Source organism: Streptomyces sp. NPDC003247 (assembly GCF_042888135.1).
Taxonomy (GTDB): Bacteria; Actinomycetota; Actinomycetes; order Streptomycetales; family Streptomycetaceae; genus Streptomyces.
The window spans coordinates 346,030-458,799 of record NZ_JBIAPF010000005.1 but is presented as its reverse complement, the minus strand read 5'-3'; the positions used below and the strand labels follow the sequence as shown (position 1 = coordinate 458,799).

Sequence of the window (112,770 nt, the reverse complement as noted above, 5' to 3'; positions counted from 1 at the left end):
GCCCCGCCCGCCCGCCGCGCCCGGGCCCCCCCGGGGGGGGGGGCCCCCCGGGCGCCCCCCCCCCCCGGGGGGCCCCCCCCCGCCACAGTCATGAACCGAACCCTCCGAGCACCGCACGTCCAGGTCACAGGTGCCTCGGTGCGAGGAGCCGAATCGCTCCTCGCACCGGGACATGGGGCCGTCACCGGGCTTGGGTTCCCTGACTGAAGCGGTCCCAGGCGGTGTCGGTCGTGTGCCGGCCGTCCACCATGAGTTCCTTCTTCGGAATGCGCTGCGTCGGGGTCCGCGGGAACGGCTCGGCGCGGTGCTCGACGTAACGGGGCACCTTCTGGCGCGTCAGTCGCTCCGCGCAGAACGCGACGAGGTCGGCGGGGTCGAACTCCGCACCGGGGACCAGTTCGACATACGCCTTGATCTCCTCGCCCATGACCTGGTCCTCGACGGGGACCACGGCGGCGTCCAGCACGGCGGGGTGTCTGCGGAGGACCCCCTCGACCTCGGCCGGAGCGATGTTGATGCCGCTGCGGCGGATGAGTTCCTTGCGGCGCCCCTCGAAATAGAAGACCCCTCGGGCGTCGCGGCGCATGAGGTCACCCGTCCGGAGCCAGCCGTCGTGGAGGACCTCGGCCGTCGCCTCCGGATTGCCGAGGTAGCCCTCGAACACGATCTCTCCGGACAGTTCCAGCTCACCCGTCCCCGGGCCCACGACCACCTGACCCTCCAGGTCGACGAGCCGCGCCAGCACGTCGGGGAGCGGTATGCCCAGCGCCCCGGTACCGACGAACTCCGCGGCGACGTGCGCGGGCATGCTGATGGCGGGGCCGGACTCGGAGGAGCCGTAGGTCTCGCTCCACGGAAAGCCGAAGCGGCGCTCCAGCTCGGCGTGGCGGTCACGCGGGATGGCGAGCGCCGTGGCGTGCCGGATCCTGTGGTCGCGGTCGGCCGGGCCTTCGGGCCGCCCGAGCAGCAGGTTCGGCACGGAGCCGATGGTCAGGATCTCTGTGGCGCCGGACGCGCGGGCGACGTCCCAGAAGCGGGAGGCGCTGAACTTCCGCATCAGGACGAGGGAGTCGCCGGAGCACATGGCCGCGAACAAGTACGTCAGCGGATCTCCGTAGTGGAGCTGGAGCGGCATCAGCATGCGCATCGGTTCCGCGGCGGCTCTGCGGCGCCGCAGGTGCACGTCCATGTAGCGGAGTGTCTCGACGTGGCGGCCGCCCAGGGCCTTGGGCAGGCCCGTGGTCCCCGAGGTGTAGCCGATGTCGACCATGTCGTCGAGGGAAGCCTCGACGTCGGCCAGGCGCAGCGGTGCGACCCCGGTGAGCAGGTGGTCGAAGCCGGACGGCTCCGGGTCCCGGGCCTTGATAACGGTCCGCAGCGATGCGACGGCACCGATCAGTCCGCGCATGACAGCGTCGGAGCTGTCCTCGGTGACAGCCAGCACACAACCGGCATCCTCGACGGCGTACCGGGCGTCGTGGGGTCCGATCTCGGGCGAGACGGATACGACGACACCGCGGTTGGCCAGCACGGCAAGGAAGGCGATGACGTACTCGGCTCGGTTGCCCAGCGCGATCGCGACTCGGTCGCCCGGCCTGAGCAGCGTCGACAGATGGCCCGCCAGACGCTCGGCGTGCTCACGGAGCTGGTTGGCGGTGAAGGCGGCCCCGTCGTCGAACAGCAGCACCTGCTGCTCGCCGAACCGGTCGATACCACGGCTCAGGATCTGCAACAGCGGCTTCCGCGGGCAGCCCTCCCAGGTCCCGGGCAAGTCCTCGGGCCAGGTGACGGGCGCCGCATCGGCAGTGGCCTCGTCGTTCCGCAGCCGCGCGACGGGGCCGACGGGGTCGGTGGCGGACATGGTGTACCTCCAGAACACGGTGAGGGTGCGCTGCAGAGTACATGACTTATTGCTTGCGTTACATAACGCAAGCAACACATACTCGATGCGTCGCAACTCACCCAGGAGATCGCATGTCTGATGAACTGATCTGGAAGAGCGCCGCCGAACTGGGCGAGCTCTACCGGAGTCGCGAGGTGTCGCCCGTCGAGGTGGTAGAGGCCGTCATCGACCGGATGGAGCACGTCCAGCCGGTCCTGAACATCATGGTCACCAAGACGGCCGAACAGGCGCGCGTCGACGCCAAGGCGGCGGAGCGGCGGTTCGCCTCCGGCGACGACCTGCCCCTGCTCTACGGCATACCGGTGACGGTCAAGGACCTGGCCGAGACCGCCGGCGTGCGCACCACGTACGGATGCACGGCGTTCGCCGAGTACGTCCCCGACTTCGACAACATCGGCTGGGCGCGGCTCAAGGCCCACGGCGCGATCCTCCTGGGGAAGACCACCACGCCGGAGTTCGGCCTCCTGGGCGTGGCGCAGAGCAAGCTGACCGGTGCGACCAGCACCCCGTGGCGCCCCGGCTACGACGCGGGCGGCTCCTCGGCGGGCGCCGCTGCCGCGGTGGTCGCGGGCGTCGGGCCGATCGCATGGGGCTCCGACGGCGGCGGTTCGATCCGGGTGCCGTCCTCGCTCTGCGGCGCGGTGGGCATCAAGCCGTCCATCGGACGGGTCCCGTACATCGACTGCGACGACGGCGACTCCACGGACGGGCCGATCGCCCGCACCGTCCTCGACGCGGCCATCGCCCTGGAGGCGACCAACGGGCACGACCCGCGCGACCGCTTCTCCGTGCAGAAGGACACGCGCAACTACATCGAGGCGGCCAGGGCGGCCGGCGACCTCAGCGGGGTCCGCGTCGCCGCCTGCTATCACCTGGGGCAGAACATTCTGGACCCCGACGTGCGCCGCCTGTTCGGCGCCGCACTGGACGACATGCGCGCGGCGGGCGCCGTGGTCGAGGAGGTGGAGATAGACCTCCCCGACACCGAGGAGTACTTCGCCCACATCAACGGCCACTCCTACCAGCAGTACGCCGAGGAGCTGGAGGGCAAGGGCGTGGAGCTGTGGCCCGTCGTCAAGCAACTCGCGCGTCGTGCAACCGAGGTGACGGCCCGTCAGGTGAATGACGCCAACCACGCGGGCAAGACCACGATCTACAACGCCTTCCGAGCGGCGATGGCCGGCGCGGACGTCATGGTGACGCCGACCACGGCGGTGCCGGCCTTTCCACACAGCAGCACACACGGTCCGTCGGCGGTCGTCGACGGCCACCACGTCGAGGCCCTCGGTCACCTCTGCCACATGACGACGGAGCCGCCGAGCCATGCCGGGCTGCCGGCGATCAGCGTTCCGGGCGGATTCACCCCGGCGGGCCTGCCGATCGGGCTGCAGTTCATCGGCCCCTTGTGGGGGGATGCCGATCTCATCTCAGTGGCCGCCCGCTACGAGCGGGCGACGGACTGGCACAAGCGCCACCCCGTGCTCTAGATCGCGCCATCTCCGGCCGGACGGTCCGGGGACCGGCACGTCGGCGGGCTGGACCGGCGGCACTGGTTCGGCCCGCCCGCCTTAACCGGATTGAAACACGTCGTGACCATTGCCGTCGTATTGGGCTTGTTATATCTTCCGCGTTACACGTACGAGACGTGGGTCACATCAGCCGGTGCAGCGCACGTCGTGCACGAAGGAGATGGCATGAAGCGGGTCCGCCCATCGCGGTGGCTGACAATGGTCGCCACCGCACTCGCCGGCACAATGCTGGTCTCATGCAGTGGTAACGGCGGCAAGGATGCGCAGGTCGACGCCACGAAGCTGGTCTCGAAGCTGCCGGCGGGCAAAGGCTCCGTCAACACCGTCAAGTGGAACGTCAACGGCGAGCCCGACACGCTGGATCCCCGCAACGCCGTGAACTACGGCAACGGGCAGATCGTGCGCAACATGTGCGAGGGCCTGCTCAAGACGGACGAGAAGTTCAACGTGACAGACAACCTCGCCTCTTCGTACAAGCAGGTGTCCCCGACAGAGCTGAAGCTCACCATCCGGGACGGAGTGAAGTTCTGGGACGGCAAGGCGCTCACCGCTGAAGACGTCGCGTACAGCCTGAAGCGTTCGGCGGCCGAGGACTCCGTGGTCAGCTTCGGGTTCATTTTCGTCAAGGCCATCAAGGTCACCGGCTCCATGGAGGTCACCGTGACCTTCTCCCGGCCCGACGCCAACTTCGTGAGCAGCCTGTCGTCGCTGGCCGGGGTCGTCATCGAGAAGGACTGGGCCGAGAAGGCCGGCGACAAGGTCGGGACACCCACCGGCGGCCTCATGTGTACGGGGCCCTACAAGTTCGGTTCCTGGCGCTCCGGGAGCGGCATCACCATCGAGCGTAACGACGCGTACTGGAACACCGCCCTGAAGCCGCAGGTGAAGCGGGTCGACTTCTCGTTCATCTCCGATGACACCGCCCTGGCGCAGGCGCTCAACGCCGGCGAGATGGACGGCTCCTACGAACTGCCGCCTTCGACGATCGCCAAGCTCAGCAAGTCGACGTCCGGTCGGGTGGTGTTCGGTCCCTCGACACAGAGCACGGCCCTCTCCGTCGCCAACCCGGGCACGCAGCTGGCGGACGCGAACCTCCGTGAGGCACTGCAGCTGGCCATCGACCGCGAGGCCCTCGCCAAGGTCGTCTTCAGCGGCGCCGCGACCCCGAACTACACCGAACTCACCCCGGCCACCTGGCCCAATGCCGAGAAAAAACTTTACCAGCCCGCCTATGACAAGTGGACCAAGGCGCGGTCGTACGACCCGGAAGCGGCCAAGAAGCTGGTGAAGAAGTCGGACTACGACGGAAGCACCCTGGTTCTGGCGATCATGGCAGGTGACCAGACCGCCTCGCGCGTGGCCCAGTTGGTGCAGCAGGAAGCCAAGGCCATCGGGGTCACGATAAAGATCCAGTCCATGCAGGCGCTCGTCTACGACCAGGCAAGCTACGACGCCAGCAAGCGCAAGGGCATCGACCTCATGTACAGCTCCAACTTCAACTCCCGCCAGGAGCCCCTGGAACCGCTGGGCTTCGACCTGCTGCCGGACCAGGCCTACAACTACACCCACTACGACAACCCGAAGGTGACCGAGCTCCTCAACGACGCCCGGTCCTCGTTCGACCCGAAGGAGCAGGCGGAGATGATCCTCAAGGCGCAGGCGATCTACGAGACCGAGAACGCCACCATCAGCCTCGTGTCGAACAACACCGCCACCTTCCTCAACAACCGCCTGACCGGAGCGATCACTTCCTTCGCCTACTGGTCGATGCCGCAGATGGGCTACCTTGGTGCTGCGAAGTAATCTGCCGCGACGGATCGCCGCAACGGTCTCCGGTGCCGTTGCCACCGTCCTCGTCGCATCGTTCGTGATCTTCGCCGGCCTGACCACCGCACCGGGAGACCCGGTCGCGCAGATCCTGGGCGCCAAGGCCACCGACCAGGCACGCGCGAACATGCGTGCGAAGCTCGGTCTGGACGACCCGCTGCTGGAGCGCTACTGGCACTGGCTGACCGGAGCGCTCCGGGGCGACCTGGGCACCTCGCTCACCACCCGCCAGGACGTCTCCAGCCTCATCGAACCCCGGCTGCTGACGACGTTCCTCCTGGTCGTCCTGGCATCCGTACTCATCGTCACCATCGGTATCTCGCTCGGCGTCCTCGGCGGCGTGAGCGAGCGCGGCCGCGGTGTCGTCGCGACGCTGGTGGGCCTGGGGATCGCGGTGCCGGGCTTCGTCGCCGCGAACGTCCTCGTCGGCATCTTTGCGGTGAAGCTGGGATGGTTCCCCACCTTCGGCAGCGGAGACGGGCTGGGCGACAGCATCTGGCACCTGACCCTGCCCTCGATCGCCCTCTCCATCGGCTACGGCGCCTACGTCACCCAGCTCACGTCGGCGGCCGTCGCGGAGGAGGCCGAGAAGGAGTACGTCACCACGGCCCACGGGCGCGGTGTCCCGTCCCGGGTGATCCTGCGCCACCACACCCTGCGCAATGCCGCCCTGCCCGTCCTGACCGCGTCGGGGCTCTCCGTCGCCGGGCTCGTCGCGGGAACGGTCGTCGTGGAGCAGATCTTCGCCGTGGACGGCATCGGCGCTCTGCTGATCCGGAGCATCACCAGCAAGGACTACCCCGTCGTCACCGCCGTGAGCATGATCATCGTGGTCGCGTTCGTCGTCGCGACGACGGTGATCGACCTGGTCCAGGTAGCCCTGGACCCGCGTGAGAGGGCAAAGGCCGCATGACGATGACCTGGGAGGAGACGGTCCAGGCCTCGCGCCGCAAACTCGGCTCGCTCGGTCAGCCGGCACTGGTGGCGTCAGCCGTCCTGGCCGGACTGATCGCGGTGCTCGCCGTGATCGGCCCGTGGATCGCGCCGCACGACGCGGACGCGACCGACGTCCTGTCGGCGAGCCAGGGACCGAGCGGCGCGCACTGGTTCGGCACGGACTCGCTCGGGCGGGACATTCTGTCGCGTGCGCTGACCGGCGCCCGGCTGAGCCTGACGGCTCCCGCTCTGATCGTGGTGATCAGCTCGGTGCTCGGCACCGGGCTGGCGATCTTCAGCGCGTGGCACGGCGGCTGGGTCGACCGGATGGTGAACCGCTGCCTCAATGTCATGTTCTCGGTGCCGGGCATCCTGGTGGCCGTCCTGGCCTCGGCCGTGTTCGGCGCCGGGTTCTGGGCGCCCGTCATCGCTCTGGGTATCGTGTACATGCCGTACATGGCCCGGGTCGTGCGCAGTGTCGCCATCCGCGAGCGCCAGCGTGCCTACGTCGAGAGCCTCCAGCTGGCCGGAATGTCGTCCTGGCGGATCTGCGTCCGCCATCTGGCGCCGAACGTCCTGCCGATCGTGGTCGCCCAGGCCACCTACGGCCTGGGAGCCGCTCTGGCGGACTTCGCGGCCGTGTCGTTCCTCGGCCTGGGCATCCAGCCGCCGGCCTCGGAATGGGGTGTCATGGTCTCCGACGGCAGGTCGGAACTCCTCAACGGGGAGTTCCAGCAGACCTTCGTGGCCGGCACGTTCATCGTCGTGACGGTGATCGTCTTCAACGTGCTGGGCGCCCAGCTTTCCACCCGATCCGGAGGGCGTCGATGAGCCCGCACTCGTTGCTCACTGTCGAAGACCTGGACATCACGGTGAAACACCGCGGCTCCAAGCGCCCGCTGGTACGCGATGTAAATCTCTCGGTGGGCGCCGCGGAGTCGGTGGGCCTGGTCGGGGAATCCGGCTCGGGCAAGTCGCTGACGATCAAGGCGGCCATGCGTCTGCTGCCCCGCAACGCCTCGGCCGGCGGATCGATATCGTTCGACGGCCACGACGTGAACGGGCTGGGACGACGGGACCTGGCCCGGTACCGGTCCCGCGACGTCGCGCTCATCCACCAGGACCCTCGCGCGCACATCAACCCCAGTCGCACGATCGCCCAGTTCATCACCGAGGGAGTGGTGCACACGGGCCTGATGAGCGAGGAGACCGCCCTGGAACAAGCCTGCGCCCTGATGCGCGACGTCGGGATCGCCGACGCGGAGAAGCGGCTGAAGCAGTACCCGCACCAGCTCTCCGGCGGTCTGCTCCAGCGCATCATGATCGTGGCCACGATGCTGCCGTCACCACGCCTGATCTTCGCCGACGAGCCGACCACGGCGCTGGACGTCACCGTCCAGTCCGACGTGATGGCGATCCTCATGGAACAGATCCGGGATCACCACATGGCGATGCTGTTCGTGACGCACGACCTGGACCTGGCCGCGGCGGTCACGGACCGGCTCGCCGTGATGTACGCCGGAACCGTCGTGGAGACGGGCGACTCCGAGGACATCTGCTCGCGCCCGCTGCACCCCTACACCGCCGCGCTGCTCAGGTCCCGGCCCTCGACCACCGAAGTCCGGCGGCTGACCGCCATTCCGGGACGGCCGCTCGCGGCCTACGAGGTCACCAACGGCTGCTCCTTCGCGTCCCGATGTCCGTTCGCGAAGGACCAGTGCCGCAACGAAGTACCGCAGCGCCGGCTGATGGAAGGCAGGACCGTCACATGTCACCGAGCCGAGGAGATCACGGGGCCGCTGCGGGAGCAGGTGTCGTGACCGTCGCCGCCCAGCGGAAGCCGGCTCTCGAAGTCACGGGGCTCTGCAAGACGTTCCACAGCCGCACCGACGGCGAGCGCGCGGCGCTGATCGACGTGTCCTTCTCCATCGAACCGGGCTCGTGCCTCGCGGTGGTGGGGGAATCCGGCTCCGGGAAGACCACGGCGGCCCGCATCGTCGCCGGCCTCGAGACAGCCACCGCCGGCGAGATCCGGCTCCCGGACCAGGCCAAGGCCAAGACCCGACGCGGCGTCCAGATGGTGTTCCAGGACCCCTACGGCTCGCTCGACCCGCGCCAGGCGATCGGCTCCGGGCTGCACGAGCTGCTCCGCATCCACGGTCTGCGCAGCAGGTCCGAGCGCCGGGATCGTGTCACCGAGCTGCTGGAGTCGGTGGGCCTCGACGAACGCCACGCCGCTCAGTACCCGGACTCGCTCTCCGGCGGACAACGCCAGCGTGTCGCCATCGCTCGCGCGCTGGCACTCGATCCGGCCCTGCTGATTCTCGACGAGGCCGTGTCGGCACTCGACGTGAGCGTCCAGGCGCAGGTCCTCAACCTGCTCGCCGACATCCGCGAGACCTCCGACATCAGTTACATGTTCGTGTCGCACGACCTCGGTGTGGTCCGGCAAGTGAGCGAGACCTGCGTCGTCCTCGAACACGGACGCGTCGTCGAGACGGGCCGCACCGCGGACGTCCTGGACGCACCGAAGCAGCCCTACACCCAGGCGCTCGTCGACGCGGTCCCACGCCCCGGCTGGCGCCCGAAGCGCAGAACGGCCTGACCCCGCCGCGCCGCCGGACTGCCGGGCATCCGAGACCGGCTGTCCGGCGCCGGGCGTTCACCACGCGCAGATAATATTCGTTCTGTTACATAACTATGGAGATATCTCCGTGAGTACTTTCCTCCCTGTTGAACTCACCCCCCTGCACAAGTCGTTGCGCGGCAAGTCGATGCCCGAAGCGCTCGACACGGCCGCTGCCACCTGGCCCGACGAGCTGGCGTTCCACGAGATCGAGGGTCTGCAGAGGTCCCTCAGCTGGGCCGAGTTCCGGTCGGCCGTGACGGGCCTGCGCTCAGGTCTGGAGGCTGCGGGGGTGTCACCGGGCGACAAGGTGGGCGTCCTGATCACCAATCGCATCGAGTTCCCTGTCACCTGGTTCGCCGTGGTGGAAGCCGGGGCCGCGATCGTGCCGCTCAATCCGAAGTACACCAGCAAGGAGATCGACTTCGTCCTGGGCGACGCGGGTGCAACCTGGCTGGTCGGCGAGGGCACGCTGGTCGAGGCCCACGTGGTGGACGGCAGGGTCGGACCGGTCGACCTGAGCAGGGTCGTCCTCGTAGACGCCGAGAACCCGGCCGCCCTGAGCTACACGGACCTCCTGGCCAGTGCGGCCACGGACCGGCGGACGGACATCGACCCGCTGGAGGTCACCAACATCCAGTTCACCTCGGGCACCACGGGACTCCCGAAGGGGTGCCTGCTCACCCACGAGTACTGGATGGAACTGGGCATCTTCGGATCCCTGCTGGACATCTCGTCGCGCCGGCTCCTCGCGGACCACCCCTTCTACTACATGCAGAACCAGGCATATCTGATGCTCGCCATCTTCAAGGGCGGGACGCTGTACATCACGCCCGGCCTGAGTCGCCGCAAGTTCATGAGCTGGCTCCACGACTTCCAGATCGACTTCGCCTGGATCGACGAGGACATGCTGGAGTTCCCCGAGGATCCCCGGGACGGCAAGCTGGCCATGAAGCGCGCACCGGTCGCGGGCATGCCGGGCTGGGCCTACGAACCGCTGCTCCAGCGCTTCGGCATTCGCGGCCGGGAGTGCTACGCCAGCACCGAACTCGGCAACGGGACCGCCGTCCCCTACGACCGCGATGACCTGGCCGGGAACGGAAGCATGGGATTCTGCTTCCCCAACCGCGAGTCGAAGGTGGTGGACGAGAACTTCGACGAGGTTCCGGCCGGCACCGCGGGCGAACTGTGCATGCGCGGGCCCGGCATCATGCTGGGCTACCACAACCGGCCCGAGGCCAACGCCGAGCTGTTCCTGGAAGGCGGCTGGTTCCGCACCGGGGACATCGTGGTCAAGGAAGCCGACGGCCAGCACTTCTACAAGGGCCGGGTCCGGGACATGATCCGCCGCAGCGGCGAGAACATCTCCGCGGCCGAGGTGGAAGCCCAGATCGCGACGCTCGACGGGGTCTGGGAAGTCGCCGCCGTTCCGGTCCCCGACCCCGCCCGCGACGAAGAAGTCAAGATCATCGTAGTGCGGGAGCCCGGCTCCCGCCTCTCCGCGGAGGACATCGTCACATGGGCCCGTCAGGGCCTCGCATCGTTCAAGGTGCCCCGCTACGTGGAGTTCCGCGACGAACTCCCGTACACCCCGAGCGGCAAGATCCACAAAGCCGCGCTGAAGGAGGAGCCCGAGCCGCTGCACGGCGGCGTCGTCGACACCAAGGGCCTGACAGGGTGAGATCGGCGGGTGCACGACGCACGCGGACTCGTTGCACCCGCCCCTCGAACGGCTCATCAGGCACGACCCCACCCGATGGACGGCGACGCCACTGGGCCACCCCTCTATACTGACTTCGGCTTGTCAGGGTGAGGCTGGATCGTCGAGGGTCAGGCCGGTTCCGGCTATGAAGCCGTCGAGGGTGTCTGGCCGGTACTGAAGGCGCTTGAGTCGGTTGCGGACGAGGGCTTCAAGTCGGTCCAGGGCGACGACGGCGAGGTTGGCCAGGCTGCGTTTGACGTGCGCCCACACCCACTCCACGGGGTTGAGGTCGGGCGAGTAGGCGGGCAGCAGGAACACCGTCAGCCATGCACGCTCGGCAATCAGCTCCCGCATGGCGTGGGAGATGTGGGTGTTCAGCCGGTCCCACACCAGCACGACCGGCGCCTTGACGAGCTGGTGGACGCCGTCGACCAGCGCGATGAAGTCACGCTCGCCCATACTGCGGCGCCCGCCCCTGCCCGCTGGGTGAGTGCGCAGGCGGTGGCACAGCCGGGTGCGGAAGCCGGGCCGCATGGCGATCAGCCCGGCCACGGACAGCCGTCCCGAGCGTCGCCCGCTGACGGTCACGACCGGGGTCTGTCCACGCCGGCCCCAGGTACGTCCCCTGGGCGGTCTGCGGGTGAAGCCGGCTTCGTCCTCGAAGCAGATGTAGCCTCCGCAGGCCGCCCGGGCTCTTTTACCTCCGCCCAGGTCGCCTCCTTCCACGCCTGGACGGCCCTCTCGTCGCGTTCGGCCACCCGCCGCGCGGGAACCTGCGGGCTGAAGCCGAGCCGGTGCATCAGCCGCGTGGCACCCGAGACGCTGTAGGAGAGGTGGAACTTCCTGCCGATCAGCGTGGCCACCCTCGCCGCCGTCCACACCTGGTCCTCCACCCATCCGTGCGCAGCCGGCCCCTGCTCCAGATACCCGGCGAGCTTTTCCAGACAGCGCGGGGACAGACGGCACCGCGATCCGCTCGGGCCACGGGAGGCCAGAGCCTGCACGCCGCCGTCCCGCCACAGCTGGTGCCACTGGTAGGCCGACTTCAGGCTCACCCGCAGGCGCCGTGCCACCTCCGGCGGCTTGATCTTCTGCTCGAACAGCTCGGCCGCCTGCATCCGCACCGATTCCCGGCGCCGACGTCCCACAGCAGTCAGCCCGCCCCCATCCGCATATCTCACACACCACGGGATACAGGCACCGCTCCAGGCCCTTCAGGGACTTCGCGAAGATTCACCCTGACGAGCCGAAGTCAGTAATATGTGCACCGTTGTATAACGGTTCTCAAGGGGAGGTGCGGTGCCGATCTTCGTCGATCACGAAGAGCGTCGTGAACAGATCATCACGGCAGCGACGCGGGTATTGAGTGAGCTGGGATTCGCAAAGTTCACGCTGCGTGCGGTGGGAACACGCCTGGGTGGCTCCGTCACCTTGGTCACGCACTACTTCCCGAGCCGTGACGCTCTGCTCGACGCGATGCTGGAGCGAACGCTGTCGGAGGCTCGCAGCAAGCAGGACGAACTCATGGCGATCTCCGACCCTCATGAGAGGCTGCGCGCCACGATCGAGTATTTCCTGCCTCTCGATGAGGAGACGATGACCATCGAGCGCGCGCGGGTGGCGCTCGCGAGTCATCGTGAGGTCGAGCCCTCGGTCGCGGACCACATGGAGCAGATCGACCCCGGGATGAGGGCACTGGTCCGGGTCGCTCTCGCGGAGTTCATCCCCAGTGACGAACTCGAAGAGACCGTCGACCTGATCCGCTTGTGGACCGCGGGTGTGGTACTCACGGCCATCGAGCACCCGGACGCCTGGACCCGGGATCGGCAGCTGGCTGCCATGGAGCGGTTCATGAAGCTGATGAACCTGCCGAGCCTGGCAACCTGAGGCCGTGGGCGGCACCGAACGAGGACTGCGGCCAGGGCGGAGCGACTCGGCTGTTCAGCTGCCCTGTCCCAGTCGTCCGCCGCGGACGGAGATGCGTAGCAGCGACGGCCGGTCACGGTCCGAGTGGAGGGTCTGCCGTACCGGGGCGGTGGCTCCAGGGCTCCAGAGGTCATCGTCCGTTCCCGGGTGGACGGCGCAGAGCGGGAAGCAGGAGGTGCTGACCGCGAGCCGTAGCGAGTGGCCGGCCCGCAGGAGGTAGGCCGTGTCGCCCATGTCGACCACAGCCCGGACCTGGCAGGACCGGGTGTGCGCGACCTCGGCGCCCTCGACGATCAGGCGGGTCCGGCCTGAGGGGTACACGTCGAGAAGGCGCGCGATCACGTGCGTGGTGCCGGTCGTCGCCTCGACCTGGAGTTCCGCCTGGATGTGCCCGACGGTCTCGACGGACGCCTCCTGCGTCTCCGATGTGAACGTGGCGACATCCGCACGGTCGGGCAAGACGGTCTCGTCGGGCAGGTCGGCGCACTGCCCCCATGCGGAGGTGATGAGCCAGGGAACCGGGTCCGTCGGATCGTGGGTCCACGACACCGAGGCGGATCCGAAGGTGGCCCCCTGTGCCAGTGTCCCTCCGTGGCACGAGCCGGTCGCCTGATCGAGCCGGCCCAGCCGGAGCAGGACCTCCGCCGTGTCGCCGGGCGCCCAGCGGCCGGCCACCCGCCAACCGGAGTTGGCCACCTCGTAGCGCACACGAGGAGCGCGCCAGACCCCGCCCCGATCAATGGTCGAATCGGCGCGCGGGTCGGCCTGCGCCGGCCTGCCGGCCTGCGACCAGACGGCACCCGTGGACTCCCTGAGGGTGAATCCCATGCCGATCGACTCCGATCTCCGCTACCCAGAGCGCGTTGGCGTGGGCGGGAGGACCGGCGGATCCGTCTGCGGTGGACGGCCGGCAGGTCCCTCATTTGACGAAAGAACCGTCATATAACAGACGTTGCACGATCTTGGCCCACACATGAAGCGCCGTCAAGACGGGAGCGGCGAGTCCACCAGTCCCGCGCCGAAGGGATGCGGAAGATCACGCCCCAGGCTTTCGCGCGCCCGGAAACGATCTCGGGTGCACGAGCTCCCCCGTATCGCGCACCCGCCCTTCGCTCCCCCTTGACGTAACCGATCCCAGGGCGTTTGTATAGCGAACGCTTCATAAAAGCCTGGAGGGGAGTACTCGTGTCCGATGATCTGATCTGGCTCAGCGCCCATGAGCTCGGTCGTCAGTACCGCAGCAAGGAGCTGTCTCCCGTCGAGGTGGTCGAAGCCGCGCTGGAACGCACGGAGCAGGTGGACGACCGCTTGAACGCCATGGTCACCGTCACCGCCGGCGAGGCTCACAAGCAAGCCCGGGAGGCGGAACAGCGCTTCGCCGCCGGTGACGACCTTCCCCCGCTGTACGGCGTTCCGATCACGGTGAAGGACCTCACCGACACAGCTGGTGTGCGCACCACCTACGGCTGCGTCGCCTACGCCGAGCACGTGCCCGACGAGGACGCCATCACCTGGTCCCGGCTGAAGGAGGCCGGGGTGATCCTGCTGGGCAAGACCACCACCCCGGAATTCGGCCTTCTGGGCGTCACCGAGAGCAAGCTGACCGGAACCACGGGCACCCCCTGGGATCCCTCTCGCGCGGCCGGCGGCTCCAGTGGCGGTGCCGCCGCATCCACCGTCGCAGGAATCGCCCCGATCGCCTGGGGCTCCGACGGCGGAGGCTCGATCCGAGTCCCCGCGTCCCTGTGCGGGGCGGTCGGCATCAAGCCCTCGACCGGCCGCATACCTCTGCGGGACAACATCGAGCCGGACAGCACGGAGGGCCCGCTGGCCCGCCGTGTCGTGGATGCCGCCCTCCTCCTCGACGTCACCGTGGGACCCCATCCGCTCGACCGCTTCTCCCTCCCGGCCACCGGCGAACACTACGCAGAGGCGGCCCTGGCCGAGGGGGACCTCAGCGGTCTCCGCATCGCGGCCGACCAGGGGCGCCAGCACGGACCGGTGGACAAAGAGACGCAGCGCGTGTTCACCGCCGCCCTGGAGCAGCTGAGGGCCGCCGGGGCCGTCGTGGAAGAGCTCCAGGTCGACCTCCCGGACCCGCTGGAGTTCTTCGTCGCCTACTGGGGCCCCGAGTACATCAACTACGTCGGTGAGATGCTTGAGAACGGCCTCGATGTGTGGCCGCTGATGGCCGAGGTCGCCGAGCGGGCGGCGGCTCTGTCCCCCGCTGAGGTCGGCCGAGCGGCACGGGACACGAAGACCGAGATCTACCTGGCCTACGCCCAGGTGTTCAGCCGCTTCGACCTGCTGGTCACCCCCACCACCCCGTTCCCTGCCTTTCCCCATGCGGGGGACACCGGCGGCCCCGCCACGGTCAACGGGGAGCCGCTCGAACTGCCCGGGGGTCATCTGCACCGGCTGACCGAGAGCCCCAGCCACGCGGGCCTGCCGGCCATCTCTGTGCCCTGCGGCTTCACGCCTGCGGGCCTGCCCGTCGGCCTCCAGTTCATCGGACCCCGGCACGCGGACGCGGCCGTCGTCTCCGCCGCCGCCCGCTACGAGAGGTCCACCGACTGGTGGACCAGGCACCCTTCCCTCTGACCCTACTGGTGGCCAGAGGCCGTCGGCCCCTCACCGGGTCCGGCGGCCTTCCCCCCGCACCCCTCCGCCGCACCGGGTTGGCCACTTACTTCCGCCGGGCGCCGTAAAGGACGAGAACATGACGGACACCGTTCGCTCCGACCTCTCTACACAAGATGGCTCACACGCCACCGAGGCCGCGGTGCCGGCCACGATCACGAGTCCCTTCGCGCACTCCGCTGTCAGCTCTCCGACCCCGGCTGGTGGCCAAGGCGGCCCCCGCGACGTCCGGCGCCCGGACGATCTGTCCCGCATCCCGTACTGGAACGCCGCCGAGCTGTCCCTCGCCATCCGCCGCCGCGTCGTGTCCTGCGAGGAGGTGATGCGGGCCCATCTGGACCACATCGCCGCCGTCAATCCCAAGGTCAACGCCATCGTCGCGCTGCGCCCCCGCTCCGAACTCCTCGCCGAGGCACGGGAGAAGGACCGCCTGCTGTCGCTGGGCGTCCACCTGGGCTGGATGCACGGCTTCCCGCACGCGGTCAAGGACCTCGCCGACGTCGCGGGCCTGCCCACCACTCACGGCCTCCTCCCCCTCGACCGTGCCCCACGGCCCGACACCGACTCCCTCTTCGTCGCGCGTCTGCGGGCCGCGGGCGCCATCTTCATAGGCAAGACCAACACCCCGGAACTCGGCCTGGGCTCCCACACCTACAACAACGTCCACGGAGCCACCGGCAACGCCTACGACCCCACCAGGACCGCCGGCGGCAGCAGCGGTGGCGCCGCCGTCGCGGTCGCCCTGCGCATGGTGCCCGTAGCCGACGGCAGCGACTTCATGGGGTCACTGCGCAACCCGCCCGGCTGGAACAACGTCTTCGGCCTGCGCCCCTCGTACGGACGCGTCCCCTCGTCCGGCGGCGACGTGTTCCTCGCCCAAGGCGGAGTCAACGGTCCCATAGCCCGTACCGCCCTCGACCTCGCCCTGCTGCTGCGCACCATGTCCGGATACGACAGTCAGGCGCCCTTGTCCCTCACCGAGGACCCCGCGCGGCTGACCGACCTGACCGCCAGCCAGCACGGCAAGCGGGTCGCCTGGCTCGGAGACCTGGGCGGCTACCTCCCCATGGAGAAGGCCGTCATGGACATCACCGGTGACGCCCTCGAACACTTCATCCACCTCGGCATGCGCGTCACACTGGTCGAGGGGCTGCCCGCCGCGGGCACGTTCCGCGGCAACGAGGACCTGTGGCCGACCTGGCTGACCTACCGCCACCTGCAGGCAGGAATGGGTGTCAAGTCCGTCATCGAGGCCGGCTTGGGCGATCTATTGAAGCCCGAGGCTCTCTACGAGTACGAGGGTCTCGCCACCGGCACCGACGGCAACGGCCCGATCAGCGGCATCGACGTCGGCACGAACTCGTTGAAGCGCAGCGATCTGTACAGAGCCTTCCACGCCCTGTTCGAGGAGTACGACTACGTCGTCCTCCCCACGGCACAGGTCATGCCGTTCGAGGTAGGCCTCGACTGGCCCAAAAGCATCAACGGTGTACGGATGTCCTCTTACCACCGCTGGATGGAAGTCTCCACGACCGCCACCCTGCTCGGCGCACCGACCCTGGCCATACCTGCCGGGTTCGATGACGCGGGCCTGCCCATCGGACTCCAGGTCATCGCCCGCAATCACGACGACTTCTCCCTCATGTGCCTCGCCCGCGCGTGGGAACAGCAGACCGACTTCGTCGGTGGGATGCTGCCTGGGCTGCTCACGGCTTGACCCCAGGCCACCGGACGCTGGGTCCGGACGGGTCGCGATTGGCGCCGCCTGCTTCGTGGATCGGATACGCGCCAAGACGTGCCGCGAGGCAGTCACAACGGTGAGCGGTCTCCGTCTGCCCGGCGGCCAATTGACCGCGATGTACGGCTGAGCGTTCGTGGACGTATGAGCGAGCCGGCGGAGGGCTCCCCGGATTCCGGTCAGCCAACACCCGCGACGCGCGCTGCTTGTCGCTGGTGCATCAGCAGGGTGACGAACTCGTCCAGAGTGGCGAGTTGCCGTTGCGGGGTCCACATCTCCGGGTGCTCCACAGCCGACAGGGCCATCCCCGACACCCAGGACCGGGCGAGATCGATGGACGCGTCCAGCCGCTCGGCAGGAACGAATCCCCCCAGCCCGTGCCTGAGCACCGAGCGCATCGCAGGCTCCAGCTCGTCGCTCCGGGCCCGGAGGAGCGGCTCTGCGTGCCGGTACGCCACCAGGGCGACGCGGGCTTTCTCAAGCGCGAGGCTCTCCTCCGTCAGCGGAAGGAACCACCTGAGCGAGGCCCTGAGCCTTTCGAGGGGGTCCTCGATGGAGGCCAGCTCCAGCAGGAAGGCGTCGGCGTTGGACAGTGTGTAGTCCAAGATGGCCTGAAGCAGAGCCTCGCGGTCGGCGAAGTAGTGAGTGATGAGGGTGATCGACCCGCCCATACGCTTGGCGATCTTCCGCAGCGTCAGCTCCGGGAGGCCCCCCTCACTGAGGGCGGCCACGGAAGCCATGACGATCTCGTGCACCCGCTGCTCGGTATCGACCTGTCGTGGCACGCGGCACCTTCGGTGAGTTTTCGCCAACGTTGTACAACACACACTACACATTGCGCGCATCGACCACAGGCCTGTCTGCCGGAACTGGCCGACCGGGGGCGTCAGGGGATGCCCCGGGAATCAACGGTCGCGCCAGCGGCGCTGGACCAGGCACATCCGGTCGACAGGAAGCGGGCACTCGTCTCCAGGAGGAACGGACTCACGACAGGGCAGGCAGACGCTTCTCCACCTGGAGGCTGGAGGCACCACCGGCGTCAGCGTGGCCGCGGCCGGGCAGCTCATCACGGTCTTCGCCCTCGCCTACGCGCTCGCCAGTCCCGTCGCAGCGTCGCTGTTCGGAGCGGTCGAACGGCGTCGGCTGATGATGCGGGCGATGCTCGTCTTCGCCCTGGGCAACGTCGTCGTCGCGGTTTCCGACAGCTACCCGGTGCTCATGGCCGGCCGTCTCATCGCGGCGCTCGCCGCCGCCGCCTTCACACCCACCGCTCTCATGGTGGCCGGAATGACCGCCCCGGCGGAGAGCCGTGGACGCGTGAAGGCACCCGGTGCCCTGCTGGTGCAGGGCGCGGATGAGGACTTCTGGTACGCCGCTCAGCCCGAAGCCGCCGACGGCGAGTGACGCGCCGTCGGGTATGTCGGCGACGGCCTCGGCGGCGCTGCCGCGGACCTTGTTCACGTGCGGATTTCCTTTCAGGTTGCGGTGCCGGGCAGGGCCGTCGACCAGCCGTCGTCGACGACGAGATCGGCGCCGGTGATGTACGACGCCTCGTCCGAGGCGAGGAAAACGGCGGCGTCGACCACGTCGTCGGGTGTGCCGGTGCGGCCGAGGGGGATGTGGCGGGCGATCTCGCGCACAGAGTGGTCCTCCGCGAGGAGGTTGGCGCGGGAGCCTTCCGTTTCGATCACGCCAGGGCTGATGCAGTTGGCGCGGACGCGGTGCGGCGCGCCCTCGGCGGCCAGTTGCCTGGTCAGCGCGATGACGCCGCCTTTCGAGGCCGAATGCGCCGTGCGCCGGTCGGCGAGCGAACCGGTCAGCCCGGCGGCGGAGCCGACGGTGACGACGCAGCCGCGGCTAGGAGAGTGGGTCAGTAACAGGCAACTGGTTGGGAGGCCGTGAGCGGTGAGATCAGTCGCGGGCGTCCGGTTGGCGCCTGTGAGGCCGGGATGAGGTTCTGCCCGTCAGGTGGGCGGCCTGGTAGGGCCGTGACGGGGCCGGGGACCGACTGATCAGCCGACCACGGTGGCGAGTCCGGCGGTTCCGGCGTGTCGGAAGATCTTGCGGAGGTTGTGGTAGGCGGCCAGCAGGCGCCACTCGCCGCGGGCGCCGTCTTCGCCGCGTAGGAGGAGCCGGCGGCCGCTCTGGCAGGTCATGATCTGGCCGAAGACGGGTTCGACGATGGCCCTGCGGCGACTGTAGGCGGCCTGCCGGGCTTGGTCCGCAGCTTGCGGGCCATCCGCTCCTTCAGGGGCCGTCGGTGCCGAACATCTGGTCCTCGGCTTCGTCGGTGGCCTGCGCGCCGGCCAGCAGCGCCTGGGCCTTCGCCTCCAGGGCTGCTGTCTCGGCCTCGATCCGCTCCTCCTTGTCGACCAGGCGGCCGTAGCTCATCGCCTTGTGCTTGGAGGCGTTGGCCTGAAGTCTCGTGCCGTCCAGGGCAACGCGGCCCATCTTGACCATGCCGAGCTTGGTCGCGAGGCGCAGCGACTGGGTGAACAGCTCGGCGAGCGCGTCCAGGTGGCGGCGGCGGAACCGTGAGATCGAGCGGAAGTCCGGGGCTTGGTCGGCGGCCAGGAACCGGAACGCGACGTCGTCGGTGCACTTGCGCTCGATCGCCCGCGAGGAGCGGACGCCGGTGGTGTAGCCGTAGATCAGCAGCCGCAGCATCAGCCGGGGATCGTAGGGCGGGTAGCCGCGCTTGTCGGTGTAGTCCGCCAGCACCGGCGAGAGGTCGAGCACCTCGTCGGCCAGGTCGGCGACGAACCGGGCGAGGCGACCCTCGGGCAGCCAGTCGTCCAGCGACGGAGGCAGCAACAGGACCTGGTGCGGGTCGAACGCCCGGAACGTCTTGTCCACCGCCGCCGGACGCCCTCCAGACCGCTTCTTCTCGACCGGCTCGACCTCGAACAGTCCATCCCCACCACGCATATCGTGATCATTTCGCATGAAAGATCGCGAAGCGCTGGCGGGTCGCCGCCGGGCCCTCGTGTGTGGCAGTGGTCAGCCTTGCTGGCGGAAGTCCAGCATGTAGAAGACCTTGTCGTAGCGGTGTTCGCCGACGGCGACGAAGTCGGGCAGACGGCCGTATTCGGCGAAGCCCAGCGACCGGTAGAGGTGCAGGGCATTGGTGTTGTCGCCACGGGCGTCCAGGGTGAGGACCTCGATACCCGCCTCCTGGGCGTCAGCGATCAAGGCAGCGGTCAGCGCCCGACCGACACCACGACCATGGGCAGCAGCATCTACCGCGATCTTCTCCAGATCGGCGTGTGGCCGATGGGTCGGTCGGGCGTAGCGGAGCCAGTACCCCAACCCGACAAGCCGACGGTCGAGGTAAGCGGCACGCAGGGCCGCATCCCCGGCCTGCACCGCAGAGACGACGTAGCCGAGAAGTTCCGCCACCTCATCCCGCGAGGGTGGTTCGACCCAGCCCAGCGCGGCACCTCCACTGACCAGGTCCGCCAGGATCCGGTGGGCCGACTCCGCGAACCGGACCTCCAGTTCCGGATCGGAAGTCAGCTCCATGGCGTCAAGGATGGCGGACACATTGGTCACACCGCTGGTCATGGCCGGATTCATGACCGGCAGCCTAGGCCAGCCCCAAGGCCCAGCCGAGGCCCCCCGGCCCAGCCACTGCCGGCCCACGTGCGCGGTGGCCGTGCCGTCCTTACGGTCCCCGGAATCGTCGATCACGATGACCCCGCCGTCATGCGGAGCCGTCGCCGACCCCTCACGCAGCAGCTCAAGACGCCGCTCGTTGACCTGCTCGGCCTCCCAGGGCGATTCGGACAGGAAGAACTGCAGCCGCTGCACCCCCGGCATCCCCGCACCTGCCACCGGCTCCGCCCCTGCCAGGCAGGTGATCGTCTTGTTCCGCTCCCGCGGCGCCAGCAGCCCGGTCAGATACTCGCGAAAGCCCCGCCGCTGGGCGAGGCTGAAGAAGAGGTCGTCGAACCGGGCCGCGTAGTCCTCCAGCGGGCCCGGCGCAGGCGGACACGGACGGCGAGCGGTCATACGCAGCCCCCAGCGGAGCAGTTGACTCCTACCACCGGCCTACGACCAACCCGACCTGACGTCAACCCACACCACCGCCGGATTTAACGAACTACCGGTAGCAGGGCCAGAGATTTGGTATACGACCGACCCACCGAGCACTTACTTCTTCAAGGGGCTCCACGATCGCCGGTTTGGCCAACCGGCGATCGTCGTCTATGTTGCGCACCCAGCGGGCCGCAGCCAGACGCCTCCCTTTCACCTCCTCGCCGTGCCAGCGTCTATCGCAGAAACCTTGATACCCGGTTGCGACGGTGTTGCAGGTTGACATTAACTCAGATAGAGATCAAGTAATCTCGGCACGCTTCCTGTCTGCCGTGAGCGAATGTCGCATCTGTGCACGTCCGACTCTCTCAGACCATGTGCGTTGATCGTCGGCACTGCGGAGGCAGGCAGCGTCATGCGAACATCCCAGGCGATCGACGCCGGCCACCAGACATTGCGCTTCACTCCGCAGCGCAGCCCGATCGCCGAAGGCGGCATGGCGGGTGTGGCAGTACTGGCTGTCTCGCTACTGGGCAGCTGTTTCCCCGTTCAACAAGCCGGCGGCCACGGGTAGGAGGCAAAAGCAGGAACATGTTGCGGCGATCAAGAGGCGGCGGCACCATCAACGATCACGGAGCGTCTTGTCACAACCGAGACAGCTGCGGCACAACGATTCCTACCGCCTACTGGGGGCCATTGCGCAGTCACATGATCCCCTGCCAGGCCCACGGGCCCGGTCCCCTGCGGCCGCGCAGGCAGTCCACTCGATACTGCGCCTGCTCAGCCCATTCCGGATTACTCACGGCATGTTGGGCTGCGTACGTAACCATACGGAGTTCTCGAACACCGGCCAGGATCGGATAGCCGGACCAGTCGGTTACGTCATATCCGTACTCGGCGCAGAACTCGTCGTACTCAGCGGGGGTGACAGCACCAGTTGTACGCGCCCGTACCGCTGTTGAAGTGAGGTCCCATTCCGGCGGACCGAGCGAGAAGCGCTCCAGGTCAATCATCAGGGGGCCGTTGGCAGTACGGACGAGGTTGCCTGGCCAAGCGTCACCGTGCACCGCGCAGTCAGGTCGGCCCGTCGGCCGGTCCTGCCATGCCGCGACGAGCTCTCGGTGCAAGCCCTGTAGCCAGCCGCGGTCAGCCGCGGTCAAGGTCGCAGCCCCCTGCAGACGCTCCTCGATGCGAACGAAGGGATCCAGGTATCCCAGCTCGATGTCCGGAACAGGTAGCGCGTGGAGTTGGAGGAGCAGGTGCGCGACATCGGTGTGGCTGCCGTGCTCGTGCGGCGGAAGCTCCTCCCAGAAGGTGACCGGGCGGCCGTCGGCCTCGACAGGCTGGCGGACGTCGGCGAGGCGAACGGCCGGCACACACTTCTCGGCAAGCCACCGCGCCACGCGTACCTCGCGTTGCGCGGACGAGGACTGGCCCGGACGTGCGATGCGGACGATCACCCGTTGTCCGGGCAGGCGCCATGTCTGGTTCTCCGCCAGCCGTATCGGCTCGGCTCCGCGGGAGTCGAGGCCGACGGCAGCGCACGCCCGCTCAAGTGCGCCACGAGCGGGCGCTGATGCCGATGTGGTCATACGGAGACCGTAGCGGCGATGCGCTCGCGCAGAGCCTGCGCCTCCCCCACTGCGGGGTGCTTGCCGGCGAATGCTCCCAGCTGGCGCAGGTCGTCCGCGGCCCGCCGGGAGGTGAGGCGGCCGGCCTCGTCCAGGGCGTCGTGCCCGATCACCGCGGCCTGTCGGGGATCTCCCTTGGCCATGATGAGTGCGGCGAGCTTCGTACGGGAGATGGCCCGGGAGCGTTTGAAGGCGTCCGAGTGACCCTTCACCGCCGTGGCGAAGCGGCGGGCCGCCCGGCCTGGATCCTGGCCCGCAAGGATGGCCAGGTCGAACAGTGCATGTGCCGTGTCACCGTTGTGCTGGGCTTCGTCGTAGTACGCCATCCACGGCGGGTCATCGGCCGGGCGTGCCTGGGCGAACGCCTCGTCGGCCTCGCCCACGGCAGCCATGCAGTCACGGACGTTGCCCAGCTTGCCGAAAGCCCTGGCTCGCGCCGTGTGCAGCATGGCGCGCTCGGTCGCGGTGAGCCGGTCCGAGCGGACCAGGCCCTTCTCTGCGTAGGTCAGCCCGTCATCGGGCCGGCCGATCCAGACCGCCTGGCGTGCGAGGAAACTGTAGGACTTGGCCCGCAGGTGCCAGTCCCCCGCCTCTTCAGCGCAGTCAGCGGCAAACGTGAAGGTCTTCGTGGCGTAGTCGTGGTTGTAGAAGTCGAAGGCGGAGGCCCCGACGACGATGCCGAGGCGAGAAACGGCCGCGAAGAGGTCGGACCTCAGGTGCTCCGGGCACCTGGTCTGCAAGAGCCCTGCCGCCCATTGCATGGCCCGGCCGGCAACGTCGCCGACCATGCCCCCGCCTCCGTACTTGTTGTCCCAGCCGCTGACGGCTGCGGCGACTTCCTGTACCTGGTCGACGTCACGAGCGCCGATCGACTCGGGCAGTGTCAGTCCGGACGGGGCGAAGGCTTGGGCCAGATCTACGGGGGCGATGGCGGCCAGGCCGCTGACATGGAGGAACACACGACGGTCCACGGACTCTTGGCTCCCAGGGCGAGGAGATACTTCGTCTCTCCCCAGGATGCGGCCTTCGCGCACCTGAACGGTTGCCTTCCGCCTTCCGCCGGAGCGCTTATCGGCATCAGCGGGCTTCTTATCGGCATCGCGTCGGCCGAAGACCATCGGCCAGGACCGGTCGAAAACCCCTCCGGTGCGCAGGACCTCGTCAAGTCTCTGCGCAACCTCTCGCTGGCAGGAGGGGTACTGCCCCTTCTCCACTGACAGGATCATGTCGTCGCTGACCTGCACCAACCGTCCAAGCGCCCGCGCTGACAAGCCCTCTGCCTTGCGTCGCAGACGCAGCTCGTACCCGAACCATTCCTGCGGGGAGGAACCAGGGTCGAGGGGCTTCTCCGGCTGCGGCATCTTCGTTCCCTGTCGTAGTGATGCCGAACTCTTCCGGCTCTCGGCATCAGCCTCTGCGCGCGCCCGGCGCGCTCTGACTCAATAGTTGCTGATTGGTTCGGTCCCAGTACACACCGCAACCGCGACCCGCTGTACAGCTTCCGGCACAACGGACGGAGCACCGATGAGCGCACTTCTCGAGACCCCTGACACGACTGCCTCGGTCCGCGTCGCATCCAGAAGCAGTCGCGGCCAGCTCACCATGGACTTCGACGTGGAGAGCAGGCACTTGGGGCTCGTCCGCGGCGTCGTCGGCCAGTACCTGACCTGGTGGGAGATCAGCGACGAAGCAGCCGACCGTGTGATCTTCGCTGTCAACGAACTCCTGACGAACGTGCTGGAGCACACCGAGCCCGGCGAAAACGGGTGCCGGTCCGCCAGCCTGCTCGTCCAGCACGTCCCGGGCGGGATCACCGTCGTCGTCCGTGACCAGGACCCCAGTCCCCCTGTGCAGAGGACGGGCGATTCCCTCGACGAGGAGAGCGGTCGTGGACTGGTCCTCGTCCGTGCCCTGGTCGACGAGTTGTCGGTGGCCATGTCCGACCCGGGGAAGGACGTCTGGTTCTTCATCGCCGACCCCGTGGCTCCGGCCGCTCGGCTTCCCTGACTCCTTCCTCGGCCGCACACCCCGCCATCCGCACGCCGCCCTCACAGCCCGGTCCAACTCAACGTCGGCCCCGGCGCTTTGGAGAACAGACACGATGAATCGCTTCCCTCGGATCGAGCAGTACGGCCTTGTCGGAGACATGCAGGCATCTGCCCTCGTATGCGACGACGGCTCGATCGACTGGCTGTGCCTGCCCCGCTTCGACTCGCCGGCCGTGTTCGCCGGGCTGCTGGGCACACCGAATCACGGTACCTGGCGGATAAGCCCCGCGGTTGAGACGGAAGCGGTGCCCGCAGTCGCCGATCAGCGCCGCTACCGAGGCGACTCTCTCGTTCTCGAATCCGAGTGGCGCACGTCCTCGGGTGTGGTCCGCGTGATCGACTTCATGCCGCCACGCGATGGAGCGCCGCAGGTGATCCGGATTGTCGAGGGTGTGACTGGTGCCGTGCAGATGAGTTCTTCACTGCGTCCACGTCTGGGCTACGGCCGCGTCAGTCCCTGGATTCATGGGGACGGCGGACGTGTGGTCGCCGAGGCCGGAGCAGACGCTCTGTGGCTGGACACGCCTACCGAGCAGGTCGAGAAGGACGGCAGCATCGTCAGCTCCTTCACCATCGCCGGCGGCGAAAGTGTCTCCTTCGCGCTGAGCTGGAGCCCCTCCCACGCGGCGCCCCCGGAGATCCCGGATCCGTACGACGCTCTGGTCTCAACCATGGGCTTCTGGCAGGACTGGGTGCAGCAGTGCTCATACGACGGCCCCTATCTGGACGAAGTCGTCCGGTCCCTGATCACGCTGAAGGCTCTGACCTACGCGCCGAGCGGGGGCATCGTGGCGGCGCCGACCACCTCTCTGCCGGAGGAGATCGGTGGCGGGCGGAACTGGGACTACCGCTTCACCTGGTTGCGTGACGCCTCCACCACCTTGGCCGCGTTGCTGGGCACCGGGCACCGGCAGGAGGCACAGGCGTGGCGGCGGTGGCTGTTGCGAGCGGTGGCAGGGGATCCGGAGAACCTGCAGATCATGTACGGGATCACCGGGGAACGCGACTTGGAGGAGCGAGTGCTGCCGTGGCTCCCCGGATACGAGGGGTCGGCCCCGGTCCGGATCGGCAATGGTGCCGCGCATCAACTGCAGCTCGACGTGTACGGCGAGGTCGTCGAGACTCTCTACCTCGCGCACCAGGCCGGTGTCGCTCCCTGTAGTGACACGGCGGGCCTGCACCAGCAGCTGATGAGGCAGCTGGCAGAGCACTGGCGGGAGCCGGACGAGGGGATCTGGGAGGTCCGCGGCCGGCGTCGGCACTTCGTGCACTCCAAGGTGATGGCCTGGGTGGCCGTGGACCGGACGATCCGGCTGGCCGAGTCCGGCGCCCTCGACGTCGACCTGTTCGCCCTGATGGAGCTGCGCGAGACCATCCACAGTGAGGTCTGCACGCAGGGGTTCGACCCGGTGCGCAACACCTTCACCCAGTCCTACGGCTCCTCGGAACTGGACGCCGCCCTGCTGCTGATTCCCCGGGTCGGGTTCCTCCCGCCGGGTGACCCCCGGGTCATCGGCACCGTGGACGCCGTCCAGCGCGAACTCTGCACCGGCAGCGGCCTCGTGCGGCGCTATCCGACGGCTGGGAGCGACTCCGGAGTGGACGGCCTGGCGGGGGACGACGGCGCCTTCCTGCTCTGTTCCTTCTGGCTGGTGGACGCTCTCGGCCTCATCGGCCGCATCACCGAGGCGCGAGCGCTGTTCGAACGCCTGCTGGTTCTTCGTAGCGACCTCGGCCTGCTCGCCGAGGAGTACGACCCCGTGGCCGCACGCCAGCTCGGGAACTTTCCGCAAGCGTTCTCCCACATGGGGCTGATTCAGAGCGCACTGCTGCTGGACCGTCTCGCCGCCTCGCCGATCCATGGCTCGGTCACCGCTGAAGACGTACGCGCCGCTGACGGCCCCGGCGTCGACGCCGTCATAGGCGCGTCCGTGTCCTCGAGTGTCGCGGGGGCCTGACAATGGACCTGGTACTGGCCCTGCTGGCGTCGTTGCCCGGTGCCGGCGCAGCGGTGTACTTCCACCGCACAGCCCGATCCCAATTGCGTCGTGCGAACCGGCTGCACCAGCACTCCGAGCGGCTTGGCCAGCAACTGGTGGCCGCCGAACAGTTCCTGGGGCACATGGCGAGTTCCGTGGTCCCGGCGGCCGAGGCAGCAGCGCGCGCCGGCCAGTCCTGCCAGCCTGACCTGGTGGTGCCGTCGCAGTTGGTGAGCACACCGATCGCCGGCGCGCTGGGCCTCCTCACCGATCAGGTCTGTTCTGCCATCAGCACCACTGGCCACCTGGTCCGGGGCGCGGCCCAGGAGCAGCTCGCTCAGAGCCGGGTGGAAGCCGAGCGCCGTATCGCGCAGGCTCGGCAGGAGTCCGTGGACGTGGCCCGGGCAGCGGTGCGGGCGTTCGCCTCCAGCACGGTGCAGCGGGCCGCGAAGCTCAGCAGCACGATCAGCGCCGGTGTGCGCCGTCACGTGTCGGACGACGCGTACGCCACGCTGGTGGAGATCGACCACCTGGCCCAGCAGATGCTGTCGACCGCTTCCGGATATGCCGTCCTGGCCGGCGACAAGCTGTCACGGCGCTGGCCGGCGACCACGCTGACCGACATCGTGCGGGCGGCCATGGGCCGAGTCGAGGCATACCAGCGCATCCAGCACACGGACATGGACTCCCTCGCGGTGGAGAGCCGGGCGGTGGAGGCCGTCGTGCACAGCCTGGCGGTGCTGCTGGACAACGCGCTGCGGTACTCCCCTCCCAACGCGCGGGTGCACGTGTCCCTGGAGCACGGGGCTAACGCAGCCTTCCTGGTCGTGGACGACGCCGGTCTGCGGATGGAGGACGAGCGTCTGTCCTGGGCACGCGAGGTGATGGCCGGCCGGCAGCACGACGACATCACCCAGCTGGGCGCCTACCCGCAGACCGGGCTGCGGGTCGCGTCCGTCCTCGCCGGCCAGTACGGCTTCCGCGTCGAATTGACGGCTCCGTCCCTGTACGGCGGCACCCGCGCGGTCATCGTGCTGCCGCAGCCCCTGCTGACCACCCCCAGACCGGCGCAGCCGCTCGCCGTGGTGACGCCGTCGGCAGCACAGTCGGCTCCCGCCCCGCTGACGACACAGGCGCAGTCGGCTCCCGACACCACCGCGAGCGGCCTCACGGTCCGCCGGCGCACCTCACACACCGCCACCGCTCACACCCGCCCCGCGCCCGCACCTGTCGAACCGGGCAGCCCGGCCGTGGCCGCCGCCTGGATGGAAGGCAGCCGCCGCGGTCGCAACGAGCAAGGCACCACTCCCAGCACTGACGAAGGACGTTGAACATGCCGGACACACGCTCGAACACCCTGGGTTGGCTGCTGGACGAGCAGCTCGGATCCGTGGAGGGTGTCCGATACGCCGTGCTGCTGAGCGGCGACGGCCTGCTCAAGGCCCGCACTCAGACCATCGGCCAGGAGGACGGCGAGAAGCTCGCGGCGCTGACCGCCTCGCTGCGGGCCTCGGGCCGGGCCTGGGACGAGTTCACCGGCGGCCAGGGCGTGCGCCAGCAGCTGATCGAGAGCGTCGGGAACATCGGTCTGACGACGGCGGCCGGACAGAACACGATGCTCTCGGTCGTCACGACCGGCCCCCACGCCGACGTCGGCCTGATCAGTCACCACATGGCGCTGCTGGTGGTGCGTCTGGGCGATCAGCTCGGCACCGAGGAGCGCGAGCGCGTCCCGCAGCCGGGCGGGGGCTCCGCGGCATGACCGGGCCGCGGCGTGACCCGGACATGGTCAGGCCCTACGTCCGTACCGGTGGACAGGTCCGTCCGGGCCGGAACGTCCACCTGGAGAGCGTGGTCATCGCCGCGAGCGGTCCCACCGACGCGCTGGGGCTCGACGCCCGGCGGGTGATGCACCTGTTCTCCCCGGGCCGTGGCGGACTGGCCGTGGCGGACATCGCCGCAGCGCTGCAGCTGCCGCCCTCCACCGTCCGGATCCTCGTCTCCTCGCTCATGGACGGCGGCCACCTGGCCAGCCCGGTGGCCGCCGTCGCCGACCAGCCCGACTACGACCTGTTGCAGAAGGTGCTTGATGGACTGCGAGAACTGGTCTGACCCGCGGGGCGCCGTCACGTACGTGCCGGTCACGGTGACCCAGTCCGCCAAGATCGTGATCGCCGGCGGTTTCGGGGTCGGCAAGACGACCTTCATCGGCAGCGTGTCCGAGGTGCGGCCGCTGCGGATGGAGGAGCCGATCACGGAGGACAGCGTCGGCATCGACGACCTGCGCGGCACGCCGGAGAAGACCACCACCACGGTGGGCATGGATTTCGGCCGCATCCACATGGCCGGCGGTGCCCTCGCCCTCTACCTGTTCGGGCTTCCCGGCCAGATCCGCTTCCAGCCCCTGTGGGAGGACCTCGCCGAAGGCGCCCTCGGCTGCCTGGTCCTGGCCGACACCCGCAATCTGGACGCCTGCCACGGTGCCCTGGGCCTGCTGGAGGCACAGGGCACCCCGTACGCGGTCGCGATCAACACCTTCCCCGACGCCCCCGTCCACGAGCCCGCCGAACTCCGCCAGGCCCTCGCTCTGGACCCCGGCACACCGTTGACCAGCTGCGACGCGCGCGACCGTATCTCCTCACTGCATGCGCTGATCACGCTGACGGAACACCTCGCCGCGCACCGCGCAGCCATCACCCTGGAGCCCACACCATGACCTCCGCCAGCTCCGTGCCTCCGGCCCCGTCGCTCAGGATCGCGCTGTACGACCCCGGCTTCGCTGCCGACCCGCACCCCGCCTACGAACGGATGCGGGCGTCCTACGGCGCCCTGGTACCGGTCGAGCTGGCCCCCGGCATTCCGGCCACACTGGTCATCGGCTACCTCGCCGCCCGCCGGATCCTCAACGACCCGCACCGCTTCCCCGCCGACCCGCGAGCGTGGCAACAGCAGGTGCCGGTCTCGTGCCCGGTGCGGCCGATGATGGAATGGCGGCCCAACGCCCTGCGCAGCAGCGGCGCCGCACACGCCCGCTACCGGGCCGCCAACACCGCCGGCATCGACGCCGTCGACCAGCACGAACTGCGCGCCCTTGTCGAAAAGATCGCCTCCAGCGCCATCGGAGACTTCCTCGCCGTCGGCCGCACCGACCTACTCACCCAGTACGCCTGGCCTATCGCCTTCCGGGTCCTCAGCGGTCTACTGGGCTGCCCCGACGGAATCGGACAGCGCATCGCCGACGGCATGGCACGCATCTTCGACGCCACCGACGCCGACCGCGGCAACCACATCCTCGGCCAGGCCGTCGCCGAACTCGTCGCTCTGCGCCGGCAGCGGCCCGCCGACGACATCACCTCCCGCCTCCTCGCCCATCCGGCGCACCTGGACGACGAGGAGATGGCCCACCAGCTGGTCACCCTCTACGGCGCCGGCATCGAACCCCTCACCAACCTCATCACCAACACCCAGCTGAAGATCCTCACCGACGAGGACTTCTGCGCCGCCCTGCACGCAGGCCAGTCCACCGTCCGCGACGCCCTGGACACCGTCCTGTACACCGACCCGCCACTGGCGAACTACTGCATCACCTACCCGCCCCACCCCACCGACGTCGACGGCGTCCTGCTCCCCGCCCACCAGCCGGTCGTGATCAGCATGGCGGCCTGCAACAACGACCCCGAACTCACCCAGGGCCCGGGCGGCATCGCGGGCAACCGGGCCCATCTGGCCTGGAGCATCGGCCCGCACACCTGCCCGGCCCGCTCCCACGCCTACCTCATCGCCGAGACCGCGATCAGCCACCTCCTCGACGCTCTGCCCGAGATGGACCTCGCCGTCCCGGCCGCGGAACTGCGCTGGCGGCCCGGCCCGTTCCATCGAGCCCTCGAAGCCCTGCCCGTCATCTTCCCGACCGCCCACTGAAGGAGACCAGCGTGACCGAGCAGCCGATACTCGTCCTCGACCCGACCGGCTCCGACCGCCACACCGAGTACCAGGCTCTGCGCGCCAAGGGACCGGCCGCCAAGGTGGACATCCTCGGCGTCCACGCGTGGGCCGTCACCGACCCCGCCCTCCTCAAGCGCCTGCTGAACAGCCCGGACGTCTCCAAGGACGGCCGCGCCCACTGGCCCGCGTTCGCCGAGACAGTCCCCCACTGGCCCCTCGCCCTGTGGATCGCGGTCGAGAACATGTTCACCGCCTACGGCCCCGACCACCGACGTCTGCGCCGCCTGGTCGCGCCCGCCTTCAGCGCACGCCGCACAGCCCGCATGCAGTCGGCCGTCGACTCCATCGTGACCTCCTTGCTCGACCGGCTGTACGCGCTGCCCGCTCACGAGCCTGTGGACCTGCGCGAGCACCTGGCCTACCCGCTGCCCATCGCCGTGATCGGCCATCTCATGGGCGTCCCCGACAGCCAGCGCGACGCCTTCCGCACGGTCGTCGACGGCGTCTTCGACACCACCCTCAACCCGGCAGAGGCCCAGGCCAACGCCGCTGGCCTGTACGAACAACTGGACCAGCTCATCGCCGCCAAACGCCGGGCTGCGGGCGAGGACATGACGTCCCTGCTGATCGCGGCCCGCGACGACGAGCACGACGGCGCCGGTCTGTCCCATCAGGAACTGCGTGACACGCTGCTGCTGATGGTCAGCGCCGGATACGAGACCACCGTCAACGTCATCGACCAGAGCGTCTACACCATGCTCACCCGCCCCGACCAGCTGGAACTCGTACGCGCAGGGGCCATCGACTGGAACGACATCGTCGAAGAAACCCTGCGCCACGAGCCGGCCGTCAAGTACCTCCCCCTGCGCTACGCGGTCAACGACATCCCGCTGCCCAACGGACAGACCATCGCCCGCGGCGACGCCATCCTCGCCTCCTACGCCGCCGCCAACCGCCACCCCGACTGGCACCACGACCCCGACACCTTCGACGCCACCCGTCCCAACCAGGACCACCTGGCCTTCGGGCACGGCATCCACTACTGCCTCGGCGCGCCCCTGGCCCGCCTCGAAGTCGCCACCGCCCTGCGCATGCTCTTCGAACGCTTCCCCGCCATCCGGCTCGCCGTCCGCCCGACGGAGCTGAAGCCGGTGCCTTCCCTCATCAGCAACGGCCACCAGGCCCTGCCCGTCCTCCTGCACGCTCACTAGCCCGACCGACCAGGAACCGACATGACAACCGGACCGATCACACAGCTCACCCCGGCCGAGAAACGCATAGCCCAGCACCTCATAAAGGGCATCACAACGGCTGACATATCAACGCAAATGCACCTTTCTCCGCATACGGTCAAGAGCCACATCCGGGTACTACGCGGAAAGCTCCAGTGCCCCCCGCGTTGTTCGCTGACCGTCCTCGTGCAGGCTCTGATGTCCTCTCGACAAGTCGACCCACCCACCTCCCTTGGACCGGCACCTGACCTCAACTCCCAGCAGTTGCGGCTACTCCGGGCGGTCGCTCATCACAGCGGTGCCTACGACATCGCCCGGGCCGCGAAGATCGTGCCTGCCGACGTCCGCGCCGACGTCGAGGCTCTCGTCGCCGCAGCGGGCGCTGCAAACCCGGCCCATATGGTTGCCCTCGCACACGCCTGGAGTCTGCTCGGTCAGAACCAGGAAGCGGCACGGGCGGGAGGAACTCGATGAGCGACGGCACGAAGCTCCGTGTCCGCGGCTCCCCCGCCAACCGCAGAAGGCCGACTTCCGACTCCGGCCAGGGAAGCGCATGGCACGGCCCGTAACCCATCGACATGATCACCACTTCACGCACACGCACCGCGAGGAGACCAACCACATGGCTGAACTGCCTGACGACGACCGTGCGACCGAACTGCGCAGCAGAGTCGTAGATCAGCTCAAGGAAGGCGGCTGGATCACCTCACCCGCTGTCGAAGCCGCCTTGCGCAAGGTGCCTCGCCATCTGGCCGTCCCCGAGGCGCCTCTCGAAGACGCCTACAGCGCCTACAACGCCGTGGTCACCCAGGAAGACGCCGAAGGCATCCCCACCAGCTCGGTGTCCGCCCCGCAGATCCAGGCCATGCAGCTGGAGCAGGCCGGCCTCAAGCCGGGCGATCACGTCCTGGAGATCGGGACCAACGGTCCGAACGCCGCCTACCTCGCCGAACTGACCGGAACGACGGGGCAGGTCACCACGGTCGACGTCGATCCGGCTCCCGCCGCCCGCGCCCGCCGGTTTCTGGCCGAGACCGGCTACACCGACGTCAACGTAGTCGTCGCCGACGGCGAGTACGGAGTACCTGACCGCGCCCCCTACGACGCGATCGTGGTGACCGTCGGCGCCTGGGACATCCCCCCGGCCTGGACGGACCAGCTGAAAGAAGGCGGCCGGCTCGTGGTACCGCTGCGCATCAACGGGCTGACCCGTACCTACGCGTTCGTCAAGCAGGACGACGGGGTGCTGACTGCGGCCAGCGCCCACGTGTGCGGGTTCGTCGCAATGCGAGGCGAGGGAGCCCACAACGCCCAGCAGTTCGCCCTTCCGGGCGATGCGGGCGTGACACTCCGCTTCGACGACGGCGTGCCCGTCGACCCTCAGCTGCTGACCGGCGCCCTGGAGACCCCTCGTATCGAAGCCTGGACCAGCGTCACCGTCGCCAGCAACGAGCCCATCGGCACCCTGCAGATGTACGTGGCGACGATGGTCCCCGGCTACTGCAACATGTTCATCGACAAGGACTTGGCCACCGGCCAGATCGGGCCGACCCACCTCAACTTCTCCCTTGTCGCGGTCGACGGCGCGAACCTCGCCTACGTCGTGGTGCGCCGCAGTGAAGACCGCAAGAGCGCCGAGTTCGGGGTGCACGCGTTCGGCCCCGACGGTGAGGGCGCCGCCCAGCGGCTGGCCGACGCCATCCGCACCTGGGGCAAGGACCACCGTGGCGGCCCGGACCCCCTCATCGGCCTCTACCCGGCAGACACCGCTGATGACCGAATCACCGGCGACCGGATCATCGACAAGCGCCACCGCCGGATCTCGATCTCCTGGCCTGTCGCCCCGTAACGGACAGCAGGCCAGGGCCCTGCACCATTCCACCCCGAACCGGAGAGTGATCACATGACCGTTACCGTGCTCGACACCACTCCCAGGGCCGCAGACACCGTCCTGGCGGACGACGAGTTCACACTCGACGTCCAGGTCGTCATCAGCGAGACCGGTCTCCCGGCGTTCGACTGCCCGACCAGCGACGGCTGCGGAGACACCTGCGCCAACGGTGCCAGCTCTTGCGTCTCCTCCATCGAGGACGCCGCCTGACAGCTCCGTCAGCCGCCGGGGCGACAGCGAAGAGACCGTCGCCCCGGCGGCACCCCGCGACGCATCACCCACCCATGGGGGAGCCAGTGGCACACCGATCACCCAGCAGCTACCAGTGGCAGCCCGCGATTCTGCTGCGGGCATCGACGGCGTCCCAGCCGATACTCGTCCCTGACCTCGACCCGTACGGCGAGGCCTTCGCCGCCCAGGGCCGCCAGTGGCTGGCCCGCGTCTGGCACGCTCCCCTGCCTGCCGCCGTCGCCGTCGCCAGCCCTGTTCTCTGCGAGCGGGTCACCGCGATCCTGGACGGCGCTTTGACCGACGACCGCCGCATCCGGCGCGCCGTTCGCTCCGTCGGCGCCTACCTGCTGCGCTGGAACCACCGCCCCACTCCTTTCGGGGTGTTCGCGGGAGTCACACCCGCACAGCCGGCGGACACGTGGCAGATCAGCTGGAAGACCGGCTACCGCACGCGGCTGCGCCCTGATGCCGACTGGCTGGCCGACGCCATCACCCAGCTGGAGGCCGATCCCGCGCTGCTCGCCCGGCTGGCAGTCGTCGCCAACAACACCGGGCACCAGCGTGGCAACCGGCATGTCGCCACCGGCAAGCCGGTCACCGGGCGCACTGGTGGATACGCCCCCGTCGAGGTGTCCATCCGCCGTACCCGGCCCGTGGCCGCCGCCTTGGACGCGACCCATGCGCCGATCAGCTACAACGATCTGCTGATCGCGCTCGCTGCGCAGTTCCCCACCGCTCGCGCCGACCAGCTCGAACGACTCGTCGCCGACCTCATCAGCCAGCACGTTCTGATCACCAACCTATGGCCGCCCATGACCGAGGCCGACCCACTCGGTTACGTATGCACCCGGCTGGAGCAGGCGGACGCGGCCGCCCTGCCCGATACCGCCACCCTGGCTGCGCGCCTGGCTGAGGTCCACGGCCTGATCAACGAGTGCGGCAGCGGGACACCTTGGGTTACCAGCTCTCGCCTCGTGCAGACGATGCACACCGTCACCCGTATCGCCCCTACCCCTGTGCTGGTCGACGTTGCGCTGGACTGCACCGCCCACATCCCCAAGGCCCTTCTGCGTGAAGCCGCCGAAGTTGCCCACCTGATGGCTCGGCTATCGCCGTATCCTCACGGTTATCCGCAGTGGCGCGACTACCACCAACGGTTCCTCGACCGGTACGGGCCCGGCATGGCCGTACCCGTGCTGGACCTGACCGCCGACAGTGGACTCGGCTACCCCGCCGGTTATCTCGGATCGGACCGCAACCGCGCTCCCTACCAGTGGACCCGCCGGGACGAGACGATCCACCGCCTCCTGCAGGAAGCATCAATAGCCGGCCGGAGTGAAATCCTCCTCTCCCAGGCGCACATCGACGAGCTGACCGCCGACAACCCCAACCCCGTCCACACCGCGCCCCGGGCCGAGATCGCCGTCGAAATCCACGCCCCCACTTTGGACGCCCTCCTGCGCGGCGACTACCGGCTGCTTGTCACCGGAGCACCGCGACCCGGAAGCAGCATGCTCGGACGGTTCGCCCACCTGCTGCCGCCCGACGGGCAAGCCGCGCTCAGCGCAGCTACGCGGCGGCGAGCGTCGGCGCGATCCCGGCACAGCTGTCGTTCAGTCCGCGCCACCGTCGCAACGAGAACGTGGCCCGCGTTCCTCAGCTGCTGTCCCATACCATCCCCCTGGCGGAACACTCGACGCCCGGCCCTGGTGTCATCACGCTGGACGATCTCGCCGTCACCGCCGATGCGGACCACTTCTACCTGATGCGCGCCTCGACGGGTGAGCACGTCGAACCCCGTGTCCCCCACGCCCTGGAAGCATCCGTCCATACGCCTCCGCTGGGTCGCTTCCTGGCAGAGATCACCACCGCCCGCACGGCCGCCTACAAGTCGTTCGCATTCGGCGCCGCATCGAAACTGCCGTACCTGCCCCGCGTCCGGTACAAGCGGACCATCCTGCGCCCCGCCCGCTGGCTACTGTCCGCCGACGAACTGCCCGCCCGCTCCGCGTCGATGACCGACTGGGCCAAAGCCCTCGACCAGTGGCGTGACCGTCTGCGCGTACCCGACCGGTTCGCCGTGGCCGAGAACGACCAGCAGCTGCCCATCGACCTGACCCGGCACCTGGACCGCGACCTGCTCCGCTCCTCCCTGGAGCGCATCCGCCTGGTCGAGCTGCGCGAGACCGCCACCCCACAGGACCGGGCCTGGATCGGCCGCCCCCACGAACTCCTCATCCCCCTCGCTCACACCGGGGCCGAGGTCGGTACACAGAACGTGGCCCGCACCCCAGCCCTCCTCACGGCTCCCTGCACGTCGATACGTTCCGCTGTCCTGCATGCCCGGCTGCACGCCCACCCGTTGCGGTTCGACGAGACACTCACCGCGTACCTGCCGGATCTGATCGCCAAGTTTCCCAGGCCGCCACGCTGGTGGTTTCATCGGTACCGCGCGGGCACCGGCCAACACCTGGCCTTGTACCTGGACCTCTGCGACCCCGACGACTACGGGCAGGGTGTTGCCCTCGTCCGTAATTGGGTGGCAAACCTCACCCGGCAGCGTCTCGCCAGTGGCCTGGAGGTGCTTCCGTACCAGCCGCACACCGGCCACTTCGGTCACGGCTCCGCGCTGGCCGCGGCCCATGCGGTGTTCGCCTCGGACTCGGCCGGTGCCGTCGCGCAGATACGTACCTCGACCGACGACAAGTCCACGGCACAGGCGCTGGCGGCCGCCAGCATGGTCGACATTGCCGTGCAGTTCACCGGCAGCTGGGAAGCGGCAGCCGAGTGGCTGATCCGTGCTCTGCCACGCGAGGCCGGACCCTTGGACCGCGCCATGATGCGGCGGGCCGTCGCCTTGACGGGTCCCGCCGCCTTGCTCGAACTGCCCGCCGGTGACGGCGTCGCCACCGCCTGGCAAGCCCGTGCTGCCGCCCTGACCGCCTACCGTCGGCATGTTGCCCACGGCCGGGACAGGGAGGCAGTGCTCCGGTCGTTGCTGCACCAGCATCAGCTCCGGGCCCTGGCCGACGATCCGGAACAGCAGCGCGTCACCGGCCGGCTCGCACGAGCCTGCGCCCTGCACCACCGAGGCAGGCATTCGTGACCATCGCCGAAACCATCATCCAAGCCCTGGCCAGCCCCACCCCGCCGGACCCGGAGCAACCCTGGCACAGACAGTCTCTTTCCGACGGCCCCGCCGGCACGGCCCTGCTCCACATCGAACGCGCCCGCACCGGACACGCCGCCTGGCCCCGAGCCCACACTTGGATCAAGGCCGCCACCCTCACACCGGTCAGCGCCTCCGACACCAGCGGTCTGTTCCAGGGAGCGCCAGCCATTGCCTTTGTCCTCAGCTGCGCCACCTCCCCGGACTCTGCGCGGTATCAACAAGCCCTGACCGCCATCGGCGAGCACGTCACCGCCCTGACACACCGCCGCGTCGACACCGCCGTCCGTCGGGCGCACAGCGGTAAGCGGCCTACCTTTCACGAGTACGACGTGTTCCACGGGCTGACCGGCCTCGGCGCCTACCTGCTGCGGCGGCACCCTGGCTCCTCCGCCCTCGAACGGGTGCTGGCCTACCTCATCACCCTGACAGTCCCCGTCGACGACGACCGACTGGGCAGGGTGCCGGGCTGGTGGGTCGGCCACGATCCCAGCCTCACGCACACGCCCGGCTTCCCAGGCGGTCACGCCAACCTGGGCATGGCACACGGCATCGCCGGCCCCCTGCTGCTGATGGCCCGCGCCCTGCGCCACGGCGTCGCGGTCGACGGCCAGGCCGAGGCCCTCCACGCTGTCCTGGACTGGCTGGACCAATGGCGCCAAGAGGGGCTTGCCGGCCCTTGGTGGCCCGAACACCTCACGCTCGGAGAACTGCGTTCGGGCCGCCCCTCCCGGTCCCGCCCGGGACGGCCCAGCTGGTGCTACGGAACTCCCGGAATCGCCCGCGCGGGCCAGGCCGCCGCCATCGCGGTCCGCGACGCCAAACGACAGCACCAATACGAGGATGCCCTGGTCCGCTGCCTGACCGACCCGCACCAGCTGGCCCGCCTGACCGACACGAGCCTGTGCCACGGCTGGGCCGGCGTCTACCAGACGGCCTGGCGCGCGGCCCGCGACGCCACTGCCGCAGCCTTGCGCGCTGCCGTACCGCGACTCGCCGACCACCTGAATCGGCACGCCACAGCCACCGCGGAACATCCTCCAGGCCTGCTGCTGGGCGCCGCGGGCACAGCCCTGGCCCTGACCACCGCAGCCCGTGACGCTGCCCCGGCCTCCGGATGGGACACATGCCTGCTGATCGACTGACCGCCACCGTCCGCGCCGTCCTTGACGTCCTCTCAGGAACGCCGCTGACGACAGCCGCCTCCTGCACCGGCCTGGAACCCGCCGACCTCGCCGCCGCCACGGCCGTATACCAGGAGGCCGGACAGCAGGCCCTGGCCCGGCAAGCGGGGCCTCCCGCATGGCAGCAGCTGTACATCCAGTTCACCGAGTGGGAGAAGGGCCAACAGATCGTTATCAATCACCTGGCCCCCGTCCTGGACCTGGCGCAGGCCGACGGCCGGATCACCGGCTGGTGGTTCATCCGAAAACACCCCTGCTGGCGGATACGCCTCCTGTCCTCGGACACCAGGATGACGTTGTCCCCGGTCACCGATGTCCTGAACGCCCTCACAACAGCCGGACTTCTCACCTGGTGGCCCGGCATCTACGAGCCCGAGACAGCAGCGTTCGGCGGCACCACCAGCATGGCCATCGCGCACACCCTGTTCTGCGCCGACAGCCACGCTGTCCTGACCACCCCCCACGGCACCCTCGGCCGCCGCGAGCTGTCCGTCCTGCTGTGCTCCACCCTGATGCGCGCCGCGGCCCTGGAGTGGTACGAGCAGGGCGACGTCTGGCACCGCATCACCCGCGATCGCCCCCTCCCTGACGGCACCGATCCCGACAAGATCCGGTCCCTGGCCCGCCAGCTCACACCCCTGCTCTCCGCGGACACCAGCTGGGCCAGCCCCCTGCTCCAGTCCGACCCGGCCCTCCGGCCGGCGGCGGCATGGGTAGCGGCCTTCCAGGACGCGGGCGTCGCACTCGGCGATGCCTCCCGCGGTGGAGCCCTCGACCGCGGCCTGCGCCACCTGATCGCCTACCACGTGATCTTCCACTGGAACCGGCTCGGACTCGCCGCACCCACCCAAAGCATCCTGGCCCACGCCGCACGTACGGCGATCCTCGACCCCGCCGAAGGAACCGGAGCGTGACCACCTCGCCCGCCCACCTGCACCCCGCCGCCGCCCGGCTCCCGCTGGTCTGCCGCTCCCACCTGAACTACCCGAGCTTCGACGCCCGGATCGACGAAGTATCTGCCTGCGCAGCCAAGTCCACGCGAAGCTCACTTCCGGTCACGGACCGGATCAACGCCGCGTGCGCCGCCTGGAATCTGTGTGCGCTGATCGCGTCCGACTGCGGCCTGCACGATTACGCGCAAGACCTCTGCCTCCGCCAGCTGCACCTGTTCCGGCAGGCGTGGCCGGTCACTGGGAACGCCGCGATCGCCGCGCTCCAGCCGCTGGTCAACCTCGTCCGTCTGACCGCCCGAGCCGGGCAGAAAGCGGCCGCCTACGACCAACTCACCGCCCTGCATCACGCCGTCCACCGCGGCGGCCCCGTTACCGTCCACGGGCACGTCATCGACCTGACGGGCTTCACCGACGACACCACCCGCGAACACATCCGCCCGTGGCTGCAATTGGTGATGCTGGACGACGGAACCCGCTTGCTGACGGCAACCGCTCAGTGGGCCAGAGCCGCTGCACACGCCACCGCCTACGACGACGCCCACAGCCGCCTGGGCGAGGCCCATCAGACGCGGGTCATCGCCGCCTTGGCCGACGGAAACCCCGCCCAGGCCACCCAGCTGATCAGCTCTTCCGCATCGGCCGAGCCCTGGGAGACCGCAGTCTCCGACGTCCTGCGCCATCTCGTCCGCGACGCTTCAGGCAACACCGCCCCCATTCACTATCCCGCCCTGGCGACTACCGTGGAGAACCTCTTCCACGAGGCGTCCGCCCACACGCGAATGTTCCGGACCCGGCTGGCGTTGACCGTGATCGAGCTGGCCCCGCCGAACAGCACTGTTCACGCCGGCCTGCGCGAGACCGTAGCCCGTGAAGTCCTCGCCGCCAGCGACGCCCATGTTGCCCGCGAGATCTTGCGCCGCAGCCCGGCCGGTAACCCCCACCGCAAGGAACTGGAAGACGCCGTTCGAAGCGCCGGTCTCGGAGCGGGCCGCCTTCCCGGGACCGCTGGGTCCGTCATGGAACGAGCCGCCCGTATCGCGGGCCACAGCCTCACCCAATGCCTCACCGCAGGGAAGGAAGCGTGACGGCAGCCCCCTGTTGCACCGCTTCGGATACAGGTCCGCCCCTCCCGTAAGTCAGCATCGTGGGACGGTCCGACACCACCAGCTGGGCGCATGGGCCACCCGACCCCGTCGTCGACACGTAACCGCCGGTCTCACCGACCGGTCCCCCTACTAGGTGTGGCGACGCTCGGCGTTTCGGCCACCGCCGCTCCCAGGCCGGCCCCATGCACGGCAAGGGTCGGTGCATCCGGCACGAGTCAACGCCCGCCCAGTCACGGGGTTCCAAGCCCGGCCGAAACACATGTGTTCGATATCGAGGCCCGTCTCGTTGAGAACGATGCCGTGGCCTTCCCCCGATCCCGAGACGCAGGGAGACGTGCATGACTTCACCCATCCGATCCGTGCAGCCACCACCCCCTGCGGAGATCACCTACTCGGGGCAGTACTCCGTCAATCCGCTCGGGCAAGCCGGCTTCCGGAGTCTGTGTGCGCAACTCCCTCCCGTTTTGGGGCGCATCGCGGCCATGGCCTGGGCCATCGACCGCCGCGCCGTCCTCCTGCTGCTGGGCTGCCAACTGGCGACCGGCGCGGCAGCCGCCGCGCTTCTGACCGCCACCGCACAGGCCATGGCCCCCGTCCTCGGGGACGGCGCCGTGTCGGACCGGCTGCGCGCAACGCTTCCGGCCCTGGCCGTCGTCGCGGCGGCGAGCGCGGTCGCCCGGACCTCACTGGCCGTGGCCCGCTACGCCGAGCGGCGCGTCACACCGCGGCTGACGACCGCCATGGACACCGCGCTCGTCGAGGCGGTCTGCCGGGTCGAGGCCGCGGCCTATTCGGGAGACGGTTTCTCCGACCGCCAGGAAGCAGCGGAAATGGGCGTGACACGGACCCGCGTCATGGTCATGGACGCCCAGCGGTTCATGTCCGCTCTGATCAAGCTGATCACGGCGGGTGTGGTGGTCACTGTTCTGCACCCTCTGATGCTGCCGTTGCTCCTGCTGGCCGTTGCCCCGGCAGGGGTCGGGGCGGTCCTCACCGCCCGGGTCGACTACGAGATCCACTACGCGAACATCGCCGACCGCAACATCCGGGGCATGACCCGCTGGTGGGCCACGACGCCGAAATACGGGGACGAGGTCCGCGCCAACGGCATGACCGACTACCTCCTGTACTGGTACCGCGCCCTGTCTGAGCGCGTCGACCGGCGCACGGCGGCCGCGGCGCCCCGGACCCTGCGGATCGCGCTGCTGTCCTCGCTCGCGGGTGGAGCGTTCCTCGCCGCGACCTGGGGGACGCTCGCCTGGCTGACGGTGACCGGGCGGATCGCGCCGGCTGTCGCCGCCACCGCGGTGGTCGGCGTACAGACCACGCTGGGCGCGCTGTCCCAGCTCGTCATCGAGGGCGCCGCCGTCTTCCACACCAGCCTGTATCTCGGTGACATGCAGGCATTCTTCGACGATGCCGCCGCTCAGGCACCCAAGCGCGGTACGTCAGCCGTCGTCGCGCCGGTCGAGGAGATCCGGCTGGAGGAGGTCGTCTATCGGTACCCCGGCAAGGAACGGCCCGCGGTGGACGGCGTCTCCCTGACGCTGCGGCGTGGTGAGATCCTCGCCGTCGTCGGTGTGAACGGCTCGGGCAAGAGCACCCTGACCCGTCTGATCACCGGTATCTACCTCGCCGACAAGGGCCGCGTCACCTGGGACGGCACCGACCTCGCCGGCGCCGATCCGGCCACTGTCTGGGCCTGCACCGGCCTTGTGCCGCAGATCTTCGCGCAGTGGCCCTTGCGGGCCCGGGAGAACGTCACCCTCGGCCAGCCCCACAGTCACGACGACCGCGACGTGTGGGACGCCGTCGACGCGGTCGGCATGCGCGAGGCGATCGAGGAACTGCCTGACGGCCTCGACACCCTCCTGGCACGGGAGATCTTCGGCGGCACCGAGCTCTCCGGCGGCCAGTGGCAGCGCCTGGCCTGCTCGCGGGCCTTGTACCGGCGCCCGCCCCTGCTGATCCTGGACGAGCCCACCTCACAGATGGACCCCCGCGGCGAGCACGCCATCTTCGAGAGGATCAAGGCCATCTCCGCCGACCGGATCACCATCGTCGTCACCCACCGGCTGGAGAACACGAAGATCGCCGACCACATCGTCGTCATGGAACGGGGCCGCATCACCGAACAGGGCAACTACGACGATCTCATCCACGCCGCCGGGACCTTCGCCGACCTGCTCCGCCTGTCACAGGAACGGTGAAAGCCGACTCAGCACCCCGCGGATCAGCGCGCCAACTGGAACGCGGCCGCTGCCACGACGGTACCGAGCACCGTGCCGGCCATGACCTGGTTGCGTGTGTGGTCGCGCAGCTCGACACGGGACCAGCCGACGATGACGACCAGGAGAAACCCAAGGGCCATCCAGGCACCGTAGGTTTGCACGAGCATCGCGCACGCCCCTGCCGAGACGGCCTGGTGCACGGAGATCTTCCAGGCGAAGGTGATCACCGCGAGAATCGCCAGGGTGACCAGCATCGACACGATAAGGGCGATCATCGTCCGCGGGGCATCAGCGACGGCCATAAGGAGTATGCCGACCGCCACGGAGAGCAGGATGACGGCCATGACAACCAGCCGCGCAGGCTTGGCTCCGACGTGCCGGTCCCCCCAGTAGCCCTTGCGTATGCCGTGCTTGATGAAGGCTATGGGAATGATGCCGGCGAACAGTGCACCGACCACTCCCCAGGCGACACCGCTCCAGTGCGCCGTGTGCCAGCCGATCAGCAGAGTAACGGCGATGATCCAGTTCTTCGGCTCAAGCCAGTCGGTGATGCGGCGGGCCAGTTTGGACTCCGCGGGAATCACTTCAGTTGTCACGAGGAGCCCCTTTCCAGGCCGCCGGACCGATGGGAGGTGAGCACGTCTTCTAGGTGGTCGAACTCTGCTACGACAGGTGAGTCTCTGTAAGCACGAGATACTGAACAGAGCCAGGAGAGTTCACTCAGCCGATCTTTTCCGGTGACGCCGAGGGCTGGGTATTCAACGCCTTTTAGTGGGCTTCCCGTTCGAGCGGAGCGAACTGCTACCGCCAGCCAACTGGCTTCCGCCACAGCGTCAACTTCTTCTTCCGGTATGCCTTGCTCGGATACGAATACCCGAGCTCTCTCCTGCACCTCCGCTGACACGTATTCACGCAACGCGAGACACGCGTCCTCGATCTCGATGACGCACCTGTCAAGTCGCAGGTTCACACGAGGCTTTGGTATCGAGGTGGAAAGAACAACGAACGGAACTGCGCCGGTAAGACTGCTCCACAGAGGCTGCAGTCGCCTGAGAGTGTTCCAACCTCGGACGTATTCCACTGCCACCGAGAGCGGAGGCAGACATGCACCCAACACGATCGACAGGATCGCCAACTGCTTGAGGGCGGTGGAGACCTGGTTCTGAAGATCCGGGTATCCCGCTCCGGTGAGGATCTCGACGGCCACGAATCCGACCCGCTGCAGGGCATAGAGGCTGCCGAGTAGAGTGCCGAGGCCCAGGAACCCGAGACCGGCCTTGCCCAACAGATTGCGGCTGTGCCGAACGCCGCTGAGGAACAGCCAGGTGGCGACGACCATGGCGGTGCCGATGTACAGGGTGAACACTGCCGTGTAGAGCACCGGATAGATGGCATGCTGCCCCTCACCGACTCGCACTGGCCCGCCAGGCGTCCAGTTGGCCAAGGCGTAGAAGAGCAGCATGAGGGGGAGCGTGACTCCGAGCGCTGCCTGCCTGACGCGGCGGATCAAGCCCTGCGGACGGACCACGGCGATGACGAAGTCCAGGAGGTAGGCCGCGGAGGTGACACCAAGCAGGTGCTTCAGCAGAGGTGGCAGGCCAATGATGCCAACGTTGTCGTTGATCGCATCCCTGACCGCGGGCACTTCAAAGGTCATGGCCGCGGCCAAGGCCGCGAAGGTCAGCGCCAGACTTCGCTGCTTGTGGGAGTGGCGAATGGACGGCAGGCGCCACACGGTCACGAGCCACAGGGAGCCGGCGACGAGGGTGGGCGTGGTCATGATCGGCGGTTCCTTCGGGGATGAACGAGGGCGTCGTCAAGACGCGTGATGGTGCCCGGCCGCCCTGGTTCTCGGCCGGAGTGGGCGAGCTCCTCGAACAGCTCGCCAAGAGCTGAAGCCGCCACCTCGGCGTCGTACTCGGTCTCGCTGTCGTAGCTGGTCCGGCCGAGCGCGGTGAGCACGGCTAACGGGTCGACACTCTCGGGCATGATCGACAGGAGCGACTCCACCACGCCCGCGTTCTCACTTGAGTGCCCCAGCAGCAGATGCGCCAGTTCATGCCGGACGATTTGCGCTCGATGTCGCTCGCTGGTCGCGGCCACATGGAATATGTGGTCTCCCGTCTCGAATGAGATCATGAGACCGCACGGGGCATTGACACCCCCCATGTCGGGCAATTCATGGAGGTGCAGCGGGCGCCCACGCTTGACGGCCAACTGGTGACATACTTCGTTCACCGCATAGGGGTCGGATATCTCGATCCCCCGCAACTGCTCCTCGCACTGCCGCCTCAGCCGCGCTTCTTTCCGCGCGTAACGCCGATTGAACATGAACGAGATCCTTGCTGTGGCCCCCCTTGCTCACCGACCGCAGTGATTAACCGAGGTCGGGAAGGAGCCTCACACAAGCCCGCCGGGTAGCCAAGCCGACCTTGAAGGCAAATTGGTCAAAACGCCCACACAGGTGAGAGATGTCACGTCATTCCTTGGGTTGATCCAAACCCTCGAGGCGACGCGCCTGCTCGATCACCGTCTTGATCATTTTCAGGCTGTCCGCCGAAAGTCCGTTGGCCCGCAAGGCGAGCCCTCGCACGTTGCTGTCTCCAACGGCGGCGATCAACTCCATGGAGGCCCGGATCTTCTCCGACTCTTCAGCATCGAAGTCGGGGAAGAAGTATTGGGGCGTGACGTTGAAGTGACGCGCGAGCGCTTCAACCGTCTTCACGGTCGGGTTCGGCTTGACCCCGGACCGCAACTGCGAGATCGCACTCTCCGAGACGGTCAGGCCGTCCGCACCCCCCGCCTCACGAATGGCGCGAGACACCTCCGCATTGGTGTACCTCTTGCCCGTCGCCGGGTTCTTCACCGTCTCGAAGAGGTGGTTCAGCTTGTCGGCGAGACTCAGCTGCCGACTGCCGGACGCCGGCGAAGGCGCCCCTGCAGACCCGCTGGACTCCACCATCACCTGACTCCTCCCAGAGCACCTAGAGACCCCGACAATACTCCAGTGATGAAACATGGCCAAACCGCCACCCGGAACACCACGGTGTTGACAGGCAGGGATCACTTTGGCGTATGTTCCAACCACGGCAACACCAAAGTGTTGCGACGAAGGTAGGGGTGGCCACTTCCACCTCTACGACGTTCATTGCACACCGGCACCCCACCAGGACCTCTCGTGATCATGCACCCCGTGCCGCGCCAAGCCGCGCGACTTCTACAGACTTTAAGAACCAAGTCTGGATCTTGACACGAGGTCGTGCGTATGTTCGTCCTCCCCAGGCAGACCGCCCGGGGAGGACGACATGGGGAGCTGCGGCATGCACGCCTTCCGGGCCTCGTAAGCCCTCAAACTGCGACGGCGCCCGAGAGGTGCGAACTCCCGGACGCCGAACGCTGCAACGGTACGAACCGCCCCGGCAAGGGCGGACATCGCCACCATCACCACGCTGATCCCTTCCACGGGGCGTCTCAGCGTGGCAATACCAAAGGAGATTGTTGCATGCGCGCCGCCCTGCGCAAAAGGCCCGGCCGTCCGACCTGCACGGCAGCCCACCTGACTCCCGTCCGCCGCCGTGAGGCCGGGAGTAGCCGATGAGCGTCGAAGCCCGCGAGTGGGCCTGGGAGCACAGCTCCAGCCGGGGTACTGCTCGCCTGGTCCTGCTGTCGATCACCGACCGCGTACCGGATGAGCAGTGTGTTGCCTGGGCATCGGTCGCCAGCTTGGTCAAGCGCACGAACGCGAGCCGGACCGCCGTACGCGACGCCCTCGTCTCCCTCGCCGACAGCGGCGAACTAGAGGCGCTGGACCATCTTCAGGGTCCACAGCGCAGCACGGTCTACTTCCTGCCCCGCGCCGCCGCGTGGCTGGCGAAGCTCGAGGAGGCGACGCGGGAGGACCCGCATGCGTACGTCGAACCGCCCGCGGAGTCGGACCCGGTCCCGGAACTCGATGAGAAGCGGCTCCAGCGGCACGGGATATGGCCGAGGAAGGGGGCGGAATCCAGTCCCTCGGAGCGGAATCCGACCGGTGCGGAATCCGGCCCGCTGCAACGGTATCCGACCCCCCGACGTGCCGGAATCCGCACCCGGCAGGGTACGGATCCCGACCCCCAGAACCGTAGTGAACCGAAGGTGAACCGTAGGGACAGCAGTAGTGGTACCGCCGTCACTACGGCTGACGCCTGGCAGATCGACACAGCCAGCCACGCCTGGGCACTCAAGCACGGGCACCTCGACCGCCTCGGCCAAGACGGTCTGCGAGCGGCGGACGTGAAGTGGCGTGCCCACCGCGCCGGCTTCAAGCCCCGGTCGGCGGCTGCCTGGGCTGCCGACTGGCGCTCCTGGGTCGCCCGCGAGCATGCTCCGGACCGCCCCAGACTCCGCGCCCTGCCCGGTGGCGATCCCGCTTCCTCCGGCGGCATGACCCGCGCCGAGGCACACACCGCCGCCCTCCTCGCCGCCCTCAACGAGCCGACGCCGACCGGAACGGAGGCATAGCCATGGACCGCCGCGAAACCGCCGCGCTGCTGGCCTACATCGGCCGACTGGACCCCCGCACCATCCGCACCGACCAGGGCGAAGCCCGCGACCAGATCGAGCAGTGGCACGAGCTGCTCGCCGACGTGCCCCTGGCCACGCCTAACGGCTGGGACGCCCGCGTGGCCGCCCGCCGCCACATCAGCGTCTCGCCCTACCCGATCTTGCCTGCGGACATCGGCCGGCCGTGGGAGAGCTACAAGCGCGACCGCCTCCACCGGCACACCGACCCCACCCCCTCCGCCGACCCGGACGACCAAGCAGCCTGGACCGCCGAGCTGGTCCGTAGGCGCCATGCCGTCGCCACCGGCCAGACTCAGCCCACCGAGTACCGGCAACTCGGCAGCCACGTGATCGATCCGAGGCTGCAGCCGCTGCTGGACAAGGTCGGCTCCTGCATCCCGCAGGAGGCCCGAGCGGCTCTCGCTCCTTGGCGGTCCGCCCGTGCGGCGCACGAGGCTGCCGTCGCCCGGGGCGAACTCGATGTGCTCTCGGTCCGCTGCGAACGGTGTGGGGCTCCGGCCGGCCGACCCTGCCGTATCCGGCGCATCGACCCCGGCGGGTTCCCCCGCGGCAACAAACTGATCACGGAGCCGCACGAGTGCCGCCGCGCCCTCGCCGCCGCCCAGGACGCCTCGCAGGGGCAGCGGCCCGCGATGGCCTGACCGGCCCTGCCCGCTCGCCGGTGCACCCCGCCCGGTGCACCACCGCGACACCACCGTCCCGCCTCGACTGCGGCGCTCCGCCCGGCACCGCCACCGCGTCCTCGCCTCTGGTGCCCGCCGGCCGACGCAGCAGCACATCCGGAGATTTCTCATGCGCCACATCACCACCCACGACACGCCGGCCACCGGCCTGCGCGGCATCGGCGACACCAGCTGGCAACCCCGAGGTGCCTGCCACGGTATGGACCCCCGGGACGCCGACGCCGTCTTCTTCCCCCTCCCGCGGGACCACGCGGCCATCGCCGAGGCGAAAGAACTGTGCAGCCTGTGCCCGGTCCGCCGCGACTGCCTCACCTACGCCTTGGAGCACGACCTCCAGGAAGGTGTCTGGGGTGGGCTGACCGAGGCCGAGCGCCGCCCCTGGCACAAAGGGCTGTCCCAACGCCTGGACTACAGCCGTGTAATCGCCTTCTTCAACGGCCGCGACGTTCACCTGACCGAGGCAGAGCGCGCTGTGGTGATCGACCACGCCTACGTGCGGGGCTGGCGTGCCGACCGGCTCGCCGCCGCCCTGCAGATAAGCCACAAGCACGCCCGGGACCTGTTGCGGCAGGTCGCCAACAAGGTCTTCGACCGCGACCTGACACTCGGCGTACCGCCGAATCCCTACAAGAAGAAGGGGAAGCAGGCGGCCGGCAACCGTCCGGCGGTCACCAGGCCCGGCACGAAGCGGCCGCAGCACCAGCCTGTGGAGCCGCGGTCAGTGAAGTCGACCTCCGTGCAGTCCCCTTTCGGAAAGGCAGCATGACCCGCCCCGTCCTGTCCCTCGGTGCTGCACCGGACCTCTCCCTCCTTCTGTCCATCGGCATCCCCGTCACCGCCATGGTCCTCGCTCTGTCCGGCTGGGCAGTCCGGCGACGGCATCGTCCGCAGAAACGTCTCAGCAGCCTGGCGGTCAAGGTAGCCGCGGTCGCTGCGCTCGGCAGCACCGCCTACAGCGCGGACACCAGTTGGCGGTTCGCCTCCGACTATCTCGACATGGCCGGCACCGCCGAGCGGATCGGTATGTTTGCCGCCGCCGAACTCGGGCTTTTCGCGACCGCGCTGATGGCCCGACAGAACCTCGCCACGGAGGGCGTGCCGGGGCTTCCGGGGACCCTGGTCTGGGTGATCACCGGAGTACAGGTGATCCCCGCCTACGCCGAGAGCGGCCCCGTCGGCGGCACCGTCCGCGCCTTTGTCGGGCCCGTCATGGCGGCGGTGCTCTGGCACCTCGCCATGGGCATCGAACTGCGACTTCGCACCCCGGGCGCCGCCTCCCGCGGTTTGATCGCCACCCTCGGACGGGAAGCACGTGAACGGCTGCTGTCCCGCCTCGCCATCGCCGCACGCGACCGGGACGCTGCCCAAATCACCCGCGACCGCGCCACCGCCCGCGCGGTCGCCATCGCCGCCCGCCTCGCCGAGTACACACCGGAACAACGGCGGAGCCGGCGTGGCCGGCGCCTGACGCGGCGGTTGTCCAAGGCCATCGGCAGGGCCTCGGTCGGCACCGATCCCGACCAGCGCGCTGAGCTGCTCGCCCAGCTCGCCGCCCGTCGGCACGCACTCGCCCTCGTCACGGTCCCCCTTCCCTCCCCCTGGTCCCCGCGCGACGGCATAGGCACCACCCCGGTCCCCGCGTCAGACACCCGGACCACCACGGTCCCCGTCAGCGGTCCCCTCCCCAACACCGAATCGAGTAAGGACCGGGGACCGCGCACCGGTAGGGGACCGGGGACCGTGAAGGGATACACGGGGACCGTCACGGGGACCGGGGACCGACCCTCATGGACCGAGCCCGGGATCCGGGACTGCTCCTCGGGGACCGGGGACCAATGCGAAGCGACTGCGGCGAGCACCGGGGACCGTAATCCAGGGACGGAAGGCTTTGAGGTCGTCGGCCATGCGGATCCCGACGGCCGCGAATGGATCCCCTATCCCGCGATTCAAGCACCTGAGATGCGCGGACGATCTGAGGACATCGGGTCGGGGAACCATCCCGCAGGGGACAGGGTGCCGAAGAACTTCGAACCGCGGACCGATCTCGTCGTGAACCGGGGACCGAACCACGCCGATCCGGGGACCGACTTCCACGGGAACCGGGGACAGGCGGTCCCTGCCCGGGGGCCTTCAGTTCCGAAGGCCACGGGCAGAGGCAAGGCCGGTGGCTCGCCCCGCGGCCCGCAGGCGCAGCGTCCATCGCGTGGGGTGGAGCAGTCTGTGGAACGGCTTGTCGAGCAGGTTCGGCCTCATGTCCCCGCGCTGCTCGCGCGGGATGGGAACGAGGCCGTCACCCGGGTCCAGCTGCGGGAGATCCTGCGGCGCGAGGGCCTCAAGGGCGGCCGTAACGACCGACTCAGCCTCGTCCTGCAACAACTGCGCAGCGAGGGAAACATCATGACGACAAGGAGCACCCGGTGAAAAACTGCCACCAGTTCGCCATGCTGCGTGGGGAGTACGAGCGGGAGATCGGCTACCTGAGCGCCCACGCCGCCCGGTATGCCGGCAAGCCGGCGGCGAAGTCCAGCGCGACGACCGCTGCATCCACGAAAGCGCGGATGGCCAGGGCGCTCAACAGCCACGTCCAGCGGTGCCCCGAGTGCGGCTGACCAGCAGAGCAGCACGCCAAAGCGCCTGTTTGTCCCAGGTGGCCCGGCTCCTGCCGGGCCACCACCCCCGCCCTGCTCCTGGGAGGCGCCCTTGTGATTCCCCATCCATCCCGCTCCATGTCGAGGGCTGTCGAGGCAAGCGCCTGGGCGGACGTCCTGGTTCGCCGACGGCTCCTGCACTCTGCGGTCCTCACCCCGGACGGGCAGTGGCTCGTCCAGCACACGCCCGACGGCCCCGTCCACGTCCTGCCTGGGCCGTCGGACGTTCTCGAACTGGCCGCCGCCATCCAGCACCGCATCCGCTCCACGAGGACCCGTACCCGATGACCAACCCGTCCGAAAACGGCAACGCCCCAGAACCCGCTCCTGACCTCAACGCGGTACTGGAGCGAGCAAGTTGGGGCGTAAGCGTAGCTTCCGCCATGCCCGCCCCCGAGGGGGCGGGAGAGGACCTGCACCGGGGGGTGCAGGTCCAGCAGGCTTCGACCGAGGGCGGATCGAAGCCGGTACAGGAGCAGCAGTCGACCGCGCGCTCCAGCCGCCGTGAGCACGCTGTGCGCGCCCGTCAGCGTCCGCGTCAGCCGCGCGAGAAGAAGCGCCTGCACCAGCCCAACGCACGCTTCAACGATGAAGAGTTCGCCGTGATCAAGTCCGCCGCCGCCCGGTGCAACCTGTCCGTCGCCGGGTTCCTCGCCCGATCCGCGCTCGCCGCCGCCCGCGATCTCGACCGCACCAGCGCTACGATCGCCGACGAACGCGCAGTGATCACAGCCTTGTTCGACAGCCGGCGCAAGCTCGGCTGGGCCGGAAGCAACCTCAACCAAGCCGTGAAGGCACTCAACTCCGGCGTCGGGGCCCCACAGCTCGAAGCGGCCGTCGCCGCCGTCCGGCGCGCCGCCGTAGCCGTGCACGAAGCATCCGCCCGGCTGATCGAACAGCGCACCACGTGATCCCCAGCGTGAACCATCCCGGTGACCGCACCATCGGACTGCTCGCCTACCTTTACGGTCCGGGCAGACACGAGGAGCACACCGATCCGCACCTCGTCGCCTCCTTCGACGGCATGTCGCCCGACCCCGGCCGTGACCCGAAGGCGACGCTCAAGGATCTGCAAGCTCTCCTCGACCAGCCTGTGCTGGCTCTGCCCGAGCATGCCCGACCCGCCAAGCATGTCTGGCACACCTCCGTGCGCGCCACTGCCGACGACCGCGTCCTCACGGACGAGGAGTGGGGCGAAATCGCCCGGCGTATCGTGGCCGCCACGGGCATCGACCCCGGGGAGGGCGAGCCCGGCTGCCGCTGGGCCGCAGTACGCCACGCAGACGACCACATCCACATCGTCGCCACCCTCGTCCGCGAGGACGGCAGCCGTCCCGACGACTTCCGCTCCGGCAAACGCGCCCAGGCCGAATGCCGCCTGATCGAGAAGGAACTCGATCTCCATCAGGTCGCACCCGGTGACGGGACCGCCGCCCAGCGCCCGACCAGCGCAGAGCGCCACAAGGCCGAGCGTCAGGGCCGGGAGCGCACGGCCAGGGAGGAGCTGCGCGAGACGGTGCGGCGCGCGGTGGCCGGCGCGACCAGCGAAGCCGAGTTTTTCGACCGTCTGGCTGCCGCCGGCCTCCTCATCCGCAAGCGAGCCGCCCCTTCCGGTGACCTGCTCGGTTACAAGGTCGCCCTGCCCGACGACCGCAATAAGGACGGTGAGCCGGTGTTCTACCCCGGCGCCCGTCTCGCGCCGGACCTGTCCCTCCCCCGGATCCGGGAACGGTGGTCCGCCGACGCTCACGACCTGGACCCCACCGCAACGGGGCTTGTCTCGCGGCCGGCGCCGGGCGGCCCTGCGGGTGCCCGCCGGCGTACGGCCTCGGCCGTGTGGCAGGCGATGCTGGTCGTCGAGGGCGGTAAGGACGCGGTCGCCGCCGCCCAGATCGCGGCGGCCGGGGAAGTCCTGGACGCCCTCGCAACGACCTCCGCCGCCCACACCCGGAGCGAATTGCGTCAAGCCGCCTTCGTGTTCGAGCGTGCCTCCCGCTCCCACGTCCGTGCCGAACGTGGGCATGACCAGGCGCTGCGCGAAGCCGCCCGCGCCCTCGTGCGAAGCGGCCCGGCTCTCGGCCGTGGCGAGGACGGCGCGACGACGGCTATGGCGATCGACATGCTGTTCTTCCTCATCACCGCGGCAAGCCACTGGCACGCCAAGAAGGGGCACGCCCAGCAAGCCGCCGCAGCCCGCCAGGCCGCCGCCCACCTGCGCGCCGCCTACCAGACCGCCGCTGTCCAGCCCCTCGGCGCCCTCTACCAGCGCGGCCGGCACCTGAGCCGGCCTCTGCTGCACCGGCAGACCGCAGTGCTGCGCGAAGCGCTGCCACAGCTTGCCGAGCAGATTCGGGCCGAGCCCGGCTGGTACGCGCTCGCCGCCACCCTCGCCGACGCCGAAGCCGCCGGCCACAACCCGGCCGCCCTCCTGGACGACGCCGCCGGGCGCCGGGAACTGAGCACGGCCGACTCCGTCAGCGACGTTCTCGTATGGCGGCTGCGCCGGACCGCAGACCTGCCCGCCGACACCAGCCATGCCGTTCCCGTCAGCCCCAAGGCCGAAGTGTCCGTCCGGCGGACAACCCGACGACCGGAGGCGCGACGTGGGCGTTCCTGACTGTGCACTCTGCGCATGGATGAGGTCACGGGACCTGGGCACGATCATGACGTGAGCAGGACGAGGCAGAGCAGAATCACCCGAGTACTCAACCAGATACGCAGCAGGCGCAGGTCGCACATCGACGAGCTGCGCCGTGTACATGAGCAGATGCGGGCGGAGCTGGAAGGCTAGGGGCCGCTGAACGTGCTGCGGATACAGGCCGAGGGCCAGGCCGCGGCCGTCGTGTCCGCGTGGATGATGTCCTCCTGGTTGTCTCCGGCTCACCAACCCTTTTCGACCTTCACCTCGCCAGGGACCTCGCATAGGTGGCAGAAGCCCGCTGACGCCCGGAGCCACACCAATGCCCGGGAAGCCGGGCCACCCCTGAGAGGGGTGGCCCGGCTTCCCGGGCATTGAGGAGGAGGGCTTGCTGCACGCCTGCCGTCAGGTGGCCGGTGCGCGCAGGAGCCGGGCCTGGGTGCTCTCGGGCAGCACACGGCGCAGGACCGGTGCGGTCGAGCTGAGAGAGCTGGCGAACGCGGCGACCAGGTCGTGGGGCGTGCTGGCACTGAAGGAAGCGGCCCACAGGCAACGTGCGCCCGGCACAGGCTCGGCCCATGCCTGCCAGCCGACCAGCCCCGGCTCACCCGCCTCGCTGATCAGGGCACCGCGCGGGTCAGCGTCCTGAATGAGTGGCGGTACGTCGCCGAGGCTGATCTGCGTGGCGAACGTCGGATCGATCGCGGCTGTGGCGGACTGGTCGATGTCGCGGATCCAGCCGTGCGCGGTGACCGCGTCGATGACCAGTTCGGGGCCGCCGAGCGGCGTAGCGGGCTGGTCGCGGGCATCGACCGCGGTGAGGAAGTCAACGAGGACTTCTCCGGGGACGTCGGAGGTGAAGTAGGCAGACCACTGCGCGAGCGGGTTGCCGACATCCTGGCGGGCACTGATCTGCCAGGCGATCGGCAGGTCCCCCAAGTGGAACGGCTCATCCGCGAGGACCCATTGGGCCCAGCGCAGGGCGTCGGGGCTGATGTGCAGGACGGTGCTGCGCAGGACCTGCCGATCCTCCGGCTGCTCGTCCGGCTCCTGCCGTCCGCGGACGATCGTCAGGCTCGTCCAGCCAAGGCCGGCAAGCGTGTCGGCGATGGCGTCGTAGAGGCGTCCATCGTCGCCGGCCAGGTGCCGGGGACCGACCCAGTACATGCGCTGTGCCGGGTTCGGGTTGGACGGATCGAGGGGGAAGTCGGCGTTCAGGGGCGCCTCCAAAGACTGGCAAGGCTACTTGCTGACGGCGGTGCGGCGGAGGTGGCACGGGGGCAACTGGACCGGGGCAGCCAGGCCAACAGAACAGCGACCTCGGGCGGGAGGTGCCCGAGCTGGGTGTCAGCGTCACAGCCCTCCGCGAGATAGACGACCTTCTGCCCGGTCTCGTCCGTGGCCTGGACGACTTGTTCGAGGCGGTGGGCCATCGGGAAGAACGGGTTCATGGCCTGCCGCACCGGAGCGGAGCGCTTGCAGCCGGACAAGAGATCGATGAGATCGGCGACGGTCATCTCCGTGCATGCCACGGTCAGCCTCCTTGCAAGGGGACACGGGTCGGGCGGGCTTGATATGTATCCCGCCGGTGAGCGAAGGGCAGCAGCCTCCGCGGGAGAGCGAATCCGGTAGGTCCGTCGTGTTACACGCGTCGAGAGGTCTCCAGCACGCACGCCACGGCAGCGGCGACGATGTCGGCCGGCGTCTCCACATCGAAGGAGATCTGATAGCCGGGTACCCGGGCTGTTCCGGTGACGGCGATCTTCCAGCCCTCGCCGTCGGTGCCGGGGCGGCCAAGCGGGAACCAGCCGAGGTAGAACCGGCCGTCCTTCGAGCTGACGTGCACATCCGCGCGGTCGTCCACAACGAGGTTGAAGTCGTCGGCGGAGAACTGGTCCGTGACGAGCGTGGGCTGGCCAGGACCAAGCTGCCACTCGCGCAGGCGCAGCGCCTCGATGGTGGTGGCGAATCCAGGGCTCGCAGGAGCCGAGGTCACGAGACATCACCTCTCTGACCTGGTGTTTTCTGGGGAAGGTCGTCTACGTTGACATGCCTCTCGGAGCGTTGGCCAGTCGTTAGGCGATCTTTCCTGTCTGCCCCCGGCGAACTGCTGTCCCTTGCTCTCCAACCGAGTCGTTTGCCAGCGAACCTAGTGCTCTGACCGCGTAGGTTCGCCGGGTTGGACGTCGTGGCGGTTGGATGTGCGGTGACGTCCGTTCCGACCGCTGGAGGCGCGGTGGCCGAGCGTGTCCGTGTGTACAGACTGACCGACCAGGAAGGGCAGAAACTCTGGCCGCGCTGAAGACGATTCACGCCGCACGGCCCGACGGCGCCCCGATCTACGTGATCCTCGACAACCAGGCCGCCAACAAAGGCACCGACATCCGCCGCTGGGCGAAGAAGAACGAGGTCGAACTGTGCTTCACCCCGACCTACGCCTCCCGGGCGAACCCAATCGAGGCCCGCTTCGCACCGCTGCGGCAGTTCACCATCGCCGATTCGAACCATCCCAACCACACCGTGCGGACCCGGGCCCTGCACGCCTACCTGGGCTGGCGCAACGCCAACGCCCGCCACACCGCGACGTCCCGGCCGCGATCTGGCGATCATCTGAAGATCACTGCGGCCCCTGGCAGCCGGGGGTAGCTCGCACCTGACGGCACCCGGCTGGCTGCTCATCGGTAATTGGCATGATGGGCGGCAGCACGATTTCAGATGTCTCCAGGGGGCGACTATGACGGTCATGACCGAAGCCGATTCCGGAGTCGCCGATCGGGACGAGTGGTCCTACGCACCGGCTGTCGGCGTCGGACCGCTCCGGTTCGGTATGACCGTCGACGAAGTGGTCGAGGCGGCTCAGGTTCTCGGCCAGACGCGGGTCAGCGATTGCGCACGAACCCACGCGATCTTCTCACCGACTTGGAAGATCGAGGTTCGTCGCGGGGCGGCCCCTTCTCCGCCGGCCGTCACGGCCTACGTGAGCCGGGCTGTGGGACTGTTCTGCATCGCAGCCGATGCCGTCCACGGCCCCCAGGTCGGGTACGACGGAATCTCGCTGGTCGGCAGGGACCTGTCGGAACTGGAGAGCGACGCAATCGCGCATGCCGAGGCAGTGGACAGGCACTTTCGCTACACGCCGGAGGGCTATGCAGGACCGGATGATCCCGGAGTGGTCATGCGCGGGCAACTCGTCGGGCAGGTCCTGCGATCGCGTCCGTTGTTCATGGTGACGCGGGACGGCGCGCATACCGAATGGGACTCGATGCCTTCCGAGGAGTATCGCCACGGTCAGTCAACGACCTGACTTGGCTTGACTCGTGACAAGGGGTGAAGGAGATCGCCGACCCATCGTCGGCTGGGTCCACGCGAGACCGGAAGCCGGGGCCGCGTCAACCGGAACTCGGACCCCCGGCACGACGATATGGGGCCACCTGAAGCCGGGCCAATTCAGACCGTTAACGCCAAATCGGCCGCTGGCCCCGCCAAGACAGCCAGCCCAGAGACCACCGGGGCAGTCACGCCAGGTTGGCGCTCCGCCCTGCATCCACGGCGGGCGAATCTGGATGGCCGCCTGATCGAGTGCTGCGGCGAGGAACGTTCAGCCACGGGTGCCCGGCAGGGCCGGGCGGCTGGTGGTGCTCCAGCGCGGGACGCTGGCCGTGGGCAGCACGGCTGAGCTTCGCGAAGCGGCTCGCTGCACATCGAGTGGCGTGGCGGCCGACGGAAGGGCCGGGGTGAGCTGAGCGTGATCCTTGACGTAGCTGTAGGTGTCGTCCCTCCAGCGGGGCAGCGGCGCGGGATTGACCACGCACACGGTCACGGCCCGCAGGAGGGCGATGGGGGTGTCGGTGCTGGCGGTGGCGTACCAGAAGGGGCGGTTGGATGAGGCGCCAGCCCACAGGTGCCAGCGGGCTTCGCGGGTGGTCAGTTCAGCTTCCGGCTCGAGGTCGTCGGCGGTGTACTCCAGGGTGGCGAGCCCGTCGGGTGCGGTGATGGCGAAGGTGTCCCAGCGGGGGCGTGCGAGCTGCCAGCCGCGGTTGACCAGTGGAGCGACGGCCAGGAAGGGCGAGCTTTGCCCTATTCCGTGGACACTCGCGCGTTATGCGACCAGCCCCAGGTTATCGATGGTGCTGGCATGGTGCCGTTCATAGTCGACTGGGCTTCGGTAACCGAGGGCCGAGTGACGCCGGCTGCGGTTGTACCAGGCCATCCAGGCGAAGACCGCCATGCGGGCCTCGGGCCTGGTCAGCCACCGTGAACCGTAAAGCAGTTCGCGCTTCAACGTGGCGAAGAAGGACTCCGCCAGGGCATTGTCGTAGCTGGAGCCGACTCGGCCCATCGAGCGCCGTATGCCGTGCGTGCAGCAGACCTGCGCGAACGCCGCAGATGTGTACTGGGCCCCGCGGTCCGAGTGGAACACCACGCCGCGCACGTCACCGCCGCGGGCCTCGACGGCAGACGTCACCGCGTCGACGACCAGGCCGGCTTGCATGTGCTCGGCGAGCGACCAGCCCACGACCCGCCGCGAGTGCATGTCGATCACCGTCGCCAGATACATCCAGGACCCGCCAACCGGCAGATACGTGATGTCGCCGCACCAGCGCACGTCCGGCGCCGGAGCCTCGAACGCGCGCTCGACCAGATCGGGCGCCGGCGGCACGCTCTTGTCCGCGACCGTGGTCCGAGCCTTCCGCCGCAGATGCCGGCCGGCCAGACCGCGCTCGCGCATCAGACGGGCGACTCGCTTGTGGTTCACCGGACCGTGCCGCTCCCGGATCTCGCGGGTGACCCTGGGGACGCCGTAGGCGCCATTCGACTCTTCGTGGATCTCCGCGATGCTTGCGGCCAGGTCCTCGTCGGCTGCTCTGCGTGCTGCCCGGGCGGCCGCCGCCGCGGTCCACCGGTAGAAGCCGGACGCGGAGACGGTCAGAACCCGGCACAGCCGCTGCACTCCATACAGGTGACGATGATCGGAGATGAACCGCCAGCGGCCGGTCATCGACCCATCTCCTTGGCAAAATACGCGGCTGCCTTGCGCAGGATCTCCTTCTCCAGCTCCAGCTCACGGACCTGCTTGCGCAGCCTGCGCAGTTCCTCCCGCTCCTCCGGGTTCAACGGGCCCTCACCGCCCGCGCCCGAGGGCGACGCGGCAGCGCGTGACCGTGCGACCCACTGGCGCAGCGATTCCGGGTTGACACCCAGCTCGCGCGCCACCGACGAGATGCGTCGCCCGCTGGACTCCACCAGCGCGACCGCGTCCCGCTTGAACTCCCCCGAGTACCTCGCAGTACCCATGAGGACATCCTCTCCACGAACCCCAAGATCCGCTTCTCAGAAGTGTCCACTGTTGGGGGTGAAGCCCAGGGATCGCGGTCGGTGCTTCCGGCAACTGGCCGGGCGAGGTAGTGGTCCGGGCCGTGCTGGTATGCCTCGGCAAGTGCGGTGGTGAAGGCGGTGACCAACTCCGTGGGGCAGGAGTCGTTGAAACAGACACCCCAGACGGGCGGGCCGAAGGCGTCCTTGTAGGCGTTGATGCGCCATAGGCCGTCGTCTTCCCCCTCGGGGAGGTAGCCGAGCCGCACCTTGCCGTCCGGGGCCGTGAGGTAGGCGTTAGAAGTTACGTGGAATCACTTGCGAGGCTGTCGGTCTCGTAACGGACCCCACGGGCTGAAGGGAACAGCGGTACCAGATGGTCGAGCTGAGGGAGAAGTGGCCGATACTCGGTCGGCATGAGCAGGCTGCGGGCTGGCTGAAGGTATGGCAGGACTTGCGGTGGGCGCCGAGGACGATCGATGCCTATGCCCGGGGGCTGGCGGAGTATCTGGAGTTGTGCGAGCGGGAGAATGTGGACTCGGGGCGTGGGCCACGCTGCCCATATCGCTCTGCATGTACGGGAACTGGGGTCACGGCCGAGCCGTCGGGGCGCCAGCGTCGTCGCTCTGGAATCGGGTGCCGGGTTGTCGAACGCGACGCTCCAGCAGCGTCTGGTGTCGGTTCGGTTGTTCTATGACTTCCTGGTCGAAGAGGGGCTGCGCCAGGACAATCCCGTGGGCCGGGGCCGCTACACTCCTGGGGCCCACAGCGGCGGGCGACAGCGCGGGTTGGTGCGCAAGCTGGAGAAACTTCCCTGGATCCCCAGCGATGAGCAGTGGCGGGCCGTTCTGTCGGTAGCTGCCGCCGAGCCGGTGCGCACCCGGCTGATGCTGGCTCTGGCCTACGATGCGGCGCTACGGCGGGAGGAGTTGTGCTTGCTGCGCACCGACGATCTGGATCCGGGGCGGCGGCTGGTGCGGGTGCGAGCGGAGACCACCAAGAGCCGTCGGGAACGAGTGGTGCCCTACTCGGCGACGACCGGGGTCCTGCTGTCGCAGTACCTGATGCACCGGGCCATGGTCAGCCGGGCGCGCGGGGGACTGTTCCTGTCCGAGTCGCGGCGCAACTGCGGTCAGCCGCTGAGCCTGTGGACGTGGTCGAAGGTGGTACGCCGGATCGCCGAAGCGGCCGGGGTGGAGCGCTTCTCGACGCACACTACGCGGCACTTGTGTCTGACCGACCTGGCACGGATGGGCTGGGAGGTGCACGCGATCGCCATCTTCGCCGGGCACCGGCACACTGACACCACCATGCGCTACATCCACCTCTCGGGCCGGGACCTGGCTGAGAAGTTCGCACGCGGGATGGAGCACATCCATGCCCGGCGGGTCGCGCTGCTGAGCGCCGGCGCCGAGGGCACCGGAGGGCCGCAGTGACTGCGCTTGCCTCAACTGCGGGGAAGACGGCCCCCGAGTGGGCCTGGCCGCTGGACGGCGTGTCCTGGGACCGGGACCCGCAACTGAGCGCTGCTGAGTGTGGGGTACTCGTACAGGCAGGCCCGAGGCTGTTTCATTCTTCCCGGCTGAGCCGGACGGAACGCGGTGCGCTGGCGCGGTTGCTCGGGCCGCTGGAGCAGGTGCGTTCGTGCCTGTGGATCCCGGACAAGCCCGGACATCACCGGTGGGTCGACTACCAGGCGGTCGGGATGTTGCTTGTGCGCACCGCCGAGGCCGGTTTGGCGTGGTGGAGCTGGGACCAGAGTGTGCGGACCCGTGTGATCGGGTCTGACGCGCAGGAATGGAGCCGCCAGTGGCCGGCGCAGGCATCGCGGGCATGCCGCCTCCGCCTGCTGGCCTACGCCTACCTCCTGGGCGCGCCCGTGGACGAGGCCCTGTTCCTCTGCTTCGAACGGCTGCGCCTGGCCCGCACCGTCTTCGGCCCTGAGATCGTGGACCGGGAGGTCGACACCGTTTACGGCTTGCTGCGCGGCTGAGGATACCACCTTGAGGCGGCGGGCAACCACGCGGTACGCACTTTGATTGCGCACGCGATGCTCTTCAACCGGAGCCCCATGCTGGCAGATATGGACGCGGCGTTGCTGGAACGCCTACGTCAAGCAGTGCTTTCCTCCGGGAGGGCCTCCGGTGACCTGCACTCTCTCCAGCGGGCGCTGGCGGCGTTGGGAAAGTGCGAGCCGCCCATCGCCCGCAACGAGACCTTGCTGACTGAGCTGCGGGCCCAGCGGTGGACGGATGTATCGGCGCCGTGGGCCAAGATCGCCTCCCGGTGATTCGACACATCCACACTCAGCCGCAATGTCCGCCTGGCCTACCGCCAGGATCTCGCCCGCATGGGCCGGTGGCTGACTGCCGAGCATCCACAGATCACCGAGCCCGCTCAGTGGACTCGGGCGACCTGCGCGGCCTGGGTGGCCACAGTGGACCGGATGCGGATCGGTGATTACGTCGAACGCAGCGCGACCCGTGGCGTGTTCGGAGACCCTATGTCCCCCTCCACCAAGGACAGCGCGCTCACCGCCAGCCGCGCGTTCTTCCGTGACCTGCAGGAGTGGGAGTGGATCCCCCGCCGGTTCGATCCAGGGCGCGCTCTGGAGACGCCTCGCAGCATCCGCGCGCTGCTGGGCCCCAACCCCCGCGTCATCGCCGACGAGGTATGGGCGAAGCTGCTGTGGGCCGGTATCAACCTCACCTCCGAGGACCTGCCCACGACCAGCAGCGGCCCGCGCTATCCCTTCGAGCTCTCGCGCGCCATGGTGCTGACTTGGCTGTTCAGCGGCCAACGCAGCGACGAGATCCGCCGCCTGCGCACCGGATGCGTCCGCTGGCAGCACGACGGCACGGCCGTGAGTCCGGACGCCGTAGACGTCCTCGCCCGTGACGCCGTCTGCCTGCTGGATGTCCCGGCCCACAAGACCGGTACGAGCTTCACCAAGCCGGTCGACCCGCTGCTCGGGCAGGCGATCGAGGTGTGGCAGGCCGTCCGTCCGGAGCAGCCGTTGATGCTGGACGCCAAGACCGGCGAGCGCGTGGCGTTCCTGTTCGCCCACCGTGCCAAGCGTGTCTCCAAGGACTACATCAATCGCACGATCATCCCGGCGCTGTGCACGAAGGGTGGGGTCCCCGCCAGCGACGTCCGCGGCAAGATCACCAGCCACCGGGCCCGCAGCACCATCGCCAGCCAGCTCTACAACGCCAAGGAGCCGATGACCCTTTTCGAGCTGCAGGCATGGCTCGGACACCGGTCGCCCAGCTCCACGCAGTTCTACGCGAAGATCTCCCCCCAGACGCTGGCCAAGGCATACAGCGAAGCCGGCTACTTCGCCCGGAACGTGCGCACCATCGAGGTCCTCGTCGACCGTGACGCCGTCGTCTCCGGCGCGGCGGCCGCTGGCGAGCCCTGGCAGTACTACGACCTGGGCCATGGCTGGTGCACCTACTCCTTCTTCGAACAGTGCTAGTAGGACTCCGTTAGGTCTGTGTGTCGGCCTTGTTCAGGGGCACGGTGAGTGTGTGGACGCACATGAAGTGAACCGTGTCCGGGCGACGTTGGCGTTATTCGTGGCGGATGTGTTCGCCTCGGTGCCGCGCAAGGACCAGCGGGCCAAGGGCGACTGCTATCTGCGCGGACTGATGATGAACGGCCGCCGCAAGTCCATCCAGGCCATGGCCTCGCGGCTGCCGGACGGCAACGAGCAGAATCTGCAGCAGTTCGTGAACCAGTCCACCTGGGATCCGGTGGCGGTGCGCCGGCGGATCTCCGAGCGGCTGGTGCCGCAGGTCGTCCCGGACGCCTGGGCGGTCGATGACGTGTCGTTCCCCAAGGACGGCCGGATGTCGGTCGGCGTCGCTCACCAGTACTGCGGTGCGCTGGGCAAGCAGGCCAACTGCCAGGTCGCCGTCAGCGTGCACGCGGTCTCCGACACGGCCTCGTGCCCTCTGAACTGGCGGCTGTTCCTGCCCCGGGAGTGGGCGGATGACGCCGTCCGGCGCGAGCGGACCGCCGTGCCCAAGGAGGTCGGGCACCGGGAGAAGTGGCGCCTCGCCCTGGACGCCCTGGACGAACTGGCCGGATGGCACCTGGTGCCACCGGTGGTGGTGGCCGATGCCGGCTACGGCCAGAACGCCGACTTCCGCGCCGGCCTCGCCGCGCGGGACATCGCGTACGTGGTCGGAATCCGCGGCGACATCACCGTCCAGCCGCATGACGCCGTTCCCGCCGCCCCGGCCTGGTCCGGGGGCCGCCGGCCGGTTCCCCGCTACCGGCATCAACCGATGACAGTGACGGAGCTGGCCGCGGCCGCCGGACGGGAAGCCTTCCAGGAGGTGACCTGGCGGGAAGGCTCCCGCGGCCCGATGACCTCCCGCTTCCTCACGGTGCGGGTCCGGCCGGCCGGAGTGCGCTCGCGTCGGCTGGCCCAGGCGGCCGCGGTGGCCGAGCACGGCCGGTGGGACGGCGTCCTGCCCGAGGTCGCACTGCTGGCCGAATGGCCCGACGGCGAGGACCGACCGACCCGGTTCTGGCTGTCCGACCTGCCCGACGACACCCCGACCGCCGACCTGGTCCGACTGGCAAAGATCCGCTGGCGCATCGAGCACGACTACCGCGAACTCAAGCACGGCTTGGGCCTCGACCACTTCGAAGGCCGCTCCTGGCCGGGCTGGCATCACCACGTCACCCTGGTCACCGCCGCCCATGCCTTCCTCACCGAGCAGCGGCTGGCCCCAAAAGCCGACACACCGGACTCACCCTCTACCAGATCCTCGACGCCCTCCAGGACCTGCTGAACTGCTGGACCGGCACCTGCACCACCTGCCACCAACCTCTGCCCAGCAGGACCACACCAAGATCAAGACAGACCTAACGGAGTCCTACTAGCACCGGATGGCCTGCGCCCGCTGCGACTTCTACACCCCCAAGAACTCCAGCAAGGCCCAACTCCTCGAAGCCAAGGAAAACCTGCAGCGCATGCTTGCCTCAATCCCGCTGACCGAGGACGAACGCGCCGCAGTCGACGACGGCCATGGCGCCATTGACGCGCTCCTCGACCGTCTCGCCGACACGCCTACGCCCGCAGGGCCCACACCACGGGAACTGGGCCTCCCCGCCACCGTCACCATGCTGCCCATCGTGGAAGTCCGCCAAGGTAACGGGTGTCAAACCTGACTTACCCTCCCCGTCGGCGTGGAGCCTGCCCCCGTTCGCCTGAGGAACAGGTGGTCCGAGAGTCCCGGGGGACCAAAGTGGTTCGGCTGGAACCGCCCTGTCGTTCTGCTCCGGCCCATGGCTAGGGTCCCCATTGTTTCCCTGTACACGCATTCTTGGGACAAGGGGGCTTCCCATGAGATCCACAAGATCCATCAGGAAGCGGCGAATATGCGTCGGGTTACTGTCCACCCTGGCGATGTGGGCCTCCGCCACAACCGCGTCCGCATCGGCCGCCACCTCGGACGGTGCCAACGGAGCGCCGGCACACGGACGGCTGCTGGATGTCATCGACGTCCCACAAGCCCTGGATCCGAACACCGCCGAGGCGGCGGCCAAGGGGACTGAGGAACATCAGGCGTTCAGCCCGGACACCAGCAGCGCCGGCGGAAACGGCGAGACGTGCGCCGCTGCCGCCAAACACGCTCAGGAAGGCGGGCAGTACGGATGCCTGAGCACGCCGGCCACCGGCTCAGGAGCTGGAACCACCAACAACACAACAAAAAATGATGAGACGTCACCAAACATCGCCGCCTGCTCGACCGAGGTTGGCGTCTACACCTACGACCGGTTCAGCTCCTGCCTCGGAAACGGACAAACCACCTACACGCTCTACCAGATCGTGGACGGCGTACCAGAAGTCATCGGTACTGCGTTGCTCAAGGTGACCGCGACCATGCAGCTGAACCAGACCAGCGTGGCCTGGCAGGAAGCGCTCAGCGTCACCATGGAATCGGCCTCGTCGACCATTCCGAGCCTGAACGTGTCACTGACAGCCGCCTGCGCGGCGCCCTGCACCGCCAGCGACCCGACCCCCTGGACGGGCGCACCCTCAATGGTGACCGGAACGACACTCTCCGGATCGGTGGGGTACACCGACACACCAGCGGCGGGACTGTCCGACTCGTTCACGACGTCGTACACGATGGTCGTCACGCAGCCGGGCGTCACACCGACCGACCCGGAGGTCAACTGGACCCACCCGGTGACCATCCGGTGCGACAACGCTGTCGGTGCGTACCCGGGTTGCGTGTTCCCGTCGGCACGGGCCGACCTGGTGTTGCCGATCAGCCAGTACGACGCCGCCGCCGTCACCTACTACTGGGCGCAGATCTCCCTGCCCGACAGCTGGGGGGACGGAACCCCCTTGCGGCGGCTGGCCAGTGAGACCGCCGCGGAAAGCAACCGGCGTGCCACGTGTGAGGACGGCACCTTCGTGCCGTTCGACGACGACGTCGTCGTGGACGACTCCTGCGACGAGTTCCCCTTCGCGGGCACGGTCGAGGGAGGTACCGTGGGAGGGCTCTGCGCGGACATCGTGCCACTGTTCGAGGACGGGCAGTGGTACATCTACGAGGCAAGCGCCTCCAAGCCGGTCACCTACCAGGAACCGTGCGTACGTGGCCACGTGCCACTCACCTACAACTCGGCCGCGGGCGGGAAGTACGGCAGCTTCGTCCAGACCGACCGTGTCCTGGACTCCGAGAGCTTCAGCGTGACCATCACCGACTGAAACCACCTGATGCGCAGCGCCACAACGGCCGTGCCCCGCGCCGCCTGGTCGCACGGGGCACGGCCCTGGACGGACGAGGAGAGCCATCATGGATCTGGGGTCCAACCCGTGGGAGTGGGCCACGGACAGCCGGTATCCGGTGTTCTGCCTGACGTTCACCCGAGGCAGCACACCCGATGCCGTCCTGGGCGCCTACGGCGTGGCCCCGGGCCAGGCCGCCATCCGTACACAGGCGGAGAGCGGCGCCCTGCTGCCCCGCGGGGGCGGCGGGACCCTGCTGCGGGTGGGGACGCTGGCAGAGAACTGGGTCTACTGCTACGAGGACCTGGAACCCGAGGGCCTCAAACCCACCGTTATGGCCCGGCTTTCGCAGGGCACGGAAACGGTCCGCGTGTTCAAGGGTGCTGACGGGCTGCGCACCCTGGACCACTACCGCGACGGACGCCGCACGGAGAGCGTCGAACTGTCCACCACGCCCGTCGTACGAGGCGAAGGCCCCCACACCCTCGCCTCCGCCCTCCGGCAGGCGCTGGGCGCGATCCCCGCCACCGCGAGCTCCAGCGGCTCAGCGCCTTCAGTCCTTCTCCTCGGATTGGACGTCGCCGGCCGATACGTCGGCGGTGTACTCGACGCCCAGACCCTTCGGGGCCCCTTGCTTACAGCCTTCCTCCCCGATGCCGACCGCGCGCCGCTCCGGCCCGTCCGCAGCCCGCCCACCGGGTCGCCATCGCAGACCACGGCGGCCGCCGACGCCGCAGCGGCCAAGCCCGGACGGCCGCTGGGCGTTCTGCCGCCCGCCCCAAGGAGCCCGGGCAGCCATCCCAGCTGAAGTACTTGCGACCGCGGGTGACAGTAGGGGGCGGTTTCCAGGCACCAGAACCCCTCTTCTTTCACGAGCAGACTCTGTCGAGGGCTCTCGACATAGGCGGGGGTTAAGCCGATTTCCCCAGATCTCTGCTGAACCGTCCCTCACGCTCCGCGTCCGCCAAGCGGTCCTTCGGGCTGTCGCAGAGACGTCCTCACCCTCACCGAGCGTGACACCGTCACTTCCGGTGCTGCAGTCACCGGCACGCCCCTTGACAATCCTGATTCCACATAATGCCGAGATCGTCATAGTGCAGGTCCCAGCCGAGGGCGCGGAGCGGGTCAAGGCCGGGATCGCCGATCGCGGTGGCGCGGGCCAGGTGGCGGGGGGAGACGTAGATGTCCCCGTCGATGGTGTCGTGGTCGTCGTGAGGCACAGGATCCTGGAAGGTCGAGGCGGGACGGGTCAGGTGGCGGGCTGCCTGGCGGCTGTCAGGCCGACTGATGGCGACGGCATCCGGGCCCAAGCCGACCCGGTCCACGCTGCTGATCCGGTAGTGGCCAAGACCAGCCGGGGGAACGCCGTAACGGTCATCGCGGACGTGGCGACATCCGCCGCACGGGGGAGTAGAAGCTGCCCAAAAGCCCCTCCGGTGGGTGCTTCACGGTATGTGGTGTCACGCGGCGACGTCGTACGCGCTCTGGTGGTGCTCCCGCTGCTGGTGGGTGTCGGCCCACTCGGTCAGCAATCGGTTAACCTCGCGCAGTCCGGCGGCGTCACCGTCCTGTTGGCGCCACTCCGTCACGGTCGGTTCGGACAGCAGGACCATGACGCTGCGGATCCGTTCGCTGAAGTTGCTGACACGACTGGGGTAGTTGTGGTGGCGGGCCCAGCGGGCCGTGGCGTCGTAGAGGTCGGCAAGGTCGCGGCCGGCCGGGGTGAGCCCGAGGCCGGAGCGAGAGCGGTCGAGGAGGCCGAGCGTGTCCGCCTGTGCTACGGCCTGCCTGATCTGCGTGGTGGACAGGCCGGTCAGGGTCCGTGCCAGTGCGCGCGACGGGATGGCTCCATGGTCGTCGATCTCGCTGACCATGCGGATCAGACCGGCCGAGGACAGGGCCGGGCACACGCGCTGGAGCCGCTGGTGGGAGAGGACGGGGTTCATCGGCGGATTCCTCCGATCGGCAGGGCCGGCATCGGGCGGGCCGGGGCGGCGTGGGAGAACAGGTCGGTGCTCTGCCAGGTCGGGCAGTGTGCAGGCTGCTTCTGCGGCGCCGGGGCCGGTCGTGTGGAGGGGGCCGGGGTGCGGGCCTGGTGGCTGAGCCATGTCCGTGAGGGCCGCGCTGCATGGTCTGGGCCCCAGACGGGATGACGTGCGGCCGTGGCGAACGGCTGTCCGGCCGACCAGGCGGACAGCGCCCCGAAGACCGGCCCGAGGCCCTCGCCGGCGGTGGACAGGCGGTAGGGCTGTCCGGTGCCGTCGGTGTCGACCAGGCCGTCGGCCACAAGCTGCCTCAGCGGCGGATAGATGTTGGTCCACTCGTTGCCTGGCATGACCGTCCGGGCCAGTGCCAGGCCGCTGGACTCACCCCTGATCTTGAGCGTCCACAGGATCGCGGCTGCGTGCCGCCGGGTGAGCAGGGTGAGGCTGTCCTCGATCTGCTCGATCGCGGGCAGTGGCCCCTCTGGCTGCTCCAGATGCTGCTCGGCCCAGGTGACGATCAGGGGCAGCGTCGGCAGCAAGGTGGTGGTGCGGTCGGTATGACCGTAGGTGACATGCCGGGGATCGTGCTCAGTGCGCTGCATGAGGCCGGCGTCGCACAGAGACCGCAGCTTCGGGTGGAGCTGGCTGTCGCGCAGCCAGGACAGCTTGTCCGCGATCTCGCTGTAGCGCAGCGGCGGGCCGGAGAGGGCCAGCAGAATGCGCACGTTCCAACGCGGGGTGATCATCGCGAGGGACTCGGAGACCCGGGCGATATCGGCATCGGTGTCGGGAGGCAGACCGGTGAGGGACAAGACGGGAACTCCTGTTACGTAAAAACCGGGAAGTCGGTCAGCAGCTCGGGGCGGCGCTCGTGGCCGGGACGGCGGAGGCAGGCACCGGCGGAGTCGAGGGAGGGGCTGGGGATGCGGCCGGCTCGGGTGGGGCGACGCGCCCCAGGCTCCGGAGCACGGCCTGGACGGTCTGGGCCTGGACATCGCGGATGGCGACGGCTTCAGCGAGGCGGCGGGCGCAGTCGAGGACGTGAGACACCTCGTGCGTGCCGATCCGCCGCTCCGGGTGAATGAGTTGAATGAGGCGGTCGCGGTAGAAGGTGATGCTGCGCTCGGCGAAGGCGAGGTCGTGGCGCATCGCGAGGAGCGCGGAGAGCATGCCGGGCGGCTGATCCTCCGCGTGGGCTTCGAGGGCGGCGAGCGGCGCGCCGTACAGGTCCTCGATCTGCCTCGCGGTCTCGGTGGAGGTCAGGTGGGGCAATCGGCTGGACATTTCACGGTCGGCGGGCCCTGGCCGCCCCGGCACTCTGCGGTGCCGGGGCGGCCGGGGGCAAGGTTGCGGTCAACGTCGGCTGCGTCAGACGGACGGGCCGCGCACGCTCGCGGGGAGGCGGCATGGTGTGCAGCAGACCGTCGAGGGCACCGCGGTAGCCGTCGCGGGCTTCGAGAGCCGCTTCGAGCCATTGGGCGTCCATGCGCAGGTCACCGGCGGACAGCTCGTTCATGTCCCGCTCGGGGTGCATGGCGTGGTGGACGCGGTCACGGACCCGGGCGACCTGTTCCTCGGCCAGGGCGAGGAAGGACCGCAGTTCCAGCGCGCGGGTCAGGGCGGCGGAGGCTTGGGGGCCGGCGGCCGTGTCGTACAGGTCGTCGACCGGGGCGCCGAAGACGTCGCTCAGCCGGCCGTCCGCGGAGCTGGGCTTGGTTCGGGAACTCACCGCACCGCGCTCCTTCCGGGCTTCGAAGCGGTCGCGGCACGGGGTGGTGCGGTGGTCGGCACGGCCGGGCCGTCCCGGCGTGTTCCGCGGATGCGGGCCAGCCGCTCGGCGGCCAGGTCCTGCTTGCCGGGAGCGTTCGGGTTCAGGAGCCACCGGACGACCGTGGCCCGCCCGTCGCGTACGGTCACGGCCGCGCCGACGCGGCTGACCAGGTCCCGCGACGGGCCGGCGGCCTCAGGGTGCTGTGACTGCAGCACCCTGAGCAGATCGTGCTCCGCTCGGTCGAGCACCGCCTGCGACTCGAGGAGCAGGCCGTGCCACTTGACCACACCACCGGCCATAGGGTTGGCCGTCGGCTCGGCGGCCACCGCCGCCCTCAACTGGTCCACGCTCATCCCGAACCGGGTTTCGATCTGCTCGGTGAGCACACCCACAACATCGCCTCCGGGTATGTCGTCGGACAACGGGATTTCTCTCCTCAAAGCGTGGTGACGCTGTCACTCTCGGGGCGGTGGCAGGGCTGTCGGCTCGGCAGAGGGGCTGCCGGGCATCTGGGAGTGGCTCAGTCGAGACACATGCGGACATCGCGGTAGACGTAGGTGCCGGAGACCCAGCCCTTGATGCCTGTGGTCTTGTCGGTGATGTGGCGCCAGTTGCCTCTGGACTTGTGCACGATGAACTTGTGGCTCTTGTACAGAACTCCGACCGCGGCGGACTTCGTGGTGGCCTTGGAGCGGATGGTGACGGCCTTCGTGTGGACCGTGTACGGCAGCGGAGGAAGACTGCGGCAACTGCTGGAACTGGCGATCGTCGCCGCATCGGCGGCCGGCGCGGCATTGGCGGCGGGGGCGGACAGCACCGGCAAGGCGAGTGCTCCGACCATCGCGGCGAATATGGCGAATCTGTGTGAGCGCATGCGGAAGAAACCTCCGAACGGGGCAAGGGAGAAATGCACGAGAGATGGCCGGGGAGTTGCCCCTGCGGCCGGTATCAGAGTCCGGAGAATTGCCGGTTTGGCCAACCGGCGATCGTCGGCTATGTTCCGCCGCGCCAACCACACTCAGAGTGACCGGCCCGGCGGTCGGGAAGCAGTCGCTTGCGGCACGACAGCCGACAGTGGAGACGGTAGCTTCGGACGAATAGGCGGCAGCGGCACCGTGGTACCGCTGAGGCGGTCGTAGCACCACGTCATGGCCTCGTGCACCGTGTCGAATGCGGCCTCCCGCAGGGTGTGGGTCCATGCCTGGCGGTCGACTTCCTCGACCAGGACGCGGAACGGTGACGGGGCGCGCTCGTCGAGGGCGCGCAGCGCGGCCAGGGTGACGTGGTCGTCGGGGTCGTCGCGGGTATATGACCAGCCCAGCGCGTAGTGGTCGCCGCCGTCCACGAGCCGGCGCTCCAGGGCCCGTGTCGCCGAGTCGGCGGGCACCGTGCCGAGTTCGGGGTCGAGCGCGATGGCCTCGGGCGGGCAGCCCCGGTGGATCAGCCAGGATTGCGCCATCGAGGGCAGCGGCAGCGTCTCCTGCTCGAAACGCAGCGTCCGGCTCTGGTGGTCCCGTCGCAGGTGGAGAGCGACGATCTGCGGCCTACCTGGGTGGTCCCAGGTGGCCGTGCGGTCGTACAGGACGTAGTAGCTGCGGGTGTCGTCGGTGGTGTGGTGCTGGGCGAGGACGTCAAGCATGTCGTCCTTCACGCCGATCGCGCGGTGGAACGCCATGCTGGCCTGCTCGTCGCCGTCCAGATTGCCTACCGGAAGTCCAGGCAGGAGTTGGGGTTCGCGTTGACGAGTGAGGCGGGTTCGTGTGAGGGCATGCAGGGTCAGCGCCGTGCTGTGCGGGTGGTCGGCCACGCACCCGGCACCGGCACCGGTTTCGACACGGGGGCCTGCTGGGGACGGCGGTGTGCGGCAAGCGCGGCACGGCCGACATCGGTCAGGGTGACCGGCTGGCCTGCGTGGACGGGGTGGCTGGTGTCGAGCTCGACGAGACCGGCAGCCTGCAAGCGTTGCAGGTCGGCGTGGGGGACGCGGGCGCCGGAGGCGGTCGTCACCGACAGGCGGCCGGTCAGCAGGTGCTCGTGGAGCTTGGCGCCGCCAGCGATGGCGAACAGCGCCGCCTGGTCAGGGGTGGACAGCGTCTCGGCCTCTCCGCCCGGTGCCGTACGGGCGGCGTCCTCGACCGGCTCCAGCGCCGCGAGCACCCTCTGCTCCACGGCATCACGGGCGTCGGCGGCCTGCTCCAGTTGATCCACGGTGCGGTCGATGCGCAAGAGCAGGGCGCCGTCGACGGGGAACTCGCCGCTGGACAGGCGGTGAAGAAGAGTGCGGTAGAAGGTCACGCCCCGCTCTGCCTCGGCCAGTTCACGGTGCCGGTCGACCAGCGCGGCGTGCGCCTCGTCGAGGAGGCCGCAGTCACGGTAGGCCCATAGGGTGTCGACGTCGTGGCCGGTGACGGCCTCGATCCGGTGGTCGAGCGAGGAGACCGCGCGCCGGGCTGTTGCCGGCGCGGGTTCGAAAGACATGGGAATCCAAGGGGTCAGCGGAGGGCGCGGTGAGCGGAGGTCTGTGCGGGGCGGGGCAGGCCCGGTACGGTGGACGGCAGCGGTGGCCGAAGGCCAGTGCCGCGTGCGGTGAGCTGTGGAGAGCGGGAGCGGGCCGCGTGTGTGCGTGCGCTGAGCGGACGGCGGGTCATTCCGAGGCGGCGGCCGACCTCGTCGTACACGTCGTTGTCCGCCCGTGGCCGGAGCGCGACGACGTGAATCTCCCGCTGGTGCGCGGCCGTCTCCGGAGCGGGGCGCAGGCCGTAGACGACACGCCATTCCTTGCGGGCGTCCACGACCAGCTTCCGGTAGCCCTCCAGATCGCCCGTGAGGCGGATCCCGAAGCGATCGGCGTTCACGACGTCCTGCAGCTGGGCCAGGGCTAGGTCACGGATGTCGCCGGGGGCTTGGAGGAGGTCGGTCAGGGCACGGGGATCGAAGCTCAGGCCGAAGGCTGGCTGCTGCTGCCCCTGGCTCACGACGCAGGCTCGTGCGTCTCATCGGCATCGGACGACTTCGCCTGCGCCGCCACTCTCTCGGACCGGGCCGAGGGCGGGGGGCCGGGCAGGAGCCGGTGCGCCGGCCGGTCCGGAGAGGTCATGCACGCCGACAGCGGTCCACCGGGTGCGCGGATCGCCGCGATGGCGTGGGTGAGGAAGTCCCGGTGCCACACGAACAGGCCGCTCAAGCCGGCTTCGGGGTCCTTGTGCTGCTGGTAGGCGAGCCACAGGGCGTGCAGCCAGGCCACGACGGCGTCGTGCTCCTGCCACTGCAGACACCAGGGTGCCGCCGTGGTGACCTCCGCCCCGTAGACCGGGAGCAGGAAGTCGTCGACCCAGTCGCTGAGCGCGTCGAGTTCGTCCTCGTACTCCTCGCCCTTCAGCTCCAGGAGGGGGCGGGGCTGCGGCGGCGCTGCCGGTGGCGGGCCTCCGAATGCGGGCATGCCGAACGCCGCGAATGGTGATCCGCCGGGCGGGGGTGGGGCGGAGGCGAGGTGGTCGAGTTGCTGGGCCTGCTGCGCTGACTGCTCCATCAGCCGCCGAACGCTGGCCTCGATCCCCTCCAGCTGGGAATCCGGGACCCGGACCGGCTCCAGCTCCCCTTCGAGAGGGGGCTGCACAGGGTCAGACATGACAGGGACGACCTCCTACGAGCCATGAAGATGAGGGAGACGGGAGCGTCGCCGAGCGGCCCTCCGCCCGGGGATGTGGGCGCGGCATCAGGTGACGAGGGCGAAGTCGTCCTGGGTGTGGGTCTGGCAGATCGTTTCCGTGAGCCGGTCAGCCGCGATGGACGCGTAGTGCTCGGTCTTCTCCACACCGATGAAGTCGCGTCCCTCCAGGAGAGCGGCGACGCCGGTGGAGCCCGACCCGGCGCAGAAGTCGAGGACGGTGCCCCGGTCGGGGCAGATCTTGACCAGCTCGCGCATCACCTCGACGGGCTTCTGCGTGATGTGCTGCCGCTTTGCTCCGGACGGCTGGGAGGCGGAATAGAGGCCAGGCAGGTAGACGGGGTTACGGGAAGCGTCGATCGGGCCCTTCGACGCCCAGACGACGAACTCGCAGTTCTGGGTGAACCGGCCCTTCTGGGGCCGGGCCGCCGGCTTGTGCCAGGCCAGCACCCCGCGCCACAGCCAGCCCGCCGCCTGGATGGCGTCCGTCGTGATCGGAAGCTGACGCCAGTCGGTGAACAGCAACGCCGTCCCACCGCTCTTGGTGAGCCGATGAGCCTCGGTCATGATCTGCGTCAGCCAGAACCCGTAGCTGCGCTGGTCCATGTTCTCGCCGGTGAAATCGGCCAGGGTGTGCTTGGCGTCGGCGGAGGTGTACTTCTGCTTCGCGCTGCGGCTGGTGCGCTCCTTCGCGGTCCTCCCGCCTGAGTTGTACGGCGGATCGGTGATCACCGAGTCGACGCAGTCGTCCGGCAGGCCGGACAGGACACTGAGCGCGTCGCCCTGATGCAGGGAAAAAGGCAAAGGGAAACCCCGATTCGGGTAGGGGGTGCGGAGGGATAACCGTCGCTCCGGTAAGTCCCCGCAGGGCTTGAAGCGGGCGTACAGAAGCCCAAGCCGCAGACCGGGGAGAGCGAGGGGAGTCATAAAACTGTAGGGGCGAATACGTCGACGACCAAGAAACGCCTCACTGACGGGCCGGAATCCGGCCCACCCCCAGCCGCTTTTTGGTCAACCGCCCATCCGCATCTACTGTTTTTGAACCGCCCGGCACACCAACGCCGCCCGGTTCCCTCTCTTCTCTTACGGAGGTTTCCCCTGCCCCGGCACACCTAGATCCGCTCTTGGCCGACGCGCGAGCGGCAACTCGCAGCGTCAACCGCCATTCCCTGTCGCCACCCCGGCCGTCGCGTTCCCTTCCACTGCTCCTCCGCACGCGGCGCCCGGACACCCCCCGAAGGAAACGGCCATGACGTCTCGTTACCCGCCCCTGCACGACACCGGTGACCCGCGAGCGGTCCGCACGGGTTGAAGGCGCTCGCCGCCGGCATCGGCGTCGTCTTCCTCTCCCCGCTCCTCCTCGCCGGTACCGCTATGACGATGGCGACCACCAGCGAAGCCTCCCAGTCCGCGGCCTTCAACTGCGCGCCCGACGTGGACACCGCCGAGATCACCGAGCAGGTGACCCGGATCCTCGACGGCGCGGACGCCTCCACCGTTCGTGTCGAGGGCCTGGACCTGCCCGGTGAGCAGATCCCGAACGCGCAGACCATCGTCGCCACCGGGATCAGCCTCGACGTGCCGAGCCGCGGACAGATCGTCGCGCTGGCCACCGCCCTGCAGGAAAGCCGGATGCGCAACCTCAACTACGGCGACCGCGACAGCCTCGGCTTGTTCCAGCAGCGGCCCAGCCAGGGCTGGGGAACTTCCGACCAGATCCGCGACCCCGTGTACGCGAGCGAGCGCTTCTACGAGGCGCTGCTCAAGGTGAACGGTTGGCAGCAGATGACCATCACCCAGGCCGCCCAAGCCGTGCAGAAGTCCGGCTACCCGGACGCGTACGCGCAGTGGGAAGCGCTGGCGACCGCGCTGCAGAAGGCCATTGCCGTCACCCTCCAGAGCAGCAGCACGGGCGACGCCGGAACGGACTCCGACGGGCCGACCGCCGCATCCGGGTGCGGCACCGCGAGCGACGGCTCCCAGTTCGGACCGATCCCCGAAGGCTCGGTCCCGGACGGCTATGCGATCCCCGAGGGCACCGACCCACGGGCCCGCAAGGCGATCATCTGGGCGATGGGCCAGCTCGGCACGATGTACCAGTGGGGCGGCAGCTGCACCGCGCCGCACGGCCCCGACCCGATGGGCCGCTGCGACTGCAGCTCGCTGATGCAGCAGGCGTACGAGCACGCCGGCATCACCCTCACCCGCACCACGTACACCCAGGTCAGAAAGGGCAAGGTCGTCTCGATGAAGGCGCTTGAGCCCGGTGACCTGCTCTTCAGCGGCGGCACCGCGGCACGCCCCGAGCACGTCGGCATGTACCTCGGCGAAGGCCTGGTCATCGAAGCTCCCCGCACCGGCAAGCCGGTCCGGATCACACCGCGGAAGGACTGGGACGTCCTCGCCGCCCGCCGCGTCCTCTGACGCCCGCGCCTCTTCCCGCGCCGCTCAACCGCCCTACCTCCCTCTTCTCCCACCTTCCCCGTCGGCCGGGTCTTGTCGGCCTGCGCACGCAAGGAGCCTCACCCACCCGTGTCACCGATCCCTGACCGTCTCATCCAGCTCGCCTACGACCCGGGCATTTCCCCGAAGGACGGCGGCCTGCCCGGCCTGTCCGTCCTGAAGAACGTCGTCAACAGCATCAACCTCTTCGGCATCGTCGCCGTCGTCGGAGCCCTCGCCGTCTCCCTCGGCGTGTGGGCCTGGGGCCACCACACCGGTGGCCACCAGGCCGAGGCCAACGGCAAGAAGGGCGCGGTCGTCGCGGCAGGCGCCGCGCTCGGCCTGGGCGCCGCCAACGGCATCGTCGCCTTCTTCTCCAGCCTGGGGTCGCAGATCCACTGATGCCGAAACGAATCTCCGAGTTCGGGGCCGGTTGGCCACCGAAGCGCCGCATCACCCTCGCAGCGGCCGGCCTGGCCTGCCTGCTCGTCCTCGCGGCCGTAGCCGCTCTCCTCGTCGGCCGCGACGGGCAGCACCCCACCTCGTCCAGCACCGTCTCGCCGGCCTCCAGTTCCGCCTCGCCCTCTACGGCGAGGGAACAGGAAGCCGGCACCGGGACCGTGGCCGCCCCACCGCGTATCTCCGATCCGGTTGCCTTCGCCAAGGCCGCCGCCGCCATGCTCTGGACCTACGACACCCGCACCACGAGCCGCGAGCAGCAGCTCGCCGGCATGAAGGCGTGGATGACGGACGAGGACGAGTACGGCGACTGGACGTCGGTGTCGTCACAGGTGCCGGACCCAACGCTGTGGTCGCGGATGGCCGACCAGAAGCAGCACGCCACAGCCGCCATCAGCGAGGGCCACTACCCGGCCGCGTTCCAGCAGGCCCTCGCAGAGAGCCCCTCGGAGATCACCAAGGCGTACATCTACGCCGTGACGGTCACCGGCCAGCAGACCATCACCTGGGCCGGGGACGGCGCAGGCGCGGAGGACCGCTCCGTCACCCTCGCCGTGCAGTGCCGGCCCTCGGCCGACTGCTCGCTCGTAGCCATCGCCCCGACCGTCGCGCCCTGACCGAAAGGAGACACCTTCATGGGGTTTTGTGACCTCCCGCTCGCGGACAAGGTCTGCTCGGTCGGTGAGGCCGTCGACTTCGTCTCCGACCCGGGCAAGGCGATCGGTGACTGGATGGCCAAGAGCGCCGGTGAACTCGCCGCCACCGCCGCCGACCTCGCGGCCAAGGCCGTCGACTCCACCACCAGCGTCGATCTGAACGCCGCCTGGTTCCGCGACAATTACGAGACGATCCTCCCGATCGGGCTGATCGTCTTGGTGGGCACGTTCTGTGCCCAGCTCGTGCGCGCCGCGATCCGGCGCGACGGGCAGTCCCTCGCCCAGGCGTTCACCGGCACCGCGTCCGGTGTGCTCTTCGCGTTCGCTGCCATCGCCTGCACCACGGTCGCCATCGAAGTCGTCGACGCCCTCTCCGACGGCCTGTTCCGAGCCGCGAACACCGACATCGCCTCCGCGGTGCGCCGCATCGTCAAGGTCAGCGCGCTGCCCTCGCTCACCACGCTCGGATGGCTCGTCGCCGTCGTCGCCGCCCTGGGCGCAGCACTCGGCGCCGTCATGTACTGGTGCGTGATGATGGTCCGCAAGGTCGGCATCCTCGTCATGGTGACCCTGGCGGTCTTCGCCGGGGCCGGCGGCGGCTGGGACGTCGCCCGCCGCTGGCGGAAGGGCTGGATCGAGGCCACCGCCACCCTTGTCGTCTCCAAGCTGCTGATGACGATCATCTTCGTGCTCGGTATCGCCGCCATGGGCAAGACCGACGCCGAGGACGGTCTGGCCGCCCTCGCCGACGTCCTCGCCGGCATCGTGATCATGGTGCTGGTCCTGTTGTGCCCGTACGCGACGTTCAAGTTCGTGCACTGGGCCGCCGAAGGGTCCGACGGCGAGACCTTGCACCGGGCGGGCGGCGCCGGCGCCCAGCTCGCCCGGCAGCACGCCGAGCGCGCCGGCAGGAAGGCCGCGGCGATGGCGGCCACCGCCGGTACCGGCGGTGCAGCCGCAGCCGGAGCCGGAGGCGCCCCGCAAGGACCCGACGCCGTTCCCGGCCAGGCCGGATTCCCCGGCGTCATCGCACCCACCTCGTCCGACAGCGGCCAGGACAGCGCGACGGGCTCAAGCCCCGCCGAGTCGTCCGATGGCGGTTTCAAGTCGGGGCTGGAGCAGACCGTCCAGGCGCCGCCGACCAAGGTCACCGACGACACCAGTGTCCAGATGGGCGGCAGCCCGGGTGGCGGCGGCACCGGCCAGCGCGCCGCTTGGCGGTCCACTCCGCCGACCACGAGCCCGCCGCCGCAAGGCGCACCCCCGTCACAGAGTGCGCAGTCCGCCGGCCCGCCGAGCGCCGCTACGACGAGCGGTCCGGCCTCCACGCCGCCTCCCCCGACCGGCCTCTGACCCCCTGCCCAACCCACCCAGGGCCGGGAGGCGCACCGTCTCCCGGCCCCGGCCCCGGCCCCGGGCCCGGGCCCCTCGCCCCTCGCCCCTCGCCCCTCGCCCCTCGCCCCTCGCCCCTCGCCCCTCGCCCCTCGCCCCTCGCCCCTCGCCCCTCGCCCCTCGCCCCAGGACTGTCCTCTTGTCCGATCTGTCCATACCTCCGGTGACGGTGAAGTTCCCGCACCGCTCCCGCCGCGGCATCCTCCTCGGCCTCACCCTCCCCCAACTCCTCCTGGTCTCCAGCGCGCTGGCCCTGCTGCTGTTGACGGTCGTCTCGACCGGGTTGCTCGGCGCCCTCGCTCTGGCTCCGCTCTGGGCGGTGGTCGCCGCGCTGGTCGCCGTCCGCCGCAGCGGCCGGTCCCTGATCGACTGGGCTCCGATCGCCGCCCGCTACGCCCACCGCCGCCGCACCGGGCAGACCCTCTGGCTCGCCCGGCCCGTCACCCGGCCCCGGCAGGACGGGATCCTGCACCTGCCCGGCAGCGCCGCCTCCCTCAAGGTCGTCACCCCCGGCGACTCCGCCAACGGCGCCGCCGCCGTCCACGACCCGCACCAGCAGACGCTCACCGCCATCGCCCGCGTCACCTCCCGGGCCTACGCCCTCCTCGACCCCGCGACACAGAACCACAACGTGGGTGCCTGGGCCCGGGCCCTGGCCGGCATCGCCCGCACAGGACACGTCGCCACCGTGCAGATCCTGGAACGCACCGTCCCCGACTCCGGTGACACCCTCACCCGCCACTGGACCCAGCACGGCCAACCCCACACCCCCATCGCCGGACAGATCTACTCCGAACTCGTCGCCTCCGCCGGCCCGGCCGCCGCCCCGCACGAGACCTACCTCGCCATCTCCCTCGATCTGAAGGCCGCCAAGCGGCTCATCAGCCAGGCCGGGGGCGGGCTGCCCGGCGCGTGCACCGTGCTGGGGCAGACCACCGCCTCCATCGCCCAGGCCGCCCGCAACGCGGGCCTGACAGTCACCGGCTGGCTGTCCGCCCGGGAGATCGCCGCCGTCATCCGCACCGCCTACGACCCCAAAGCACTCGCCGCACTGCAGCAGTGGTCCCCTGCCGGCCGCGCGGAAGCCGACCCCGCCGCCGCCGGGCCCGTGGTCCAGGTCGAGGAGTACGACCGGCTCGCCACCGACACCGCACGCCACACCACCTATTGGGTGGAGAACTGGCCGCGCACCGAAATGGGCGCCGGATTCCTGCACGGCCTGATGTTCACCGCCGGGGTCCGCCGCAGCCTCTCCCTCATCTACGTGCCCCAGACACTGGAGTCCGCGCTGCGCGACGTCCAGCGCAAAAAGGCCGCCATCATCGCCGACGCCAACGAACGCGCCCGACGCGGCCAGGTAGACAACGAAGAAGACTCCGTCGAGTACGCCGACGTCAAGCAACGTGAGCGGCAGCTCATCGCCGGTCACGCCGACGTCGCCCTGACCGGCCTGGTCACCATCAGCGCCGAGACCGACGCCCTCCTCGACGCCGCCTGCGCACAGATCGAGACCGCCGCAGTCACCGCCGGCGTCGACCTGCGCCGCCTGCTTTTCCAGCAGCCCGACGCCTTCCCCGTCTCCGCGCTCCCCCTGGCCCGCACCACCCTCTAAACCCGGCCACCACACCGGCCCGCTGGCAGGAAGGACCCCACCCCCTTTGCCCTCTCCCCCTCCTACCGGCGACGCGCACCCCTATCTGAGGGCCGCCACCGCCGGCGTCCGCCACCACACCCGCGCCCTGAGCCGCTCACGACGGCCGGAGGCTATGGACCGCACCCATGCCGACGTCCTCCACGCTCACCTAACCGAGCTGCACCGCCTCCTCGACCAGCTCGCCGAAACCGCCCGACCCCCGCATCCGGGAGCAGGCCGGCACCTGGCCGAAGCCCACAGGCGGCTATGGCAAGCCACGACAGCCATCCACGCGGCGTTCCACCTCCTGCCGACGGCATACGGCGACTCCACCGCGTGCCGTCCCGACCGGCTGCCCGAGGGACCGCCAGTCCTCACCATCTGCCAACGCCACCTCGCCGCCAGCCACACCATCCGCCGCAAGACCACCCCCACCGACCTCAGCCGCCCGCACACCACCACCTGCGCGCGGTGAGCACACCCGCCGAAACGAGGGCCATCTGATGAGCCACCGGCCCGACCGCCGCGCCTCCGCCAGCCCCCTGTTCACCCCCCACAGCACCGACCGGGCCAGTCGCAAGGCCGCCCGCCGCCAGCTGGCCGAAGCCGCTGCCAAAGCCCGCGCCGAAGCAACCATCCACACTGCAGGCGCCGCGCCGGCGGAACACGCCATGCCCGCGCCGCTCTACCCGGTCGGCGGACGCCCCGGGCCTGCCTCGGCCCGCGGGAACCGGCTGAAGCTGCCCGCGCACCGGATGACCACCGCGGTCGCCGCGGGAGCGTATCCGTTCCTGGCCGAAGGCGGACTCGGCGCCGAAGGCATCTACATAGGCCGCGACGTCCACGCCGAAGCGAGCTTTGTCTTCGACCCGTTCGCCCTGTACGGCAAGGTCGAAGGCTTCACCAACCCCAACGTGCTGCTCGCCGGCGTCATCGGCCAGGGCAAGAGCGCGCTCGCCAAGAGCTTCGCGCTGCGCTCAGTCGCCTTCGGCTACCGCGTCTACGTCCCCTGCGACCCCAAAGGCGAATGGACCCCCGTCGCCAACGTCCTGGGCGGCACCTCCGTCGCCCTCGGACCTGGCCTCCCCGGCCGGCTGAACCCGCTGGACGCGGCCCCGCGGCCCGCCTCCGTCACCGAAGCCGACTGGAGCGGCGAGATCCGCAAGCGGCGGCTCCTGCTCCTCGGATCGCTGGCCCGCACCGTGCTCGGCCGGGACCTGCAGCCGATGGAGCACACCGCCCTGGACGTCGCACTCGACCTCGCCGTCACGCGCGCCACCGGCAGCGGCCGCACCCCCCTCCTCGGCGACGTCGCCGCCGCCCTGAACGACCCCGGCGCGCTGGACAAGGCCGCCGGGATGATGTCCGGGCGGCTCGGCGAGGCCGCCCGCGACCTCGCCCACGCCGTACGCCGCCTCGTCCACGGCGACCTGGCCGGCATGTTCGACGCCCCCTCCACCGTCGCCTTCGATCCCACCTCGCCGATGCTCACCATCGACCTGTCCCGGCTCGGCGGCTCCGGCGACGACACTGCCCTCGTCCTCGCGATGACCTGCGCCTCCGCCTGGATGGAATCCGCCCTCACCGACCCCGGCGGCGGCCGGCGCTGGATCGTCTACGACGAGGCATGGCGCCTGATGCGTCACCCCGGCCTGCTCCAGCGCATGCAGGCCCAGTGGAAACTCTCCCGCGGCCTGGGCATCGCCAACCTCATGGTCATCCACCGGCTTTCCGACCTGCTCACCGCAGGCGACGTCGGCTCACAGGGCCGCGCTCTGGCTGAAGGTCTCCTGGCGGACTGCTCCACGCGGATCATCTACCGGCAGGAAACCGACCAGCTCCACGCCGCGGCCTCCCTGCTGGGCCTCACCTCCATCGAGACCGATGCCATCGCCCACCTCAACCGCGGACGCGGCCTGTGGAAGGTCGCCGGCCGGTCCTTCGTAGTCCAGCACCTCCTCCACCCCCGTGAGCTGGCGCTGTTCGACACCGACGCCCGCATGCACTCGTCCGGCCCACAGATCACCATCCCGCAGGCCCGACCGTCCATGGTTCCCCGGACGCAGCAGACAAGCCACCGCTGACCCCACCGAGAGGCTTCGCCCCTTTGCCTACTGGTCCTCAATTCGCCTTCGGCACCCATCCGCAGCATGGTCTCGTCGCCGCTGCCGTGTACTCCGCCGTGTCTCCACACTTGGCACACTGGCTGCTCATGCGGGAGCAGTTCGAGCCCGTGCCAGACGCCCCGGGCCTGTTCCGGCTCACCGACCCCGAGCGCGACGGGCCACGCCGGGCCCGGCAAGCCGTCCACGACCTGCGACACATCGGATACGCGGTCCACGCCGACTACACTCTCGCCACCGTCGCCCCTACCGGCCCGCGCCTGGTGAGTGCGGGGCACCGCAGCCGTCCCGCGCAGGCCGCTGCCCGCCGCTCACCGCAGCAACGCGCGCCCGCCACCTCACTGCCGTCCGCGCGACCGCTCCCTCCACGGCCCGCCTACGCCCCCACGGTCCACCTCACCGCCGGACGGCCGCGGTGACCGAACCGATCCGCATCACCCGTGAGCAGGGCGGCGAGGTGGAAGTCACCGGCCCTTACGACGCCTTCGTCGTCGGCCTCCTGCGCCGCGCCGGCTTCCTCATCCAACCGGCACTCGGAGGCCACTGGGTCCGGCTCCCCTTCGACCTGGGACGCGACTGGGAGAACGAACGCGCCACCTGGGCAGCCGAAATGCTGGCCGCCGCCCGTTACCCCGTGCTCCTCGGTCCCGGCCTGCGCCACGAGTCACCCCGCCCTGGCATCGCGACGGCGCGGCCCCCGGCCATGACCATGCAGGCGCCGCCCGGGCGGCGATGCCACTGAAACGGGACCCACCAGGAGAAGCCGATCCCCGAGGCCACGCTCGGCCGTCAGCTCGTTTTACTCGCCCAGGAGGTGACCGACGCGGTGGAGGACCTCAGCACCACGTCCCGGCACCTCCTCGGATCCGGCCCCGGCCCCGCCGTGAACGCCACACGCCCGATACCACCGCCTCGCACCCCAACCGCCGTGCGCCGCCCGTAGCGCACCCCAACCGCCGTGCGCCGCCCGTAGCGCACCGCAACCGGACGTCGTCCACTCTCCCCGTCATTCACCGTTTTCAAGGAGATCCATCCATGGCTGTCCGTACCGCATGGACTGTCCAGCACCAGTGTGGTCACGCAGCCATGCATGACCTGTCTGACCGGCCCGCTGATCGCCGGGCGGGGTTCGCCCGCTGGCTCGCGAGCAGAGACTGCACCGACTGCTGGAAGGCCGCCCGCGAGAGCGACACCGCCGCCAAGGAGCAGTGGCTCGTCGCGAAGCGCGCCGAGGAGCAGCAGGCCGCCAAGGAGTGGGCGGCCAAGTTCGACATGCCGCCGCTGGAAGGTCCCGATCGGGCTTTGGACTGGGGTGAGCGCTCTCGACACCAGTTGATGACAGCCGCGCACACCGCGCTCGTCGTCGAGGACACCTGGGACGAGGCGGATTGGGCGACACTGGAGGAGAAGGCGCGCATGGTCACGCGGGCTGGGTGGTGGATCGATCAGCGCGACGCGGACGGCTCTGACCTGCTCGAACTCCTTGATGCCGCGACCGAGGCCGACCGCGGCACGGAGAACCCGTTCCGCTGATCCCAGCGGAACATAGCCGCGGATCGCCGGTGAGCCAAACCGGCGATCCTGCGGACCATTGTTCCTCCCGCCGCCACCTGCATCGTGTGGAGGACCCACATGCTCCCACCGTCCCGGACGTCGCCGTCCACCCCGGCGTTCGCGCCGACCTCCGCCCCGCTCACCCCGGCCCGCGACATCACCCACGCCCACTTTCAGGCTGGCGACGACGTCGTCGTCCTCAAGGGCGTAGCCAGTGGGGAGTTGTGGGGTGATGCGGTGCGGGTCGTCGCGCCGTCCTGGCACACCCCGACCGACGAGGACGGATGGCGGCTGCGCAACGCGGCCGGCGGCACGCAGACGTACATCACCGCCCACCCCCGCTACCTCGTCCACCTCACGCGCCGCTGCCCCGACTGCCTGATCTACCTGCGCGCCATGGAGGACCTGCTCCTACCGAAGTACGCCAAGCACAAGGACGCACTGATCGACTGCGGCTGGTACACCACCACAGCCCTCGGCCAGCTCATTCACGTCGCCGACGTCCGGGACGGCCGGTGAACCGTCCCGACTGTTGCCTCGCCCTGAAGCGCGCACACATCCGGGCCACCGAGAACACCGCAGACCTGCCGTGGCGTCCGCCTTCACCCGCACCGCCGACATGCAGATCCCCGGTAATGACCCCGGCTGCCGGTGGATCGCCGTCCAGGCCCAGCCCGGGCGTGCCTCGACGTCATCGCCCACCTGCCCCGGCTCGACGGCAACTGGTAGCACAGGCCCCGACCTCCTGCACCAGCTCGCCAACGAAGCACGCCGCATCAAGCAGGAAGTGCGCCTCACACCCCTCACCACCCAACCCACACGCCAGCACACCACCGACTTCACACCGACTGCGTCAGACCAGCTCGCTGCGGTTCTCACCCAGCTCGCCGACGAGCAGTCCGGCCCGTTGGCCACCGTGCGCGGCCTGGTCGGGCACACCACTCACCGCGTCGTCCGCCAGCCCGGGACCGTGCGTACGCCGCGCACGGCCTGGGACTGATCGCCCGCCACCTCCATGACATCCAGCAGGACCTCGACGCCACCGCCGCAGGCCTGACCAGCCAGCCGCCCCCACTCGTGACCGCTCCGCCACCGCGCACCGCCAGGAACTCCATCCGCCGCACACCCCAGGAGAAACGTTCCCTTTGCCCCGCGACTCCGAAAACTTCGAGCGCCTCGCCTCCTACGCCGACGTCCTCGCCGGCGAACTCCCCGGCGCCTGGAGCAGCACCTGCCACCCGGCCGAGGACAAGGACGACCTCGCCGACCTGACGGACCGGATCTGGGACTTGGACCTCGTCGCCGCCTCGCTGGCCGAACACCCGCTCCGGCAGGCCGCAGTCCTGACCCGGCCCGACGGCGCCCAGCTCGCCCTCCTGAACCGGCACGACGGCCGTGACGGTTTCCTCGTCGCCGCTGTCGCCCCTCACGGTCTGCCCGATGAGGCGTACCGCGGTGTGCATGAGCCCAACGGGATCGCCCTGGCGGACGACCCGTTCCTGGGGGCCGAGCAGGTCGCCGGCGACCTGCTCGCCCGTTACGACACTGCCCTCGCCCAGACCCGCCACAACGCCACGCCCGACACCCACCCATCCCGCCCGGACCAGGTGGTGCTCACCTGGCAGAGCGACGGCAGCCTCACAGCCGCCCCCGTCGGGGAAGCCGCCGCCAAGGTGCTCGCCGCCAACGGCTTCGTCGAAGACGCGCAGAGCGGCATCCACCGCCTCAGCGGCGACGACACCACTGTGCAGGCCCGCGCCGTCTACCGCACCGGCCGGCAACTGAACGCCCACGGCATCACCATCGCGCTGCAGCACCCCTCGGGTCGCATCGCGCCCACCGCCACGCAGCCCTCCACACCGCCAGCCCCGGCTGCACCCCGCACATCGACGGCCAGGGCTCGATGACACAGGACGAGCCCGACTTCTGGGCGCTGGAGCGCATCACCATCATCACCAAGGACAGTCGAACCGGACTCGTCATTGCCCCCCGGCGGCGCCGCGCAGGCCACGGGCATCTTTCAGAGAAGCGGGTTCTCGACGCCCCCGGTCACCGCGGCACGCTCCACCGTCTCCCCCCTTTCCCACGCCATTGACCAGATCCTCAACGCCCGCAACCAGGCAGCCCGTCTCGCCCACCGGCAGACTCCCCCGCCCCGCGGCGCCATGTCCGGCCCAGCTTCCGATCACCCCGGTAGCCCCCCACCACCAAGCGCGTCCCCATGAACCTCAGCGGGTGGGCGCCAGCAGCCTGTCGGCGCCCACCCTCGCCCAGCACAACACGACCGGAGACCCCTGTAGAGCCCCGCACGCCTCCACCGATCAGCCGGCACCTCACCCCTCGTCTGGCCACCGCCGTATTCCGCCACTACCTGCGTTCCTGCATCGTCCACGCTCCCGACCGCGCTTCGTCACCAGCCGGTGCAAGCTCAGAAGCGGCCCTCGACGAGGCCAGGGAAACGGGCCACCACCGCTGATCCAGACACCGTGTTCCGGAGGAACATGCCCAACCCCACCCCGATCCCGAGCCTGACACGGCTGGCCGACGACATCACCCGCCAGCTGGGGCAGCTCACCGAACACCTCGCCCAGCTCCCCGCCGATCAAGCCATCCCCGTCATCGCGCGGGTCCTCGACCCGGAGCACGGCGCCCTCGGCCGCTTCACCCACCTGGTGATCACAGGCTCCCACTTCGCCAGGGACCAGGCCGAACGCGGCATCCTTCCCGCGGAGGTCTGGCTGGCCCTCGGCCGCGCGGCGAACGAACTGTACGACATCGGCCTGGACATCGATGAGCATGCCGACACCCTCACTTCTCTCAGCACGCGGTCGGCCACCACAGTGGCGCAGCCCCCGGCCGCAGCTCCGCTCGTCGTCCGGCGGCGCCGGTGAAACGGAACCAGTGGCAGGGCTGGGGAGCGGGCGAGCAACCACAGCAGCACTACCTCATCGAACCCCGCGCGCTGGCCGGCGGCGGGGACATCCGCCACGTGACGGAGTTCCTGCGCGCCTCCGGCTGGCGGGAGAAGTCCACGAAGCGCGGACCTCTGGTGTTGGAGAGCCCGGACCGCACTGTCCGCCTCTCCTACGACCCCTTTGGCATGCCGGGCGGCTGGAGCATCCGCGGGGCGGCAGAGGGACATCAGGCCGAGTGGTGGGCGACCTTGGGCCCCCAGACACCGGTGGAGATCGTCGCCGGCCTGACCGACGCCCTCACCCAGCCGCGCTCCGCGCACGCCCCCAACGTATGGGCGCCGCTGGCCGAGCAGCACTGGCAGACCGGCCCCGAGGGCAGGCACTACACCGCGACAAGTCCTGACGGAGCGGCGTGCCTGCACTTCCGGCAGGACCCCGACGGCGCCGCCGTTTGGTGGGCCGGCGCCGGAGATCGGCAGGGCAACGGCTGGACCGCCCAGCTCGCCCCCACCACCCCGTTGCACCTCGTGCATGCTTTCGGGGCTGCGCTCGCCAGCCCTGAACCGGTGATGCGTCCGCGTGGACGCGTCCCGCACAGCGCGCAGATCCGGACCACGTCCGTCTCCGTCCTGCCGTCGCAGCTCGGTGCCTGGCAGCAGGTTCGGATCACGGCCGCCCGCGCAGCCGCCTGGGCCCGCAACCGGCCGGCCACCCGGCCCCGCACCATGGCCCGCCAGGCTCGCATCACCCCGCACGCCCGCAGCCGCGCCCGCCGCTGACTCGCCCGCACCGCCTCCGAGGAGCCTTGTGTCCGATCTGACCGTCAACGACATCCACCACGTCACCGAGACGCTGTCCCGGCTCACCGAATTTCTGCGTGAGGTCCCCGACCCCGGCGAGGCGCTCGCCCTGGTCGAGCCGCTGCTGGACGAGTACACCGGCGTCCCCGTCCAGCTCGGCGACACCCTGCGCGCTCTCGCCCGCGCCATCGCCGCCCACCCGGACACGCCCCGCACCCCCGCCCTGCACCTGCTCGTTGCGGAGCTGCGCACCGCCGCGTGGGAGCAGACCGACCAGCACACCCTCCACTACGCCCTGGATGAACTGCGTTCCTTCCTCATGAACGGCTCCTCGGACACGCCGGAGCGCTGCCGATGCCGGTGAGCGAACGGCAACTTGCCGAGTTCGCCGACAAGCACGCCTGGCAGATCCCCTTCGACACCAGTCCCCGCCACCTGGCAGGCCCCGGCGACGCCCGGCACGTCACCCACGGCCTCTCCGCCGCCGGATGGACCCGCACCTCCGACCCCCTCAACCCGCAGATGGTGCTCACCAGCCCCGGCAACCGCCACCACCTCCACTTCACTCCGGGGCCCGGGTACCTGTCCACGTGGTGGCAGCTGTCGAGCGAACCCTTCGGCGACAAGCCGTACTGGTACGCCGCGTTCGGCGAACTCGTCCCCGCCGAGATCCTCGCCAGCGTGACCGACGCCCTCACCGCCCCGCCACCGGCCATACAGCCGGACCCGTGGAGGACAGTCGACGCAGCGGGCTGGATCCGCCCCGACACGGGCACGGCGCATTCCGTGGACGGTATGTGCTTCATCGAGCAGCGCCAGCGAGATTCGCGGGACGCGCCGTACTGGTCCGTAGAAACCCGCGAGACCGACCTCGACGGAAACCCCGGCCGCATCCTCTGGCACGCCAGCTTCCACGACAACACGCCCACTCACCTGGTGCACGCCTTTGTCACCGCGCTGACCGACACCGACCCGCTCCAGCGCGGCATGCACGACCGAACGGCGCACTACAACGCCGTCCAGGAACCGAGCCCGCTCACTCCCCAGCAAGTCGTCGACGCCCACACCACCCGGCTCAAGACCATCAGCACACAGGCACCCGCCGCCCGCCGCCTCCAACGGCTGAGCACCACCAAGCCACCAGCACCCCCGAGCACGTCGGCCCCCCTGCAGCGATAACCAGGCCACTCCGTTCCTCTCCTCACCTGCTGACACCGCTAGGACCCCGCCATTTCCCGTCTTCCCACCAGCCATCGCAAGGCCCTCCGCCATCTGGACCGATACCTGCGCGACAGCAAAAACGTCCTCGACGCCTGGGACGCCTACTCCGACGAGCACACCGACCTCGACGGCTGGCCCTACGACGACCACACCTATGGGCTTCGCCAGAGCCGACGCGACGCCGAGACCGCCGAGGCTTTCGAGACCCTCCGCGGCAGCGCCCGCGACCTCCTAGCGACGGCCGAAACCCAACTGGTCCTTCTGCCTGCCGAATCGGTGCAGGGCCGCTGGGTGTACCAGCTCGGCGTCCTGCACGCCGCTCTCGACCAACTCGATGCCCTGCACGATCAATGGCAGGCCACCCGCGACAGCCTCCCCGCCCACGCCAAGCCGGGAACCCCTGCGTACGACGACGCCCTCGCCGAGCACCACGCCGAATGCTGGAGCCACCTCGACGACTGGGCCGCCCACGGCCACGCCCTCGCCGAGATCCACACCGCGGCCCGGCGCGCGCCCTCCCCGCTGGCGCCGCCGCCGACCACAACCGCCGCGCGCGCCACGTCACGGTTCTCGAAGGTGCGGAGGTGAGCGTGGTTCACGGCCCCGAGACGGTCGAGGTGGACTTCGTCGCGCCGCGGCACCTGGCCGGCGGTGGCGACCCCGCGTGGATCACCGTTCCCCTGCACCGCGCCTGCGGCTGGAGCCACGGACACGACCCTCTGATGCCGCGCGTCATCCTCTCCAGCCCTGACCAGAAGGCCCTCCTCCGGTTGGAACCCGACCCGGACGGCCAATGGTGGACCCTCCAGCACACTCCCGGACCGGACAGGCCCGCCTGGTACGCGAGCTTCGGCGCACGCACCCCGGTCGAGATCATCGCCAGGTTCACCGACGCCCTCACCCATCCCGCCACCCATCCGGCAGACGCCTGGGACCCGCTCGAGCCACTCCGCGCCGCGGGCTGGCGCCCGGCCTACAGCCACAACCGGCTCGCCTCACCGGACGGAGCGGCCCTCGCCGAACTGCACAAGTCGGCCGGCACCTGGTCGGTCACCACCAGCCTCGACAACACCCACTCCTCCGTGTGGCAGGCCCGCTTCGGCGAACACACCCCGCCCCACCTGATCGCCGCGTTCACCACCGCGCTCGCCGACCCCCGTCCGGTGCCGCGCACCGGCACCCCCCTGAACATCCCGACCCGCAACCCAGACCTCATCACCCACAGCCGCCGGGAAGTACCCGCCACCCAGATCGCCACCGCCCTGGAAGACCGCGTCCGCGCCCTCTCCGTCCGCCACACCACCGCGCCACCGCGGACGGGCACTGCGCACCGGTCGCCCGGCCCTGCCCGGCGCACCCGCTGATCCTCTGCCCGCCACCCGGAGCTGAGCCCTTTGCCTCCCGCTTCCAACAACTACAGCGACGGATACGACGTCGCCTTCCGCCTCCTCCTCGGCGTCCTGGCCGTCGTCGTCCCCCTGTCCCACCTCGTCTGGCTGTCCGGCAACATCACCGCCGTGATCACCGGCCACGACTGGGCGCCGTACCAGGCGGCCACCGCCCTGCTCCACCCCGACCAGCTCTGGCCCGACACCAACGCCACAGCTCTGCTGATCGGTGCACGCATCGTCCCCCTGACCTTGCTCTGCACGCTTGGCGCAGTGGCTGGCGTTGTGTGGTCCCGCCACAAGAACAGCGGCGAAGGCCGGAAGAAGATCACCGGGATGGCCAAGCCGAAGGACATCGAGCCCCTGATGGCCAAAGCGATCACTGCCAAAGCCCGCTCCCTGCGCCCAAGCCTGAAAACGGCCAAGCACATCGCCGCGAACGACACCGGCGTCCTCCTCGGCAACCTCCAAGGCACCCGGCACGAAGTCCGCATGGGATACGAGGATGTCGCCGTCGCCATCATGGCGCCGCGGTCCGGCAAGACGACCAGCCTCGCGATCCCGTCCATCCTCGCCGCACCCGGCCCCGTCCTGCTCACCTCCAACAAAGCCGCCGGCGACGCCTACACCGCCACCCTCGACGCCCGCGCCGGCGTGGGACGGGTCTGGTCGATGGACCCGCAGCAGATCGCGCACGCCGCCCGCGAGATGTGGTGGAACCCGCTCGCCGACGCCACGACCCTAGACGGCGCCGGCCGTTTGGCCGGGCACTTCCTCGCCGCTTCCGTGGACGCCAGCCAGCAGGGCGACTTCTGGTCCAAGGCCGGATCCAACATCCTGTCCCAGCTCTTCCTCGCCGCCGCGCTGGATGAGCGGCCCATCACTGACGTGATGCAGTGGCTGGCCTTCCCCTCCGACCGCACCCCTTTGGACATCCTGCGCGACCACGGCTTCACCGCCGTCGCCGCCCAGCTCAAGGGAACCGTGGAAGGCCCCCCTGAGACCCGAGACGGCATCTACGAGACCGCTCGCCAATACGCCGCCGCTCTGCTGAACAGCGATATCGCCGCCTGGGTCACCCCACAAAAGGACGTCCCCGAGTTCCGGCCGGCGGAGTTCGTCACCTCCACCGACACCCTGTACCTGCTGTCGAAAGACGGCGGAGGTGGAGCGAGTGCGTTGATCGCCGCGTGCGCGGACTCGGTGATGCGCGCGGCAACCGCGCAGGCCGAGCGGGCCGGCGGGCGCCTGGACCCGCCGATGCTCGCGATCCTCGACGAGGCCGCGAACGTGTGCAAGATCAGCGACCTGCCGGACCTGTACTCCCACCTGGGCAGCCGCGGCATCATTCCGATCACCATCTTGCAGTCCTACCGCCAGGGCCAGAAGGTCTGGGGCGACGCGGGCATGGACGCGATGTGGTCCGCCTCGACCGTGAAGGTCATCGGCTCCGGCATCGACGACCCGGACTTCGCCGACAAGCTCTCCCGGCTGATCGGCGACCACGACGTGGAGACCACCTCCACCTCCGTCTCCGAATCCGGCAAGTCGACCTCCGTGTCGATGCGGCAGGAACGCATCCTGCCCGCCGACGCGATCCGTGCCCTGCCCAAGGGCACCGCGCTGTGCTTCGCCACCGGCATGCGCGCCGCCATGCTCGACCTGCGCCCCTGGTACCTCGAACCCGGCGCCGACGCCCTGTCCGCCGCCTCCGCCCGCGCGTCCAAGGCGATCACCACCCGCGCCGTCGCCAAGCACACCCCCCGGCAGGGCGACTACGGCACAGCCGCCTGACCCGCCAACCTCCCCGAAAGCAGCATGGCCCTCACCGACCACCACGACGTCTTCATCGGCGCGACCGGCGACGGACACACCTTCCTCGTCCTCAACCGACCGATCCCCCAGGCCACCCGCATACTGACCGACGCGGGCTTCACCGCCCGCCAGCACCAGGGCCGCACCCTCTACATCCTGCCGCCCGACACCGCCGAGGACGCCCACGAGCGCGCCGGCGTCGCGGCGTACGGGCTGATGGCCCACACCCACGACCTCGTCGACCTGGCCTGGACCACCCGCCACCACGACGGCGCCCAGAACCCGCCCGATGTGACCTTCCGTTTCACCGACGGCACCGTCACCGCGACCGCCGCCACGCACGCGGCACACGCCGTCCTCGTCCGCCACGGCTTCACCCCCACCGAACAGGACGGGGACTACGAACTGCCGAGTGCCCTCAGCGAACGCACCACCCTGAGCACGGTGGTCAGCGCCGAGGCCCACCTGCATGCCGACGGCGTGAGCGTCCATGTCGACCTCGGCATCCCCACCGTGCAGGACATCCCCGCAACCCGGCCTCGCCCCAACTCCACGTCCATGTCGGCACCCACTGTCGCAGTCACCCGCCGCACCCGCTAACCGCGATGACCACGTCACCTGACCCCGACCTCACCCCTATGTTCGACGTGGACGTGCCGGTACCGCTGACGCCCGTGGAGCGACTGCTGGCGCTCGCCGGCCTCTACACCCAGCACAACGACCGGATAGACCTCCTGTTCGCCGGCCGTGCCGCTGCCGTCCCGGACACCTATGTGTCCTCCGCCCGGCGTCTGGAACGCGACTCCCTCGCCTGCGTCAAGACAATCAGGCAGCAGCGCCTGCCTGCCATCGAACCGGTGACCAGCGCCGTCGTACGACTCAAACAGATCGCCTACCTGACCAGCGGGGCCACCCGCTACCTCACCTCCGCCCAGCAGGCCCTGCCCCCGGGCGATGCGCAGCACGTACGCCCAGATCCCCGCAGCGGGTTCGGCCAGTACGTGCGGCTGGCCCGGGAACTCACCGCCCTCGCTCCGGCGGCCGTCGTGGAGTGCGCCACGCACCTCGCCGAGCGGCTGCCCGACCGGGCACGCAGCCGCACCACCGTCTCCGGCATGGACAGGGCCCAGCGCGACACCCTGCTCGAAGTCGCCCGTGGCCACGTCATCGTCACCGGACAGTACGAGCAGCCCGGCTACGGCCGCACCGTGCCCGTGGACGTCGACGTCCTGCGCCACCTGCAATCCCAGGGCCTGGTGACCTGCGAGCCCGCGTCCGCACCCCCCTTCTTCACCGGCGGGCCGCCACGCAACCGCGTACGCCTGCCCGCCCTCGGGCTCGCCGTCCTCAGCACGGTCATCGCCTCCCCCCTGGCCGTCTGCCCGCCCGCAGCCCGCCCCGTCCACTCCCCCGCTGCGGCCACCACCGCCCGCGCACGCCGCTGACGACACCACACACTCAATAGCGCGCGGCCGCCTCAGCCGCATTCACGCAAGGAAGTCTTCGATCACCTACTCACCCACACTCGTCTGTATCTCTCTCGGCGCCGGCGTTCAGTCCAGCGCCATGCTCGCGCTCTCCGCCGAGGGAATCCTCCCGAAGGCCGACTACGCGATATTCGCCGACACCGGCTGGGAACCGAAAGCCGTGTACGACCACCTCGACCGGCTCGAAAAGGAAATCGCTGAGCCTGCCGGGATACCCGTCCTCCGGGTGTCTTCCGGCAACATCCGTAACGATGCTCTCGATCCGGATCACCGGTTCGCCTCCATGCCGCTCTACATCCTCAACCAGGACGCGAAGCAAGGCATGACCAGGCGTCAGTGCACCGGGGAATACAAAATAAAGCCAATAAAGAAGAAGGTCCGGGAACTCCTCGGACATCCCTATCCACAGCGCATCCCGAACGACGTCTTCGTTGAGCAGTGGGTCGGCATATCCACCGACGAGTTCCACCGCGCCAAGGACGCCGACGTCCGCTACATGCGCAACCGGCACCCTCTCATCGACATGGGATGGTCCCGCAACGACTGCCTCCGCTACCTGACATCACTCGGCTTCGCGAACACTCCGAAATCATCCTGCCTCGGCTGCCCCTTCCACGGAAACGCGCAATGGCGGCATATCCGTGACACGAGCCCGGAGGAATGGCAGGACGTCGTGGCATTCGACGCCGCCATTCGCCAGGGCAACGCCCGCGCGAACGCCAGCGGCAACCGACTGCTGGGACAGGCGTTCCTCCACCGCTCCCGTGTGCCGCTGGACCAGGCGCCCATCGACCACGTCACCGCAGCCGAACAGACCTCCCTGCGAATCGGCGCGGACGAGGCCGACGTACTGGAGAACGGCATAGAGGACGGCTGCTCTCCCTGGGCATGCCGCGGCGAGGCCGATGCACTGACGCAGGACGACTTCGGGCTGGCCACGTGATACTCGACCTCTTCGCGGGGCCGGGCGGCTGGAGCAGGGCGCTGCATGCCCTCGGCGTGCGCGACGTCGGGCTGGAATGGGACCGGTGGGCGTGCAAGACCCGTGCTGCGGCTGGTCAGTTGACCATCCGCGCCGACGTGGCGGTGTATCCGACCTGGCCGTTCATAGGCCGCACACGCGGGCTGATTGCATCCCCTCCGTGCCAGGCGTGGAGCATGGCCGGCAAACGCCTCGGCCTGCTCGACCAGCCGCTGGTGTACGCGGCGGTCGAGGACCTGGCCGCCGGACGCGACACCCGCGCACGCCTCCTCGCCGCCTGCCGCGACGAGCGCTCCCTGCTCGCAGCCGAGCCCATGCGCTACCTCCACGCCCTGAACGCGGTCGGAGAACCCGACTGGGTCGCCATGGAGGAAGTACCGGACGTCCTGTCCCTGTGGAAGCAGTACGCGGCCATCCTCCGCGGATGGGGCTTCTCCGTCTGGTCCGGGATCCTCAACGCCGCAGACTTCGGCGTTCCGCAGACCAGGAGGCGGGCGATCCTCCTGGCCTCCCGGGTACGCACGGTGCAGCCTCCCACCCCCACGCACTCCCGACTCGCCGAGCCGGAATCGCTGTTCGGTCCGGGCCGCGCCCGCTGGGTCAGCATGGCAGAGGCCCTGGGATGGGGCGCGACCGACCGGCCCGTCCCCACCGTCTGCGCGGGCGGCGGGCCCGGCGGCGGACCCGAACCGTTCCCGTCGGGCTCCCGCAAGACACTCTCCGACGCCCGGGAACGCGGCACCTGGATGCCCCGGCCGGACGGAATGGTCCTGCAGTCCCGCCGTGAAAGCGCAGGACGGGCGGCCCGGCACGGCACACGCGAGAACCGGGCCGCCGACGCTCCGACGCCGACGTTCACCGCCGAGGCCCACCGCTGGTCCTGGTCCCTGCGCAGCAACAACCAGGCCAACGCCACCGTCCGTCCGCTGTCCGAGCCGGCCGGCACGCTGTTCTTCGGGCACCGCGCGAACGAGTGCACCTGGGTCGCCGAACCGGCCTCGCCCCCGGCCAAGGACATGGACGCGCCAGCGGTTCCCGAGCCGATCCGGATCACCGCCCGCGAGGCCGGCCTCCTGCAGACTTTCCCCGCCGACTACCCCTGGGCCGGCAACAAGGGCCAGCAGTTCTCCCAGATCGGCAACGCCGTACCCCCGCTCCTCGCCGGCCACCTCCTCGCCCCACACCTCGGCGTCACCCTCGACCCCAACGACTTCACCCTCGCCGCCTGATGCCCCACACCCCCGAACCCGACGAAGACGACCTCGACACCATCGCACCGCCCCAGCCGGTGTTCCACGTCGAGCAGGCACTCCTCGGGGCCCTCCTCCTCGACCCGCACCGCCTCAGCGACGTGAGCGGCATCGCCGCCAACTCGTTCTCCACCGCCGCGCACGCCGCCCTGTACTCCGCGATCACCACCCTCCCGCCACCCGACTCCGCCGAGCACGCCAAGAACACCAAGTGGCTCGACCAAGTGCTCGCCACGGGGCGCGAGCAGGCGCGCGCACTGACCGCCTCCTACCTGCACACCCTCATCCAGGCCTGCCCCTGGCCCAGCCACGCACCCTCCTACGCACGGATGGTCGAGGCCGAACACGCCCGCCGCCGCCTGCAGACAGCCGCCGAACACCTCGTCCAGACCGTCCACGACGCCTCCTTCCCGCACCCCGTACAGACAGTGCTCGCCGCAGCCGACGTGCTCGCCGCGGTCGTGGACGACATCGCCGCCCGATTCCCACCGCGCGCCGGCGTCCTACCCCGCACCCCGGCACCGCCGCCAACTGTCGCGCCCGACCACACGGAGGCCGTCGAGGAGGAGCAACTGCTGCTCGCGACCGCCACCGCCAACCCCGCCGACATCAAACACGTCCGATGGCTGCTCCCCAACGACCTCACCCTGCCGCTGCACGCCGGCCTGTGGCAGTGCCTGACCACCCTCGCCCGCCGCCACGAGCCCGTCGACCCCGTCACCGTCCTGTGGGAAGCCCAACAGCGCGCCCTGCTCGACGACGGAACCGAACCGGGCAAGGTGCTCCGCATGCTGGCCGAACCGGCTGGTTCCGTGGAGCACTGGAGCGAGCGCGCCCTGCAGCGTTCCCTCCTGGCCACCGCCGACCACACCGGTCGGCGCATCGAGGCGTACGCCGACGACCCGGCGAACACCCCGTTCCAACTCGTCGTCGGCGCCCGCCGCTCCCTCGCCGACATCAGCGCCATACGCACCCGCTGGCAGCACGCCACCGGAACCGTCCCGACGCCACGACCACGCCCCGCGCCCACCACCCGAGCCGGCCCGCCGACCACCACTGCCGCGCACGCCGCACGCGCTGCACGAGCAATCCGATAAACCCCTGCAGATGCCGGTGGCCGGACTCGAAGGCCCGGCCATCGACAGAAGAGGCGACACCCGAACGTGACTCCTCCTATTGACGCCCACGTCCTCCTCGACACCCACCCCACTCACCCCAGCGCCGTGACCGTTGTCCTGACCGGCACCCAGGCCTACGTTTCCCACCTGGGTTTGAGGCAGCCGACTGGACCGTCGTCGCCGACAACGTCCTGGTCCTGGTCCGCATCGACCACGAGGAGCTCTACTGGACGCAGGACACAGCACCGAAGGTCTAGGGGCGACTTGATGTCTTCCTTAATATCGGTCGCTTCGGTCGAACTACCCCCGCGGGTGCGGGGAGACGACCACAAGTACATAACGCTGGATCAAGGGCCGAGCGAATTACCCTCGCGGGAGCGGGGACGACATCGCGCAGGCCGAGGCCGACACCGGGATCCTGCAACTACCCCCGCGAGTGCGGGGACGACCATTCCACCCCCGTGACCGTGGTGGGCTGGCTCGAACTACCCCCGCGGGTGCGGGGACGACAGTCGCGGTCGGGCAGGGGCAGTTTGTCGAGGGGAACTACCCCCGCGGGTGCGGGGACGACGCCGTAGCGTTCGAGGTCTTCCTCGTAGCGCTCGAACTACCCCCGCGGGTGCGGGGACGACGGTGTGGGTGGCCGGGTCGCAGGTGCCGACGAGGAACTACCCCCGCGGGTGCGGGGACGACTCACTGAGTGAACCGCCCGGCCACTACGTTGTCGAACTACCCCCGCGGGTGCGGGGACGACTTCTGGATGGCGTCCAGGGTCTCCTGGTGACGGAACTACCCCTGCGGGTGCGGGGACGACAGCTTCCGCAGTGCCGCCGCGACAGCGTCGATGGAACTACCCCCGCGGGTGCGGGGACGATCGGCACGGGCAGCCCCCAGGCCTCCCCGTCCCAGAACTACCCCCGCGGGTGCGGGGACGACTTGGCGACGACGCTGAAGACGAGGTGGTCGTCGGAACTACCCCCGCGGGTGCGGGGACGACAGCCGGTTGCCGGCTCTGCGGGTCCAGTACCAGGAACTACCCCCGCGGGTGCGGGGACGACAGCTGCTCGCACGGCCGGGCGTTGGCCGGGAACGAACTACCCCCGCGGGTGCGGGGACGACGTAGATGAACATGGGCTGGCCGTCGCTGTCGCGGAACTACCCCCGCGGGTGCGGGGACGACGAGCGTGCGGCGCGCGCCGACGGCTGCACCGCGGAACTACCCCCGCGGGTGCGGGGACGACCGCACGCGGCGGGCGGCGGTGCGGCCAACGGAGGAACTACCCCCGCGGGTGCGGGGACGACACCTCGCTGCTCTCCGCGTTGAAGCCGAACAGAGAACTACCCCCGCGGGTGCGGGGACGACACCGTGGTCGAGCCGCCGGACGCCACGGTGTAGGAACTACCCCCGCGGGTGCGGGGACGACCTCTCTATCTATGGGTGGGTGATGTGGTCCGGAGAACTACCCCCGCGGGTGCGGGGACGACGCGGACACGAGCGGCTGGAAGTCCTGCCCGGCCGAACTACCCCCGCGGGTGCGGGGACGACGGTGTTGGTAGCACCTGCCGGAGGCCGCCCCGTGAACTACCCCCGCGGGTGCGGGGACGACTCGCGCCAGCCGACGTCCACCTGGAGGCCGTCCGAACTACCCCCGCGGGTGCGGGGACGACGCGTGGTCGCGGTACTGCTGGGCGGCCTCGGTCGAACTACCCCCGCGGGTGCGGGGACGACAAAACGCGCTGGTCCATTCGAGTTCCTTCGTGGGAACTACCCCCGCGGGTGCGGGGACGACGTCCTTGAAGGCCATGTCCCACGACATGACCAGGAACTACCCCCGCGGGTGCGGGGACGACCAGCAGGGTCCACGACAGGTGCGAGGTGCGCAGGAACTACCCCCGCGGGTGCGGGGACGACGAACGTGCGGAACGGCGCCTCGCCCTCGCCGGGGAACTACCCCCGCGGGTGCGGGGACGACCCGCTCGCCCCGCGCCCGCCGGCCGGGGCTTTCGAACTACCCCCGCGGGTGCGGGGACGACAGGCCATCCGTCAGGTGCCCGAGGACCCTGGAGGAACTACCCCCGCGGGTGGTGCGGGGACGACGCCTCCCTCACCCGCCTCGGCGACCGCTACGGGGAACTACCCCCGCGGGTGCGGGGACGACGTGCGCCTCTCTCAGGGGGTGTCGGCCCCGACCGAACTACCCCCGCGGGTGCGGGGACGACCTGCTCACGCCACTGTTCTTCGGCCACCTCGGCGAACTACCCCCGCGGGTGCGGGGACGACAGCTCGCGCAGCTTCCTCCGCTCCGCCTCCAGCGAACTACCCCCGCGGGTGCGGGGACGACTCGGCGAGGAGCAGGATCCGCTCGTAGGCCGACGAACTACCCCCGCGGGTGCGGGGACGACGCGCGGCGGGCTTGCGTGGTGTCCCGGGCCGCGGAACTACCCCCGCGGGTGCGGGGACGACTAGCTGCGGACGACGTGCCCGTTCATCTGCCGGGAACTACCCCCGCGGGTGCGGGGACGACTTGAACAGGGCGTATCCCCTGATCCGAGTAGTCGAACTACCCCCGCGGGTGCGGGGACGACGGCGGCTCGGGGCGTGCAAGAGAAATCGGGGGGGAACTACCCCCGCGGGTGCGGGGACGACAAAACCACTCACGAGTGATCGAACGAGGTGCAGGAACTACCCCCGCGGGTGCGGGGACGACGGCTACCCGGGCCCACAGACGTGGGCCCGCCTGGAACTACCCCCGCGGGTGCGGGGACGACGCTCGCGGCGTCCCGGCCGAGGTGCTGCTGGACGAACTACCCCCGCGGGTGCGGGGACGACGGAGTCGCGGGCTCGGCGGTCGTCGTCTGCCAGGAACTACCCCCGCGGGTGCGGGGACGACCCGGAGTCGTCGCCGGTCTCGCGCTGCTGGCCCGAACTACCCCCGCGGGTGCGGGGACGACGTGCTGGCCAACCACGGCTACGCAGGGCCGGAGGAACTACCCCCGCGGGTGCGGGGACGACAGCTCCTGACGGATCCCCGGGGCGCCGTGGTTCGAACTACCCCCGCGGGTGCGGGGACGACTCTTCGTGACCTGCAGCGTTGTCAGCTGATCACACCATTTTGCTTTACCTCGTTCGCAGGCCGCCAGGGTTGTCCGTTCTGACGCGGGCGGGCCATGAGGGTCAGGCCATCGAAGTCGATGGGGGTCCAACGGTTACGGCCGGCGGTGCGGGCGGACCAGCCCTGTTCCGTGGCCGCCGGTTCGATCATGACGGCTTGGCCGTCGTGGATCCGTTCGGCAAGGACGGTCCAAAGGCGTTCGCGGATACGGGGATTGGGGTTTCCGACGTAGACGCCGACGGCCACCTCGACGAACCAGCGGGTGAGGTGTCCCCGGAGTCCGGGTGGCGCTGCGATGAGCACGACCACGGTCGTCCCGGCGCTCACGGGGCCGTCTCCGTGGGAGTGGAGTCGGTACGTTCGGGGATGATGTCGAGGTGGTGCGCGGCGCTCCAGTTACGGCCACCGCTGACGACCGTGTCGCCGTCGTCCCAGAGAGCGCCGAGTTCCTCGTCCGGCAAGTCGCCGCCGTTGGGGACGAGGAGTTGCTTGATGTCGGCGACGATGCGGGGCAGGAGTTTGCCCCGGACTGCGGCATCTCGCAAGGCGGTACGCGCGTCACGCTCCGAGGTGAGGCCCTGCGCGGCAAGGTCGAAGGCGAGGGGGATGGTGAACTCTGCCTTGTAGAGGTCGGCGATGTCCAGGACGAAGGAGAGGGCGTTGCCGGTGTGGACGAAGCCGAGAGCGGGGCTGGCGCCCAGTCCGGTGATCGCGGCGTGGCAGATGCCGTAGAGGGCCGAGTTGGCGGCGGACAGGAGCCGGTTGACGTCGTCGCCGGCGGCGAAGGCGTCGCCTGGTTTGTAGTCGCGTTTGGTCCAGGGCACCCCGGTCCGCTCGGCGTGCTGCGCGTAGAGGCGGCGGATGCGAGTGCCTTCGCGGCCTCGGAGCTGTTGGAGGGTCAGGCCGGTGGTGTCCTCGCCGGGGAAACGCATGTCGTACATACGGCGGGCGACGGCGACGCGTTCTTTGGGGCGGGTGACCAACCATGCCTGGCGAAGCTGGAGCTGGGAGCCGCGTGCGGTGCTGGTGCCGGTGGCGTAGAGGCGCACTCCCTGCTCGCCGACCCAGCACACGGCGGTGCCGGAGTCGGCGAGCAGGGTGACGGCGGGGTGGGTGATCCGGCTGCCGGGGCCGATGAGGAGGACGGCGAGCCAGGCCGCCGGGACGTGGACGGTGCGTGCCTTGTTGACCAGGACGACGGCGTTGTCGTCCCGGTCTATGTGGCAGCGCTCGGCGTAGAGGCTGGAGATGCGGTCCTCGAGCCTGTGCACGTCCTGCGGTCCGGTCCGCCACCAGGGTTCAGCCATGCCTGGCCTCGTGGGGGTGGAGCGGGGCAAGGGTGAGAAGGCCCTGGCCGTAGCCCTTGGCGGGGCCGATGCCCCCGAGCAGGGCGGCGCGCAGTGTGTCGGGGTCGGTGACGCGAAGGCGCCCTTCGAAGGTGGCGGTGGACAGGGTGACGCGAGGTCCGTCGGAATGCTTGCGGAAGCGGAGGATGTCGCGGCTGATGATGGTCACGGCGGGGCCGGCGGACAGGTCCTGGCCCTCGGTCTGCAGGCCGGGGGCGGGAGGTGTGGCGGCGGCGTCGGGGATGCTGAAGCCGTGGTGTTCGCAGCGCTTGAGGAGCCATTCGAGTTGCTGGGCGGCGGTGCGGTGGGCGACGCGGGAGCCGCGGGGCCGATTGCCGTTGTCGGCTCCTTCCTTCAGGCGGGCGGCCTGCTGTTCGCTCGGCCGGCTGGGCCGGGCGACGCTCTGGACGGGGTTGGCGGTGAGGCGGAAGCCGAACTCACGGCCGCGGGCGATGCGCTCGAGCAGGGAGGTGTAGTCGGCGATGAGCGGCGCGCCGCCGTCGGCTCCGGGCCAGCCGGCTTCGTCGACAAGGTGGGCCCAGGAGGGACGGTTCTCGGTGAGGACGAGTATGTCGGCCCGGTGCGGGGTGTTGCTGTCCAGACGCCACAGGACGCGTTCGGTGACGGGCTGTACGGCCAGTCCGGACAGGAGGGCGGCGTGCAGGCGGTGCGGACTGGAGAGCAGCGCCACAGCGGCGCGGCGGCGCGGGTTGAGGGCGATTTTCGACAGGTAGGGCATGTGGTCACCAGCCCAGGAGGGCGAACGGATCGTGGTCGGACTGTTTGGCCGTGCCGGTGTCCGCTGCGGGGTGGGCGGGCTGGGTGCGGCCGGTGGGCACGGTGACCCAGAGGTGACGGACGGCGCGTCGGCCGAACCGGGTTCCGGTCTTGAGGTCGTAGGTGTCGGGCACGTCGACGGCGAGCTGGTCGCCGGCCGGGTCTTCGACGGTGGCCTCGAGGGACACGGTGGTGTCCCGGGCCTGCCGGCGACGGTGGGCGCCCGCCTGCCAGGGCACGCCCTTGAGGGCTTCCTCCAGCTCGGTGTCGGCGTAGAGTCCGAGGCTGACGGGCCCGGTGGGCGGGCAGGAGCGGCGGCCGAGACAGAGCGGGAAGACGGGGTTGCGGACTGCCTCCTCCAGGCTCTGCACCAGGGTTTTCGGGCCGCGCAGGGCGGCGACGAAAACGGCGTCCTGGAGGTAGAAGCGCTGGGTGACGCCGGTGTACTTGGCCGGTGTGGTCCTGGTCTGCTGTCCCTTGGCGTTGGTCTTGGCCGACAGCAGCGGCACTCCGCGGTAGTCGCTGTAGGTGTGGTAGTCCCGCAGCAGGGTGCCGGGCTGGTCCACCCGGACGCCGAGTTGCAGGCCGACCAGGTCGGTGAGAGTGGTCTCGCGGTCGCGGCCCTCGGCGGCGGCGAGGAGACCGAGGATGCCGGACTTGGTGGGCTGGGGCCGGGTTTCGCGCCGGTTGTAGCGGGACGGGCCGCCCCAGGACTGCAGCGGGGCGGCTAGCCGCAGCACGAGGACGGCGTGGTCGGTGCCGGTCATCGGGCGTCGGCCTCCGGGGTTTCGGCGGGCGTGATCTCGCCGTCGGTGAGCCACTGTCCGACCAGGGTGTCGACGGAGTCGAGCAGGGCGGGGAAGGGCAGGGAGGAACCGAAGACTTCGGTGATCTTGTCGCCTTCGGCGGTGTAGGTGGCCAGGGTCCGCAGCGGCTTGTCGCCCCAGGTCTCGGCGACCGCTTTGAGTTCGTCGGCGAGCCGGACGACGGATTCCGAGGCCAGGCCAGTGGTGCCGGTGACGGGTTCCTCGTAGGCGGATACCAGGTTCACGGGCTGGTCGGTGCGGACCGTCAGCAGAACCAGGTGGGGCAGGGTGCGGTGGGCAAAGGAGTTCTGGTGCCCGGTCGGCATGGAGCGGGTGAACGCCTCGATGAACCGCACCGTCGCGCGGCGGGTCTCGTCGATGTCGGTGAGATTCTCACGCAGCTGGTGCACGCCAAGGGCGGCGTAGCGGTACAGGGTGGAGGAGTTGAACTCGACTGTGCCGATCATGCCGGCGCCGTGGTCGTCGGTGTTCTCGTCGTCAACAGCGGTGTAGTAGTCGAACTCGGTGCGCACGGCGTGGGTGGACAGGGCGTGCGCGACCTGGACGGAGGCGTCCACGTTCAGGGCGGGCAGGTCGGCGACCATACGGCCGAACAGGGCGACTTCGGCAGGGTGCCCGGTGGACAGCGTCTTGACGACGGAGAGCTTCTTCACCTCGTTCTTGAGGTCGTCGTCGGGCAGGGCGGCGAGCTCGGCGGCTCGGCCGCCCAGCAGTTGGACCAGGGCGTCGAGTTGCTTCTTGCCGAAGAACAGCAGGTAGGCGGACTGGTCGTCCTTCTTGGCCGACTTGGTGATGCCGAGTGGCTCCAGCAGGGCGGCGGCCAGGCGGTCCGACTGCCCGGCCTCCAGCCCAGTGCCGCCTTCGGAAGCGGGGAGGACGAGGCGCTGGGCGAGCAGGCTGGCGATCCGCTTGGTACGGGTGGCCTGATCGGCCTCCGGCACGTGCTTGGCGTACTCGGTACGGGTGGCACGCTTCCACGCCTGCGAGGAGACGCGGGCACGGCGGGCCCCGCCGTAGACGGCCTGCTTGGGAGTGCCGGAGTCGTCCCGGTTCACGTTGGACGGAGGCAGGCTCTGGAGGATGTGGACCTCGACGAAGAGGGTCGGTCGGCTCATGGCGTGACTCCTTGAAGGCATGGGGCGCCACTCGGTCGGGGCGCGGTCGAGGACGGGTTGAGGTGAGCGGGAGGCCGGGCCGACAGCATGGTGCCGTGACCGGCCGGTCTACCCGGGTGGCGTCAGGAAGACGCGGTGATGTGGAAGTCGCGGTCCCACTGCTGCCGGAGCCTGGCGGCGGCGTCCGGGCGGCGGGGGTCGTCCCAGGTCCGCAGAGCCGTGCGGAGCAGGTCGTAGTCGAGTCCGACTCCGACCTGGTTCAGCAGCGGGACGAAGGACCGCAGGTGCATGGCGAGTTCGTCGGCGTCGGCGGAGGTGAGCAGATGACCGAGACGCCGCTCCAGCGCGGCGGTGGCGGCCTTGCCTTCGCTGCCCGCGGCCGCCTTCCGGGCGAGCAGACCGGCGGCGGTGCCCGGGCTGTTGCCCGCGACGTGCATCCGGCGGTCGTGCGTCTGCTGGTGGCGGGCGAACAGGGTGAGGGCGCAGTGCTCGGCGGCCAGGTCCCGGGTCAGGGAGCCCTTGTTGCGCCACTCGGATGCCATGCGGGTGCGGTGGAACGGCCACATCGCGGCGACCGTTCCCGGCTCCCGGCCGGTACCCGAGCGCAGCGCTGCCAGCTCCGCTCCGGCATCCGGGCTGCCGGGCTCGAACGTCACCCAGTACGGCGCCCGCTCCTTGCCGGGTGTCTCCCCGCCGGCCGGGGCCGGTGTGCCGGGATCGGTGTACTGCAGGCCCCAGGACCGCAGCACCCGGTTACGGTTGGGGCCGTCCCACGCGGTCAGCTCACGAAACAGGCGGGTGTAGTCCAGGCCGACGCCCGCCTGCCGCAGGAGCGGCACGAGCCGCTGAAGGTGCTGCACCAGCTCGTGGAGGTCCTGAGCGGTCGCGGCCGCGATCAGGCGCCGCTCCACGGCGGCCTCCGCCCACGCCTCGCTGCGGCGCAACGACAAGCAGGCAGTTCCCAGACCGATGCCCGGCTGGTGGACGGATTCGGACGCGGCGTGCTGATGCAGCCCGAACAGGGTGAGCGCGTGGTGTTCTGCGACGTAGCGGTCCGGGAGGCGGTCGAATCCGTCGTCCGGCAAGGGGACACGATGGACGGATCGGATGGACGGATCGGTGCCGGCTTCCCGGCCGACGCCCTCGCGCAGGGCCCGCAGGTTCCGTACGACGTACTCGGAGAATCCCGGCCCCCGCCCTTCCCCGCGCGCCGACTGCCAGTCGTCGGCCGCCTCCTCCCAGAAGAACGGCCGGGTTCGGCCCGTCTTGAGGTGGCCGCCGGGGGTGCTGCTGGTGGTCGTCATGCTGCGGCCGCCTCCTCACGCTTGACGCGGCGTTCCTCGGTTACCCGTGTCAGGATTTCGGCGAGCCTGGTCCGGAAAATTCCGATGGCCTTGCCGCTGCGGTAGACGAACTCCTTGTCGCCGCTCTTCACCGTCCGGCCCACCACGGCCCGCGGCGGGGCTGCCGCGAGCAGGAGGTCCGCCTCGCGGTCGGCGGCGATCTGCACAGACTGTTCCCAGGCGAGCTGGGCACGCTCCAGAAGTTCCTCGTCGTCCTCGTCGACGGTCCGCAGCCCGGCAAGCAGGCGGCGCATGGTCGCGTCGAGGGAGTGCAGGAACTGTGCAGACGGTCGGCTGCCCTTGTCGCGGGGCAGCGGATCTCCGCCTGCGGCACGCCGCAGGTCGTTGTTGAGACCGTCCAGGGCACGGGCGACCTGGTCCGCCTGCGCCACACACTCCAACAGGGCTTCGCGTAGCCAGTCGTCCTGGGCGAGCAGGGCCTTCACCGGCAGGGGCAGGTCGTCGCCGATGGCGTTCTCCACCACGGCGGACTGCGTCCCGTACTCGAGACCCGACGTCTCGACACCCAGCGGATACCGCCCGGACAGCACCCCGGCGCCCTGCAGGTCCCCGATCTGCCGCAGGAGCAACGAAGTGTAGGGGCCGTCGCTATGCACCGGCAGCGTCATTGCCAGCAACGTTCCCAGCCCCTGCCAGGCAGCCCGACCCGAGGTATGCCTACGGGGCCGTCGGTGGGACTGCCCCTTCTTCGGCTTGGCGGTGTGCTGCCACGCCGTGTGCGGCTCGATCTCGGGCGTCTGTGCCAGCCGGTCGCCGGCCGACACGATCGTCCGGTGCACCCGTCGTCCCTTCTCCGTCTCGCAGGAGAGCAGACGGATCCGGCGTGCCTGGAAGGTCAGCAGGTCCAGCAGGCCGGTCGCCGGGCGCTCGGACCAGGCTGCCTCGGCCGGTGACTTGCAGGCCAGCCCGGCCGGGCGCTCGTCCCATGCCCACTGCGGCCGGTCCCCCGGATCCAGACCGTCGGGCAGGACAGGCGTATTCAGCAGCAGCGTCTCGTACAGAGTCGGCCCGGTGGGGACGACCACGCCGAACTGACCGAGCGGCCCGGTCGGGTTGCCGGTCGTCTTACCGCTCTTCGCCTGCGGGTCCCCCACGGCGCCCGTCTTGATCGACGCCGTGTCCCAGCAGTGCGCGTGCAGCAGCCACAACGCCGCATCCCCCGGCGACAGCAGCAGTTCATCGGCCTCGCTGAGCGCGCTGAACAGAGGCACGTTGTTGCCGGAAGCCACGGACGGCACCAACTGAGCGGCCGTCTTCGTCTCCCCGTTCAACGCCTCCAGACCGGCGACCTGGGCAAACGGGCGCTCCGCGTCGAACAGGCGGAACCGGCCCCCATAGCGTGGACCCAGGTAGCGCGCCAGACGGTCCCGTTCGTCCCGCGAGAAGCAGCCGCGGTGGAACCGCTCCGCCCACTCCTGCCGGGTGCGGGGCACTCCGAGTGCGTCGATCACCACAGGCACCAGCAGCTGCCGGAGCACCACCGGCAGCATCGTGTGCACCGGCAGCTCGAGACGGCGGATGGCGTGCGCTTCGCACAATGCGTTCAACAGACCGACGGGCCGCTGGACGCCGTCACTGGCGACGGCGCCGAGCCATACGTCGTGGACGAGATCTCCCTCGTCGGCCATGGCGGTTCCCCCCTCCGTGTACTGACTTCACCGCGCCCCCTGGACGCGTCGACCGGTGGGCCAACTCCACGGACCCGTTGTGGAGTTGGCCCCGACCGGTCGCCCACAGCGTGTCACCGAACGCTCGGTACTTCAACCGGAACGGGCGAACCCGTCTACACTGACCGACTGGGTCACAGCGATCCCAGCGGAGAGCGGGTACTCTGCGCACGGCTCGTGGAGCCGGAGCCCTCCCCGGAAACGGGGGTGTTCCCGCTCGATACTTCAGTCAGTATGAGAAGCCGTCCCCGCAGCGCGGGGTGAGGCGGTCCCGGCCCGGCTCCACAGCCGCTTCACCTGGCCTTCCGCTCGATGACGAGGCCGAGCACGTCGTCGTACGACACCCGGTCCGCGCCCAGCAGCCTCGTGCCGTCCTCCTCCAGCACAAGCGCCAACTGATATCGGAGCCACGGGCGGCCAGCCCACCCCGGAAGCGGCTTCAGCTCGGCCTGGGCGGCATCGGTGAGACGCGGGGGGAGGCGGACGGTGCCGCCCATCAGCCGGTCGGTCGCCTCGTCGTCGTCCACCTCGCCGTGCACTCCGAGCCAGGTCCCGTCAATGGCCCGGTAGCCGCTGGAAGTTCTCCGGACCATGACCACTTCGACGGACGGGTCACCGTCACGCACGACGGCATCAAGCTGTTCCTCGGAGGTGGCCCGGCTGCCGGCGTAATGGAGCCCCTCCAGGGTCGGGAAGGCCCACTCCCGCCGACGGCACAGCAGGTATTCCTCGGCGTTCTTCTCCCGTTCCCGCTCCTTCGCCTGCCACCGCTCCCAAGCACCGGTCTCGTTCCAGCCCGCCGGGCAGATCCCGATGTCCCCATAGGCACGCGCCACGAGCCCCGGCACGTCAGCTGGAATGCTCCAGCCCGTTGCCACCGGCTCGGCCGCATCCGCGGCCGTAAGCGCGCCTGCGGCCTCCGTGACCAGGGCCGCCGCCCGCAGCAGCGACCACTCGCCGTAGATCCGCTCCGAGGCACGCAGGAACCGTGGCGTCCCGTCCTTGCCGGACGCCACACCAGTGACCAGAACCTGGGGCACTCGGTGCGCGTCCGGACGCCGGGTACCGCCATGACGGTGCAGCCGGCCGATGCGCTGCAGAAGGAGGTCGGTGGGGGCCAAGTCGGTGATCAGCACATCGGCGTCTACGTCGAAGGACTGCTCGGCGAGTTGAGTGGCGATCACCACCATGCGTTCCGGCCGGTCGTCGCCGGCCTGCGGCCCCATCAGGCGCAGGCATTCCGCGGTGCGATCCGCACGGTGGGCAGCACACAGCCGCGCGTGCAGAAGGTGCAGGACGCCGTCGAAGCCTCCGTCGCGCAGATCACGGTAGATCGCCTGGGCTCGGTCGACCTGGTTGACCACCACCAGGACGACACCTCCAGCGGCGACGGCTCTGCGCACGGCCGCGGCGACCCGCATCCCTGCGGGGTCCGTATCCGGCAACCAGGCCAGCTGCACGGGCGCCGACTCCCGCCAGGACCGCACGGCCTCCCGGGACGTCTCGGCGACCGCCCGGCCGTCGATGCCGTAGGCCGCCGTGACGCACGGGTACCCGGCCGGCTCCGGTACCAGCTGGTGCACATCCGCCGTGCCGAGTACACCGGACAGGTAGGCGTCGACGAAGCGCTGCCGCTGAGCGGGCGGCAATGTCGCGGACACCAGCACCACGGGAACCCCCGCCTGCCCCAACCAACGCAACGCCTCGACGAGGAACTGCCGCATGTAGACGTCCGCGGCGTGCACCTCGTCCACGACCACGACCTTCCCCGCCAGCCCGGCGAACCGGAGCATGACGTGCCGGGTGCGGGTCGCCGCGTGCAAGAGGTGGTCGACCGTACCGACCGCGAACGCGGTGAGCAGACCTCGCTTGTTCCCCAGGAACCAGTACGCCGGGCCGTCCGCCCCGAGGTCGGCGGCCCGGTCCGGCGAAGACTGAGCGGGTGCCATGCCGTAATCGGCGTCCTCGTCGATCGCGCCGAAGTCGTCGTCCGCCATGCCCGTAGCGCCGGGGCGGCTCCCGTCCTGGCATCCGCACCCGTCACCGTCCGGGCGCGGTTTCCCCGCCCAGATGGTCCGCCACCAGGCGTTGAACCGTCGCCTGCCGTGCAGGAGCGCGACCTGTGATTCGAGTTCCGGGTCGAAGGTGCGCACCCACTGCAGCACCTGCTCGTACATCGGGTCGCTCGTCGCCTGGGTCGGCATCGCCACGAACACGCCGTCGAGGCCGAACCTCGCCGCCAGGACCTCGGCGGCCGCCAGCGCCGCCTTCGTCTTCCCCTCGCCCATGGGAGCCTCCACCACCAGCAGTCCCGGTGCCGGCATCGACCACGCCCGCTCCACCAGCTCCCGCTGCGACGCCCGTGGCTGCACGCCCAGCCGGCGGGTCAGCGGTTCCAGCGGCTCCTTCGGAAGCGGAAGATCCCGCCAGCCGCCACGAAGACGCAACCGCTCCCACGCCGCCCCGGCACGGCGTCGCGCCCCGGCGAAGGAGACCTGGCCGGCGTCCGCCAGACCGTCGAAGTGGCTGCTGTCGCTGGCGATCCAGTCCGCCATCACGATCAGTCCCGCCAACGCCAGTTGCTCGGCTTTCCGTAGAAGGCCGACCGGCCGCGCCTCCGCCAGGTCCTCGAAGCCGACAGCACGGGTAAAGACGTCCACGACCGCCCGCTGGGCCTCCTCCCAGGCGGCACCCCGTCCCTGGGCCCCTCGCGGCGGCCTGAGAGCAGCGATCGGCGGAAATGTCCCGTGGTGTCCTGCGACCAGCGGCCACACCCATCCAACGGCCGCCTCGTCGCCCCACTCAGCCACCAGCCGCGGCATCAGCATCACGGCTCCGGCCACGTCATGACGCCACCGCTTCTGCCGGTCCACCGGCAGCCGCCCCCACGTCAAACCCGCCGCCAGCACCGGCGCGGCCTCGGCCGCATCCATAGCCTGGAACGCCGGGCACGCCTTCCCACAATCATGGATGCCGCACACCCACATGAACCACAACCGCCCCCGACCACCGCTGACCTCGTCCAGCCGCCGCCGGAACGCAGCCGACAGGTACTGGTCCCACATCACCCCCGCCACAGCGGCCGTATCCAGCAAATGCCCCAGCAGCAGGTGAGTCCGCCCACCGTTACGCGCAGCCGACTTCCCCCACAACGACGACACCCTCGCGATGACCTCATCGGCCAGGCCCATCGACCGCATCAACTCGACGATCGACCGCTCATCCTCCACGCCCGCCCCCTGCTCCACTGCATCCAGCCCGTTTGGCGGCACTGTAAACGGCCCCACTGACATCGATGCTGGTACTCAGGTTCCGGTGGTCGTGGCTCGCCCACTGGCTGACGCCCTACTGAGCTATCTTCAACGCACGGCAAGGCCGAACGAGGTGAAGGAAAACAGGTAGTCTCGCTTGCATCACCGCTGATCACGAAGGGGTCGTCCCCGCACCCGCGGGGGTAGTTCCGCGTCCTCGACCGGCTACTACCGCGAGGAGATGTCGTCCCCGCACCCGCGGGGTAGTTCAGTGCTGGTGATGATGCAACACTCATTCACATCGTCGTCCCCGCACCCGCGGGGGTAGTTCGCGGGAGCACGGCCGGACCGTGATCCGCCTGTAGTCGTCCCCGCACCCGCGGGGGTAGTTCATCGCGGATCTCGGTCATGGCGCGCACGATAAGGTCGTCCCCGCACCCGCGGGGGTAGTTCTGAGGGCGTGCCCGTGGTCATAGGAGCCCTGGAGTCGTCCCCGCACCCGCGGGGGTAGTTCGCACGATTCGGTTGCGTTCCCCGCGCCGGACGCGTCGTCCCCGCACCCGCGGGGGTAGTTCTGGCCAGTGACGACATGGTGGCCCCATAACTAGTACTGCAATCACAGTTGCAGGATGTGGCCTCGGTGTTTGTAGTGGCTGCGGCGGGCCCGGGTCTGGCTGAGGCGTCTCCACCATGACCAGTGCAGATGGTGCTGTGGGGTGAGGCGGTGCGGGCAGAGGACCAGTCCGATGAGGCGGCGGATCTCCGCGACGGACAGGGGTATCAGGGCGGTGGTCTGCCCTGAACGGCAGCCCCTTTTTCCAGCTCGCTGGCGCGGATCGCGGTGAGTGCGGCAAGTGCGGCCATGGCGAGGGTGATGTGCCGGTACCAGGCGTCGTAGCGGCGTACCTGATAGTGGTCCAGGCCGCACTCGTTCTTCGCGACCTGGAACGATTCCTCGATGGCCCACCTGGCCGCGGCGACCTTAACCAGGTCCTTCAGACGGGTGGCGACGGGGCCGTGGCAGACGTAGTGGGCGATGTCGGTGGGGTCTTTGACCGAACGACGGGCCAGGACCCAGTGGCCGACGCCGTCCTCCCACATGGGGCGGATCGCCACCCGGGCCCAGTCGTAGACGCGCTCGCCGTGGGAGCCTGGGCCACCGGACAGACGTTTCCAGGCCTGCCGGGGCAAGGCGGCGACCAGCTCGTCCACCCGGACCTCACGCCAGCCGGTCGTGATCACGGTGTCGTTGACCCTGGTGGCCAGCACATAGCCGACCCCGCGCTGTTCCAGCCACACACGCAGGTGCTTGACCTGCCCGTACGCCTCGTCCGCGGTCACCCACGCGAACGGCACCCCGGCGTCGATCGCACGCTGCAGCATCCACCGGAAGTGCTCGTTCTTCGTCGCGAACGGCACCTCGTCAGGGATGCCGGCCGCCCGACACCGCTCACGGTCGTCGGTCCACGAGGCCGGCAGGTACAGCTCCCGGTCGATCAGCGCCCGGCCCTTCGCCGACGCGTACGCCAGGAAAGTGCCGACCTGGGAGTTTTCCGTCCTGCCTGCCGTCCCGGTGTACTGCCGCTGGACGCCCGCCGACCGCGTGCCCTTCTTCAGGAAGCCGGTGTCGTCGCCGATCAGGATCCCGTCCTCGGCGCCGATGGTCTCCACGACGAAGTCCCGCACGTCGTCACGGACACCGTCCGCGTCCCAGTCCGCCTCGCCCAGAAGGCGCTGCATCCCGATGGGATGCCCCTCACCCGCACGCTCTGCCAGCGTCCACCCGTTTTTCCGCTCCAGCGGCGCGATCAACCCCGCCATATACGTCAGGGCACGCGCCCGAGGCTCGGACCTGGCAAAACGCTCAGCGAACCGTTCATGCAGCCCGGACAGCATCCCCTGCCAGGCCTCGATCTGCCCCACCCCGAGATCCACAGACACGGCAGAACACAACCACAGTCACCGACAGAGCTCACAACTGCCCTACCAGTAACTGTGATTGCAGTACTAGCCCTGCTCGCGCCCCTGGGCTGCGGCATCCAGACCGGCGTGGGCGCCATCCTCAACGAGTTGAAGCCCGCCCCCGGCGCCGTCGTCGCCGTCTTCGGAACCGGCGCCGTGGGCCTCGGCGCCCTGATGGCGGCCGGACTCACCGGCGCGACACGCATCGTCGCCGTCGACATCGTGCCCTCACGACTCGAACTGGCCCGCGCGCTGGGGGCCACCGACACCGTCAACAGCGCCGAGACCGACCCCGTCGAGGCCCTGCACGCGATCAGCGGCGGAATCGGCATCCAGACCGCCGTCGACACGACCGGCGTGCCCCAGGTCCAGACCCAGGCACTCGAAGCGCTCGCCCCGCGCGGCTCTCTCGGCCTCATCGGCCTGCGGCTGGGAGCCAACTTCACCGCACCCGGCCGAACGCTCCTGCACGGTCTCACCGTGCGCGGCATCATCGAGGGCGACAGCGACATCGTCACCTTCCTCCCCGCCCTCGTCGACCTGGTCCGTCAGGGACGACTGCCCCTGGAGAAGATCGTCCGGGAGTACCCGCTGGACGCAATCGACCAGGCCGCCGCGGACTCGGCAACCGGCAAGACCATCAAGCCGGTCATCCGCTTCTGAGACCGTGGCGGACAGGGCGGGGAAGAGCCGGAAGCTTTCGGCGACACCCGCCCCGGCCTCCTCAAAGCTCAGCCCGTTCCACCTTCCGCCCTCGACGTCGGCGTGTATGGTCACCCTTTCTCCGCTTGCCCTGCCCCGGCGTTTGCTTCACGCAGCTGCTGCCGTACCTCGGTGGCGATACCCCTTTGCCAGCCTCTGCTGGTGCTTCGCTGTCAGTACTACGCCGGCTTCCGCCCCGCACCCGTCACCGGTGCTCACCGTGCTGACGGGAAGGCGTTGACCACCTTGGTCTGGTTGACCACCTTGGTCTGGTTGACCACCTTGGTCTGTGTGAATTCACGGAGTCCTTCGACTCCCAGCTCGACGCCGATGCCGGACTGCTTCGCCCCGGCGACGGGAAGATGCGGCATCCGGTCAGGTGCCATCGGTCGCTGACCTGCACCACGTCGGGCAAGGCCCGGCGGACGGCCTCGGCGTAGGTGGCGGAGCCGTCCCGGCACACGATCTCGACCCCAGGATGTTCGCGCAGCCAGGACTCCAGGGTGGCCTTCTCGCGGCCGGGCAGGACCGCGACGCGTCTGCCGGTCTCGGCATCCGTGATGATCGTGGCGCAGCGGTGGCGGCGGCGCAAAGCGAAGTCGTCCACGCCGATCACCCGCGGGACCGCCTGCTGTGGCAGCGGCAGGCGTCGCAGATGACGCAGCGCGGTGCTGCGGGAGACAGGCACGGCCAGCAGGCCGGTGAGACGGGCGGTAGCCCGGCCGTACAACTCCCGTGCCACCTGCGATATCTGGGTCGCCAGTCGTACGGTGCGGCGCTGATGCCGCTCCAGCAGTCCGGGGATTTGTTCACGAACCGCTCGCCGTCCACATCCCGGTCCGTCGTCGGCACTGCCGGCGACGGTGACCGGATCGGTCACCATCGCGTGTCCGACTTCTTTACGAGCCGTTCTCCTGCGCCTTG

General features: G+C 69.6%; 108 protein-coding genes, 9 pseudogenes and 2 CRISPR repeat arrays (1 of these 119 only partly in view). Of the genes and pseudogenes, 71 read left to right on the top strand and 46 right to left on the bottom strand.

Annotated elements, in window-relative coordinates:
- Nucleotides 1–181: 181 nt before the first annotated feature.
- A complete protein-coding gene (locus ACFYWQ_RS19630; protein WP_389518079.1) occupies nucleotides 182–1,861 on the bottom strand; it encodes a class I adenylate-forming enzyme family protein in 1,680 nt (559 codons plus the stop codon).
- A gap of 113 nt (nucleotides 1,862–1,974) precedes the next feature.
- Here ACFYWQ_RS19630 and ACFYWQ_RS19625 point away from each other — a divergent pair, with 113 nt between their 5' ends.
- The 7 genes from ACFYWQ_RS19625 (at nucleotide 1,975) to ACFYWQ_RS19595 (ending at nucleotide 10,502) form a co-directional block, all read left to right on the top strand.
- The gene (locus tag ACFYWQ_RS19625; RefSeq protein ID WP_389518078.1) at nucleotides 1,975–3,390 is read left to right on the top strand and encodes an amidase; all 1,416 of its coding nucleotides are present in this window, start codon (nucleotides 1,975–1,977) and stop codon (nucleotides 3,388–3,390) included.
- Nucleotides 3,391–3,657: 267 nt separating this feature from the next.
- Nucleotides 3,658–5,235 (top strand): ABC transporter substrate-binding protein, encoded by a 1,578-nt coding sequence (locus tag ACFYWQ_RS19620; protein WP_389518077.1) that lies wholly within the window; start codon nucleotides 3,658–3,660, stop codon nucleotides 5,233–5,235.
- Entirely contained in the window at nucleotides 5,222–6,172 is a 951-nt protein-coding gene (locus ACFYWQ_RS19615) for an ABC transporter permease (protein ID WP_389518076.1), read from the top strand. The genes ACFYWQ_RS19620 and ACFYWQ_RS19615 overlap by 14 nt, the downstream gene beginning before the upstream one ends.
- The gene (locus tag ACFYWQ_RS19610) at nucleotides 6,169–7,026 is read left to right on the top strand and encodes an ABC transporter permease (protein WP_389518075.1); all 858 of its coding nucleotides are present in this window, start codon (nucleotides 6,169–6,171) and stop codon (nucleotides 7,024–7,026) included. The genes ACFYWQ_RS19615 and ACFYWQ_RS19610 overlap by 4 nt, the downstream gene beginning before the upstream one ends.
- An 11-nt stretch (nucleotides 7,027–7,037) precedes the next feature.
- Nucleotides 7,038–8,015 (top strand): ABC transporter ATP-binding protein, encoded by a 978-nt coding sequence (locus ACFYWQ_RS19605; protein WP_389518074.1) that lies wholly within the window; start codon nucleotides 7,038–7,040, stop codon nucleotides 8,013–8,015.
- Nucleotides 8,012–8,800, top strand: a complete 789-nt coding sequence (locus tag ACFYWQ_RS19600) for an ABC transporter ATP-binding protein (RefSeq protein ID WP_389518073.1) — start codon at nucleotides 8,012–8,014, stop codon at nucleotides 8,798–8,800. Before ACFYWQ_RS19605 ends, ACFYWQ_RS19600 begins: the two co-directional genes overlap by 4 nt.
- Nucleotides 8,801–8,909: 109 nt before the next feature.
- The gene (locus ACFYWQ_RS19595; RefSeq protein ID WP_389518072.1) at nucleotides 8,910–10,502 is read left to right on the top strand and encodes a class I adenylate-forming enzyme family protein; all 1,593 of its coding nucleotides are present in this window, start codon (nucleotides 8,910–8,912) and stop codon (nucleotides 10,500–10,502) included.
- 123 nt (nucleotides 10,503–10,625) lie between these two features.
- Here the strand turns inward: ACFYWQ_RS19595 and ACFYWQ_RS19590 are convergent, their stop codons facing one another.
- Nucleotides 10,626–11,192 (bottom strand): transposase, encoded by a 567-nt coding sequence (locus ACFYWQ_RS19590; protein ID WP_389518331.1) that lies wholly within the window; start codon nucleotides 11,190–11,192, stop codon nucleotides 10,626–10,628.
- Nucleotides 11,108–11,671 carry a winged helix-turn-helix domain-containing protein gene (locus tag ACFYWQ_RS19585; protein ID WP_389518071.1) on the bottom strand — a complete coding sequence of 188 codons (564 nt, stop codon included), beginning with the start codon at nucleotides 11,669–11,671 and terminating at the stop codon, nucleotides 11,108–11,110. Before ACFYWQ_RS19585 ends, ACFYWQ_RS19590 begins: the two co-directional genes overlap by 85 nt.
- 151 nt (nucleotides 11,672–11,822) lie before the next feature.
- Between ACFYWQ_RS19585 and ACFYWQ_RS19580 the strand changes: the two genes are divergently transcribed.
- Nucleotides 11,823–12,410: a TetR/AcrR family transcriptional regulator gene (locus ACFYWQ_RS19580; protein WP_389518070.1), complete on the top strand. Its 588-nt coding sequence runs from the start codon at nucleotides 11,823–11,825 to the stop codon at nucleotides 12,408–12,410.
- 54 nt (nucleotides 12,411–12,464) lie between these two features.
- Here ACFYWQ_RS19580 and ACFYWQ_RS19575 read toward each other — a convergent pair whose 3' ends face one another.
- Nucleotides 12,465–13,277, bottom strand: a complete 813-nt coding sequence (locus tag ACFYWQ_RS19575) for a CocE/NonD family hydrolase (RefSeq protein ID WP_389518069.1) — start codon at nucleotides 13,275–13,277, stop codon at nucleotides 12,465–12,467.
- Between the two features lie 357 nt (nucleotides 13,278–13,634).
- On the opposite strand from ACFYWQ_RS19575, the gene ACFYWQ_RS19570 reads away from it, so the two are divergent.
- Nucleotides 13,635–15,050 (top strand): amidase, encoded by a 1,416-nt coding sequence (locus ACFYWQ_RS19570; protein WP_389518068.1) that lies wholly within the window; start codon nucleotides 13,635–13,637, stop codon nucleotides 15,048–15,050.
- Between the two features lie 118 nt (nucleotides 15,051–15,168).
- The gene (locus ACFYWQ_RS19565) at nucleotides 15,169–16,806 is read left to right on the top strand and encodes an amidase (RefSeq protein WP_389518067.1); all 1,638 of its coding nucleotides are present in this window, start codon (nucleotides 15,169–15,171) and stop codon (nucleotides 16,804–16,806) included.
- Between the two features lie 200 nt (nucleotides 16,807–17,006).
- Here the strand turns inward: ACFYWQ_RS19565 and ACFYWQ_RS19560 are convergent, their stop codons facing one another.
- Nucleotides 17,007–17,582, bottom strand: coding sequence for a TetR/AcrR family transcriptional regulator (locus ACFYWQ_RS19560; RefSeq protein WP_389518066.1), 576 nt, complete (start codon nucleotides 17,580–17,582; stop codon nucleotides 17,007–17,009).
- A gap of 289 nt (nucleotides 17,583–17,871) precedes the next feature.
- On the opposite strand from ACFYWQ_RS19560, the pseudogene ACFYWQ_RS19555 reads away from it, so the two are divergent.
- A pseudogene (locus tag ACFYWQ_RS19555) lies at nucleotides 17,872–18,087 on the top strand (MFS transporter); the annotation flags it as partial.
- Between the two features lie 60 nt (nucleotides 18,088–18,147).
- On the opposite strand, the pseudogene ACFYWQ_RS19550 reads toward ACFYWQ_RS19555, so the two are convergent.
- The 7 genes and pseudogenes from ACFYWQ_RS19550 to ACFYWQ_RS19520 form a co-directional block, all read right to left on the bottom strand.
- Nucleotides 18,148–18,288: pseudogene (locus ACFYWQ_RS19550) on the bottom strand (CoA-transferase); the annotation flags it as partial.
- A 14-nt stretch (nucleotides 18,289–18,302) separates the two neighbouring features.
- Nucleotides 18,303–18,701, bottom strand: a complete 399-nt coding sequence (locus ACFYWQ_RS19545) for an SDR family NAD(P)-dependent oxidoreductase (protein WP_389518330.1) — start codon at nucleotides 18,699–18,701, stop codon at nucleotides 18,303–18,305.
- Between the two features lie 138 nt (nucleotides 18,702–18,839).
- Nucleotides 18,840–19,737 (bottom strand): annotated as a pseudogene (locus ACFYWQ_RS19540) (transposase).
- Nucleotides 19,738–19,827: 90 nt separating this feature from the next.
- Nucleotides 19,828–20,391 (bottom strand): GNAT family N-acetyltransferase, encoded by a 564-nt coding sequence (locus ACFYWQ_RS19535; protein ID WP_389518329.1) that lies wholly within the window; start codon nucleotides 20,389–20,391, stop codon nucleotides 19,828–19,830.
- Nucleotides 20,392–20,460: 69 nt separating this feature from the next.
- Nucleotides 20,461–20,838, bottom strand: a pseudogene (locus ACFYWQ_RS19530) (transposase); the annotation flags it as partial.
- A gap of 728 nt (nucleotides 20,839–21,566) precedes the next feature.
- Nucleotides 21,567–22,454: a phosphotransferase family protein gene (locus ACFYWQ_RS19525; RefSeq protein WP_389518065.1), complete on the bottom strand. Its 888-nt coding sequence runs from the start codon at nucleotides 22,452–22,454 to the stop codon at nucleotides 21,567–21,569.
- Nucleotides 22,451–23,854: a helix-turn-helix domain-containing protein gene (locus ACFYWQ_RS19520; protein ID WP_389518064.1), complete on the bottom strand. Its 1,404-nt coding sequence runs from the start codon at nucleotides 23,852–23,854 to the stop codon at nucleotides 22,451–22,453. The genes ACFYWQ_RS19525 and ACFYWQ_RS19520 overlap by 4 nt, the downstream gene beginning before the upstream one ends.
- Before the next feature lie 163 nt (nucleotides 23,855–24,017).
- On the opposite strand from ACFYWQ_RS19520, the gene ACFYWQ_RS19515 reads away from it, so the two are divergent.
- From ACFYWQ_RS19515 to ACFYWQ_RS19435, 17 genes and pseudogenes are all read left to right on the top strand, one after another.
- The gene (locus ACFYWQ_RS19515) at nucleotides 24,018–24,500 is read left to right on the top strand and encodes an ATP-binding protein (RefSeq protein WP_389518063.1); all 483 of its coding nucleotides are present in this window, start codon (nucleotides 24,018–24,020) and stop codon (nucleotides 24,498–24,500) included.
- 94 nt (nucleotides 24,501–24,594) lie between these two features.
- Nucleotides 24,595–26,499, top strand: a complete 1,905-nt coding sequence (locus ACFYWQ_RS19510) for a glycoside hydrolase family 15 protein (protein ID WP_389518062.1) — start codon at nucleotides 24,595–24,597, stop codon at nucleotides 26,497–26,499.
- 2 nt (nucleotides 26,500–26,501) lie between these two features.
- On the top strand, nucleotides 26,502–27,851 hold the full coding sequence (locus ACFYWQ_RS19505; RefSeq protein ID WP_389518061.1) for a hypothetical protein: 1,350 nt from the start codon (nucleotides 26,502–26,504) through the stop codon (nucleotides 27,849–27,851).
- Nucleotides 27,852–27,853: 2 nt separating this feature from the next.
- Complete coding sequence (locus ACFYWQ_RS19500) at nucleotides 27,854–28,282, top strand: roadblock/LC7 domain-containing protein (protein ID WP_389518060.1); 429 nt, start codon at nucleotides 27,854–27,856, stop codon at nucleotides 28,280–28,282.
- Nucleotides 28,283–28,305: 23 nt separating this feature from the next.
- Nucleotides 28,306–28,632, top strand: a complete 327-nt coding sequence (locus ACFYWQ_RS19495) for a DUF742 domain-containing protein (protein ID WP_389518059.1) — start codon at nucleotides 28,306–28,308, stop codon at nucleotides 28,630–28,632.
- A complete protein-coding gene (locus tag ACFYWQ_RS19490) occupies nucleotides 28,610–29,236 on the top strand; it encodes an ATP/GTP-binding protein (protein ID WP_389518058.1) in 627 nt (208 codons plus the stop codon). Before ACFYWQ_RS19495 ends, ACFYWQ_RS19490 begins: the two co-directional genes overlap by 23 nt.
- Nucleotides 29,233–30,441: a cytochrome P450 gene (locus ACFYWQ_RS19485; protein ID WP_389518057.1), complete on the top strand. Its 1,209-nt coding sequence runs from the start codon at nucleotides 29,233–29,235 to the stop codon at nucleotides 30,439–30,441. Before ACFYWQ_RS19490 ends, ACFYWQ_RS19485 begins: the two co-directional genes overlap by 4 nt.
- Nucleotides 30,442–30,452: 11 nt before the next feature.
- Complete coding sequence (locus ACFYWQ_RS19480) at nucleotides 30,453–31,676, top strand: cytochrome P450 (RefSeq protein ID WP_389518056.1); 1,224 nt, start codon at nucleotides 30,453–30,455, stop codon at nucleotides 31,674–31,676.
- A 21-nt stretch (nucleotides 31,677–31,697) separates the two neighbouring features.
- A complete protein-coding gene (locus ACFYWQ_RS19475; RefSeq protein WP_389518055.1) occupies nucleotides 31,698–32,171 on the top strand; it encodes a response regulator transcription factor in 474 nt (157 codons plus the stop codon).
- 148 nt (nucleotides 32,172–32,319) lie between these two features.
- Nucleotides 32,320–33,546: a methyltransferase, FxLD system gene (fxlM, locus tag ACFYWQ_RS19470; RefSeq protein ID WP_389518054.1), complete on the top strand. Its 1,227-nt coding sequence runs from the start codon at nucleotides 32,320–32,322 to the stop codon at nucleotides 33,544–33,546.
- 54 nt (nucleotides 33,547–33,600) lie between these two features.
- Nucleotides 33,601–33,798, top strand: coding sequence for an FxLD family lanthipeptide (locus ACFYWQ_RS19465; RefSeq protein WP_389518053.1), 198 nt, complete (start codon nucleotides 33,601–33,603; stop codon nucleotides 33,796–33,798).
- 74 nt (nucleotides 33,799–33,872) lie between these two features.
- Nucleotides 33,873–35,902 (top strand): annotated as a pseudogene (locus ACFYWQ_RS19460) (lantibiotic dehydratase family protein); the annotation flags it as partial.
- Nucleotides 35,900–36,925 (top strand): thiopeptide-type bacteriocin biosynthesis protein, encoded by a 1,026-nt coding sequence (locus ACFYWQ_RS19455; RefSeq protein ID WP_389518328.1) that lies wholly within the window; start codon nucleotides 35,900–35,902, stop codon nucleotides 36,923–36,925. The pseudogene ACFYWQ_RS19460 and the gene ACFYWQ_RS19455, both read left to right, overlap by 3 nt.
- Nucleotides 36,922–38,133 (top strand): lanthionine synthetase C family protein, encoded by a 1,212-nt coding sequence (locus ACFYWQ_RS19450; protein WP_389518052.1) that lies wholly within the window; start codon nucleotides 36,922–36,924, stop codon nucleotides 38,131–38,133. The genes ACFYWQ_RS19455 and ACFYWQ_RS19450 overlap by 4 nt, the downstream gene beginning before the upstream one ends.
- Entirely contained in the window at nucleotides 38,115–39,086 is a 972-nt protein-coding gene (locus ACFYWQ_RS19445; protein WP_389518051.1) for a thiopeptide-type bacteriocin biosynthesis protein, read from the top strand. Before ACFYWQ_RS19450 ends, ACFYWQ_RS19445 begins: the two co-directional genes overlap by 19 nt.
- The gene (locus ACFYWQ_RS19440) at nucleotides 39,083–40,210 is read left to right on the top strand and encodes a hypothetical protein (RefSeq protein ID WP_389518050.1); all 1,128 of its coding nucleotides are present in this window, start codon (nucleotides 39,083–39,085) and stop codon (nucleotides 40,208–40,210) included. Before ACFYWQ_RS19445 ends, ACFYWQ_RS19440 begins: the two co-directional genes overlap by 4 nt.
- Before the next feature lie 359 nt (nucleotides 40,211–40,569).
- Nucleotides 40,570–42,441 (top strand): ATP-binding cassette domain-containing protein, encoded by a 1,872-nt coding sequence (locus ACFYWQ_RS19435; protein WP_389518049.1) that lies wholly within the window; start codon nucleotides 40,570–40,572, stop codon nucleotides 42,439–42,441.
- Between the two features lie 23 nt (nucleotides 42,442–42,464).
- On the opposite strand, the gene ACFYWQ_RS19430 is transcribed toward ACFYWQ_RS19435, so the two are convergent.
- The 4 genes from ACFYWQ_RS19430 to ACFYWQ_RS19415 all read right to left on the bottom strand — a co-directional run bounded on the left by ACFYWQ_RS19430 (nucleotide 42,465) and on the right by ACFYWQ_RS19415 (nucleotide 45,424).
- Nucleotides 42,465–43,058 (bottom strand): hypothetical protein, encoded by a 594-nt coding sequence (locus tag ACFYWQ_RS19430; RefSeq protein ID WP_389518048.1) that lies wholly within the window; start codon nucleotides 43,056–43,058, stop codon nucleotides 42,465–42,467.
- On the bottom strand, nucleotides 43,055–44,242 hold the full coding sequence (locus ACFYWQ_RS19425; RefSeq protein ID WP_389518047.1) for an MAB_1171c family putative transporter: 1,188 nt from the start codon (nucleotides 44,240–44,242) through the stop codon (nucleotides 43,055–43,057). The genes ACFYWQ_RS19430 and ACFYWQ_RS19425 overlap by 4 nt, the downstream gene beginning before the upstream one ends.
- On the bottom strand, nucleotides 44,239–44,793 hold the full coding sequence (locus tag ACFYWQ_RS19420) for a secondary metabolite protein (protein ID WP_389518046.1): 555 nt from the start codon (nucleotides 44,791–44,793) through the stop codon (nucleotides 44,239–44,241). Before ACFYWQ_RS19420 ends, ACFYWQ_RS19425 begins: the two co-directional genes overlap by 4 nt.
- Nucleotides 44,794–44,941: 148 nt before the next feature.
- Nucleotides 44,942–45,424 (bottom strand): helix-turn-helix domain-containing protein, encoded by a 483-nt coding sequence (locus tag ACFYWQ_RS19415; protein WP_389518045.1) that lies wholly within the window; start codon nucleotides 45,422–45,424, stop codon nucleotides 44,942–44,944.
- Between the two features lie 632 nt (nucleotides 45,425–46,056).
- Here ACFYWQ_RS19415 and ACFYWQ_RS19410 point away from each other — a divergent pair.
- The 8 genes from ACFYWQ_RS19410 (at nucleotide 46,057) to ACFYWQ_RS19375 (ending at nucleotide 52,973) form a co-directional block, all read left to right on the top strand.
- Nucleotides 46,057–46,962, top strand: coding sequence for a helix-turn-helix domain-containing protein (locus ACFYWQ_RS19410; RefSeq protein WP_389518044.1), 906 nt, complete (start codon nucleotides 46,057–46,059; stop codon nucleotides 46,960–46,962).
- A gap of 2 nt (nucleotides 46,963–46,964) precedes the next feature.
- Nucleotides 46,965–47,666, top strand: coding sequence for a hypothetical protein (locus ACFYWQ_RS19405; RefSeq protein WP_389518043.1), 702 nt, complete (start codon nucleotides 46,965–46,967; stop codon nucleotides 47,664–47,666).
- Between the two features lie 151 nt (nucleotides 47,667–47,817).
- Complete coding sequence (locus ACFYWQ_RS19400; RefSeq protein ID WP_389518042.1) at nucleotides 47,818–48,474, top strand: WhiB family transcriptional regulator; 657 nt, start codon at nucleotides 47,818–47,820, stop codon at nucleotides 48,472–48,474.
- A complete protein-coding gene (locus tag ACFYWQ_RS19395) occupies nucleotides 48,471–50,129 on the top strand; it encodes a hypothetical protein (protein ID WP_389518041.1) in 1,659 nt (552 codons plus the stop codon). Before ACFYWQ_RS19400 ends, ACFYWQ_RS19395 begins: the two co-directional genes overlap by 4 nt.
- The gene (locus ACFYWQ_RS19390) at nucleotides 50,126–50,317 is read left to right on the top strand and encodes a hypothetical protein (RefSeq protein WP_389518040.1); all 192 of its coding nucleotides are present in this window, start codon (nucleotides 50,126–50,128) and stop codon (nucleotides 50,315–50,317) included. Before ACFYWQ_RS19395 ends, ACFYWQ_RS19390 begins: the two co-directional genes overlap by 4 nt.
- A gap of 117 nt (nucleotides 50,318–50,434) precedes the next feature.
- A complete protein-coding gene (locus ACFYWQ_RS19385) occupies nucleotides 50,435–50,644 on the top strand; it encodes a hypothetical protein (RefSeq protein WP_389518039.1) in 210 nt (69 codons plus the stop codon).
- A complete protein-coding gene (locus ACFYWQ_RS19380) occupies nucleotides 50,641–51,267 on the top strand; it encodes a hypothetical protein (RefSeq protein ID WP_389518038.1) in 627 nt (208 codons plus the stop codon). The genes ACFYWQ_RS19385 and ACFYWQ_RS19380 overlap by 4 nt, the downstream gene beginning before the upstream one ends.
- Nucleotides 51,264–52,973, top strand: coding sequence for a relaxase/mobilization nuclease domain-containing protein (locus ACFYWQ_RS19375; protein ID WP_389518037.1), 1,710 nt, complete (start codon nucleotides 51,264–51,266; stop codon nucleotides 52,971–52,973). Before ACFYWQ_RS19380 ends, ACFYWQ_RS19375 begins: the two co-directional genes overlap by 4 nt.
- Before the next feature lie 426 nt (nucleotides 52,974–53,399).
- Here ACFYWQ_RS19375 and ACFYWQ_RS19370 read toward each other — a convergent pair whose 3' ends face one another.
- From ACFYWQ_RS19370 to ACFYWQ_RS19360, 3 genes and pseudogenes are all read right to left on the bottom strand, one after another.
- Nucleotides 53,400–54,224 (bottom strand): DUF317 domain-containing protein, encoded by an 825-nt coding sequence (locus ACFYWQ_RS19370; RefSeq protein WP_389518036.1) that lies wholly within the window; start codon nucleotides 54,222–54,224, stop codon nucleotides 53,400–53,402.
- Between the two features lie 12 nt (nucleotides 54,225–54,236).
- Nucleotides 54,237–54,526 (bottom strand): annotated as a pseudogene (locus ACFYWQ_RS19365) (hypothetical protein).
- 110 nt (nucleotides 54,527–54,636) lie between these two features.
- Nucleotides 54,637–54,990 (bottom strand): DUF317 domain-containing protein, encoded by a 354-nt coding sequence (locus tag ACFYWQ_RS19360; protein WP_389518035.1) that lies wholly within the window; start codon nucleotides 54,988–54,990, stop codon nucleotides 54,637–54,639.
- Nucleotides 54,991–55,193: 203 nt separating this feature from the next.
- Here ACFYWQ_RS19360 and ACFYWQ_RS19355 point away from each other — a divergent pair, with 203 nt between their 5' ends.
- Both ACFYWQ_RS19355 and ACFYWQ_RS19350 read left to right on the top strand, forming a co-directional pair.
- Nucleotides 55,194–55,640, top strand: coding sequence for a transposase (locus tag ACFYWQ_RS19355; RefSeq protein WP_389518034.1), 447 nt, complete (start codon nucleotides 55,194–55,196; stop codon nucleotides 55,638–55,640).
- A gap of 97 nt (nucleotides 55,641–55,737) precedes the next feature.
- Entirely contained in the window at nucleotides 55,738–56,298 is a 561-nt protein-coding gene (locus ACFYWQ_RS19350; protein WP_389518033.1) for a hypothetical protein, read from the top strand.
- Between the two features lie 294 nt (nucleotides 56,299–56,592).
- Here ACFYWQ_RS19350 and ACFYWQ_RS19345 read toward each other — a convergent pair.
- The 3 genes and pseudogenes from ACFYWQ_RS19345 to ACFYWQ_RS19335 all read right to left on the bottom strand — a co-directional run.
- Nucleotides 56,593–57,063 (bottom strand): annotated as a pseudogene (locus tag ACFYWQ_RS19345) (DUF317 domain-containing protein); the annotation flags it as partial.
- A gap of 30 nt (nucleotides 57,064–57,093) precedes the next feature.
- Nucleotides 57,094–58,289 (bottom strand): IS3 family transposase gene (locus ACFYWQ_RS19340; RefSeq protein WP_389518032.1). Its coding sequence is split into 2 segments (ribosomal slippage): nucleotides 57,094–58,008 and nucleotides 58,011–58,289, totalling 1,194 coding nucleotides; the frame shifts between segments, so codons are not numbered across the junction.
- A 65-nt stretch (nucleotides 58,290–58,354) separates the two neighbouring features.
- A pseudogene (locus ACFYWQ_RS19335) lies at nucleotides 58,355–58,606 on the bottom strand (DUF317 domain-containing protein); the annotation flags it as partial.
- A gap of 345 nt (nucleotides 58,607–58,951) precedes the next feature.
- On the opposite strand from ACFYWQ_RS19335, the gene ACFYWQ_RS19330 reads away from it, so the two are divergent.
- The 7 genes from ACFYWQ_RS19330 (at nucleotide 58,952) to ACFYWQ_RS19300 (ending at nucleotide 65,872) form a co-directional block, all read left to right on the top strand.
- A complete protein-coding gene (locus ACFYWQ_RS19330) occupies nucleotides 58,952–59,743 on the top strand; it encodes a tyrosine-type recombinase/integrase (RefSeq protein WP_389518031.1) in 792 nt (263 codons plus the stop codon).
- Between the two features lie 179 nt (nucleotides 59,744–59,922).
- Complete coding sequence (locus ACFYWQ_RS19325; protein ID WP_389518030.1) at nucleotides 59,923–60,300, top strand: hypothetical protein; 378 nt, start codon at nucleotides 59,923–59,925, stop codon at nucleotides 60,298–60,300.
- A gap of 510 nt (nucleotides 60,301–60,810) precedes the next feature.
- On the top strand, nucleotides 60,811–61,785 hold the full coding sequence (locus tag ACFYWQ_RS19320; RefSeq protein WP_389518029.1) for a tyrosine-type recombinase/integrase: 975 nt from the start codon (nucleotides 60,811–60,813) through the stop codon (nucleotides 61,783–61,785).
- A gap of 52 nt (nucleotides 61,786–61,837) precedes the next feature.
- On the top strand, nucleotides 61,838–63,112 hold the full coding sequence (locus tag ACFYWQ_RS19315; RefSeq protein WP_389518028.1) for an IS701 family transposase: 1,275 nt from the start codon (nucleotides 61,838–61,840) through the stop codon (nucleotides 63,110–63,112).
- 97 nt (nucleotides 63,113–63,209) lie between these two features.
- Nucleotides 63,210–63,491, top strand: a complete 282-nt coding sequence (locus ACFYWQ_RS19310; RefSeq protein ID WP_389518027.1) for a hypothetical protein — start codon at nucleotides 63,210–63,212, stop codon at nucleotides 63,489–63,491.
- A 175-nt stretch (nucleotides 63,492–63,666) separates the two neighbouring features.
- Entirely contained in the window at nucleotides 63,667–65,043 is a 1,377-nt protein-coding gene (locus ACFYWQ_RS19305; RefSeq protein ID WP_389518026.1) for a hypothetical protein, read from the top strand.
- An 88-nt stretch (nucleotides 65,044–65,131) separates the two neighbouring features.
- Nucleotides 65,132–65,872, top strand: a complete 741-nt coding sequence (locus tag ACFYWQ_RS19300; protein WP_389518025.1) for a DUF6461 domain-containing protein — start codon at nucleotides 65,132–65,134, stop codon at nucleotides 65,870–65,872.
- Between the two features lie 232 nt (nucleotides 65,873–66,104).
- Here the strand turns inward: ACFYWQ_RS19300 and ACFYWQ_RS19295 are convergent, their stop codons facing one another.
- The 12 genes from ACFYWQ_RS19295 to ACFYWQ_RS19240 all read right to left on the bottom strand — a co-directional run bounded on the left by ACFYWQ_RS19295 (nucleotide 66,105) and on the right by ACFYWQ_RS19240 (nucleotide 73,291).
- Nucleotides 66,105–66,389 (bottom strand): hypothetical protein, encoded by a 285-nt coding sequence (locus ACFYWQ_RS19295; RefSeq protein ID WP_389518024.1) that lies wholly within the window; start codon nucleotides 66,387–66,389, stop codon nucleotides 66,105–66,107.
- A 135-nt stretch (nucleotides 66,390–66,524) separates the two neighbouring features.
- Nucleotides 66,525–67,010, bottom strand: a complete 486-nt coding sequence (locus ACFYWQ_RS19290) for a hypothetical protein (RefSeq protein WP_389518023.1) — start codon at nucleotides 67,008–67,010, stop codon at nucleotides 66,525–66,527.
- A complete protein-coding gene (locus ACFYWQ_RS19285) occupies nucleotides 67,007–67,861 on the bottom strand; it encodes a winged helix-turn-helix transcriptional regulator (protein WP_389518022.1) in 855 nt (284 codons plus the stop codon). Before ACFYWQ_RS19285 ends, ACFYWQ_RS19290 begins: the two co-directional genes overlap by 4 nt.
- Nucleotides 67,862–67,898: 37 nt before the next feature.
- Nucleotides 67,899–68,321, bottom strand: coding sequence for a hypothetical protein (locus ACFYWQ_RS19280; RefSeq protein ID WP_389518327.1), 423 nt, complete (start codon nucleotides 68,319–68,321; stop codon nucleotides 67,899–67,901).
- A gap of 13 nt (nucleotides 68,322–68,334) precedes the next feature.
- A complete protein-coding gene (locus ACFYWQ_RS19275) occupies nucleotides 68,335–68,778 on the bottom strand; it encodes a hypothetical protein (protein ID WP_389518021.1) in 444 nt (147 codons plus the stop codon).
- Nucleotides 68,775–69,242, bottom strand: a complete 468-nt coding sequence (locus ACFYWQ_RS19270) for a hypothetical protein (protein WP_389518020.1) — start codon at nucleotides 69,240–69,242, stop codon at nucleotides 68,775–68,777. The genes ACFYWQ_RS19275 and ACFYWQ_RS19270 overlap by 4 nt, the downstream gene beginning before the upstream one ends.
- Nucleotides 69,243–69,340: 98 nt before the next feature.
- Nucleotides 69,341–69,694, bottom strand: coding sequence for an SH3 domain-containing protein (locus ACFYWQ_RS19265; protein ID WP_389518019.1), 354 nt, complete (start codon nucleotides 69,692–69,694; stop codon nucleotides 69,341–69,343).
- Between the two features lie 144 nt (nucleotides 69,695–69,838).
- Complete coding sequence (locus ACFYWQ_RS19260) at nucleotides 69,839–70,495, bottom strand: hypothetical protein (RefSeq protein ID WP_389518018.1); 657 nt, start codon at nucleotides 70,493–70,495, stop codon at nucleotides 69,839–69,841.
- Nucleotides 70,496–70,596: 101 nt separating this feature from the next.
- Nucleotides 70,597–71,298 carry a hypothetical protein gene (locus ACFYWQ_RS19255; RefSeq protein ID WP_389518017.1) on the bottom strand — a complete coding sequence of 234 codons (702 nt, stop codon included), beginning with the start codon at nucleotides 71,296–71,298 and terminating at the stop codon, nucleotides 70,597–70,599.
- A 14-nt stretch (nucleotides 71,299–71,312) separates the two neighbouring features.
- The gene (locus ACFYWQ_RS19250) at nucleotides 71,313–71,795 is read right to left on the bottom strand and encodes a hypothetical protein (protein ID WP_389518016.1); all 483 of its coding nucleotides are present in this window, start codon (nucleotides 71,793–71,795) and stop codon (nucleotides 71,313–71,315) included.
- On the bottom strand, nucleotides 71,792–72,349 hold the full coding sequence (locus tag ACFYWQ_RS19245) for a DUF4913 domain-containing protein (protein WP_389518326.1): 558 nt from the start codon (nucleotides 72,347–72,349) through the stop codon (nucleotides 71,792–71,794). The genes ACFYWQ_RS19250 and ACFYWQ_RS19245 overlap by 4 nt, the downstream gene beginning before the upstream one ends.
- Before the next feature lie 186 nt (nucleotides 72,350–72,535).
- Nucleotides 72,536–73,291, bottom strand: a complete 756-nt coding sequence (locus tag ACFYWQ_RS19240; RefSeq protein ID WP_389518015.1) for a DNA-methyltransferase — start codon at nucleotides 73,289–73,291, stop codon at nucleotides 72,536–72,538.
- A gap of 504 nt (nucleotides 73,292–73,795) precedes the next feature.
- Between ACFYWQ_RS19240 and ACFYWQ_RS19235 the strand changes: the two genes are divergently transcribed.
- The 25 genes from ACFYWQ_RS19235 to ACFYWQ_RS19115 all read left to right on the top strand — a co-directional run bounded on the left by ACFYWQ_RS19235 (nucleotide 73,796) and on the right by ACFYWQ_RS19115 (nucleotide 95,701).
- A complete protein-coding gene (locus tag ACFYWQ_RS19235) occupies nucleotides 73,796–74,911 on the top strand; it encodes a C40 family peptidase (RefSeq protein WP_389518014.1) in 1,116 nt (371 codons plus the stop codon).
- Nucleotides 74,912–75,019: 108 nt separating this feature from the next.
- On the top strand, nucleotides 75,020–75,331 hold the full coding sequence (locus ACFYWQ_RS19230) for a DUF6112 family protein (RefSeq protein ID WP_389518013.1): 312 nt from the start codon (nucleotides 75,020–75,022) through the stop codon (nucleotides 75,329–75,331).
- Complete coding sequence (locus ACFYWQ_RS19225) at nucleotides 75,331–76,005, top strand: hypothetical protein (RefSeq protein WP_389518012.1); 675 nt, start codon at nucleotides 75,331–75,333, stop codon at nucleotides 76,003–76,005. Before ACFYWQ_RS19230 ends, ACFYWQ_RS19225 begins: the two co-directional genes overlap by 1 nt.
- Nucleotides 76,006–76,023: 18 nt before the next feature.
- A complete protein-coding gene (locus ACFYWQ_RS19220; RefSeq protein WP_389518011.1) occupies nucleotides 76,024–77,397 on the top strand; it encodes an ATP-binding protein in 1,374 nt (457 codons plus the stop codon).
- A gap of 178 nt (nucleotides 77,398–77,575) precedes the next feature.
- Nucleotides 77,576–79,048 carry an SCO6880 family protein gene (locus ACFYWQ_RS19215; protein ID WP_389518010.1) on the top strand — a complete coding sequence of 491 codons (1,473 nt, stop codon included), beginning with the start codon at nucleotides 77,576–77,578 and terminating at the stop codon, nucleotides 79,046–79,048.
- Between the two features lie 46 nt (nucleotides 79,049–79,094).
- Nucleotides 79,095–79,544, top strand: coding sequence for a DUF6238 family protein (locus ACFYWQ_RS19210; protein WP_389518009.1), 450 nt, complete (start codon nucleotides 79,095–79,097; stop codon nucleotides 79,542–79,544).
- Nucleotides 79,545–79,572: 28 nt separating this feature from the next.
- Nucleotides 79,573–81,153, top strand: coding sequence for a VirB4 family type IV secretion system protein (locus ACFYWQ_RS19205; protein ID WP_389518008.1), 1,581 nt, complete (start codon nucleotides 79,573–79,575; stop codon nucleotides 81,151–81,153).
- 128 nt (nucleotides 81,154–81,281) lie between these two features.
- Nucleotides 81,282–81,611, top strand: coding sequence for a hypothetical protein (locus ACFYWQ_RS19200; protein WP_389518007.1), 330 nt, complete (start codon nucleotides 81,282–81,284; stop codon nucleotides 81,609–81,611).
- A complete protein-coding gene (locus ACFYWQ_RS19195; RefSeq protein ID WP_389518006.1) occupies nucleotides 81,608–81,934 on the top strand; it encodes a hypothetical protein in 327 nt (108 codons plus the stop codon). Before ACFYWQ_RS19200 ends, ACFYWQ_RS19195 begins: the two co-directional genes overlap by 4 nt.
- Nucleotides 81,935–82,227: 293 nt before the next feature.
- Nucleotides 82,228–82,725 carry a hypothetical protein gene (locus ACFYWQ_RS19190; RefSeq protein WP_389518005.1) on the top strand — a complete coding sequence of 166 codons (498 nt, stop codon included), beginning with the start codon at nucleotides 82,228–82,230 and terminating at the stop codon, nucleotides 82,723–82,725.
- A 99-nt stretch (nucleotides 82,726–82,824) separates the two neighbouring features.
- Nucleotides 82,825–83,265 (top strand): hypothetical protein, encoded by a 441-nt coding sequence (locus ACFYWQ_RS19185; RefSeq protein ID WP_389518004.1) that lies wholly within the window; start codon nucleotides 82,825–82,827, stop codon nucleotides 83,263–83,265.
- 70 nt (nucleotides 83,266–83,335) lie between these two features.
- Nucleotides 83,336–83,746, top strand: coding sequence for a hypothetical protein (locus ACFYWQ_RS19180; protein WP_389518003.1), 411 nt, complete (start codon nucleotides 83,336–83,338; stop codon nucleotides 83,744–83,746).
- 145 nt (nucleotides 83,747–83,891) lie between these two features.
- On the top strand, nucleotides 83,892–84,653 hold the full coding sequence (locus tag ACFYWQ_RS19175) for a hypothetical protein (protein WP_389518002.1): 762 nt from the start codon (nucleotides 83,892–83,894) through the stop codon (nucleotides 84,651–84,653).
- A gap of 594 nt (nucleotides 84,654–85,247) precedes the next feature.
- Nucleotides 85,248–85,637 (top strand): hypothetical protein, encoded by a 390-nt coding sequence (locus tag ACFYWQ_RS19170; protein WP_389518001.1) that lies wholly within the window; start codon nucleotides 85,248–85,250, stop codon nucleotides 85,635–85,637.
- Nucleotides 85,634–86,440: a DUF317 domain-containing protein gene (locus ACFYWQ_RS19165; RefSeq protein WP_389518000.1), complete on the top strand. Its 807-nt coding sequence runs from the start codon at nucleotides 85,634–85,636 to the stop codon at nucleotides 86,438–86,440. The genes ACFYWQ_RS19170 and ACFYWQ_RS19165 overlap by 4 nt, the downstream gene beginning before the upstream one ends.
- Nucleotides 86,441–86,468: 28 nt before the next feature.
- A complete protein-coding gene (locus ACFYWQ_RS19160; protein ID WP_389517999.1) occupies nucleotides 86,469–86,825 on the top strand; it encodes a hypothetical protein in 357 nt (118 codons plus the stop codon).
- Nucleotides 86,816–87,640 (top strand): DUF317 domain-containing protein, encoded by an 825-nt coding sequence (locus ACFYWQ_RS19155; protein ID WP_389517998.1) that lies wholly within the window; start codon nucleotides 86,816–86,818, stop codon nucleotides 87,638–87,640. The genes ACFYWQ_RS19160 and ACFYWQ_RS19155 overlap by 10 nt, the downstream gene beginning before the upstream one ends.
- A gap of 333 nt (nucleotides 87,641–87,973) precedes the next feature.
- Nucleotides 87,974–88,270, top strand: a complete 297-nt coding sequence (locus tag ACFYWQ_RS19150) for a hypothetical protein (protein ID WP_389517997.1) — start codon at nucleotides 87,974–87,976, stop codon at nucleotides 88,268–88,270.
- Entirely contained in the window at nucleotides 88,267–89,046 is a 780-nt protein-coding gene (locus tag ACFYWQ_RS19145) for a DUF317 domain-containing protein (RefSeq protein WP_389517995.1), read from the top strand. The genes ACFYWQ_RS19150 and ACFYWQ_RS19145 overlap by 4 nt, the downstream gene beginning before the upstream one ends.
- 30 nt (nucleotides 89,047–89,076) lie before the next feature.
- A complete protein-coding gene (locus ACFYWQ_RS19140; protein ID WP_389517993.1) occupies nucleotides 89,077–90,864 on the top strand; it encodes a TraM recognition domain-containing protein in 1,788 nt (595 codons plus the stop codon).
- 24 nt (nucleotides 90,865–90,888) lie between these two features.
- Nucleotides 90,889–91,485, top strand: a complete 597-nt coding sequence (locus ACFYWQ_RS19135) for a hypothetical protein (RefSeq protein WP_389517991.1) — start codon at nucleotides 90,889–90,891, stop codon at nucleotides 91,483–91,485.
- Between the two features lie 5 nt (nucleotides 91,486–91,490).
- Nucleotides 91,491–92,330, top strand: a complete 840-nt coding sequence (locus tag ACFYWQ_RS19130; protein ID WP_389517989.1) for a hypothetical protein — start codon at nucleotides 91,491–91,493, stop codon at nucleotides 92,328–92,330.
- 121 nt (nucleotides 92,331–92,451) lie between these two features.
- Nucleotides 92,452–93,315 (top strand): hypothetical protein, encoded by an 864-nt coding sequence (locus tag ACFYWQ_RS19125; RefSeq protein ID WP_389517987.1) that lies wholly within the window; start codon nucleotides 92,452–92,454, stop codon nucleotides 93,313–93,315.
- On the top strand, nucleotides 93,261–94,583 hold the full coding sequence (locus ACFYWQ_RS19120; RefSeq protein WP_389517985.1) for a DNA cytosine methyltransferase: 1,323 nt from the start codon (nucleotides 93,261–93,263) through the stop codon (nucleotides 94,581–94,583). Before ACFYWQ_RS19125 ends, ACFYWQ_RS19120 begins: the two co-directional genes overlap by 55 nt.
- Nucleotides 94,583–95,701 (top strand): DnaB-like helicase N-terminal domain-containing protein, encoded by a 1,119-nt coding sequence (locus tag ACFYWQ_RS19115; RefSeq protein ID WP_389517983.1) that lies wholly within the window; start codon nucleotides 94,583–94,585, stop codon nucleotides 95,699–95,701. The genes ACFYWQ_RS19120 and ACFYWQ_RS19115 overlap by 1 nt, the downstream gene beginning before the upstream one ends.
- Nucleotides 95,702–96,019: 318 nt before the next feature.
- Nucleotides 96,020–98,796: a CRISPR direct-repeat array (repeat unit 28 nt; unit sequence GAACTACCCCCGCGGGTGCGGGGACGAC).
- A gap of 21 nt (nucleotides 98,797–98,817) precedes the next feature.
- Here the strand turns inward: ACFYWQ_RS19115 and cas2e are convergent.
- The 9 genes from cas2e to ACFYWQ_RS19070 all read right to left on the bottom strand — a co-directional run bounded on the left by cas2e (nucleotide 98,818) and on the right by ACFYWQ_RS19070 (nucleotide 111,123).
- Nucleotides 98,818–99,162: a type I-E CRISPR-associated endoribonuclease Cas2e gene (gene cas2e / locus ACFYWQ_RS19110; RefSeq protein ID WP_389517981.1), complete on the bottom strand. Its 345-nt coding sequence runs from the start codon at nucleotides 99,160–99,162 to the stop codon at nucleotides 98,818–98,820.
- Nucleotides 99,159–100,142, bottom strand: a complete 984-nt coding sequence (gene cas1e, locus ACFYWQ_RS19105; protein ID WP_389517979.1) for a type I-E CRISPR-associated endonuclease Cas1e — start codon at nucleotides 100,140–100,142, stop codon at nucleotides 99,159–99,161. The genes cas2e and cas1e overlap by 4 nt, the downstream gene beginning before the upstream one ends.
- Nucleotides 100,135–100,920 (bottom strand): type I-E CRISPR-associated protein Cas6/Cse3/CasE, encoded by a 786-nt coding sequence (cas6e, locus tag ACFYWQ_RS19100; RefSeq protein WP_389517977.1) that lies wholly within the window; start codon nucleotides 100,918–100,920, stop codon nucleotides 100,135–100,137. Before cas6e ends, cas1e begins: the two co-directional genes overlap by 8 nt.
- 4 nt (nucleotides 100,921–100,924) lie before the next feature.
- Nucleotides 100,925–101,725, bottom strand: coding sequence for a type I-E CRISPR-associated protein Cas5/CasD (gene cas5e, locus ACFYWQ_RS19095; protein ID WP_389517975.1), 801 nt, complete (start codon nucleotides 101,723–101,725; stop codon nucleotides 100,925–100,927).
- Nucleotides 101,722–102,900 carry a type I-E CRISPR-associated protein Cas7/Cse4/CasC gene (gene cas7e, locus ACFYWQ_RS19090; protein ID WP_389517973.1) on the bottom strand — a complete coding sequence of 393 codons (1,179 nt, stop codon included), beginning with the start codon at nucleotides 102,898–102,900 and terminating at the stop codon, nucleotides 101,722–101,724. The genes cas5e and cas7e overlap by 4 nt, the downstream gene beginning before the upstream one ends.
- 122 nt (nucleotides 102,901–103,022) lie before the next feature.
- On the bottom strand, nucleotides 103,023–104,204 hold the full coding sequence (gene casB, locus ACFYWQ_RS19085) for a type I-E CRISPR-associated protein Cse2/CasB (RefSeq protein WP_389517971.1): 1,182 nt from the start codon (nucleotides 104,202–104,204) through the stop codon (nucleotides 103,023–103,025).
- Nucleotides 104,201–105,892, bottom strand: coding sequence for a type I-E CRISPR-associated protein Cse1/CasA (casA, locus tag ACFYWQ_RS19080; RefSeq protein ID WP_389517969.1), 1,692 nt, complete (start codon nucleotides 105,890–105,892; stop codon nucleotides 104,201–104,203). The genes casB and casA overlap by 4 nt, the downstream gene beginning before the upstream one ends.
- A 332-nt stretch (nucleotides 105,893–106,224) precedes the next feature.
- Nucleotides 106,225–109,161, bottom strand: coding sequence for a CRISPR-associated helicase Cas3' (cas3, locus tag ACFYWQ_RS19075; protein WP_389517967.1), 2,937 nt, complete (start codon nucleotides 109,159–109,161; stop codon nucleotides 106,225–106,227).
- Between the two features lie 203 nt (nucleotides 109,162–109,364).
- Nucleotides 109,365–109,757: direct repeats of the CRISPR family, unit length 28 nt; unit sequence GTCGTCCCCGCACCCGCGGGGGTAGTTC.
- Between the two features lie 205 nt (nucleotides 109,758–109,962).
- Nucleotides 109,963–111,123, bottom strand: coding sequence for an IS701 family transposase (locus ACFYWQ_RS19070; protein ID WP_389517965.1), 1,161 nt, complete (start codon nucleotides 111,121–111,123; stop codon nucleotides 109,963–109,965).
- 54 nt (nucleotides 111,124–111,177) lie between these two features.
- Here ACFYWQ_RS19070 and ACFYWQ_RS19065 point away from each other — a divergent pair, with 54 nt between their 5' ends.
- Nucleotides 111,178–111,807: a zinc-binding dehydrogenase gene (locus ACFYWQ_RS19065; RefSeq protein ID WP_389517963.1), complete on the top strand. Its 630-nt coding sequence runs from the start codon at nucleotides 111,178–111,180 to the stop codon at nucleotides 111,805–111,807.
- Between the two features lie 254 nt (nucleotides 111,808–112,061).
- Here ACFYWQ_RS19065 and ACFYWQ_RS19060 read toward each other — a convergent pair whose 3' ends face one another.
- From ACFYWQ_RS19060 to ACFYWQ_RS19050, 3 genes and pseudogenes are all read right to left on the bottom strand, one after another.
- A complete protein-coding gene (locus tag ACFYWQ_RS19060) occupies nucleotides 112,062–112,217 on the bottom strand; it encodes a hypothetical protein (protein ID WP_389518354.1) in 156 nt (51 codons plus the stop codon).
- A 5-nt stretch (nucleotides 112,218–112,222) separates the two neighbouring features.
- Nucleotides 112,223–112,681: pseudogene (locus tag ACFYWQ_RS19055) on the bottom strand (transposase); the annotation flags it as partial.
- A gap of 64 nt (nucleotides 112,682–112,745) precedes the next feature.
- Nucleotides 112,746–112,770 carry the 3' end of a S10 family peptidase gene (locus ACFYWQ_RS19050; RefSeq protein ID WP_389517961.1) on the bottom strand. Its footprint extends 1,382 nt past the window's final position, so 25 of the gene's 1,407 nt are visible here — the last part of the coding sequence; its start codon lies beyond the right edge, outside the window — the gene reads right to left on this strand; the stop codon is at nucleotides 112,746–112,748.

Bases quoted from the DNA above. Each gene is read 5' to 3' on its own strand.
- ACFYWQ_RS19200 (WP_389518007.1), top strand. From the start codon at position 81,282: ATGCGGGAGCAGTTCGAGCCCGTGCCAGACGCCCCGGGCCTGTTCCGG.
- ACFYWQ_RS19485 (WP_389518057.1), top strand. From the start codon at position 29,233: ATGACCTCCGCCAGCTCCGTGCCTCCGGCCCCGTCGCTCAGGATCGCG.
- casA (WP_389517969.1), bottom strand. From the start codon at position 105,892: ATGGCCGACGAGGGAGATCTCGTCCACGACGTATGGCTCGGCGCCGTC.
- ACFYWQ_RS19625 (WP_389518078.1), top strand. From the start codon at position 1,975: ATGTCTGATGAACTGATCTGGAAGAGCGCCGCCGAACTGGGCGAGCTC.
- ACFYWQ_RS19475 (WP_389518055.1), top strand. From the start codon at position 31,698: ATGACAACCGGACCGATCACACAGCTCACCCCGGCCGAGAAACGCATA.
- ACFYWQ_RS19220 (WP_389518011.1), top strand. From the start codon at position 76,024: ATGGGGTTTTGTGACCTCCCGCTCGCGGACAAGGTCTGCTCGGTCGGT.
- ACFYWQ_RS19205 (WP_389518008.1), top strand. From the start codon at position 79,573: ATGAGCCACCGGCCCGACCGCCGCGCCTCCGCCAGCCCCCTGTTCACC.
- ACFYWQ_RS19060 (WP_389518354.1), bottom strand. From the start codon at position 112,217: ATGCCGCATCTTCCCGTCGCCGGGGCGAAGCAGTCCGGCATCGGCGTC.
- ACFYWQ_RS19620 (WP_389518077.1), top strand. From the start codon at position 3,658: ATGCTGGTCTCATGCAGTGGTAACGGCGGCAAGGATGCGCAGGTCGAC.
- cas5e (WP_389517975.1), bottom strand. From the start codon at position 101,725: ATGACCGGCACCGACCACGCCGTCCTCGTGCTGCGGCTAGCCGCCCCG.
- cas7e (WP_389517973.1), bottom strand. From the start codon at position 102,900: ATGAGCCGACCGACCCTCTTCGTCGAGGTCCACATCCTCCAGAGCCTG.
- ACFYWQ_RS19265 (WP_389518019.1), bottom strand. From the start codon at position 69,694: ATGCGCTCACACAGATTCGCCATATTCGCCGCGATGGTCGGAGCACTC.
- ACFYWQ_RS19255 (WP_389518017.1), bottom strand. From the start codon at position 71,298: ATGTCTTTCGAACCCGCGCCGGCAACAGCCCGGCGCGCGGTCTCCTCG.
- ACFYWQ_RS19225 (WP_389518012.1), top strand. From the start codon at position 75,331: ATGCCGAAACGAATCTCCGAGTTCGGGGCCGGTTGGCCACCGAAGCGC.
- ACFYWQ_RS19435 (WP_389518049.1), top strand. From the start codon at position 40,570: ATGACTTCACCCATCCGATCCGTGCAGCCACCACCCCCTGCGGAGATC.
- ACFYWQ_RS19395 (WP_389518041.1), top strand. From the start codon at position 48,471: ATGACCCGCCCCGTCCTGTCCCTCGGTGCTGCACCGGACCTCTCCCTC.
- ACFYWQ_RS19305 (WP_389518026.1), top strand. From the start codon at position 63,667: ATGAGATCCACAAGATCCATCAGGAAGCGGCGAATATGCGTCGGGTTA.
- ACFYWQ_RS19380 (WP_389518038.1), top strand. From the start codon at position 50,641: ATGACCAACCCGTCCGAAAACGGCAACGCCCCAGAACCCGCTCCTGAC.
- ACFYWQ_RS19410 (WP_389518044.1), top strand. From the start codon at position 46,057: ATGAGCGTCGAAGCCCGCGAGTGGGCCTGGGAGCACAGCTCCAGCCGG.
- ACFYWQ_RS19495 (WP_389518059.1), top strand. From the start codon at position 28,306: ATGGTCAGGCCCTACGTCCGTACCGGTGGACAGGTCCGTCCGGGCCGG.
- ACFYWQ_RS19290 (WP_389518023.1), bottom strand. From the start codon at position 67,010: ATGAACCCCGTCCTCTCCCACCAGCGGCTCCAGCGCGTGTGCCCGGCC.
- ACFYWQ_RS19630 (WP_389518079.1), bottom strand. From the start codon at position 1,861: ATGTCCGCCACCGACCCCGTCGGCCCCGTCGCGCGGCTGCGGAACGAC.
- casB (WP_389517971.1), bottom strand. From the start codon at position 104,204: ATGACGACCACCAGCAGCACCCCCGGCGGCCACCTCAAGACGGGCCGA.
- ACFYWQ_RS19130 (WP_389517989.1), top strand. From the start codon at position 91,491: ATGACCACGTCACCTGACCCCGACCTCACCCCTATGTTCGACGTGGAC.
- ACFYWQ_RS19505 (WP_389518061.1), top strand. From the start codon at position 26,502: ATGGACCTGGTACTGGCCCTGCTGGCGTCGTTGCCCGGTGCCGGCGCA.
- ACFYWQ_RS19350 (WP_389518033.1), top strand. From the start codon at position 55,738: ATGACCGAAGCCGATTCCGGAGTCGCCGATCGGGACGAGTGGTCCTAC.
- ACFYWQ_RS19415 (WP_389518045.1), bottom strand. From the start codon at position 45,424: ATGGTGGAGTCCAGCGGGTCTGCAGGGGCGCCTTCGCCGGCGTCCGGC.
- ACFYWQ_RS19170 (WP_389518001.1), top strand. From the start codon at position 85,248: ATGCCCAACCCCACCCCGATCCCGAGCCTGACACGGCTGGCCGACGAC.
- ACFYWQ_RS19245 (WP_389518326.1), bottom strand. From the start codon at position 72,349: ATGGAGCAGTCAGCGCAGCAGGCCCAGCAACTCGACCACCTCGCCTCC.
- ACFYWQ_RS19445 (WP_389518051.1), top strand. From the start codon at position 38,115: ATGCCTGCTGATCGACTGACCGCCACCGTCCGCGCCGTCCTTGACGTC.
- ACFYWQ_RS19535 (WP_389518329.1), bottom strand. From the start codon at position 20,391: ATGACCAGCGGTGTGACCAATGTGTCCGCCATCCTTGACGCCATGGAG.
- ACFYWQ_RS19190 (WP_389518005.1), top strand. From the start codon at position 82,228: ATGGCTGTCCGTACCGCATGGACTGTCCAGCACCAGTGTGGTCACGCA.
- ACFYWQ_RS19510 (WP_389518062.1), top strand. From the start codon at position 24,595: ATGAATCGCTTCCCTCGGATCGAGCAGTACGGCCTTGTCGGAGACATG.
- ACFYWQ_RS19465 (WP_389518053.1), top strand. From the start codon at position 33,601: ATGACCGTTACCGTGCTCGACACCACTCCCAGGGCCGCAGACACCGTC.
- ACFYWQ_RS19320 (WP_389518029.1), top strand. From the start codon at position 60,811: ATGTCCCCCTCCACCAAGGACAGCGCGCTCACCGCCAGCCGCGCGTTC.
- ACFYWQ_RS19125 (WP_389517987.1), top strand. From the start codon at position 92,452: ATGCTCGCGCTCTCCGCCGAGGGAATCCTCCCGAAGGCCGACTACGCG.
- ACFYWQ_RS19400 (WP_389518042.1), top strand. From the start codon at position 47,818: ATGCGCCACATCACCACCCACGACACGCCGGCCACCGGCCTGCGCGGC.
- ACFYWQ_RS19155 (WP_389517998.1), top strand. From the start codon at position 86,816: ATGCCGGTGAGCGAACGGCAACTTGCCGAGTTCGCCGACAAGCACGCC.
- ACFYWQ_RS19310 (WP_389518027.1), top strand. From the start codon at position 63,210: ATGGCCTGCGCCCGCTGCGACTTCTACACCCCCAAGAACTCCAGCAAG.
- ACFYWQ_RS19260 (WP_389518018.1), bottom strand. From the start codon at position 70,495: ATGGCGTTCCACCGCGCGATCGGCGTGAAGGACGACATGCTTGACGTC.
- cas1e (WP_389517979.1), bottom strand. From the start codon at position 100,142: ATGGCTGAACCCTGGTGGCGGACCGGACCGCAGGACGTGCACAGGCTC.
- ACFYWQ_RS19565 (WP_389518067.1), top strand. From the start codon at position 15,169: ATGACGGACACCGTTCGCTCCGACCTCTCTACACAAGATGGCTCACAC.
- ACFYWQ_RS19405 (WP_389518043.1), top strand. From the start codon at position 46,965: ATGGACCGCCGCGAAACCGCCGCGCTGCTGGCCTACATCGGCCGACTG.
- ACFYWQ_RS19115 (WP_389517983.1), top strand. From the start codon at position 94,583: ATGCCCCACACCCCCGAACCCGACGAAGACGACCTCGACACCATCGCA.
- ACFYWQ_RS19490 (WP_389518058.1), top strand. From the start codon at position 28,610: ATGGACTGCGAGAACTGGTCTGACCCGCGGGGCGCCGTCACGTACGTG.
- ACFYWQ_RS19385 (WP_389518039.1), top strand. From the start codon at position 50,435: ATGTCGAGGGCTGTCGAGGCAAGCGCCTGGGCGGACGTCCTGGTTCGC.
- ACFYWQ_RS19120 (WP_389517985.1), top strand. From the start codon at position 93,261: ATGCCGCGGCGAGGCCGATGCACTGACGCAGGACGACTTCGGGCTGGC.
- ACFYWQ_RS19425 (WP_389518047.1), bottom strand. From the start codon at position 44,242: ATGACCACGCCCACCCTCGTCGCCGGCTCCCTGTGGCTCGTGACCGTG.
- ACFYWQ_RS19525 (WP_389518065.1), bottom strand. From the start codon at position 22,454: ATGACCACATCGGCATCAGCGCCCGCTCGTGGCGCACTTGAGCGGGCG.
- ACFYWQ_RS19520 (WP_389518064.1), bottom strand. From the start codon at position 23,854: ATGCCGCAGCCGGAGAAGCCCCTCGACCCTGGTTCCTCCCCGCAGGAA.
- ACFYWQ_RS19135 (WP_389517991.1), top strand. From the start codon at position 90,889: ATGGCCCTCACCGACCACCACGACGTCTTCATCGGCGCGACCGGCGAC.
- ACFYWQ_RS19575 (WP_389518069.1), bottom strand. From the start codon at position 13,277: ATGGGATTCACCCTCAGGGAGTCCACGGGTGCCGTCTGGTCGCAGGCC.
- cas6e (WP_389517977.1), bottom strand. From the start codon at position 100,920: ATGCCCTACCTGTCGAAAATCGCCCTCAACCCGCGCCGCCGCGCCGCT.
- ACFYWQ_RS19610 (WP_389518075.1), top strand. From the start codon at position 6,169: ATGACGATGACCTGGGAGGAGACGGTCCAGGCCTCGCGCCGCAAACTC.
- ACFYWQ_RS19355 (WP_389518034.1), top strand. From the start codon at position 55,194: ATGTGCGGTGACGTCCGTTCCGACCGCTGGAGGCGCGGTGGCCGAGCG.
- fxlM (WP_389518054.1), top strand. From the start codon at position 32,320: ATGGCTGAACTGCCTGACGACGACCGTGCGACCGAACTGCGCAGCAGA.
- ACFYWQ_RS19300 (WP_389518025.1), top strand. From the start codon at position 65,132: ATGGATCTGGGGTCCAACCCGTGGGAGTGGGCCACGGACAGCCGGTAT.
- ACFYWQ_RS19420 (WP_389518046.1), bottom strand. From the start codon at position 44,793: ATGTTCAATCGGCGTTACGCGCGGAAAGAAGCGCGGCTGAGGCGGCAG.
- ACFYWQ_RS19515 (WP_389518063.1), top strand. From the start codon at position 24,018: ATGAGCGCACTTCTCGAGACCCCTGACACGACTGCCTCGGTCCGCGTC.
- ACFYWQ_RS19185 (WP_389518004.1), top strand. From the start codon at position 82,825: ATGCTCCCACCGTCCCGGACGTCGCCGTCCACCCCGGCGTTCGCGCCG.
- ACFYWQ_RS19500 (WP_389518060.1), top strand. From the start codon at position 27,854: ATGCCGGACACACGCTCGAACACCCTGGGTTGGCTGCTGGACGAGCAG.